Raw genomic sequence first — 114,303 nt, 5'->3', positions numbered from 1 at the left:
CAGGCCCTGCTGGGCTCCGCACTCGCCGTCAAACCCCTGCTGCAGCTGGACGGCGGCCGCATCGAACTGCTCGAAAAGGTCCGTACGGCGTCCAAGGCCATCGCACGTCTGGAGGAGATCACGGCCGAGCGGGCGGGCAGCGCCGAGGTCGACATCGCCGTCCATCACCTCGCCGCCCCCGACCGTGCCGCAGCGCTCGCCGACCGGTTGCGGGCCCGGGTGCCGGGCCTGGCCGACCTCCATGTCAGCGAGGTCGGGGCGGTGATCGGCGCACACACCGGTCCCGGGCTGCTCGGCGCGGTGGTGTCACCGCGCTGACCTCTCACCCGTGCGGGTGGCGAAGTTATCCACAACCACGCGGTCGTCCCCGGGAATTGATCAAGATCATCGCGATCCGGCGGAAAGTTCCATCCTCGTCGCATGGCACTTCGATCACGTTCTCGCACCGCCACCGCGACCAGCGGCCCCGGTCGCGGTCCCGCCTCCGACGGCCGCCTGAGGAACCGCCGCGGCGTCCACCCGCGCCGTGTCCGCCACCGCCCGCCGGCCCCGGCCGAGGAACTACGCCGCCGAGCGGAACTGCTCTTCGGCGAACGAGCCGTGCGCCGACGGGAGTCGGGGAACGGACCGCCGGACGAGGATCCCGTGCATCGGGCGACGCCCGAGACAGCCTTGGACTCGGCCACCGGCCATCCGCCCGACCTGGACCCGGTGGGCGCGGCGACGGCCAGGGACTTCGAACCAGCCGATCCCGCAGTCCCGTTGGAGCCGTCCGGACCCGACGGCCCCGGCCTGCGGGAGCGGGCCGGATCGGCGCTGCGGGAGCGGATGCCGGTATGGCTCCAGAGCCGGTACGGCGTGGAGCGGCGGGGAGCCGTGGCACTCGCCGTACTGCTGGTGGCCGCCGCCGTGTTGGCCGTGCAGCACTTCTGGGCCGGGCGGACCGAGTCCGTGAGCGCCCCTCAAGTGGTCCGCGCACAGCCGCCGTACGCCAAGAAGGAAGACGCACCGAAGACCGGTGCGGGCGCGGTCGCCTCACCGGCACCGGGCGGACGGATCGTCGTGGATGTCAGCGGCAAGGTCCGCAAGCCGGGTGTGCTCCAGTTGCCGGCCGGCTCCCGGGTGGCCGACGCCCTCCGGGCGGCCGGCGGTGTCCGTCCGGGCGTGAGGATCGAGGGGCTCAACCGGGCCCGCTTCCTGGTCGACGGCGAACAGGTCGTCGTCGGCGCGCCCGCCGGAGCGGTGGCTCCATCAGGCCCGGCGGCCGGGCCGGCCGCCCGAGCGTCCGGCGCCGCCGGCCCCGCGGCGCCGGTCTCCCTCAACACGGCCACGGCGGACCAGCTCGACACGCTGCCCGGAGTCGGCCCGGTGCTCGCGCAGCACATCATCGACTACCGCACCCAGCACGGCGGCTTCCGCTCCGTGGACGAACTGCACGAGGTCAACGGCATCGGCGACCGCCGCTTCGGCGATCTGCGGAACCTGGTGCGGCCATGAGCCACATGACCGACGGCCGGCTGCCAGGGCGCGGAAGGACACATGTACGCGCGGGCAGCGGGCGCGGAGACGACCGGGCCGCAGACCCGGCGACCGACGGTGACGCGGGCCGCGACTCCGGTGAGCGCGGGCCCGGCCAGGGCGACCGGGCCGGCCCCATGGATCTGCGCCTGGTGCCACCCGCGCTCGCCGCCTGGGCCACCACGGCCCTGACCCTGGACACACCGGCGGGCTGGACCGCAGGGATCGCGGTCGTCTGTCTGCTGGGCGGGGTCGTCCTGTTGCGCACAAGGAGGTCCGGACGGCAGCGGCGAGCCGTGTGGCGACTCGGACGGCGACTTGAGCGGTTCGCGTGGGCCCGCGCCTCGCTCGCCGCCGTGCTGCTCTCTGTGGCCGCGGCCGCCGTGTCGGCCGGGCTGCACGGGGCGGACGTACGGCGCGGACCGGTGCCCGAGCTCGCCCGGCGGTACGCGACCGTGACCGCCGAGATCGAGGTGAGCGGCGATCCCTGGCTGAGCAGGCCACAGGTACACGGCGATCACGCGGCGCCGCTGGCGGTGCTGGCCCGTGCGGAGGTGCGGCGCGTCGAGCAGAGCGACGGGACGAGCGCGCGGACACGGACTCCGGTCCTGCTGGTCGTCGACGCGGACGTTCCGGCACCGGAGGGGAGCGCTGCCCGGGGTGGGCGGCGTGCCCGTGACGGCTGGCTCGGATTGTTGCCGTCCACACGGCTGCGGGTGGCGGGGCGGCTTGCGCCGACGCTGACGAGTGGGGACCGGACCGCGGCCGTACTGCGGGTGCGAGGCCGGCCGGAACCGCGGATCGTGGCGGGGCCCAGCGGATCGCAACGGCTCGCGGGACGGCTCAGGGCAGGGCTGCGGAAGGCGAGCGACCCTCTGCCCGGTGACGCGCGGGCGCTGCTTCCCGGGCTGGTCGTCGGAGACACTTCACGGATCACGCCCGAGCTGGACGAGGCGTTCAAGGAGACGGACCTGACGCACACGCTCGCCGTGTCCGGCAGCAACCTCACCATCCTGCTCGCGCTGCTGATCGGGCCGCCCGGACTCGCCCAGCGGGCCGAGCGCCGTGGCCTGGCCCCGCGTCTGGGGCTCTCGCTGCGGGCGACCGCGCTGTTCGCCGCGGTGCTCACGCTGGGATTCGTGATCGTGTGCCGACCCGACCCCAGTGTGCTGCGGGCCGCAGCCTGCGGCGCGGTCGCGCTGCTCGCCCTGGCCACCGGCCGCCGTAGATCCCTGGTCCCCGCACTGGCCACGGCTGTCCTGCTGCTGGTGCTCTACGACCCGTGGCTGGCCCACAGTTACGGCTTCCTGCTGTCCGTGCTGGCCACCGGTGCGCTGCTCGTCCTGGCACCGGGCTGGAGCGAGGCGCTGCGGCGGCGCGGGGTCCCGCCGAGGCTTGCGGAGGCACTGGCGGCGGCCGCCGCGGCACAGGCGGTCTGCGCCCCCGTCACGGCGGTGCTGTCGGCGCGGGTGAGCCTGGTGGCCGTGCCGTGCAATCTGCTGGCCGAGGTGGCGGTGGCACCGGCCACGGTGCTGGGATTCGCGGCGCTGGTGACGGCGCCGGTGGCGATGACACTGGCCAAGGCGCTGGCCTGGTGCGCGGGTTGGCCGACCGGGTGGATCGCCGCGGTGGCCCGGACAGGGGCGGCACTGCCCGGCGCGGGGGTCGCGTGGCCGGGCAGCTGGCCGGGGGCCCTTGCGCTCGCGGCGATCACCGTGGCCGTCGTGCCCGCCGGTCGGCGGTTGTCGCGGCACCCGTGGTGGTCCGGACTGCTCGGGGTGCTGCTGGTGCTGGTGGTGGTACGGCCGGTGCCGCTGACCCGGGTGATCACGGGCTGGCCGCCGCCGGGCTGGCGGTTCGCGATGTGCGATGTCGGGCAGGGCGATGCGACCGTGCTGGCGACAGGCGAGGGTGCCGGGGTGGTCGTGGACGCGGGGCCCGATCCGGCGCTGGTCGACCACTGCCTGCGGCAACTGGGCATCAGGCGCATCCCGCTGCTCGTCCTGACCCATTTCCACGCCGACCATGTGGCGGGACTGACCGGGGTGCTGCGGGGCCGCTCGGTGGCCGCGATCGAGACCACGGGTTTCGAGGAACCGGCCGACCAGGCCGAGTTCGTCAGAAGGGAGGCGGCGGCGCGGCACATCCCTCTCACACAGGCCGTGGCGGGCGAGGAGCGGCGCACCGGACCGCTGTCCTGGCGGGTCCTGTGGCCGCCGCCGAGCACCCCGTCGCCCTGGGACCCACGGGTCCCGGCATGGCCGGGCCCGGTGCCGGAGCCGGACGGTCCGAACGACGCGAGTGTCGCGATGCTGGTCCGCGTGGGCGGGCTGCGGCTGCTGTTGCTGGGCGATCTCGAACCGCCGGCCCAGCAGGCGCTGGCAAGGTCACCGGCGGCGGCCGAGCTGGCAGGTGTGGATGTCCTGAAGGTGGCCCATCACGGCTCGGCTTATCAGGACCCGGACCTGATACGACTGGTGGCCCCCCGGGTGGCGCTCATCTCGTGCGGCACCGGCAACCCTTACGGCCACCCGGCACCGGCGACCGTGGCCGCGCTGCGGTCGGGCGGGGCGCTGGTGCTGCGCACCGACCGGGACGGGGCGCTCGCGGTCGGCGGGACGGGCGGGGCGGAAGGGAACTTGCGGGTGACGAAAGACTGAGGCCCGGTGTTCGAGCAGACTGGCGGCATGGATTCACGCCAGGTAGCTGCCTACCTCCGCCGGATCGGGGCCGAGCGCCCAGCGCGTCCGACCGGCCCGGCGCTGCGCGAGCTGCATCTGCGCCATCTGCGGACCGTCCCCTTCGAGAATCTGTCGATCCACCTCGGTGAGGAGATCGTGCTGGAGGAGGAGCGCCTGCTGGACAAGGTGATCGGGCGGCGGCGGGGCGGCTTCTGCTACGAACTGAACGGCGCGTTCGGCGCGTTGCTCACCGCTCTCGGCTACGAGGTCGCGCGGCTCGCCGGACGCGTCTACGGGGACGAGGGGCGGTTCGGCATCCCGTACGACCATCTCGCCCTGAGGGTGCGGACGGTGGAGGGTGACATCCGGCTCGCGGACGTCGGGTTCGGGGCGCACAGCCACTACCCGCTGGCGTACGCGGAACGCGGGGAGCAGGCCGACCCCGGCGGGGTGTTCCGGGTGATGGACGCGGGGCCCGACGAGGCCGGGGCAGGGGCAGAAGACCTGGACGTCGTACGCGACGGCGAGCCGCAGTACCGGCTGGAGACGCGGCCCCGGGCGCTCGGGGACTTCGCGGCCGGAGCCTGGTGGCACAGCACCTCGCCGCTGTCGCACTTCACCCGATCGCTGGTCTGTTCACGGGTGACCGAGGACGGAGGGCGGATCACGCTCAGCGGGCGCACGCTGACCACGACGGACGCCGAAGGGAGGCGTGAAGCAAGGAAGTTGGCGGCGGACGAGGAGGTGCTGACGGTGTACCGGGAGTGGTTCGGGATCGGGTTGGACTGTGTGCCGACTGTAAGAAATCGGACTCTTGACTACTAATGCTGCTCAGATGCGGCGCATATGAGTGGTCAGCGACACCATGGGCCCCAGGATCGTGGCCGGGTCGGCGAGAACGCGCTCGCCTCGCTGGGTGATGTGACGCTCCGGATCGCCCGTCCGCCGGAGCCGTCGGCTCCGGGCGACTGGGAGACGGAGTCCGCGCACTGCTCGATCGCCTTCACGGCGTGGCACATCGGGCCGGCACGGATCCATGGACGGTTCGCGTCCTTCGCCGGGGTGGTGCGGACCGCCGAGCGGATGGAGCGGTCGGCGATGCATGTGGTGATCGACGCGGCGTCCGTCGACACGGGCATGCGGATGTGGGACGACCATCTGCGGTCGGCGGACTTCCTGGACGTGCGGCGGTTTCCGACGCTGGAGCTCTACGGGGACCGGTTCGTGCACAGGGGCGGCGGCCGCTGGGCGGTCACCGGCGCGCTGTCACTGCGTGGCGTGACCCGTACGGTCACCCTCGACACCGAGTACCTCGGGCTCGGCAACGGCATGGAGGGCGAGGTGCGGGCGGCCTGCCGGGTCACCACCGAGCTGCACCGGGACGACTTCACGGTCAGCTGGCAGTCCATGCCGGCGCAGGGCATCGCGGTCGTCGGGTCGAGCATCCGCGTCGACCTCGACGTGCAGATCGTGCCCAGGGCCTGACCCGGGCGATCGCGCCCACGGTCTGATCCGGGCGCCCCTAGGGCGTGTTGCGAAAGTCCCGCCTGCCGCCCGGCGTCTGGCACGCACTCTCGCCGCACCGGGCGAAAACCCACGTACAACCAGTACGAGGGCTTTCGCCCGGCACTCCCCCAGCCTCCGGCCGGGGGGACCCCCAGAGCACGCACCAGACGCCGCTCGGCCCGCCCTCCGGGCGGACGACGGGACTTTCGCAACACGCCCTAGGCCCTGTCCCGGCCTGGCAGTTCGGTTCTCGGGCGGTGCCGGCGGTGCCGGAGAATGGGGCCGTGAGCGATGTGAGACATGTACTGGTGCTGCCCGACCGGGAGGCCGCGGAGGAGGCGGCCGAGGCGCTCGGAGAGCGGTTCGGCCTGGCCGAGGAGCCCCGGCTCGTGCGGGACGCGCTGGCGGGCGAGGACGACGCCGAGGACGCGCAGTGGCTGGTCCTCCTGCGCGACGAGGACGAGCGGCTGGACCCGGCGGAGCTGGACGAGTTCGCCGGGAAGTGGGACGGCTGGCGCGAGGAGCCGTGACAGCAGCGCCGCCGAGACGGATCCCCGAGACGGATCCCCGAGACGGATCCCCGAGACGGATCCCCGAGACGGACTCCGGGGGCGTTCCGGGACCGCTCGGGGTGTGCGGGCGGACTCGTTGTCAGTGCCGCGTGGGATGCTTTAGGCGATGGCCAGGAAGACTGCGAATGACGACCCTCTCGCCCCGGTGACACTCGCCGTGGGCCAGGAGGACCTCCTGCTCGACCGTGCCGTGCAGGAGGTGGTGGCCGCCGCCAGAGCCGCCGACGCCGACACGGACGTACGCGACCTCACCCCGGACCAGTTGCAGCCCGGCACACTCGCCGAGCTCACCAGTCCCTCGCTCTTCGCCGAGCGCAAAGTCGTGGTCGTACGCAATGCGCAGGACCTGTCCGCCGACACGGTCAAGGACGTGAAGGCGTATCTCGGGGCGCCCGCCGAGGAGATCACGCTCGTGCTGCTGCACGCGGGCGGGGCCAAGGGCAAGGGGCTGCTGGATGCCGCGCGCAAGGCGGGAGCGCGGGAGGTGGCCTGCCCGAAGATGACCAAGCCCGCGGACCGGCTGGCCTTCGTGCGGGGCGAGTTCCGCTCGTTCGGGCGGTCGGCCACGCCCGAGGCGTGCCAGGCGCTGTGCGACGCCATCGGCAGCGATCTGCGGGAGCTGGCCTCGGCGGCCTCCCAGCTGGTCGCCGACGTGGAAGGGACGATCGATGAGGCGGTCGTCGGGCGGTACTACACCGGCCGGGCCGAGGCCTCCAGCTTCACGGTCGCTGACCGGGCCGTGGAGGGGCGTACGGCAGAGGCGCTGGAGGCCCTCAGATGGTCGCTGGCGACGGGAGTGGCGCCGGTGATGATCACCAGCGCGCTGGCGCAGGGGGTGCGGGCGATCGGGAAGCTGTCGTCGGCCCGGGGCGGGCGGCCGGCCGATCTGGCGCGGGAGCTGGGGATGCCGCCGTGGAAGATCGATCGGGTGCGGCAGCAGATGCGGGGGTGGACGCCGGACGGGGTCGCGGTGGCGATGCGGGCCGTCGCCGAGGCCGACGCGGGTGTGAAGGGCGGCGGCGATGACCCCGAGTACGCCTTGGAGAAGGCCGTTGTGGTGATCGCCCGCGCCGCCCGGTCTCGCGGACGCGGGTAACCGCCCCGTCTCGCGGACGCGGGCGGACCTCCCTACGCAGGAAGACCCTACGCGGGCAGGACAGGCCCTACGCGGGCAGGCGCCACGCAGGCAGGACAAGCCCTACGCGGGCAGGCGCCACGCAGGCAGGCGAAAGCCCCGATGCCCGCCCTGGGGAAGGGAGGGATACCGGGGCTTTCGGTTCACGATCGGTGAGCCCGTACCCGCGTGGCGAACGCAGGCCGCGTACAGGCTCGGGGTGCCGGACGGGAGCGGATGAGAGAGGGCCCGCTCTGGGTCCTTCCGGCGGTCAGATCAGAGGGAAAGCTCAGCCCTTGAGGGACGTGACCTTGGAAGCAAGCGCCGACTTCTTGTTGGCGGCCTGGTTCTTGTGGATGACGCCCTTGGAGACGGCCTTGTCGAGCGCACGCGCGGCAGCGCGCTGCAGCTCGGTGGCCTTCTCGACGTCACCCGAGGCAGCGGCCTCACGGGCCTTGCGGATCGCGGTCTTCAGGGAGGACTTGACGGCCTTGTTGCGCAGCCGAGCCTTCTCGTTGGTCTTGATCCGCTTGATCTGGGACTTGATGTTCGCCACGAAGGAGCCTTTTCAGGTTCTGGTGCGGGGCCGCACGGGTCCCGTACCGGTGATCCAAAATTTCTCTGACGCGCCTCGCGCTGAGAGGGCATGAGGCGCAGCCATCTACAGTACCAGTGGCCCTGCGAGCGGCCCAAAACGGTCCTCGGTCGCTCCCCGTGGGACCATGGAGACTACGTATCGATCCGACCCGAGGCATAAGGCGCCTCAAGAGACAGGACCCTGCGTGCCCGCGACCCCTAACCATGTGCCCGAGCCGAGCCGTACCGCCCCGGCTCTGATCCGCAATTTCTGCATCATCGCGCACATCGACCACGGCAAGTCCACACTCGCCGACCGGATGCTCCAGCTGACCGGTGTGGTCGAGCAGCGGCAGATGCGTGCTCAGTACCTCGACCGGATGGACATCGAGCGCGAGCGCGGCATCACGATCAAGTCCCAGGCGGTGCGTCTGCCCTGGGCCCCGACCGAGGGCCCCGACCAGGGCACGACCCACATCCTCAACATGATCGACACCCCGGGTCACGTCGACTTCACCTACGAGGTCTCGCGGTCGCTCGCCGCCTGTGAGGGGACCATCCTCCTCGTCGACGCCGCCCAGGGCATCGAGGCGCAGACCCTCGCCAACCTCTACCTGGCGATGGAGAACGACCTCACGATCATCCCCGTGCTCAACAAGATCGACCTTCCCGCGGCCCAGCCCGAGAAGTTCGCCGAGGAGCTGGCCAACCTCGTCGGGTGCGACCCGTCCGACGTGCTGAAGGTCTCGGCCAAGACCGGTCTCGGCGTCGACGCGCTGCTGGACAAGGTCGTCAGGGAGATCCCGGCCCCGGTCGGTGTCGCCGACGCCCCCGCCCGCGCGATGATCTTCGACTCCGTCTATGACTCCTACCGCGGTGTCGTGACGTACGTCCGTGTCATCGACGGCCAGCTCAACAGGCGCGAGCGCATCAGGATGATGTCCACCGGCGCCACCCACGAGCTGCTGGAGATCGGCGTCAGCTCGCCCGAGATGCTGCCGGCCGACGGCCTCGGCGTCGGCGAGGTGGGCTACCTCATCACCGGTGTGAAGGACGTCCGCCAGTCCAAGGTCGGTGACACGGTCACCAGCCAGCACAAGGGGGCGACGGAAGCCCTCGGCGGGTACAAGGACCCGAAGCCGATGGTCTTCTCGGGTCTGTATCCGCTCGACGGCTCCGACTACCCCGAGCTGCGCGAGGCCCTGGACAAGCTCCAGCTGAACGACGCGGCGCTGGTGTACGAACCGGAGACCTCCGCCGCCCTCGGCTTCGGCTTCCGCGTCGGCTTCCTCGGTCTGCTGCACCTGGATGTGGTCCGGGAGCGCCTGGAGCGCGAGTTCGGCCTCGATCTGATCGCCACCGCGCCCAACGTGGTCTACCGCGTGGTCATGGAGGACGGGACCGAGTTCACGGTCACCAACCCGAGCGAGTTCCCCGAGGGCAAGATCAACGAGGTGTACGAGCCCGTCGTACGGGCCACCATCCTCGCGCCCACCGAGTTCATCGGCGCGATCATGGAGCTGTGCCAGACCCGGCGCGGCACCCTGCTCGGTATGGACTACCTCTCCGAGGACCGGGTCGAGATCCGCTACACGCTGCCTCTCGCGGAGATCGTCTTCGACTTCTTCGACCAGCTGAAGTCCAAGACCCGCGGCTACGCCTCCCTGGACTACGAGCCCACCGGCGAGCAGACCAGCTCCCTGGTCAAGGTCGACATCCTGCTGCACGGCGACAAGGTGGACGCCTTCTCGGCGATCACCCACAAGGACCAGGCGTACGCGTACGGCGTACGGCTCGTCGCCAAGCTCAAGGAGCTGATCCCGCGGCAGGCCTTCGAGGTGCCGGTCCAGGCCGCCATCGGCTCCCGGGTCATCGCCCGCGAGACCATCCGTGCCATCCGCAAGGACGTCCTCGCCAAGTGCTACGGCGGTGACATCTCCCGTAAGCGGAAGCTGCTGGAGAAGCAGAAGGAAGGCAAGAAGCGGATGAAGATGGTGGGTTCCGTGGAGGTTCCGCAGGAGGCCTTCATCGCCGTCCTGTCGAGCGATGACAGCGCGGGGTCGGCCAAGGGCAAGAAGTAACCAGCGGTAACGGCGGGTTGCGGCCGTAACCCGGACACAGGGGGGCCTGTCGTGCGAAAGCGCGGCGGGCCCCTACGCGTGCGTAGCGTCGCTCTCCGTGGAAAGTGACAGGCCGATGCCCCTTACGCAGCGGCCGGTCGCGGCTTACTCTGATCCCTGCTTGATAGTTACTCGCGAGTTAAACAACAGCGAATCAGCAGCGCGAACTGCCACCGTGAGTTAATCCAGCCGCACCGAGCACAGCCGCACCGTCGCGGGCCCCGGAGGATGTCGTGAGCGACACACAGACCCTGATCGAGAACCGTCCGCCGTCCGTGGCGGCCCTCTTCCTGGAGCGCGTGGCGGCCACACCGGACGCCGAGGCCTATCGCTACCCGGTGCTCCCGGCCTCCGGGCAGGGCCCCGACGACTGGAAGTCGCTCAGCTGGGCCCAGGCGGCCGACCGGGTGTACGCGATCGCGGCCGGCCTCGTGGAACTGGGCGTGCAGCCCGAGCAGCGGGTGGCCCTCGCCTCCTCCACCCGTGTCGAGTGGCTCCTCGCCGACCTCGGCATCATGTGCGCCGGCGGCGCGACCACCACCATCTACCCGCAGACCAACTCGGACGAGTCGGCCTTCATCCTCTCCGACTCCGAGAGCCGGGTGCTGATCGCCGAGGACGCGGCCCAGGCCGCCAAGGCCGTCGAGAAGCGCGCCGAGCTGTCCGACCTCGCCAAGGTCGTCGTCATCGACCCGGCCGGCGTCGAGGCGGACGACTGGGTGATCACGCTCGCCGAGCTGGAGCGGCGCGGCGCCGCCTACCTGGAGAAGCACCCCGAGCTGATCAAGGAGCGGGTCGGCGCGATCACCCGGGACCAGCTCGCCACCCTCATCTACACCTCGGGCACCACCGGCCGCCCCAAGGGCGTGCGGCTGCCGCACGACAACTGGGCGTACATGGCGCGGGCCATCGCCGCGACCGGCCTGATCACCAGCGAGGATGTGCAGTACCTGTGGCTGCCGCTCGCGCACGTCTTCGGCAAGGTCCTCACCTCCGGGCAGATCGAGGTCGGGCACGTCACCGCCGTCGACGGCCGCGTCGACAAGATCATCGAGAATCTTCCGGTGGTGCAGCCGACGTACATGGCGGCCGTGCCGCGCATCTTCGAGAAGGTCTACAACGGCGTCGCCGCCAAGGCCCGTGAGGGCGGCCCGGCCAAGTACAAGATCTTCCAGTGGGCGGCCGAGGTCTCCCGCGAGTACGCCAAGGTCACCCAGGACAACTTCCGCCGCACCGGCACCCACTCGGCGCCCTTCGCCCTCGCCGCCAAGCACAAGGTCGCCGACACCCTCGTCTACGCCAAGCTCCGTGAGGCCTTCGGCGGCCGGCTGCGCGCCTGTGTCTCCGGCGCCTCCGCGCTCGCCCCGGAGATCGGCTACTTCTTCGCCGGCGCCGGCATCCACATCCTGGAGGGCTACGGCCTCACCGAGTCCTCCGCGGCCTCCTTCGTCAACCCCGGCGAGGCCTACCGCACCGGCACCGTCGGCAAGCCGCTGCCCGGCACGGAGGTGCGTATCGCCGACGACGGCGAGATCCTGCTGCGCGGCCCCGGCATCATGGCGGGCTACCACGGACTGCCCGAGAAGACCGCCGAGGTGCTGGAGTCCGACGGCTGGTTCCACACCGGCGACATCGGTGAGCTGTCGCCCGACGGCTATCTGCGCATCACCGACCGCAAGAAGGACCTCATCAAGACCTCCGGCGGCAAGTACGTCGCCCCGGCCGAGATCGAGGGCCAGTTCAAGGCGGTCTGCCCGTACGTCTCCAACATCCTGGTGCACGGCGCCGACCGGAACTACTGCACCGCTCTCATCGCCCTGGACGAGATCGCGCTCGTGGACTGGGCGAAGGAGAACGGGCTGGGCGGCAGGCCGTACGCGGAGATCGTCGCCGCGCCGCAGACGGTCGAGATGGTCGACGGGTACGTGCGGGAGCTCAACGCCGGGCTGCAGAAGTGGCAGACGATCAAGAAGTTCCGGCTGCTGCCGCGGGATCTTGACGTGGAGCACGGTGAGATCACGCCGAGTCTGAAGCTCAAGCGTCCCGTGGTGGAGCGGGAGTACCGGCACCTCATCGACGAGATGTACGCCGGGGCGCGGGAGAAGTAGAGGGGCGTCTCCGTGCGTGGGGAACTGCGGGTCCGTCGTGGCCGCTCGCGCAGTTCCCCGCGCCCCTTGGGGAGATTGTGCTCACCGGCGCTCGAAAGTTGCCGACTTCTGGCCACTTCGATGACTCCCTGCTTATGAGTGCCCCCGGCCTGTCACCCTGGCCGCATGGACATGGCGGCCATACCGACGCAGCGGGAGAGCGAGCCCCGGGCCCGAGGGGCGCGAGGGCGGGCCACGCTGCCCGGCAGCCCCCTCGCGCCCGGCGCGGCCCGCGCGCTGGTGCAGGCCGCGCTGGCCGAGGAGCCCGATGTCGCGGCCCGGCTCGCCGACGACGCCCTGGCCGTCGTCAGCGAGCTGGTCACCAATGCCGTCGTGCACGCCGGTACGGACGTGGAGGTGGACTGGCGGCTGGAGGAGGACGGCGCGTTCGTCGTGGAGGTGCACGACCGGCATCCCTCCCGCGCGCCGCGCGATCCCCTCGGCGGCGAGGGGGCGTACGACACCCCCGAGTACGGGCGCGGCCTGCGGCTGGTCACCACCCTCGCCGAGTCCTGGGGCGTCACCTACCGCACCGGCGCCAAGACGGTCTGGGCGCGGCTGCCCCCGGGCGGCGTCGAGGACCCCGGCGCCGCACCGGAGGCGGCCCTGCAGGTCGCCGAGGATCTCGCCCCGCAGCCGAACCGTGCCGTCGGCGACCGCGACTGGCTCGGCCGGGGCGCGCTGTCCTTCCTCGCCGAGGCCTCCGACCTGCTCGCCGGACAGCTCGACGAGAACCTGGTCACGGCCCTGACCGGGCAGCTCATCGTGCCCCGGCTCGCCGACTGGTGCGCGGTGTGGCTGGAGGACGAGGCGAGTGTGCGCGGCGGCGTCGGCGGCGGCCCCGACCGGGTCTGGCACGCCAGCGAGAACCGCATCGAGGAGTTGCGCTGCGCCCTGGAGAAGGAGCCGCCCTGTCCGCCCGAGGGGCTGCGCTCGGGGCCCGAGCCGTACCCGTGGCCCGGCGATGCGCTCGGCCCGCAGGGCGCCGACGGTACGGCGCTGGCGTACCGGCTGATCGCGGGCGGGCGGCCGCTCGGCACGCTGGTCATCGGCCGCTGCGGGCTCGCGCGCTTCCCCGACGAGGTCACCGGGCTCGTCGAGGATCTCGGCCGCCGGGTGGCGCTCGCCATCGGCGCGGCGCGCCAGTACGCCCGCCAGGCCACCATCAGCGCCGTCCTGCAGCGCGGCCTGCTGCCCGGCGCGGTCGCCGAGATCCCCGGCGTGAGCAGCGCGCTCGTCTACGAGCCCTGTGACAAGGGCGGCCCCAGCGGCGACTTCTACGACCTGTTCCCGGCGGGCGACGGCCGCTGGTGCTTCGCCGTCGGCGACGTCCAGGGCAAGGGCCCGGAGGCGGCGGTCGTGATCGGCCTCGCCCGCCCCTGGCTCCGCCTCCTCGCCCGCGAGGGCTACCGGGTCGCCGACGTCCTCGACCGCCTCAACCAGCTCCTCCTCGACGACGCCACCGAGGCCGCCGACGCCGCCGCCCGTGCCCTGGTCGCCGCCGGCGGCCGCCCGGTGACCCCCGGAGACGGCCCCCAGACCCGCTTCCTGTCCCTCCTCTACGGCGAACTGACCCCGCACGACGGCGGCGTCCGCTGCACTCTGGCCTCCGCCGGCCACCCGCTGCCGCTCGTGCTCGGCCCCGACGGCACCGTGCGCACCGCGGCCCGCCCGCAGACCCTGCTCGGCGTGGTCGAGGACGAGACCTACACCAGCGAGACCCTGGACCTGCGGCCCGGCGACAGCCTGCTGTGCGTCACCGACGGGGTGACCGAGCGCCGCTCCGGCTCCCGCCAGTTCGACGACGGCGACGGGCTCGCCCTCGCCCTGTCCGGCTGCGCCGGGCTCAGCGCCGAGCTGATCGCGGAAAGGATCCGCCGCCTCGTGCACGACTTCGGCGGCGGCCTGCCCGAGGACGATCTCGCCCTGCTGGTGCTGCAAGCGGAGTAGACGCCCCGGTGCTGGACAATGGAAGGCATGCCTTCCGCACTCCCCGACGGTGAGCCCGTCCCCGACGACGGCGCGCTGCCCGCGCCCGCGCTCGCCGGGGCCGCCGCCCGCCCGCTCGGCTTCTATCTGCACGTCCCGTACTGCGCGACCCGCTGCGGCTACTGCGACTTCAACACCTACACCGCGACCGAGCTGCGCGGCACGGGCGGTGTGCTGGCCTCCCGCGACAACTACGCGGACACGCTGACGGACGAGATCCGGCTCGCCCGGAAGGTGCTCGGCGACGACCCGCGCCAGGTCCGTACGGTCTTCGTCGGCGGCGGTACGCCCACCCTGCTGGCCGCGGACGACCTGGTGCGGATGCTGGGCGCGATCCGCGACGAGTTCGGCCTGGCACCGGACGCCGAGATCACGACGGAGGCGAACCCCGAGTCGGTGGACCCGGCGTATCTCGCCACGCTCCGGGAGGGCGGCTTCAACCGGATCTCCTTCGGCATGCAGAGCGCGCGACAGCATGTGCTGCGGGTGCTCGACCGCACCCACACCCCGGGCCGCCCCGAGGCATGCGTGGCGGAGGCACGGGCGGCGGGCTTCGAGCACGTCAACCTCGATCTGATCTACGGCACGCCCGGGGAGAGCGACGACGACTGGCGGGCCTCGCTCACGGCGGCGATCGGGGCGGGACCGGACCATGTCAGCGCCTATGCGCTGATCGTCGAGGAAGGCACCCAGCTGGCGCGTCGCATCCGCCGCGGCGAGGTCCCGATGACCGACGACGACGTCCACGCCGACCGCTATCTGATCGCTGAGGAAACCCTCTGCGCGGCGGGCTTCGACTGGTACGAGGTCTCCAACTGGGCCACCTCGGAGGCGGGCCGCTGCCTGCACAACGAGCTGTACTGGCGGGGCGCCGACTGGTGGGGCGCGGGCCCCGGGGCCCACTCGCACGTGGGCGGGGTGCGGTGGTGGAACGTCAAGCATCCGGGGGCGTATGCGGCGGCCCTCGCCTCCGGCCGCTCACCGGGCGCGGGCCGCGAGCTGCTGTCCGACGAGGACCGACGGGTCGAGCGGGTCCTGCTGGAGCTGCGGCTGCGCGAGGGCGTGCCGCTGTCCCTGCTGAAGGAGGAGGGGCTCGCCGCGTCCCGGCGGGCACTGGCGGACGGGCTCCTCCAGGAGGGGCCGTACGAGGAGGGGCGGGCCGTGCTGACGCTGCGGGGGCGGCTGCTGGCGGACGCGGTGGTCAGGGACCTGGTGGACTGAGAGACCTGGTGAGATGGAGGACCGTGGGCTGAAGGACCCGGTGGACCGAAGAGCGTCAGGCCCCGCCGCTGCCCGTGACGAAGTCGATCAGTTCCTCCACCCGCCCCAGCAACTCCGGCTCCAGATCCTTGTAGGACCCCACCCGCTTCAGGATCGCCTGCCACACCGCCCCGGTGTTCTCCGACGGCCAGCCCAGCGCCCGGCACACCCCCGTCTTCCAGTCCTGCCCCTTCGGCACCGCCGGCCACGCCTCGATGCCCAGCGCGGCCGGCTTCACGGCCTCCCAGATGTCGATGTAGGGGTGGCCGACCACCAGCGCGTGTTCGCTGGTCACCGACTCGGCGATGTGCCACTCCTTCGTGCCCGGGACGAGATGGTCCACGAGCACGCCCAGGCGCGCGTCCGGGCCCGGGGCGAAGGAGGACACGATCGACGGCAGGTCGTCCACGCCCTCCAGGTACTCCACGACCACACCCTCGATGCGCAGGTCGTCGCCCCAGACCTTCTCGACCAGCTCGGCGTCGTGCCGGCCCTCGACGTAGATGCGGCCGGCGCGGGCCACGCGGGCCCGGGCGCCGGGGACGGCGACCGAGCCGGAGGCGGTACGGGCGGGCCGTACCGGACCGGCTGAGGCCGGCCGTACGAGCGTCACCACGCGCCCCTCCAGCAGGAAGCCGCGCGGCTCCAGCGGGAACACCCGGTGCTTGCCGAAGCGGTCCTCCAGGGTCACGGTGCCCGCCTCGCAGCGGATCACCGCGCCGCAGAACCCGGTACCGGGCTCCTCCACCACCAGGCCGGGCTCCGCCGGTACCTCCGGCGCCGGCTGCCGCTTCTTCCACGGAGGGGTGAGGTCGGCGGAGTACGAACGAGGGCGCGGGCCCAAAGGGCCCTCGTTGGAAGGGCGGTGGCGGGAGACGGGTGGGCGCATTCGGATGACGATAGGAGAAGCTCCGCGCCCGTGCTCACGACACGCCGAAGCGTGTTGCCAGCTCGTCGCGTTGACGGCGGACGAAGGCCGCGTCGACCACCGCTCCGTGACCGGGCACGTACAGCGCGTCCTCGCCGCCGAGGGACAGCAGCCGGTCGAGGGCGTCCGGCCAGCGGGACGGGACCGCGTCCGGGCCGGCTTGAGGCTCGCCCGACTCCTCGACCAGGTCGCCGCAGAAGACCACCTCCGGCGAGCCGGGGACCAGGACCGCGAGGTCGTGTGCCGTGTGCCCCGGGCCCACGTTCGCCAGCAGCGCCTGCCGGCCGGCGCCGAGGTCGAGGGTCCACTCGCCGGAGACCAGGTGCCGGGGCGGCGCCAGCGTGTCCACCGCCTCGTCGGCGTCGGCGCCGGCGAGCCCGTTGCGCACCGCGTCCAGCCGCAGCTCCGCACGCTCGTGGGCGAACACCGCGTCCACGCCGACCGCCGCGTACACCTCCGCCCCGGCGAACGCGGCCGCCCCGAGGACATGGTCGAAGTGGGGGTGGGTCAGCGCGAGATGGGTCACACGGCCGCCGGACAGTTCCTCGGCCTGTGTCCGCAGCCGCGCGCCCTCGGCCAGGCTGGAGCCGGCGTCCACCAGCAGGGCCGTACCCTCCCCGAGGACCAGCCCGACCGTGCAGTCCCAGCCGGGCAGCCGGCACCGGCCGACCCCGGCGGCCAGCCGCTGCCACCCCAGCTCTTCCCAAGTCACCGTCATACCGCGACGCTAACCGCACACGCGGCTCCGACCGCAGCGACCTTGCCCCGGGTGTACCGGACAGCCGTACACTGGGCCCGGGAACGCTGGCACTCGCATATGAAGAGTGCCAGGCGGACGGACCGCGGGACAGAGGGGACGGCGACGTGCTGGAGGTGCGCGCATGCTGAGTGAACGCAGGCTTCAGGTGCTGCGCGCCATCGTCCAGGACTACGTCGGCACCGAGGAGCCGGTCGGGTCGAAGGCCCTGACCGAGCGGCACAGCCTCGGGGTCTCCCCGGCGACCATCCGCAACGACATGGCGGCCCTGGAGGACGAGGGGTTCATCGCGCAGCCGCACACCAGTGCCGGGCGGATTCCGACCGACAAGGGTTACCGGCTGTTCGTGGACAAGCTGGCGGGCGTCAAGCCGATGACCGCGCCGGAGCGGCGGGCGATCCAGAACTTCCTGGAGGGCGCCGTCGACCTCGACGACGTGGTCGCCAGGACCGTGCGGCTGCTCGCGCAGCTCACCCGGCAGGTCGCCGTCGTGCAGTATCCGTCCCTGACCCGGTCCACCGTCCGGCATGTGGAGCTGCTCTCACTCGCCCCCGCGCGTGTGATGCTCGTGCTGATCACGGACACCGGCCGGGTCGAGCAGCGGATGGTCGACTGCCCGGCGCCGTTCGGCGAGGCCTCGCTGGCGGATCTGCGGGCCCGGCTCAACAGCCGGGTCGCGGGGCGCCGGTTCACCGATGTGCCGATGCTGGTCGAGGACCTCCCGGACGCCTTCGATCCGGAGGACCGCGGTACGGTCTCCATGGTGCTCTCCACTCTGCTGGAGACACTCGTGGAGGAGAACGAGGAGCGGTTGATGATCGGCGGCACCGCCAATCTCACCCGCTTCGGACATGACTTTCCCCTCACGATCCGGCCCGTCCTGGAGGCCCTGGAGGAGCAGGTCGTGCTCCTCAAGCTCCTCGGCGAGGCGAAGGATCCGGGCGTGACCGTGCGAATCGGGCACGAGAACGCCCACGAGGGGCTCAACTCCACCTCCGTGGTGTCGGTCGGCTACGGTTCGGGCGGCGAGGCGGTTGCCAAGCTCGGCGTGGTCGGACCGACCCGCATGGATTACCCGGGAACGATGGGAGCGGTACGCGCAGTGGCACGGTACGTCGGACAGATCCTGGCGGAGTCGTAAGTGGCCACGGACTACTACGCCGTTCTCGGCGTGCGCCGCGACGCGTCGCAGGATGAGATCAAGAAGGCGTTCCGTCGGCTCGCGCGCGAGCTGCACCCGGACGTCAACCCCGACCCGAAGACCCAGGAGCGGTTCAAGGAGATCAACGCCGCTTACGAGGTGCTCTCGGACCCGCAGAAGAAGCAGGTCTACGACCTCGGCGGCGACCCGCTCTCGCAGGCGGGCGGCGCCGGCGCGGGCGGCTTCGGGGCCGGTGGCTTCGGTAACTTCTCCGACATCATGGACGCGTTCTTCGGTACGGCGTCGCAGCGCGGGCCGCGCTCGCGCACCCGGCGCGGCCAGGACGCGATGATCCGGATCGAGGTCGAGCTGGACGAGGCGGCCTTCGGGACGACCAAGGACATCCAGGTCGACACCGCGGTCGTCTGCAACACCTGCAACGGCGAGGGCGCGGCTCCGGGCACGTCGGCCCAGACGTGTGACATGTGCCGCGGCCGCGGTGAGGTCTCCCAGGTCACCCGGTCCTTCCTCGGCCAGGTCATGACCTCCCGGCCCTGCCCCCAGTGCCAGGGTTTCGGGACCGTCGTGCCGACGCCGTGCCCCGAGTGCGCGGGCGACGGCCGGGTCCGCTCCCGCCGTACCCTCACCGTCAAGATCCCGGCCGGTGTCGACAACGGCACGCGGATCCAGCTCGCCGGTGAGGGCGAGGTCGGCCCCGGTGGCGGCCCGGCCGGCGATCTGTACGTCGAGATCCACGAGCTGCCGCACTCGACCTTCCAGCGGCGCGGCGACGACCTGCACTGCACGGTCACCATCCCGATGACCGCGGCCGCCCTCGGCACCAAGGTCCCGCTGGAGACCCTGGACGGCATGGAGGAGGTCGACATCCGGCCCGGTACCCAGTCCGGCCAGTCGATCCCGCTGCACAACCGGGGCGTCACGCATCTGCGCGGCGGCGGCCGGGGCGACCTGATCGTCCATGTCGAGGTCATGACGCCGACCAAGCTGGACCCCGAGCAGGAACGCCTGCTGCGCGAGCTGGCCAAGATGCGCGGCGAGGAACGCCCGACGGGCCAGTTCCAGCCGGGGCAGCAGGGGTTGTTCTCGCGTTTGAAGGATGCGTTCAACGGTCGCTGACGTGTGCTGCGGTCCTGGGAAACGGTCGTAGAGCCGGTGGTGATCATGGGCTCGGTCAGGGGCGTACGGAGTGCTTCGGCACCCCGTATGCCCCTGTCCTATGCCGTGGGAAGCCCCGATTCGGACTTGTTCTGAGGACGTGACAACATGCGGTCATGTCCTCCGCACTGACCGATCTCTTCCCCCACCCGATCGTGCAGGCCCCCATGGCGGGCGGTGTCTCCGTGCCCCGGCTCGCCGCCGCCGTCTCCGAGGCCGGCGGCCTCGGTTTCCTCGCCGCCGGGTACAAGACCGCCGACGGCATGTACCAGGAGATCAAGCAGTTGCGGGGGCTCACGAGCCGTCCGTTCGGCGTGAACGTCTTCATACCGCAGCCGGAGCAGTCCGAGTCCGGGGCCGTCGAGGTCTACGCCCATCAGCTGGCCGGCGAGGCCGCCTGGTACGAGACCGAGCTGGGCGATCCGGACAGCGGCCGGGACGACGGCTACGACGCCAAGCTCGCCGTACTCCTGGACAACCCGGTGCCGGTGGTCTCCTTCCACTTCGGTGTGCCGAGCCGGGAGGTGCTCGACAAACTGCGCCGCGCGGGTACGTTCACGCTGGTCACGGCCACCTCCGCGGAGGAGGCCCGCGCGGTCGAGCAGGCCGGCGCGGACGCGGTGATCGCACAGGGCGTGGAGGCCGGCGGTCACCAGGGCACCCATCGCGACGTGCCCGAGAACGACGGCTCCGGCACCGGACTGCTGTCGCTGGTCGCGCAGATCCGCGAGGCCGTCGGCATCCCGGTCGTCGCCGCCGGCGGCATCATGCGCGGCAGCCAGATCGCCGCCGTCCTCGCGGCCGGGGCGAGCGCGGCCCAGCTGGGCACCGCCTTCCTCGCCACCCCCGAGTCCGGCGCCCACGCCCTGCACAAGCAGGCGCTGACCAACCCGCTGTTCACCCGCACCGAGCTGACCCGCGCGTTCTCGGGCCGCCCGGCGCGCGCCCTGGTCAACCGCTTCGTGCGCGAGCACGGCCCGTACGCCCCCGCCGCCTACCCCGAGGTCAACCACCTGACCTCACCGCTGCGCAAGGCCGCCGCCAAGGCCGGGGACGCGCAGGGCATGTCCCTGTTCGCGGGGCAGGGGCACCGGATGGCCCGGGAACTGCCCGCCGGGCGCCTGGTGGAGGTCCTCGTCGGTGAACTCGACGCCGTGAGGACAGCGTTGTCGGCCCAGGGCGGCCCGCGATGACCGCGCCGGTGTTCGTCGTCGACCACTTCGACTCCGCCGGCCCCGGCTATGTGCTCGACGGACCCGAGGGGCGCCACGCCGTCTCCGTGAAGCGGCTGCAGCCCGGCGAGGAGGTCGTCCTCACCGACGGCGCCGGACGCTACGCCGTGTGCGAGGTGACCGGCAGCGAGGGCAAGGACCGGCTGATCGTCCGGATGGGCGGGATCCGCGAGGAGCCGGAGCCCACCCCGCGGATCACCGTCGTCCAGGCCCTGCCCAAGGGCGACCGGGGCGAACTCGCCGTCGAGACCATGACCGAGGTCGGCGTCGACGCGATCGTGCCCTGGCAGGCCGCCCGGTGCATCACCCAGTGGAGGGGCGAGCGCGGGCTGAAGGCGCTCGGCAAATGGCGGGCCACCGCCCGTGAGGCGGGCAAGCAGTCCCGCCGGGTGCGCTTCCCGGAGGTCGCGGACGCGGCGACCACCAAACAGGTTGCCGCACTTCTGGCCAAAGCCGACTTCGCCGCCGTGCTCCACTCCGACTTCGCGCACGAGAGCCTGCCGCTGGCCACCGCCGAACTGCCCGCCGAGGGCGAGATCGTGCTGGTCGTCGGCCCCGAAGGAGGCGTCGCGCGCGACGAGTTGGCGCTCTTCGAGGAGGCGGGCGCGAGGGCGTGCGTGCTCGGGCCTACCGTGTTGCGTACATCAACCGCCGGCACCGCCGCCACGGCCCTGCTGCTGGGCCGTACCGGCCGCTGGTCCTGACATCTGGGGGACACCGTGGAACTCGCCCAAGTCCGGCTCCTGGTCACCGACTTCGCCGCCTGCTACCGCTTCTACGCCGAGGTCCTCGGCCTCAAGCCGCAGTCCGGGGCGACCGAGGGCCCGTACGAGAAGTTCAGCCCGCACATCGGCTCCGCCGGGATCGCGCTGCAGGACCGGGCGATGATGGCCGAGATCCTGGACGAACTGGGCGAGGAGGCCTGCGGCCATCGCTCCCTGGTCGTCCTGCGCGTCGACGACCTGGACGCCTACTGCGCGGAGATCACCGCCCGCGGCGCGACACTGCTGCGCGGACCCGCGCCGATGACCGACAGGATGCGGGTCGCCCATCTCAAGGACCCGGAGGGGAACCTGGTCGAACTCCAGCAGTGGCTGCTGCTGAGAGTCTGACGGGCGCTCGCCGGGCGAGTGACCGTATGCGGCCTTCCGTCTCGCCCGCGCCGGTGGCACTCTGCCCTGCATGGGGGCTTTGGGATGGATTCGGCGAGGGCGGCGCGGGACGCGGACGGCGGCGGTGGCCGGGCTGGTCGTCGTGGGCGGTGCGGCTGTGGTGGCGTGCCAGCCGACGGGGCTCGGCGCCGCGACCGCCGCCTACACCACGCAGACGACCGCGACGGACGCGCTCAGACGGCAGCATGTGGACGTGAGTTGGCTCAGCTGCACCGGCAACTACGGCAACGGCGGCAGGACGGCGGGCAGGACGCCCTCGCCGTCCGAGACCACCGTCGTCTCCGTCGACTGCCGGGGCGAGACCAGGGACGGCCGGAGGATCACCGTCACCGGGAAGGTGACCAGGGCCGTCGACGGCGCCTGTGTGCGCGGCGACCTGACGGCGAAGGTCGGCGGCAGGCAGGTCTTCCATGTCGACGGGCTCGGCGACTGCGACGCCGCACCCGGACCGACGTACAAGCCGCCCACCTATGAGCCGCCTACGTATAAACCGCCCACCTACAAGCCGCCCACGTATCACCCCGGCGGCGGGCGGCCCACCGTGACGGTCACCGTCACCGAGACGGTCTGGTGCAAGGGCGACCCCACCTGCTGGCCCGTCGCGGGCAAATGACGCGGGGCAAGTGATCGGAAGGGGCGCGGCGCACACCGGTCGCTGCGTACAGTGACGGGGTGACTCAGGGTGCTTCCACGGGAACCACGACGTCCTCGGCCTATCTCCGATACCCCCATGTGCACGGCGACTTGGTGACCTTCGTCGCCGAGGACGACGTCTGGCTCGCGCCCCTCGACGGCGGCCGGGCCTGGCGGGTCAGCGCCGACAACACGCCGGTGACCATGCCCCGGATATCCCCGGACGGGCGGTTCCTCGCCTGGACCTCCACCCGCGACGGCGCGCCCGAGGTGCATGTCGCCCCCGTCGACGGCGGTCCCGCCACCCGGCTGACGTACTGGGGCAACCGCCGTACCGAGGTGCGCGGTTGGACCGCCGACGGACGGGTCCTCGCGCTCGGCGCGCACGGCCAGGCCAGCTTCCGGCACACCTGGGCGCACGCCGTCCCGCTGGACGGCGGCCCCGCCGAGACCCTGCCGTACGGCCCGGTCGGCGATGTGGCGGCCGGCCCGGCCACCGTGCTGCTGTCCGCGCCGATGGGCCGCGAGGCCGCCCACTGGAAGCGCTACCGGGGCGGCAGCGCGGGCAAGCTGTGGATCGACCGGGCCGCCGAAGGTGAAGAAGGCGCCGGGGAGTTCGTCCGGCTGCACGAGGACATCGACGGCAACATCGAGTGCCCGGTGTGGGCCGGCGACCGCATCGCCTTCCTCTCCGACCACGAGGGCACCGGCGCCCTGTACTCCTCCCTGGCCGACGGGTCCGACCTGCGCCGCCACACTCCTCTCGACGGCTTCTACGCCCGCCACGCCTCCGGCGACGGCACCCGGGTCGTCCACAGCTCGGCCGGTGAACTGTGGCTGCTGGACGACCTGGACGGCGCCGAGCCACGCCGGCTGGACGTGCGCCTCGGCGGACCGCGTGTCGATCTGCGCCCCCGCCCGGTGAACGCCGCCCACTGGTTCGGCGCGGCGTCCTGCGACCACACCGCACGCGGCAGCGCCGTCTGTGTGCGCGGCGGGATCCACTGGGTCACCCACCGCTCCGGCCCCGCCCGCGCCCTCGCCGCCACCCCCGGTGTGCGCGCCCGGCTGCCGCGCGTCTTCCGCGCCGAGGGCGAGGAGTGGGTGGTGTGGGTGACGGACGCGGAGGGCGAGGACGCCCTGGAGTTCGCCCCGGCGACCGGCACCGTGCCCGGCGCGCCGCCGCGCCGGCTCGCCGCCGGCCAGCTCGGCCGGGTCCTGGAGCTGGCCATGGCCCCCGACGGCAGCCGGGCCGCCGTGGCCGCCCACGACGGACGCCTGCTCCTGGTCGAACGGGAGACCGGCGAGGTCCGCGAGGTCGACCGCGGCGACGACGGCGAGGTCTCCGGTCTCGCCTTCTCACCGGACTCCGCCTGGCTCGCCTGGGCCCACCCCGGGCCCCGCCCGCTCTCCCAGCTGCGCATCGCCCACACCACCGACCTGTCGGTCACCGAGGCGACCCCGCTGCGCTTCATGGACTACGCCCCCGCCTTCACCCTCGACGGCAAACACCTCGCGTTCCTGTCCAACCGCGCCTTCGACCCGGTCTACGACGAGCACGTCTTCGATCTCGCGTTCGTGGTCGGCGCCCGCCCGCACCTGATCACGCTGGCCGCCACCACCCCCTCGCCGTTCGGCCCGCAGCGCCACGGCCGCCCCTTCGAGACCCCGGACAAGGACGAGACCCCGGACAGCGAGGGCGCCCCCGCCACCCGCATCGACCTGGAGGGCCTCGCCGAGCGCATCGTGCCCTTCCCGGTGGAGGCCGGCCGCTACTCCACCCTCCGCGCCGCCAAGGACGGTGTGCTCTGGCTGCGCCACCCCGTGCACGGTGTCCTCGGCGCCGCCCGCGCCCACCCCGAGGACCCCGATCCGCACACCGAGCTGGAGCGTTACGACCTCGCCCAGCGGCGCCTGGAGCACCTGGCCCCCGAGGCCGGCCACTTCGAGGTCAGCGGCGACGGCAAACGCGTACTGCTGTGGGCCGACGGCCGGCTCCGGGTCGTCCCCAGCGACCGCCGTACCGGCACCGACGACGACGGCGACACCAGCGTCTCCGTCGACCTCGCCCGGATCCGCCAGACCCTCGACCCGGCCGCCGAGTGGCGGCAGATGTACGAGGAGACCGGCCGGCTCATGCGCGACCACTTCTGGCGCCCCGACCTGGGCGGCGCCGACTGGACCGGCATCCTCGCCCGCTACCGCCCCCTGCTCGCCCGTCTGGCCACCCACAGCGACCTGACCGACCTCCTGTGGGAGGTGCACGGCGAACTCGGCACCTCGCACGCCTACGTCATCCCCTCCGGCGGCCGGGGCGGCGGCGGCCCCCGGCACGGTCTGCTCGGCGCCGACATCTCCCGCCACCCGGACGGCAGTTGGCGCATCGACCGCATCCTGCCCGCGGAGATCTCCGACCCGGATGCCCGCTCCCCGCTCGCCGCGCCCGGCGTCGCGGTCCGCCCCGGCGACGCGGTCATCGCCGTCGCCGGCCACCCCGTCGACCCGGTCACCGGTCCCGGCCCGCTCCTCGCCGGCACCGCGGGCCACCCGGTCGAGCTGACCGTCTCCCCGGCGGGCGGCGGCGAACCCCGCCACACCGTCGTGGTCCCCGTCGCCGACGAGGAACCCCTGCGCTACCACGCCTGGGTCACCGGCCGCCGCGCCCATGTGCACGCCGCGTCCGCCGGCCGCCTCGGCTACCTCCACATCCCCGACATGCAGGCCCCCGGCTGGGCCCAGATCCACCGCGACCTGCGGGTCGAGGTCGCCCGTGAGGGCCTGGTGGTCGACGTCCGGGAGAACCGCGGCGGCCACACCTCCCAGCTCGTCGTGGAGAAACTCGCCCGCCGCATCATCGGCTGGGACGTCCCGCGCGGCATGCGCCCCACCAGCTACCCCCTGGACGCCCCGCGCGGCCCGGTCGTCGCCGTCGCCAACGAGTTCTCCGGCTCCGACGGCGACATCGTCAACGCCGCGATCAAGGCCCTCGGTATCGGCCCGGTCGTCGGCACCCGCACCTGGGGCGGCGTCATCGGCATCGACAGCCGCTACCACCTGATCGACGGCACCCTGGTCACCCAGCCGAAGTACGCGATGTGGCTGGAGGGCGTCGGCTGGGACGTCGAGAACCACGGCGTGGACCCGGACGTGGAGGTCGTCCAACGCCCCCAGGACTGGGCGGCGGGCACGGACCCCCAACTGGACGAAGCGATCCGCCTCGCACTGGAGGCGTTGGCATCGGTGCCGGCTAAGACACCGCCAGGTATGCCAACTTAAGAGGCGCGGGGCTGTATCGATATGCGGCTCCGCCGCGTGGGCGCGATCAACCCCCACCGGCCCGCATCCGACCCACTACTCTTACCCCTCGAACCGATCACCGGCGAAAGCGAGCGCACGCGACATGGCTGGGGAACCGCAGAACGACTGCCTGTTCTGCAAGATCGCCGCAGGGCACATCCCGGCGACGATCGTCCGCGAGACAGAGACGACCGTCGCCTTCCGGGACATAAACCCCCAGGCTCCGACTCACATCCTGGTGATCCCCAAGGTCCACTACGAGAACGCGGCCACCCTCGCCGCCGAAGCACCGCAGGCAGCGGCCGACGTACTGCGTGAGACCGCCGAGGTCGCCGCCGGCGAGAAGCTCGACAGCTACCGCATCGTCTTCAACACCGGCTCCGGCGCCGGCCAGACCGTCTTCCACGCCCACGCGCACATCCTCGGCGGCCGTGGCATGCAGTGGCCCCCCGGGTGACCCGCGGTGTCCGTACGTGAACTGGTGGTCCTCGGCACCGCCAGCCAGGTCCCGACCCGGCACCGCAACCACAACGGCTATCTGCTGCGGTGGGACGGCGAGGGCATCCTGTTCGATCCCGGCGAGGGCACACAGCGCCAGATGGCGCGCGCCGGGGTCGCCGCGCACGATCTCAACCGGATCTGCGTCACGCACTTCCACGGCGACCACTCCCTCGGCCTCGCCGGGGTCATCCAGCGGATCAACCTCGACCAGGTGCCGCACGAGATCACCGCGCACTACCCGCGTTCCGGCCGGCGCTTCTTCGACCGGCTGCGGTACGCGACGGCCTACCGGGAGACGGTCGGCATCACCGAGGCGCCGGTCGCCGTGGACGGCATCCTCGCGGTGACCGGGTCGTACACCCTGGAGGCGCGCAAGCTGTCCCACCCCGTGGAGTCCTACGGCTACCGGCTGATCGAACCCGACGGCCGCCGGATGCTGCCCGACCGGCTCGCCGCGCACGGGATCAAGGGCCCGGACGTCGGCCGGCTGCAGCGCGAGGGCCGGCTGGGGGACATCACGCTGGAGGACGTCAGCGAGGTGCGGCGCGGGCAGCGGTTCGCGTTCGTCATGGACACCCGGCTCTGTGCCGGCGTGCATGTGCTGGCGGAGGACTGCGATCTGCTGGTGATCGAGTCCACCTTCCTGGACGAGGACACCGAACTGGCCGTGGAACACGGTCACTTGACCGCCGGACAGGCCGCCGCCGTCGCCCGGGACGCGGGTGTGCGCCATCTCGTCCTCACCCACTTCAGCCAGCGCTACGCGGAGCCGGAGGAGTTCGAGCGGCAGGCGCGGGCGGCCGGCTTCGAGGGCGAGCTGACCGTGGCGCACGATCTGCAGCGGGTGGCGGTTCCGAAACGGCGGTAAAGCACCCGTACGATGCTTTGATGTCCCTCCCGAAAGCAGAACTGCACCTCCATATCGAAGGCACTCTGGAGCCGGAGCTGGCGTTCGAGCTGGCCGCCCGCAACGGCGTGAGCCTGCCGTACGCCGACACCGAAGCGCTCCGTGAGGCCTACCGGTTCAAGGACCTCCAGTCCTTTCTGAACCTGTACTACGAGCTGATGGCCGTGCTGCGCACCGAGCAGGACTTCGCGGACCTGGCGAACGCCTATCTGGCCCGCGCCGCCGCGCAGGGCGTCCGGCACGCGGAGATCTTCTTCGACCCGCAGGCGCACCTCGTGCGGGGCGTGAGCCTCGGCACGGTCGTGGAGGGGCTGTGGCGGGCGCTGGGCAGCAGCGAGGCGAACCACGGGATCTCCACCAAGCTGATCATGTGCTTCCTGCGCGACGAGTCCGCCGACTCGGCGCTTCAGACACTGCGGGCCGCGACGCCCTACCTGGACCGGATCACCGGGGTCGGCCTGGACTCCGCCGAGGTCGGGCATCCGCCGGTGAAGTTCCGCGAGGTGTACGAGGCCGCGGCCGCGCTCGGGCTGCGCCGGGTCGCGCACGCCGGTGAGGAGGGGCCGCCGGCCTACATCACCGAGGCCCTGGACGTGCTCGGTGTGGAGCGCGTCGACCACGGACTGCGCTGCATGGAGGACCCGGCGCTGGTCGAGCGGCTGGTGCGGGAGCGGATCCCGCTCACCCTGTGCCCACTGTCCAACGTCCGCCTGCGCACGGTCGACACGCTGGCCGACCATCCGCTTCCGGCCATGCTCGACGCGGGTCTCATGTGCACGGTCAACTCCGACGACCCGGCGTACTTCGGCGGGTACGTCGGCGACAACTTCGCAGCCCTCCACGCCTCCCTGGGCCTGACCGAGGACCGGCTGCGCGAGCTGGCCCGCAACTCCTTCCTCGCCTCCTTCCTGGAGGACGACGAGGAGCGCAGGGCGCGTTACCTGGCCGAGGTGGAGGCGTACGAGTTCAGGTAGGCAGCACTGTACGGCCCCATCCCGCTGTGTGGGATGGGGCTCTTTGCGTTGTGCGGTCAGTTCTCCCCGCTCGAAGAGAAAGGCGTCCATGAAGAGGGCGTCCATGCGGCCGGTGCTATTGACGACATAGGTTCGCGTATCTAGTCTGTGTTTTCATATATAGACGCCACCGCGAGTTGGTCACCTCGGCTCCAGCAGGTCTTGTCGCCTCCGTTTGGCGCGCCTGTGGTCCTAGGCGGACTCGCGACCCCGCGTGGCCTGGGAACGGACACGGCCTGGCCGGTAGCTCTCCGCACGCCGTGGAAAGCCATGCCCCGCAGGTGCTCCCGGAATCGGGCGGTGGGGATGCCGGCGACGACGCGGCGGAACTTCTTCCCCCGCCCTCCGCGGCCCATGGTCTCCCGGCCGGTGGCCCGTGCATCGTCGAAGCCCAGATCCTCGATCACTGTCCCCGCGCAGTGGTGCTGCTTGGCGAGGGTCAGCAGTTCGGTGATCGCCGCCCGCAGTGTGCCGTCCCGCTGGGAGGCAGGCCCGGTCGGGCCAAGCGGGATCGTGACCGGCTCGCCGACCGGATTACCGTGCGAGTCCAGGACGTAGGCCGCCAGATGATCGGCGTTCAGGTCGATGCCGAGCGTGCGCTCGCCGAACGCCTGGATCTCCCCCGGGGTGGGCAGAACAGCCGTGTCTGTCGACCAGGATGCGTCCAGGTACCAGCGGCCATGAATGGGATCGCGCACGATGTCGTAGCGCACTGCACGATGCGCGTGGACGCGGTCGAGCCATTCATCGCGGCGGTGGTGGAAGGCAGTGGTGCAGGCGAGCTTGTACCGGCCTCTCGGCGCGTTGGCCAGGTGTCGCAGTGGTTCCGGCAGCACGATGCTGACCGAACCGGTCTGCGGATCGACCGTGATGGTGTAGTTCCCGTAAGGGGCGCCGGACTCGCCGTCAGCGGTCAGGAACATGCGTTCCGCTTCCCACCGCTCATGCCACTCGCTCTCGGTGAGCCGCGCGTCGGCGAGGTTGTGCCGGACCTTGGCCAGGCTTCGGCCGCCGGCCACAATGCTCGGCCGACCCTGCTTGATGCGCTGCTCAACTGCAACGAGCCGTGCCCTGAGGCCCTGCAGACGGCGCTGCTTGTGCCAACGCTCGCTCTGGTCCTTGTAGCCGCGGACCTTGCCTTTGCGCTGCCCGCACGGCACCTCGATGCGCTTGCTGATCGTACGGATGGCGCGGCGCAGACCGGCTCGCTCGTCGTACAGGCACCGCATGCTGAGCTGGAATTGGTCGGCCCGCTGATGGCTGCCCAGGTGCTCGCCGACTTCCCGCAGCACCTTCTCGTCCTCCGGGGGCAGACGCAGACGTTCCCTGATCCGGGCACCGCTGGGCGCGGCAACAGTGAAGGGAGCCGCGATCGTACGCAACGCGCGCTTCCTCCTCCGCTTGCGCGCCACGGGCCACCCCCCTCCTGACTTCCCTGCACGCAAAAGACCCCGGAAACCGACCTCATTCACCCTGACGAGGGACAAGATGACCAACCACGGCCAACAACCGAATCACCAATCGGCAACCCGAGACCTGACCGTCGCCGAGGTGCGGCTGACACCGATCCTGGTCGCCGACCCGCCGCTGCTCAACACCCAGGGCGTGCACCAGCCGTACACCCCACGGCTGATCGTGGAGATCGTCACCGCCGACGGGGTCACCGGGCTCGGCGAGACCTACGGCGACACCAAGTACCTGGAACTGGCCCGCCCGCTCGCCGAACGGCTCATCGGACGGTCGGTCATGGATGTGAACGGTCTGTTCGCGATCGACCTCGGTGTCGACGCGTCCCGGGTCCAGGGAGAGGTGGACGCCGGCGGGCTGCGGGGCGTGCAGAGCGCCGACAAGCTGCGGCTGTCGGTGCTGTCCGCCTTCGAGGTCGCCTGTCTGGACGCCCAGGGCAAGGCGCTCGGGCTGCCCGTGCACGCCCTGCTCGGCGGCAAGCTGCGGGACACCGTCGAGTACAGCGCGTACCTGTTCTACAAGTGGGCCGGGCACCCGGCGGGTGTCGCGGCCGAGCCCGACGACTGGGGCGCCGCGCTCGACCCGGCCGGGATCGTGGCCCAGGCGCGCACGTTCAAGGAGCGCTACGGCTTCGGATCGTTCAAGCTCAAGGGCGGGGTCTTCCCGCCGGACGAGGAGATCGCCGCCGTACGGGCCCTCGCCGAGGCCTTCCCCGGGCACCCGCTGCGCCTCGACCCCAACGGCGCCTGGTCCGTCGAGACCTCGCTGAAGGTGGCGAGGGAACTCGGCGACGTCCTGGAGTACCTGGAGGACCCGACGCTGGGCACGCCCGCGATGGCCGAGGTGTCGGCGGGTACCGACGTGCCGCTCGCCACCAATATGTGTGTGACCACCTTCGGGGAGATCAAGGAGGCGTTCACCCGCGACGCCGTCCAGGTGGTCCTCTCCGACCACCACTACTGGGGCGGGCTGCGCAACACCCACCGACTCGCCGCGGTCTGCGCCGCGTTCGGGGTCGGGATCTCGATGCACTCCAACACCCATCTCGGGATCAGCCTCGCCGCGATGACCCAGGTCGCCGCCACCGTCCCCGGGCTGCACCACGCCTGCGACTCCCACTACCCCTGGCAGTCCGAGGACGTCCTCACCGAACGCCTCGTGTTCACGGACGGGAGGGTCGTGGTGTCCGACGAGCCGGGGCTCGGTGTCGCACTGGACCGGGACGAACTGGCCCGGCTGCACCGGCGGTGGGCCGAGGACGACGGCGCGCTGCGGGACCGCGACGACGCGGCGGCGATGCGGGTGGCCGAACCGGGCCGGCGGCAACCGGTCATGCCTCGCTGGTAAGCCCTGGCGCGGCGCGCCCAGTGGTGCACACTGGCCAGATCCGCACCACGCCAGGGAGTGCACCGTGACCCCGTCGCACACGATCACCGGAGAGGAACCGGAACACCTCACCAGGGCCGCGCGCTGCCAGGCCCAGGTCGATCCGCTCGCGGCGCTGCGCGAGCCCGCCGATCCGCCCTGGGACGTCTATCTGACGGGCACGGTCTTCCTCGACATCATCTTCACCGGCCTGGACTCGGCGCCCGTGCGCGGCACCGAGTCCTGGGCCCGAGGCATGGGCTCCAGCCCCGGCGGGGTCGCCAACATGGCCACGGCCCTGGCCCGGCTCGGTCTGAAGACCTCCCTCGCGGCCGCCTTCGGGGACGACCACTACGGCGAGTACTGCTGGGACGCGCTCGCACAGGGCGAGGGCATCGATCTGTCGGCGTCACGGACCGTACGCGGCTGGCACTCGCCGGTGACGGTGTCCATGGCGTACGAGGGCGAGCGCACGATGGTGTCGCACGGGCACGAGCCGCCCCCCGAAGAACCCGCCCACCCGTCGCCCACCACCACCCTCAAACGACGCCCTTCGGGCGTAGACCCAATTCCATGCCCGCCACGCGCGCGAGCGGCCGTGGCCTCGCTGACGCCCGGCACGCGCGCGCCATGGATCGCCGAGGCCGCGCGGAAGGGCACCCGGATCTTCGCCGACGTCGGCTGGGACGACACCGGGGCATGGGATCTCGCCGGGCTCGCCGACCTGGAGCACTGCGAGGCGTTCCTGCCGAACGCGGAGGAGGCGAAGCGGTACACGGGGGCCGCGTGCCCGCGGGTCGCCGCACACGCCCTGACCGCGTATGTGCCGGTGGCCGTGGTGACGCTGGGGTCGGAGGGGGCCTATGCGGTGGACCGGCGTACCGGGGAGGCCGCCGAGGTCCCGGCGATCGCCGTCCAGGCGCTGGATCCCACGGGGGCCGGGGACGTGTTCGTCGCGGGCTTCGTGACCGGGTCCCTGGCGGGGTGGCCGCTGGCGGACCGGCTGGCCTTCGCGGGGCTCACGGCGGCGCTGTCCGTGCAGGAGTTCGGCGGGTCCCTGTCGGCGCCGGGATGGTCGGAGATCGGGGCGTGGTGGCGGCGGGTCCAGTCGGTGCCGGGGCAGGAACCGGCGGCGCTGCGGCGGTACGCGTTCCTGGACCGGCTCGTTCCGGAGGAACTGGACCGGCCGTGGCCGCTGCGGCGGGCCGTGCCGACCATCGGGTTCCGCCGCTCCGGCTGACCCGGCCGGCCGGAGAATTCCCCCGCCGAAAAGGCCTACGGGGTTGTCTGTGCACCGTCGTACTCTGGAATCGCGAGGCCGCCCTCAGCCAGGCGGCCGTGACGAGGAGGAAGCGCAGGCCTTCAGCGCCGGCCCATGACACAGACACCCACAGCTCACACCACCCCCGCGCAGGAGCAGGCGAGAGCGCAGTTCACCGTCCCCGCCCAGCACCCCATGGTGACCGTGCTGGGTTCCGGCGACTCCCTTCTGCGTGTGATCGAGAAGGCCTTCCCGGCGGCCGACATACATGTCCGGGGCAATGAGATCAGCGCGGTCGGCGACCCCAGCGATGTCGCCCTCATTTCCCGCGTGTTCGACGAGATGATGCTGGTGCTCCGCACCGGACAGCCGATGACGGAGGACGCAGTGGAACGCTCGATCGCCATGCTCAAGGCGAGCGAGAACGGGACGAGCGACGGGCCGGAGACCCCGGCGCAGGTACTGACGCAGAACATCCTGTCCTCGCGGGGCCGGACCATCCGCCCCAAGACCCTCAACCAGAAGCGGTACGTCGACGCGATCGACAAGCACACGATCGTCTTCGGCATCGGGCCCGCCGGTACCGGCAAGACCTATCTGGCCATGGCCAAGGCCGTCCAGGCCCTGCAGTCCAAGCAGGTCAACCGGATCATCCTGACCCGCCCCGCCGTCGAGGCCGGTGAGCGGCTCGGCTTCCTGCCCGGCACGCTCTACGAGAAGATCGACCCCTATCTGCGTCCGCTGTACGACGCGCTGCACGACATGCTCGACCCGGACTCCATCCCGCGGCTGATGGCCGCCGGGACGATCGAGGTCGCGCCGCTCGCGTACATGCGCGGCCGTACGCTCAACGACGCCTTCATCATCCTGGACGAGGCCCAGAACACGAGCCCCGAGCAGATGAAGATGTTCCTCACCCGCCTCGGCTTCGACTCGAAGATCGTGATCACGGGCGATGTGACGCAGGTCGACCTGCCGGGCGGCACCAAGAGCGGTCTGCGGCAGGTGCAGGAGATCCTGGAAGGCGTCGAGGACGTCCACTTCTCCCGGCTGTCGTCCCACGATGTCGTACGGCATCGGCTGGTGGGCCGTATCGTCGACGCGTACGAGGAGTACGACAGCAAGCACGGCACCGAGAACGGCACCCACAAGGGCGGCCGGGGCAAGTCCGGCGCCAAGGGCACCAAGGGGAAGTAGACCAGCACGGCCATGTCGATCGACGTCAACAACGAATCCGGTACCGAGGTAGACGAGCAGGCGGTCCTCGACATCGCCCGCTATGCGCTCGCGCGGATGCGCATCCACCCGCTTTCCGAGCTCTCGGTGATCGTCGTGGACGCCGACGCCATGGAGCAGCTGCACATCCAGTGGATGGACCTGCCGGGTCCCACCGATGTCATGTCGTTCCCGATGGACGAGCTGCGGCCGCCCTCGAAGGACGACGACGAGCCGCCGCAGGGGCTGCTCGGCGACATCGTGCTGTGCCCGGAGGTCGCCGCCAAGCAGGGCGCCGAGGCGCCGACGCAGCACTCCATGGACGAGGAGCTTCAGCTGCTCACCGTCCATGGCGTGCTGCACCTGCTCGGATACGACCACGAGGAGCCCGACGAGAAGGCGGAGATGTTCGGGCTCCAGGCCGCCATCGTGGACGGCTGGCGGGCCGAGCACGGGCTGACCGGGCCGTCCCCGGCGCCCACCGTCTCGTAAGCGCGCCGGATGTCTGTGCAGATCGTGGTCGGCGCGATCGCTCTGGTCGTCGTCGCCTGGCTCGCCGCCTGCGCGGAGGCGGGCCTCGCCCGGATCTCCAGCTTCCGCGCCGAGGAGGCCGTCAAGTCCGGGCGGCGCGGCGGCGCCAGGCTGGCGCAGATCGCCGCCGACCCCACCCGCTATCTGAATGTGGCCCTGCTGGTCCGCGTCGCCTGCGAGATGGCGGCCGCGGCCCTGGTGACGTACGCCTGTCTGCAGGAGTTCGCCGCCACCTGGCAGGCCCTGCTGGTCGCCATCGGGGTCATGGTCCTGGTGTCGTACGTCGCCGTCGGTGTCTCGCCGCGCACCATCGGCCGCCAGCATCCGCTCAACACGGCGACGGTGGCGGCGTATGTGCTGCTGCCGCTGGCCCGGATCATGGGGCCGATCCCGTCGCTGCTGATCCTCATCGGCAACGCCCTCACGCCCGGCAAGGGCTTTCGGCGCGGCCCGTTCGCCTCCGAGGCCGAGCTGCGCGCGCTGGTCGACCTCGCCGAGAAGGAGTCGCTGATCGAGGACGAGGAGCGCCGGATGGTGCACTCGGTCTTCGAGCTGGGCGACACCCTCGTACGGGAGGTCATGGTGCCGCGCACCGACCTCGTGGTGATCGAGCGGTACAAGACCATCCGGCAGGCTCTCACCCTCGCCCTGCGCTCCGGGTTCTCGCGGATCCCGGTGACCGGCGAGAGCGAGGACGACATCGTCGGGATCGTGTATCTGAAGGACCTGGTCCGCAAGACGCACATCAGCCGGGACGCCGAGAGCGACCTGGTCTCCACCGCCATGCGGCCGGCCGTCTTCGTGCCGGACACCAAGAACGCCGGTGACCTGCTGCGCGAGATGCAGAAGGAACGCAACCACGTCGCGGTCGTCATCGACGAGTACGGCGGCACCGCGGGCATCGTCACCATCGAGGACATCCTGGAGGAGATCGTCGGCGAGATCACCGACGAGTACGACCGGGAACTGCCGCCCGTGGAGGACCTCGGCGACGACCGCTACCGGGTCACGGCCCGCCTCGACATCACCGACCTCGGCGAGCTGTACGGCCTGGAGGAGTACGACGACGAGGACGTGGAGACCGTCGGCGGACTGCTTGCCAAGGCTCTCGGACGCGTCCCCATCGCGGGCGCGTCCGCCGAGGTCGAACTGCCCGACGAACGCCGGCTGAAGCTGACCGCGGAGGCCGCGTCCGGCCGCCGGAACAAGATCGTGACGGTCCTGGTCGAACCCGCCGGGGAAGGGAAGACGGAGTGACACCACAGCAGTTGCGCGCCTTCTGCCTGTCGTTCAACGCGGCCGTGGAGGACTTCCCCTTCGGCCCGGAGGCCTCCGTCTTCAAGGTGCTGGGCAAGATGTTCGCCCTGAGCAGCCTGGACGGGCGGCCCCTGACGGTCAACCTCAAGTGCGACCCCGAGGACGCCGTCCGCCTGCGGGCCGACCACGAGGGACTGATCGCCCCCGGCTGGCACATGAACAAGCGGCACTGGAACACCGTGACGGTGGACGGCGGGCTCCCCGACCGCCTGCTGAAAGAGCTGATCGAGGACTCGTACGACCTCGTCGTCGCGGGCCTGCCCAAGGCGGAGCGACTCCGCCTGGACAGGCCCTAGGCCTGGCCCCGCCGGGCCCGCCCCGACTCGCGTTCCCGTCATTTCCGGCCCTGGCGCAGGCCCAGTCCGACCAGGGCCGCGGCGGCCAGGACGATCAGCGCGTCCAGGGCGAGGACCGTGTGGACGCCGGCCAGCAGGTCGTGGGAGGTGGTGGCCAGCACGCCCAGCAGCGGGATGCCGACCGTGATGCCGACCTGCTGGGTGGAGGTCACCAGGCCGGTGGCCAGGCCCTGTTCCTCGTCCGGGACACCGGAGGTGACGGTCAGGCCGTAGGAGATGATCGCGCCCAGGTGGCACACGCTCGCCAGGGACACCGCGGCCGTGGCGAGCCAGACCGACCAGACGTGGGAGTTCAGCAGGAGCAGGGCCGCGATCAGCGCGCCCTGGCCGGTCAGCGAGCCGACCAGGGTGCGGCGGGCACCGAAGCGGCCGATCACCTTCGGGGCGAGCGAGCCGGCGATCGCCGACAGTACGCCCTGGACGCCGAAGACCAGGCCGGTCTCGAACGCCGACAGCCGCAGGATCTCCTGCAGATACAGGGTCAGGACGAAGATCACCGTCGACATCATCGAGAAGGTGACCAGACCGCCCACATTGCCCCAGGCCACCGTGCGGCGCCGCAGCATCGGCAGCGAGACCAGGGGAGCGGCCGTACGGGACTCGACGACCGTGAACGCGGTCAGCAGGAGCAGACCGGCGACCAGGGTGACGAGGACGTCCGCGCGGCCGAAGCCGTGGTCGGCGGCCGTGGACAGGGCGTAGATCAGGGACAGCAGACCGGCGGTGACGGTGACCGCGCCGGGTATGTCCAGACGCGGGCGGTCCGGGGTGCGCGACTCCGGCAGCAGGCCCGGGGCCAGCGGCAGCACGATGAGCGCGGACACGGTGAGCAGGGCCATCGTGGAGCGCCAGCCGAGCGCGTCGGTCAGCATTCCGCCCGCGACCATGCCGACCGTGTAGCCCAGCGACATCACCGTGCCGGCGATGCCGAGGGCGCGGTCACGGGCCGGCCCCTCCGGGAAGGTCGTGGTCAGCAGGGACATGGCGGTCGGCACGATCGCCGCCGCGCCCAGACCCTGCAGCGCCCGCCCGGCCAGGAACGACGCCGGGTCCCAGGCCAGGGTCGCCAGCAGCGAGGCCGCGCCGAACAGGGCCAGGCCGGTCAGGAACAGCTTGCGACGGCCGTACAGGTCGCCGATGCGGCCGAAGAGGAGCAGGAAGCCGCCGGAGGGCAGCGCGAACGCGGTGACGGCCCACTGCAGCGCCGAGCGGCTCATGCCGAGGTCGGTGCCGAGATCGGGCAGGGCCACGTTCAGGACGGAGAAGTCCAGCGCGACCATGAACTGGGCCGCGCACAGCACGAACAGGACGAGCCTGTCGCGCGTCGTGAGCCGCGGCGGCCGGGCGGTGTCGGGCGGTGTGCCCGTGGAGAGAGTGGTCTGGGTGGTGGTGTCGATCGCCATGGATCGAGCTTCGGACGTGCGGAACACCCGTGGGGAGTCGGAACTTATGGTGGTGGTGGCACCACCAGACACGGCGGGGCCGTCGGACACGACGGGGGAGGAGCGGTACGTGCCTGCTGCGGGGGAGACGAAGAGCGAACGGCGCAATGAACTGCGTGAGTTCCTGATGAGCCGGCGGGCCCGGGTCAGCCCGGAGGAGGCCGGACTGCCCGGCGGCGGGGGCAGACGCCGTACGCCCGGACTGCGCCGGGAGGAGGTCGCCGTGCTCGCCGGTGTCGGCGCGTCCTGGTACCAGTGGCTGGAGCAGGGGCGGGAGATCTCCGTCTCCCCGTCGGTGCTCGACGCCGTCGCCCGGGTGCTGCGGCTGAGCGACGCCGAGCGCCGGCATCTGTACCTGCTGGCCGGGATGAACCCGCCCGCGCCCGAAGTGGCGCCGGAGAAGCGGGACATGTGCGACGGGCTGCGGCGGCTGATCGACACCTGGATGCCGTATCCGGCGCACATCATGGACCTGTACTACAACTGCGTGATGTACAACGACGCGGCCGCGATCGTGCTCGGTATGCGTTCCGACCCCACACGTGCCGACCACACACAGAACTGCCTCGTCGACTTCTTCTGCGATCCGCTGTACCGGTCGCGCAGCCACAGCTGGGAGCGGAACGCGCGTACGGTCGTGGCGCAGTTCCGGGCCGCGTGCGCGGCGCGGCCGGACGACGAGGGGTTCCAGGAGGTGCTCGCCGAGGTGTCCGAGCGCAGCCCCGAGTTCGTCCGGCTGTGGGCCGAGCGGGACATCGAGGACCAGGGGCAGATCCGCAAGGAGCTGGAGCATCCGCTGGTCGGGCTGCTCGTGGTGGAGTCGACGGCGATGAAGGTGCCGGCCCGGCCCGATCTGATGGTCGTGCTGCACACTCCGCTGGAGGAGGCGAACACCGCGGCCAAGCTGGAGTGGCTGGCGTCCCCGGAGGGCCGGCGGGGCGCGATGTACCCCGTGGCGGGGTGAACGGGCCCGGGCTTCGTATGCTCTGGGCATGACCGAGAGCAACGCGCTGGACCCCGAGGACCGCAAGATCGTGACCTTGGCCCGCTCCGTGCGGGCCCGCAACGGTGTGCCCGAGGGGGCGGCCGTACGGGACGAGACCGGGCGGACGTATGCCGCCGGGTCGGTGGAGCTGGCCTCGCTGCGGCTGAGCGCGCTGCGCACGGCCGTCGCCATGGCCGTGGCGTCGGGGGCGACGTCCTTGGAAGCGGCGGCGGTGGTGAGCGAGTCGGAGTCGGTGCCGGCCGAGGATCTGGACGCCGTTTCCGACCTCGGCGGGGCGGGGACGCCGGTGCTGCTCGCCGGGCTGGACGGGGTCGTCCGGCTCACCGTTTCCGCGGGCTGAGCCGACGACAGGGCCTAGCCCGCCGAGCGGGTACGGGCCGAACGAAAGGTCGGCTGGAATTCAACCTTGTTGAGTTCTTGCTCCTGCGCATCAATAAAGCCGTACGTTCCGACGGGCCGTCAGATCCGCACCGCCGACGCAGTGTGTCCGCACCCTTCTGCCCAGGCCTCCTCGCCCGTCGTCGTCCCCCCACACGGCACTCCCCCCAGGGAAGGGAAGCGGATCTCCATGAGAGCCAAGCGCACGGCACCAGGTGCGGCACTGGCCGCCGGGGCCCTCGCGGTCACCGGACTCGCCTTCGCGCCCACCGCGGCCGCCGTCACCCCACAGTCGGCGACCATCTCCGCGAGCTGCGGCGTCTTCGGCGGCGGCACGGCCACGCTCACCGCCACCCAGAGCGGCACCTCGGCCACCATCACCCTCACCTCGTCCGCGATCACCGCGCCGGTCGCGGTGGCCCAGGACTCGATCGCCTCCACCCTCACCATGGCCAGGGCCGGCGGCGGCTCGGTCGTGTTCAGCGGGACGAAGAACCCCGCCATGAAGACCGGTGACTCCGTCAGCGTCGGCCCCCTGCCCGGCACCGTCGCCTCCGGTGACAAGCTGGACGCGGGCGGCGGCTCGCTGAAGATGGTGATCTTCGGGGTCACCGTCAACTGCACGGCGAACGGCCCGCAGTCGCCCGGCCCCTTCGTCTTCGACTGAGTCAGGGCGGCGCCCCGCCGGACCGAGCGATCTGTTCCGGTTCCGGCCGGAACTCCCCTGGATGCCGCAGAAACTGATGATCCGTCAGTTTTCTGCGGCATCTCCCTTGACTTCTCACCCCCGCTCCACATCAATGCCCCCATGTCGGCGCAGCCGAGCCGCTGCGCCCGCAACCCTCAGGAGGGGGCCCCATGGCTTCGACACCCCCAAGATCACGAAGATCCCGACGGTGGCGCTGGGCGTCGCTGTTCGGGGCGACCGCGCTCGCGGTCACCGCGGGCGGCGCGCTGGCCCATCCGGCCGGCGCCGCCGGCACGAACGTGGACTTCGCCACGCACTGCATCCCGCCCGCCGTCGCCGGCATCCCGCCGATCGACGGCACCACGACCGCGAGTGTCTCGGTGGACAACGCCAGCCCGAAGGTCGGCGACACCGTCACCGTGACCTACACGGTGGTCACGGCCGCCGCGTCCAACCCCACCGACCTGGCCCTGCCGGCCGACATCATGACCCCGACCGGAAAGGTCACCCTCGGTGGCGCGCAGAGCGGGGACGTGACCGTCGCGGGACCGAAGAAGAATCCGCCGGTGCCGGGGAAGGCGGCCTTCCCGTCCTTCTCGATGACCGGCACCTTCACCGTCACCAGGGCCGGGCAGATCACCCTCTCGCCCGGCGACTACAACATCCACACCAGCTACATCCTGGAGCTGGACACCCCGTGCACGGTGACCACCCCGCCCGCCCCGGTGTCCCAGACCGTCACCGCGACCGACGGGACCCCGGCCAACACCCGGGCGATCTCACTGGGTTCGGCCTCCGGTGACTCCGGCGCGAGTGTCACGGTCAACGGCACGAACTTCACGCCGGGCGCCACCGTCACCCTGGCCGGGCGGGCCGGCGGCAACCAGACGGCGGACACCGCCACGGCCACCGCCGACGCGCACGGCTCCTTCAGCGGCTCCCTCGTCGTCAAGGACAGGACGACCACGGGGATCGTGGCCTATGAGGGCGGTGCCTGGAGCGCGGACACGGGGGCAGGCCCCGCCGCGTACGTCGTCAACGACAACTCGCCCGTCCCGCCGGGCAGTCAGAAACTGACGACCACCGTCAAGGCGGGCACGCTGTCCATGTCCCAGGCCGGGGACTCCGTCGCGCTGTCGGCGGTCGACTTCGGCAAGGGCGGGGCCTCCACCGGAGCCCTGCGGACGGTGACCGTCAAGGACTTCCGCGGCGGGCCCGCGGGCTGGTCCCTGACCGGCAAGGTCACCGACCTCACCGGTCCCGGCGCCAAGATCGACGCGGGCCGGCTGAGCTGGACCCCCGCCTGCGCGACCAGGCCCGGCAGCCCCAGTACCTGCAAGGCCGGCTCGGCGGGCAGCCTGGGCACCTCGGGGGCGACCCTCGCCCAGACATCCGACGGCGCCCTCACCGGCGGCGAGTTCACCGTCGACGCCGGACTCTCCCTGGACGTACCGGCGTTCACGCCTCCGGGCGCGTACTCCGGTGTGCTCACCCTGACGCTCACCTGAGCATGCGGGCGTCCGCACCCGCCCGTCCCGCCGCTCTTCCCGTCTCCCGTCCGTGGGGGTCCGCACCCATGCGCAAGCCGTATGTCCTCCTCCTGAGACTCCTGACCCTCCCCGGCCTGCTCCTCGGTCTCACCGCCGCACCCGCCCGCGCCGCCGACAACGGCAGCTGGTCCGTCTATCCGGTCGCCTCGGAAGTCGCCGCGCGGCCCTACTTCTCTCTCTCCGCCGACCCCGGCCAGACCCTCACCGACAAGGTCGCCGTCCAGAACAGGACCGGCGCGCCGCTCACCTTCCGCCTGTACGCGGCCGACGCCTACAACACCGCCCGCGACGGCGGTTTCGCCGTACGGACCGAGAAGGAGCGGATGCACGGGGTGGGCGACTGGGCGAAGCCCGCGCGGTCCCGTGTCACCGTGCCCGCGCACCGGACCGTCACCGTGCCGTTCACGCTGCGCGTCCCGCAAGGGGCCGAGCCCGGCGACCACCCGGGAGCCATCGTCGCCCTCGACGAGCATGTCGACCCCGGCGGCGGCCGTCTCGCACTCGGGGTGCGGCGGGCCGTCGGCGCCCGCGTCTACCTCCGGGTCGGCGGGCCGGCACTGCCCGCGCTCTCCGTCGGGCAGCTGCACATCAGCCACCACCAGCCGCTGATCCCCGGGCTCGGCGCCAGTACGGCCACGGTCTCCTACACCCTGCACAACACCGGGAACGTCACCCTCGACCCGAAGGTGGAGCTGACGGCGCACGGGCTGTTCGGCCGTACGCTGCTCGACCGCGAGCTGACCCGGGTGCCCTCCCAGCTGCTGCCGGGGCAGCGGGTCCGGCTCACCGAGACCTGGCGCGGGGCGCCCCAGCTCGACCGGGGCGACGTGACGTTGACCGCGAGCGCGCCCGGCACCCGGCAGTCGGCGAGCGCCTCCTTCCTCGCGCTGCCGTGGCTCGCCGTGGCGCTGGTGTTCCTCATGGGCGTGGCGGCCGGGGTGCTGCTGGTCAGAGCGCGTCGGGGCCGCGCTCACCGGTCCGCACGCGGACGACCGTCTCCACGGGTACGGCCCACACCTTCCCGTCCCCGATCTTCCCCGTCTGCGCGGCCCTGACGATCGCGTCGATCACCGGCTCGGCGTCCGCGTCCTCCACCACGACCTCGATGCGCACCTTCGGCACCAGGTCGACCCGGTACTCGGCGCCCCGGTACACCTCGGTGTGGCCGCGCTGCCGGCCGTAGCCGCTCGCCTCGGTCACGGTCAGCCCGTGCACACCCAGCTCCTGCAGGGCGGTCTTGACCGGGTCGAGGCGGTACGGCTTCACGATGGCGGTGATGAGCTTCATGCCTGCGGCTCGACCTTCTGGGCGTAGGGGGGGCGACGGACGCGCCGACCGGGGCGCGTGGGCCAGGACGCCGTGATCGTATGCCGACTCGGCCGGCGGGTGTGTCTCCGTGACGATCCACTGCCTCAGGGTCACCGAAACCGCATCACGCGGCCGGGCCCGGCGGGGCGGGTGCCGCACGGTACGGCGGTGCCTCGTGGATCAGGGACAATGAACGGCATGAGCGTTCGTACCCCGTCATCCGAAGAGTCGGCAGAGACCGTCCACCGCGCCGGCTTCGCCTGCTTCGTGGGCCGCCCCAACGCGGGCAAGTCCACCCTCACGAACGCTCTGGTCGGGCAGAAGGTGGCCATCACGGCGAATCAGCCGCAGACGACGCGGCACACCGTGCGGGGCATCGTGCACCGGGAGGACGCCCAGCTCATCCTGGTCGACACCCCTGGACTGCACAAGCCGCGCACGCTGCTGGGCGAGCGGCTGAACGACGTCGTGCGCACGACGTGGGCCGAGGTGGACGTGATCGGCTTCTGCCTCCCGGCGAACGAGAAGATCGGCCCGGGTGACCGCTTCATCGCGAAGGAGCTGGCGGGGATCAAGAAGACCCCGAAGGTCGCGATCGTCACCAAGACCGACCTGGTCGACTCCAAGACCCTCGCCGAGCAGCTGATCGCGATCGACCAGCTCGGCAAGGAGCTGGGCATCGAGTGGGCGGAGATCGTGCCGGTGTCCGCGGTCGGCGACAAGCAGGTGAACCTGCTGGCCGACCTGCTGATCCCGCTGCTGCCCGAGGGCCCGGCGCTCTACCCCGAGGGCGACCTCACCGACGAGCCCGAGCAGGTCATGATCGCCGAGCTGATCCGCGAGGCCGCGCTGGAGGGCGTCCGCGACGAGCTGCCGCACTCCATCGCCGTGGTCGTGGAGGAGATGCTCCCGCGCGAGGACCGCCCCGCCGACCGTCCCCTCCTCGACATCCACGCCAACGTCTACATCGAGCGCCCCAGCCAGAAGGGCATCATCATCGGCCCCAAGGGCAAGCGCCTGAAGGACGTCGGCATCAAGTCCCGCAAGCAGATCGAGGCGCTTCTCGGCACGCCCGTCTTCCTGGACCTGCATGTCAAGGTCGCCAAGGACTGGCAGCGTGATCCGAAGCAGCTGCGCAAGCTGGGTTTCTAGTGGTCGGGGCGTTTCTCGGTACGCCGGCCGCGCGGCGGTAGCCGCATGTCGATGCAGCCGGCGCGTCAGTCCACGCCCCTGATCCGGGTCACCAGGACCGCCCCCGCCAGCCCGATCACCGCCGCCACCAGGTACAGCATCCGGTAGCCGCCGAGGTACGTGACGATCGGCGCGGCGAGGGCGGGGGCCGCGACCTGCGGCAGGGCGTTGGCCACGTTGATCACCCCGAGGTCCTTGCCCCGGTCCAGCGCCTTCGGCAGCACGTCCGTCATCAGTGCGAAGTCCACCGAGGTGAACACGCCGAAGCCGATCCCGAGGACGGCCGACGCGACGATCGCGCCGGTCCAGGTCTGCCACCCGGCCAGCGCCGCCGTCGCCACCGCCATCAGCACGCCCGACCAGACGACGAACGGCTTGCGCCGGCCCGCCCGGTCCGACCACACCCCGCCCGCGACGACGGTCGCCACCAGCGTCAGGCTGTTGACGGCCGTCAGGATCAGCACCCCCTGGCCGGGGTCGTGGTAGTCGAGGCGGTCGCGGAGGTAGTACAGCAGGTACAGCAGCACCAGCGAGTTGCTGAGGTTGAGCAGGAACCGGGTCAGCCACGCCCAGCCCAGGTCCGGGTACCGGCGCGGGCTCAGCCAGAACCCCGCCAGAAACCCCCGCCAGGACCACGGCGGCCGGTCCTCCTCGGCGAGCCGCAGATCCTTGTGGCGCAGGACGTACGGCAGCACCCCCGCCATCGTGCACACCGCGCACGCCGCATACCCGGCCCCGATCCCGCCGGCCGCGGTCGCCAGGCCCGTGCCGCCGACCACGCCCAGGATCTGTGCCGCCCCCAACCAGCCGCCCACCGCGCCCCGTTGAAGCCTGGGCACCCGGTCCGGGACGGCCGCCGTGACGGCCGCGAACGCCGCGTTCAGCGTGAGCTGCACCAGGCACCAGCCCACTGTCATGGACCACACCTCGCCCGCCGCGGCGAGCAGCAGCAGCGACAGCGCGCCGCCCGCCGCCCCGGCCACGATCCACGGCGTACGGCGGCCCCGGCGGGACGTGGTCCGGTCGGACAGGGCGCCGAAGACGGGGTTGGCGAGCAGGGAGACCACCGCGCCGGCGCCGGTCACCCAGGCCAGCATCGTCTCCTTCGACATCCCGGAGCCCGGCGCGAAGTCCTTCGCCTGGGAGGCGAGCAGGATCTGCAGCGGCCCGAACCAGCCGACCCAGATCGCCCCGTTGGCCAGCGAGAGCGCCGCCGTCCAGCCCCGGCCGACGGGCTCCACCGGCTCGGCCAGAGCGGCCGAGGGCCGGACCGCGGTCATCCCTGGGCCCGGAGCACGTCCCGGAACCAGTGGTAGGAGGCCTTCGGGGTGCGCTTCTGCGTCTCGTAGTCCACATGCACCAGGCCGAAGCGGCGCGCATAGCCCTCGGCCCACTCGAAGTTGTCCAGCAGCGACCACACGAAGTAGCCGCGCACGTCCACCCCGGACTCCAGGGCGGTATGCAGGGCGCGGATGTGGGCGTCGAGGTAGGCGATGCGGTCCTGGTCGTCGACGCCCTCGTACGAGCAGCCGTTCTCGGTGATCACGATCGGCGGGAGCTTCTCGCCGTAGCGTTCGCGGAAGCCGCACAGCAGCTCGGTCAGGCCCTCCGGCACCACCGGCCAGCCGAAGTCGGTGGTCGGCCGGCCCTCGATCTCCCGTACCGAGAAGGGCAGTTCGGCGGGTATGGTCAGGCCGCCGAACTCGGTGGCGGTGCCCTGCGGGGCGCCCACGCGGGTCGGCGCGTAGTAGTTGACCCCGTACCAGTCGAGGGGCTCGGCGATGACCGACAGGTCGGCCGGCACATCGCCGGGCATCAACTCGCCCATCCCGTCCGGGTATTCACCGAGGATGACCGGTTCGGCGAACAGACGGTTGAGCAGGAGGTCGTAGAAGCCGGCCGCTTCCGTGTCCGCGGGTGCGGCGGAGGCGGGCCAGGTGGGGCCGTGGGAGTTGGCGATGCCGATGTCGCGCGCGCCGGCCGCGCGCAGGGCCCGTACCGCGAGCCCGTGGGCGAGGAGCTGGTGGTGGGCGACCGGGAGCGCGTCGAAGAGGAGCCGTTCGCCGGGGGCGTGGGCGCCGATGGCGTGGCCCAGGAGGGTGTGTTCGGCGGGTTCGTTGAGGGTGATCCACTTCGGCACGCGGTCGCCGAGCCGCTCGGCCACCACGGACACGTGGTCGGCGAACCGGGCCGCCGTGTCCCGCTGCCGCCAGTCCAGCGTGGCGGGCAGGTCCCAGTGGAAGAGGGTGGGCACGGGCCGTACGCCCGCCGCGCACAGCTCGTCCACGAGGCGGTCGTAGAAGTCCAGGCCGCCGGGGGAGTTCACCCGGGGCCAGGACACCGAGAAGCGGTACGCGTCCACGCCGAGGCCGGCGAGCAGGGCCACGTCCTCGCGGTAGCGGTGGTAGTGGTCGCAGGCCACCGCCGCCGTCGAACCGTCCTTCACCCGCCCCGGCCGGGCCGTGAACACGTCCCACACGGATGCCTCACGTTCGTCGGCCGCGCCCTCGATCTGATGGGCGGAGGTCGACACACCCCACACAAAGCCGTCCGGGAACCGGGGTATCGGATCGCCTGCGTCAGTCGCCATGGCCGGGATCATCCTTACCCCCGGTAACGTAAGTCAATGCCCCGGCGGCGACCGGCGCCCGCGCCCCTTCCGGTCGCCTCTCTACGCCCCTTCCTCCAGCAGCCGGCTCACCAACTCCCTTTGGTCCTCGGTGAGTCGGGGATCGGCCGCGTGCACCGTACGGCCGTCCACGGTGATCTCGTACCGGAAGCCGTCCGGGACGCCGGCCGGCGCGGTGTCCGGGCCGGCCGCGAGGACCCGCCCGGCCAGGCCCTCCCACGCGGCCGCGTCGGGCCGGCCCGAGGTGTCCACCTCGGCCCGGCGCTCGATGCCCGCGAAGCCACCCGTGCGTCGTACTTGGATACGCATGGCTCCCTGTCTAGTACGCGGGACGCGGATTCAGGAAGTCGGCACCTTCACCTGCGACCAGGCGCCGAGGACGGCCTTCGCCTCCTCGCCGTCGCCGTAGCGGGACTTGGCCGCGGCGGCCGTGAGCCGGGCGAAGTCGGCGAAGTCGGCGTCGGACGCCAGCTCGCCGCCGGTGAGCACGTCGTACCAGATCTGCCCGGCCTTCTCCCAGGCCTGCCCGCCGATCGCCGTGGCGACCAGGTAGAAGGCGTGGTTGGGGATGCCGGAGTTGAGGTGCACACCGCCGTTGTCCTGGCTGGTGCGGACGTAGCCGTCCATGGTCGCCGGCTGCGGGTCCTTGCCCAGGTTCGGGTCGTCGTACGCCGTGCCCGGGGCCTTCATCGAGCGCAGCGCCTCGCCGTGGATGTGCGGGCCGAGCAGGCCCGCGCCGATCAGCCAGTCGGCCTGGTCGGCGCTCTGGCCGAGGGCGTACTGCTTGATGAGGGAGCCGAAGACGTCGGAGACCGACTCGTTGAGCGCGCCCGACTGCCCCTGGTAGTCCAGGTTCGCGGTGTACTGGGTGACGCCGTGGGTCAGCTCGTGGCCGATGACGTCGACGGGGATGGTGAAGTCGAGGAACGTGGTGCCGTCGCCGTCGCCGAACACCATCTGCTCGCCGTTCCAGAAGGCGTTGTCGTAGTTCTCGCCGTAGTGCACCGTCGCGTTCAGCGGCAGGCCCGCGCCGTCGATGGAGTGCCGGCCGTAGGCCTTCAGATACAGCTCGAAGGTGGCGCCCAGGCCCGCGTGCGCGCGGTTCACGGTCGCGTCCTTGCCGGGCTTGTCCTTCTCGGTGTGCACCTTCCTGCCCGGCAGGGTCTCCTGGTGGCCGGCGTCGAAGATGGTGCGGTCCGGCTGGTCCGACGGCGTGCCGGCCGGAGCGGCGGCGGTGCGGGCGGCGGTGACCCGGCGCTGGGTGCGCAGGGCCCCGTCGTGCTCCAGGGTGCGCCGTGCGGGTTCGTGGAGCGTCGGGTCCTCGTGCTGGGAGAGCCGGTCGAGGATATGCGGCGGCACGATCGTGCAGAAGACGGGCTGGAAGCCCCCGTTGGTCGTCATGCCCCGCACCATCGCATTGTGTGATGTCGATGTCACTAGGTGCCACCATGATTGGTGAAATACCGGGACAGGAGCGCCACGCTCCGTGACAATGTGCTAGATCGATGTGGCGCGGCGCACTTTTTGTCCTATTTATCCCCCGGTCCCGCATACTGGGACACGCCCCCGCGTCCCGGGTGGCTCGGCTAGGCTGCGGAGCATCATGCGTTTCGGGCTGCTTCTTCTTAGCTGCCGCGGCGAGGGCCTGTAGCAAAGGCCGACTCCCTCCCCGCGGGGCTTGGTGTTGCGTCGTCGGCCGTCCACCGGACCCGCCTATCCGCGGAACATTCGAGGAGCCCACGCAATCATGGCCAACCGCCAGCAGCCCAGCAGCATGCCGGTCCACAAGTACGGCCGTTACGAGCAGGTCGACATCCCGGACCGCACCTGGCCCGAGCAGCGCATCACCCAGGCACCCCGCTGGCTCTCCACCGACCTGCGCGACGGCAACCAGGCCCTGATCGACCCCATGTCGCCCGAGCGCAAGCGCCGGATGTTCGACCAGCTGGTCAAGATGGGCTACAAGGAGATCGAGGTCGGCTTCCCCGCCTCCGGCCAGACCGACTTCGACTTCGTGCGCTCGATCATCGAGGAAGAGGGCGCGATCCCGGACGACGTCACGATCTCCGTGCTGACCCAGGCCCGCGAGGACCTGATCGAGCGGACCGTGGAGTCCCTGAAGGGCGCCCGCCGGGCCACCGTCCACCTGTACAACGCCACCGCGCCCGTCTTCCGGCGCGTGGTCTTCCGCGGCTCCAAGGACGACATCAAGCAGATCGCCGTCGACGGCACCCGCCTGGTGATGGAGTACGCCGAGAAACTGCTGGGCCCCGAGACCGAGTTCGGCTACCAGTACAGCCCGGAGATCTTCACCGACACCGAGCTGGACTTCGCGCTGGAGGTCTGCGAGGCGGTCATGGACGTCTACCAGCCGGGTCCGGGCCGCGAGATCATCCTCAACCTGCCCGCCACGGTGGAGCGTTCGACGCCGTCCACCCACGCGGACCGCTTCGAGTGGATGAGCCGCAACATCTCCCGCCGCGAGCACGTCTGCATCTCCGTCCACCCGCACAACGACCGCGGTACGGCCGTGGCGGCGGCCGAGCTGGCCGTGATGGCCGGCGCCGACCGCGTCGAGGGCTGTCTGTTCGGACAGGGCGAGCGCACCGGCAACGTCGACCTGGTCACCCTGGGCATGAACCTGTTCTCGCAGGGCGTCGACCCGCAGATCGACTTCTCCGACATCGACGAGATCCGTCGTACGTGGGAGTACTGCAACCAGATGGAGGTCCACCCGCGCCACCCGTACGTGGGCGACCTGGTCTACACGTCCTTCTCCGGCTCCCACCAGGACGCCATCAAGAAGGGCTTCGACGCCATGGAGGCCGACGCGGCCGCCAAGGGCGTCACCGTCGACGACATCGAGTGGGCCGTCCCCTACCTGCCGATCGACCCGAAGGACGTCGGCCGCTCCTACGAGGCCGTCATCCGGGTCAACTCGCAGTCCGGCAAGGGCGGTATCTCCTACGTCCTGAAGAACGACCACAAGCTGGACCTGCCGCGCCGGATGCAGATCGAGTTCTCGAAGCTCATCCAGGCCAAGACGGACGCCGAGGGCGGCGAGATCACCCCGAAGGAGATCTGGGCGGTCTTCCGGGACGAGTACCTGCCGAACCCGGACAACCCGTGGGGCCGCATCCAGGTCAGGGCCGGCCAGTCGACCACGGACACGGACGGCGTCGACACGCTGACCGTCGAGGCCATCGTCGACGGCCAGGACACCGTCCTGACCGGCTCCGGCAACGGTCCGATCTCGGCCTTCTTCGACGCCCTGCAGTCCATCGGCATCGACGTACGCCTCCTGGACTACCAGGAGCACACGATGAGCGAGGGCGCCTCCGCACAGGCCGCCTCGTACATCGAATGCGCGATCGACGACAAGGTCCTGTGGGGGATCGGTATCGATGCGAACACGACGCGTGCGTCGCTGAAGGCGGTCGTCTCCGCGGTGAACCGCGCCGCCCGCTGACCGCTCTGACCGGGCCTTTCGATGCCCTGACCGCTGTGTACGGCGGTCAGGGCACCGTCGTTTATCGGCCACCGCCCCACCGAGGTCACGGAAAGGTCTCGTACGAGGTACTGACTCAGCGTCGGTGATGTGGCTAACATCACGCCAGCGCGGCGATGTTGCCGTGCGGTTACGGAGGTGCGACGTGCTGCCAGTACGGGGACGAGACGGCCGTGCCGCCAAGGCTGTGCACATCCTGCGCGTCCGCACCGCGTGGACTCCCGTCGGGGACGGCGAGTTCTACTGCCCGGGCTGCGGAGGCGACCGCAACTACCAGCGGCTCACCGGACGCCGCCGCCTCACCCTGCTCGGGCTGCCGCTGCTGCCGCGCGGAAGCGCCGGGCCGGTCGTGGAGTGCGCGGCCTGCCGCCACCACTACGGCACCGACGTCCTCGACCACCCCACCACCCGCCGCTTCTCGGCGATGCTGCGCGACGCCGTGCACACCGTCGCGCTCGCCGTGCTCGCCGCGGGCGGTGCCTCCTCGCGTACGGCCCTGGAGACGGCCGCCGGCGCCGTGCGCGCGGCCGGCTTCGACGGCTGTACCGAGGAACAGCTGGCCGCGCTGGTCGAGGCGCTCGCCGCCGACACCGGCCGGGTCCTCGGCGCGGAGTGCGGCACGAGCCTGACGATAGAGCTGCACGAGGCCCTCGACCCGCTCGCCCCGCACCTCGCCCCCGCCGGCCGCGAATCCCTCCTCCTCCAGGCCGCCCGCATCGCCCTCGCGGACGGCCCCTACACCCCGGCCGAACGCGACGCCCTCGCCACGGTGGGCGCGGCCCTGACGATCTGCGCCGACGATGTGACGCGGCTGCTGGCGGCGGCCCGCACCCCGTCCTGAGGGCCGGGGCCAGGGGCTTCGGCTCCGCCGGGCAGGCCTGACGACAGGCCCTAACGGCGGATCAGTCCGAGATCCGTCGCCGTGGCCACCGCCGCGGTCCGGGAGTCGACGCCGAGCTTGGCGTAGACGCGGGCCAGGTGGGACTTGACCGTGCCCTCGGTGAGGTGGAGGCGCACGCCGACGGCCTGGTTGGACAGCCCCTCGGCGACCAGGGCGAGGACCTCCGTCTCGCGCCGGGTCAGTGAAGTGCCGGGCGCGCGCAGCCGGTTCATGAGCCGGTCCGCGACCGCGGGCGCCAGCGCGGTGCGTCCGGTGGCGGCCGTGCGTACGGCGGCCGCCAGCTCCTCCGGAGGGGCGTCCTTCAGGAGGTAGCCGGTGGCGCCGGCCTCGATCGCCGGAAGGGTGTCGGCGTCGGAGTCGTAGGTGGTGACGATCACGACCCGGGGCGCGCCCGGCCGCGCCGTGATCGCGGCGGTCGCCTCGGCGCCGCCCATCCCCTTGCCGAACTGCAGATCCATCAGGACGACGTCGATGTCGCCCCGGGCGGCCCGGGCGACGGCGTCCTCGGCGGTGGCGGCCTCCGCCACGACGACGAGATCCGGCTCGGTCTCCAGTACGGCCCGCAGCCCCGCCCGCACCACGGGATGGTCGTCGGCGAGCAGCAGACGCACAGGACGGTCGCTCATGAACGGACCTCGGTCTCGGCGGGCGGGGACGGCCGGACCTGGGAGCCGGCGCTGACGGGGAGCCGGGCGGTCAGGCGGGTGCCGTGGCCGGGGGCGGAGTCGAGGCCCAGGGTGCCGCCGAGGGCGTGCAGACGGGTGCGCATCGCGGGCAGCCCGAAGCCGCCCGTCTCGGGGTCGGGCACCGGCAGCCGGCCGGGGTCGAACCCGACGCCGTCGTCGACGACGCTCAGGGTGACCTCGTCGCCCTGGCGGCCCAGCGTGACATCCACGGCGCCGGCCCGCGCGTGCCGGACGGTGTTGGCCAGGGCGGACTGGGCGACGCGCAGCAGGGCGACCTCGTGCGCGGTCGGCAGCGGAACCGGTTCGCCGTCGAGGCGGAAACGGGCCGTGAGCCGGTGCCGGGCGCCGGTGGTGGCGCACAGCCGTTCCAGCGCGTCCGCCAGGGTCGTGCCCTCCAGGGCGGGCGGGGCGAGCGCGGCGACGAAGCGGCGGGCCTCGGCGAGACTGTCGACCGCGGCCTGGCGGGCCTGGCCGACGTGGCGCGTGGCGTTCTCCGGGGTGCCCGGCAGATTCCGCTCGGCGGCGCGCAGCAGCAGCTGGATGCTGGACAACCCCTGCGCGAGCGTGTCGTGGATCTCCCGGGCCAGCCGCTCCCGCTCGGCCAGCACGCCCGCGGTGTGCTGGGCCTCGGCCAGATCGGCGCGCGTGGCGGTGAGTTCCTCGATCAGCTGCCGGCGCCGTTCGCTCTCCCGGTACAGCGCCTGGTACCCCCACACCACCGCGACCGCGACGGCGGCCCCGAGCGCCGGGCCGATCGCCATGGCCGCGCTGAAGGAGCCCTGATGGGCGGCGAACGCGGTGATCGCGGCGAGCGCGGTCGCGGCCACGGCGGCGAGGCCGGTCCGGCGCGGCAGCAGATGCAGCTGGAGGAAGTACAGCGGGAAGGCGACCCAGACCCCGTCGGCGGACAGCGCCAGCAGCGCCAGCCACACCGCGCCGACGGCGGCCAGCCACCAGGCGGCGGCCCGCCGGTCCCCGCGTATCCGGGGCAGCAGCGGCCCCGCCGCGTACACCAGCCCGCACCCGGCCGCCACGGCCACGGTCGGCCCGGCATACGGCAGCGGACCGGTCACGGCCCGGCCGGCGGACAGCGCGAGCAGGCCGACGACCAGCAGATGCAGGCACCAGGACAGGGCCCGGGTGGTCGGGGTCAGGGCGGGGGCAGCGGTGTTCACAGTCCCCCCAGCCTAAAGAAGCCGCCCGCGGTCGGGCCTCTGCCGAAAGTTGCAATCCACGCGCCGCCTTTCGGTCCGCGAAGTGCCCTCCGCCGCCAGATGCCCGCAAGGGGCACCGACGGCGACGGTGGAGGCACACCGTCCAACCCCCTGAGACACCGCGAGAGAGCAGCCGAAGCCGTGTTCGTCGCCTGGAGAGACCTGAGGTTCGCCAAGGGCAGGTTCGCCCTGATGGGAGCCGTCATCACCCTGATCACGCTGTTGGTCGGGCTGCTGTCCGGACTGACCGCCGGCCTCGGCCGGCAGAACATCTCCGCGATCACCGGCCTGAGCGCCGACCGGATCGCCTTCGAGCCCCCGGCCGCGGGGCAGAGCCTGTCGTACGCCGACTCCACCGTCACCGCCCGGCAGTGGGAACAGTGGGCGAAGGTGCCCGGCGTCACCCGCGCCGAACCCCTCGGGATCACCACGACCAAGGCCACCGCCGGCCACCGCAGCGCCGGTGTCTCCGCCTTCGGCGTACGGCCCGGATCCCGCCTGGCCCCGGACGGCGACCGGATCCGCGACCGTACGGCGGTGCTGTCCGCCACGGCCGCCGACGACCTCGCCCTCCGGCCGGGCGGCACCTTCACCCTGGCCGGCCGGACGATGACGGTGGCGGCCGTCCGGGGGGACGCCTCCTTCAGCCACACCCCCGTGATCTGGACCAGCCTCACCACCTGGCAGCGGACGGCGCCCCCGCAGGGCACCGGCGGCGGTCCGGCCGCGACCGTGATCGCCCTGGACACCACCGCCGGCGCCGATGTCACGGCCGCCGACCGGACGATCGGCACCAGGACCGTCACCAAGGACGCCTCGCTGTCCGCGATCGGCTCCTACTCCTCCGAGAACGGCTCCCTCCAGCTGATGCGCGGCTTCCTGTTCGCCATCTCCGCCCTCGTCGTCGGTGCCTTCTTCACCGTCTGGACCATCCAGCGCAGCGGCGACATCGCCGTCCTCAAGGCCCTCGGCGCCTCCACCGCGCATCTGGTCGGGGACGCCCTCGGCCAGGCCGCCGTCCTCCTCGTCGCTGGCACCCTCCTCGGCACCGGGACCGCCGCCGCCCTCGGCGCGCTCGTCGTGCGCGACGCGGTGCCGTTCCAGCTCACCCCCGCCACCGTCCTCGTCCCCGCCGCCGTGATGATCCTGATCGGCGCGCTCGGGGCCGCCCTGTCCGTCCGCCGCATCACCTCCGTGGACCCGCTGACCGCCCTGGGGAGCGCCCGATGAGCCTGAACCTGTCCGGCATCACCCTCACCTACCCCGACGGCGAGCACCGGCTGACCGCGCTGGACCAGGTGAGCCTGGACGTGCCCAGGGGCACGCTGACCGCCGTGATCGGCCCCTCCGGCTCCGGCAAGTCCAGCCTGCTCGCCGTCGCCGCGACCCTCGTCACCCCCGACGCCGGCACCGTCACCGTCGACGGCGTCACCACGGCCGGGCTGAGCCGCGGGGAGCTGACCGAGCTGCGCCGCCGCAGGATCGGCATCGTCTTCCAGCAGCCCCATCTGCTGCCCTCCCTCACCGCGGCCGAGCAACTGCAGCTCATGGCCCGGATCGACGGGCGCTCACCGGCGAAGGCCCGCGGCCGCGCCCTGGAACTGCTGGCCGCGGTGGGTCTCACCGCCCAGGCCGGACGGCGCCCCCACCGGCTCTCCGGCGGGCAGCGCCAGCGGATCGGCATCGCCCGCGCCCTGATGAACGACCCCACCCTCCTCCTGGTCGACGAACCCACCAGCGCCCTCGACCACGAACGCGGCGCCGCCGTCGTCGACCTGATCACCCGTCTGACCCATGAGCGGGCCACCGCGACGGTCCTGGTCACCCACGACCGGACCCATCTGACGGGCGCCGACCGGATCGCCGAAGTCCACGACGGACGGCTGACGGTGCCCGTGGCGGGCCGCTGACCGGTCCTGGCACCGAGGGGAGCACCGGGCGGGCCCGCGCCGTCGGCACGGGCGTGTGATACGCGGCTCGGCCGGTGGTTGCGGAGAACATGAGCGGATGACGCCGCTCAGCCGCACCGTGCTCACCGCCCTCGCCCTGCTCACCTCGCTCACCATCCGCATCCCCGCCCAGGCGGACCCCACGCGGGCCGAGCCCGCCCCCACGCCCCCGGCGCACGCGGGCAGCGCGAGCGGCCGGGCCGGCCCGCACCATCCGGGCCCGACGGCCGGCCGCCCGCGCATCGGCTGTGCCGCCTCCCTGCCGTACGTCTCCGGCCAGGGCGGCTACGCCGCCTATCGCATCCCGGCGGTCGTGACGACCCGGCACGGCACCGTCCTGGCCTTCGCCGAGGGCCGGCGCGAGGGCACGGGCGACACCGGGGACATCGATGTCGTGCTGCGCCGCTCCGCCGACGGCGGCTGCACCTGGGGCCCGCTGACGGTGGTGGCCGCCGGACACGGCGACACCCGGGGCAACCCGGCGCCGGTCGTGGACCCGCGCACCGGCGCCGTCGTCCTTGTGACCTGCGGCAACAGCGGTTCGGTGACCGAGGGGCAGATCATGCGCGGCGAGGTCACGGCCGCGCGGGGCCGCCGCGTGTACGTCCAGCGCAGCCGGGACGACGGCCTTCACTTCACCCACCCCGAGGACATCACCGCGCAGGTGTCACGGCCCGGCTGGCGCTGGTACGCCACCGGTCCCGGCCATGCGCTGGCCCTCACCCGGGGCCCGCACCCCGGTCGGCTGATCGTCCCGGCCAACCACTCCGCGGCCCCGCCCGCCGGCTCCTCCGACACCGGCCGGGAGTCCAAGTACTACGCCGGTCACGCCCTCTACAGCGACGACGGCGGCTGCACCTGGCACCTCGGCTTCGTCAACACCCACTACGACGGCGTGACCCACGCCAACGAGACGAGCGCGGCCCAACTCCCCGACGGGCGCGTCTACTTCAGCGCCCGCAACCAGAACGGCGGCGCGCACGGCCACCGTATCGACGGCTACTCGGCCGACGCCGGCGTCACCCTCCACCGCCCCTACGCCGTGCAGACCACCCTGGACGACGTCCCCGTGGTCCAGGGCAGCGTCCTCCAACTCGACCCCAAAGGCTCCCCGTTGCTGTTCTCGGCGCCCTCCGTGCCCACCGCACGCCGCGCCATGGCGATCTGGGCCAGCGAGGACTTCGGCCACACTTTCACCAAGCTGCGCACCCTCTCCGACCGCCCGGCCGCCTACTCCGACCTCGTCCAGCTCGGCCACGACACGGTCGGCGTCCTCTACGAGACCGGCGCCGCCCACGCCTACGACACCCTGGAATTCCGCCGCCTGACCCTGCCCTGGAACACCCTCGGCACCACCTAGGGCCGGAGGGGTCCTAGAGCAGTCCCGCCGCCGCGAGGCACTTGCAGACTCTTTCGACCTCTTCGCCGGACAGTGGTACCTGCGGCTCGGCCGTCACCGGGCAGTCGATGACGCCGCGCAGATGCAGCGCGGCCTTGAACGCGCCGAGCGCCGCCGAGCTGCCGCCCATCCGCGCCGGATCGCCGACCGTGACCATCGAGAACAGCGCGCACAGCCGTTCCTGTTCGGCCCGCGCGCCCTCCCAGTCGCCCGCCCGGCACATCCGGTACAGCCGTACGTACCCGTGCGGGTCGACGTTGGCCAGCCCCGGCACGGCCCCGTCGGCGCCCATCGCCAGCGCGGCGTCCACGACCAGCTCGGAGCCGGTCAGCACGCTGAAACCGGGGTGCTTACGGGCGCCGGTGGCGAGCTCGCGGAAGGCGCCCAGGTCCCCGCTGGAGTCCTTGATCCCGGCCAGCACCCGGTCGGCGGCCAGCCCCAGCACCAGGTCGGCGGGGAGCTTGGTGTGCACGGCCACGGGGATGTCGTAGGCGATGACCGGCACCTCGCTGGCGGCCGCGATCCGGCGGTAGTGGTGGACGATCTCGGAGCGGTGGGTGCGGGCGTAGAAGGGCGCGGTGACGACGACGGCCTGTGCGCCGGCCGCCGTCACGGCCGCGACATGGTCCAGGACGCGCGGGGTGGTCATGTCGATGGCACCGGCGAGGACCGGCAGCTGGCCGCCGACGTGTGCGGTCACCGCCGCCACCACCTGCCGGCGCTGCCGGTCGGTCAGGAACGCCGCCTCGGACGTCGAGCCGAGCAGGAAAAGCCCGTGCGAGCCGCCCTCCACCAGATGGTCGACCAGCCTGAGCAGCGAGGGGACGTCCACCTCGCGCTCCGGTGTCAAGGGGGTGCAGACGGGCGGGACGACACCGGTGAGGGGCGCGGGCAACGACATCAGGGCTCCTGGCGTGCTAGGTCGCGAGTCGACTGGTCCTCCTCCACAGGATGGTGACAGCGGTAGCGGTGTCCGGGCCGTGACGCGGCCGAGAATTCCGGCATCGCCTCGGCACACAGGTGATCCGCCTTCCAGCAGCGGGTGCGGAACGGGCAGCCGCTCGGCGGCCGGGTCGCCGAGGGCACCGGACCGGTCAGCGGGATCGGGTCGAGGGGATCCAGCAGGCCGGGCGTGGCGGAGAACAGGGCGCGGGTGTACGGGTGCCGGGCGGCGTCGGTGACCCGGTCGGCCGGGGTCTCCTCCACGATCCGGCCCAGATACATGGTGATCACCCGGTCGCTCATCCGCCGTACCGTCTGGATGTCGTGCGAGACGAACACCAGGGCCAGACCGAGGCGTTCCCTCAGGTCCAGCAGGAGGTTGAGGATCTGCGCGCGGACCGACACGTCCAGGGCGCTGGTCGGCTCGTCGGCGACGACCAGCGCCGGGTCGAGGGCGAGGGCGCGGGCGATCGCGACGCGCTGCCGCTGGCCGCCGGAGAGCTGTCCGGGCAGCACGTCGGCGAGGGCCCCGGGGAGCCCGACCAGAGACATCAACTCCCTGACCCGCTCCTCCCGTTCGGGCCCGCTGCCCCGGTCGTGGACGTCCAGCGGGTCGCGCAGGATCCGGCGTACCGTCAGCCGCCGGTTCAGCGCGGTCGAGGGGTCCTGGAAGATCATCCCGACGCCCGTGCCGAGCGTGGCCCGGCGTTCGGCGGGCGGCATCGTCCACAGGTCACGGGCCTGGAACAGCACCGTCCCCGAGGCCGGCCGCTGGATGCCCACCAGCACCCGTGCCAGCGTCGACTTCCCGCACCCCGACTCGCCGACCACGCCCACCGTCTCCCCGGCGGCCACGGCCAGATCGGCGCCGGTCAGGGCGTACACCCGGTCGCGGCGCAGCAGTCCGCCGCTGCGGGCCCTGTGCACCACGTGCGCGTCCCGCACCTCGACGACGGCGGTCACTGAACCGCCTCCTCGCTCTCCACGGGCACCGCGGGATGGTGGCAGGCGGCCGTGTGGGTGGCCGTACCGGTGAGCACGGGTGCGCTCTCGTGGCACACCCGGCTCGCCATCGGGCAGCGGTCGGCGAAGCGGCAGCCCGCCGGGAAGTCGGCCGGGGCCGGTACGACCCCCTTGATCTGTGCCATCCGTTCCTCGGCCGACTCCAGTGACAGCACACTGCCGAGCAGTCCGCGCGTGTAGTGGTGGGCCGGTGCCGCCACCAGGTCGGCGGTCACCCCGCTCTCCACGATCTGGCCGCCGTACATCACCACCACCCGGTCGGTGATGTCGGCGACCAGCGCCAGATCGTGGCTGACCAGGATCAGCGCGAAGCCCAGCTCCTCGCGCAGCCGCAGCAGCAGTTCCATCACCTGGGCCTGCACGGTGACGTCCAGGGCGGTCGTCGGCTCGTCGGCGACGATCAGCCGCGGCTCGCGGGAGAGGGCCATGGCGATGAGGACACGCTGGCGCTGGCCGCCGGAGAGTTCGTGCGGATAGCTGCGCAGGGTGCGCTCGGGGTCGAGCCCGACCAGCGACAACAGCTCCCGCGGGGTGCGGCGGCCACCGCGCCGCACGAGCTGTTTCAGCTGGGCGCGGATGGTCATCGCGGGGTTCAGCGAGGACAGGGCGTCCTGGTAGACCATCGCCATCTCGTGCCCGAGCAGCCTGCGCCGGGCCCGCATCGGCTCGGTGAGCAGGTCCCGCTGCCGGAACCGGACCTGCCCGCCGATCCGCGCCTGCCTCGGCTGGAGCCCCATGACGGTGAGCGCGGTCAGTGACTTCCCGCAGCCCGACTCGCCGACCAGCCCGAGCACTTCACCGGCGTGCACCTCGAAGCTGACCCCGGCGACGATGTCCACGCCCCGGTGCCGGCCGGGGAAGCCGATGGTGAGGTTCTCCACGGCGAGCACCGGGGGGCCGTCGCGGCCGGGCAGCGGCCGGGCCCGGGACCGCAGCCGCGCGGCGGCCTCGGTCAGTCCGGGCAGTCGCAGTACCTCGCCGCTGCCGGGCTCCGGCGCCTCCAGCCGGTCCCGCGGTGTCTCCACCTCCCGCGCGGCCGGTGCCGCCCAGGCGTCGGACACGCCCTCGGAGAGGATGTTCAGCGACAGCACGGTCAGCAGGATCAGAAGTCCGGGGAAGACGGTCGCCCACCAGCCGCCGGTGAGCACCATGTTCTTGCCGTCGGCGATGACACTGCCCCAGGACGGGTCCGGCGGGCGCACCCCGGCGCCGATGAAGGACAGCGACGCCTCGAACACGATCGCCTCGGCGACCTGCACCGTGCAGAACACCAGCACCGGGGCGGCGCAGTTGACGGCGATGTGCCGCAGCACGATGTGCGGGGTGCGGGCGCCGATCACCCGTTCCGCCGTGACGTAGTCCTCGCCGTACTGGTCGAGGACGTTCGCCCGGACGACCCGCGCCACCGGCGGTGTGAACAGGAAGGCGATCGCGCAGATCAGCACCCCGATGCCGCCGCCGAACACGGCCACCAGCACGGCCGCGAGCGCGATCCCGGGGAACGCCATGACCACGTCCAGGCAGCGCATCAGCGTCTCGTCGACGCCCTTGCGGGAGGTGGCGGCGACCGCTCCGATGACGGCGCCCACGACCAGGGCGAGCGCGGTGGCGCCCAGCCCGATCGCCAGCGACCACCGGGCGCCGTACATCAGCCGGCTCAGGATGTCCCGGCCGAGGCTGTCCTGCCCGAGCCAGTGCGCGGCCGACGGATGCCCGCTGCCGCCGGCCGGGTCCTGCTGGTCGAGCGGATCGTCCGGGGCGAGCAGGGGGGCGAGTACGGCGACGAGGATCACGAGAGCCAGGAAGCAGAGGGCGACTCTCGACAGCGGAGGCAGCCGCCGCCAGCCGCGCAGCCGGACGCCGCCGGGCCGGGAGAGCCGTTCGGCAAGGCTCGCGCGCGTGACCATCAGGCCGCCCTCAGACGTGGGTTGACCAGCAGATACAGGAGGTCGATGACGAGGTTGACGACGACGAAGCCGGTGGCCGTGGTCAGCACCACGCCCTGCACGACGGCCGGGTCGCCGTTCTGCACGGCGTCGATCATCAGCTTGCCCATGCCGGGCAGCGAGAAGATGGTCTCGATGACGACGGCACCGCCGAGCAGATAGCCGACCCGCAGCCCGAGCACGGTCAGCGGATTGACCAGGGCGTTGCGAAGGACGTTGCGTCCGACGACCACCAGGGGCGAAAGCCCGCTGCCGATCGCCGTGCGCACATAGTCCTTGTCCAGCTCCTCCACCACCGAGGTCCGTACGATCCGGGTGAGCTGGGCGGCCACCGGCAGGGAGAGGGCGAAGGCGGGCAGCGCCATGGTCTTCAGCCAGCCGGTGACCGAGTCGGCCGGGTTGATGTAGCCGCCGGTGGGGAACCAGCCCCGGTCCACCGCCAGGTACTGGATCATCAGCAGCGCCAGCCAGAACCCGGGCGCGGCCACCCCGACCAGCGAGACCACCCGGATGACCTGGTCCGGGATCCGGTCCCGGTACACGGCCGCGGTGACCCCGCCGGCCAGCGCCAGCACCACGGCGACGGCGAGACCGAGGAAGGTCAGCTGGAGGGTGAGCGGCAGCGCGGTGGTGACCTGGTCGACGACCGGGGCGCGGGTCAGGGCGCTGGTGCCCAGGTTGCCGTGCAGCAGGTCGCCGACGAAGTGGACGTACCGCACGGGCAGCGGATCCAGCAGTCCGGCCCGCTCCCGGAAGTCATGCAGCTGCTGCGGGGTCGGGTTCGCGCCCTGGAAGAACGCGGACGCCGGGTCGACGTCCGAGAAGCGCATCACCAGGAACACGAACAGCACGATCCCGAGCATGAGCGGCACGAGCAGGGCGATACGGCGCAGCAGGATCCGTACGACGGCCGTCATGCCGTCAGACCCACTTGGCCTGGAGCACGTTGATCCCGGGGTACGGCTGTGCCCTTATCCCGGTGAGCCTGCGCGGGTCCCAGGCGGTCATCAGCTCGTTGTGCACCACCGGGTAGAGCACGGCCTGCTCGGCGACGACGTCGATGTAGTCCTGGATCATCGCCTTCTTCTTCGCCGGGTCGGCTTCCCGGGTCGCCCGGTCCATGTCCTTGAAGAGCTGTCGCGCGACCGGGTCGCCGGCCCACCGGGTGTACCCCATCCACAGGTTCTGCGGGCCGTAGTTGTAGTGCATGATCAGGTCGGCGTCGAGCCCGAACTGATTGGGGTTGGAGGCGGCGGCGACGACCTGGTAGTCCTGTTTCTGGTCCATCTTGGTGAACACGGCCGTGGTCTCCTGCGGTGCCAGGGTCGTCTCCACGCCGACCGCGTCCCAGGAGGACTTGACGGTCGGCAGACAGTCCACGATCCAACTGACGTTCACGGCGAGGATGTCGACCTTCAGGCCGGTGACGCCCGCCGCCTTCAGCAGTGCCTTCGCCTTCTGCGGGTCGTGGTCGTAGACGGTTTTGGCCCGGCGGTAGCCGGGGTTGCCCTCGTCGAGGAACGAGGACGCCGGCTTTCCGTGTCCCTTGAGGGCGACCTGCACCATCTTCTCGGTGTCGATGGCGTAGTGCAGCGCCTGTCGCACGCGTACGTCGTCGAAGGGCTTGTGCCGGGTGTTGAACATCAGGAACAGGTTGTTCATGCCGGCGCCGCCCGCGACCGTCATCCCGCCCTGTTCCAGCCGGGCGATGTTGGCGTAGGGGATGTTGTCGGCGATCTGCGCGCCGGCGTCGGACCCGGAGATCTTCGCGACGCGGGGTGCGGCGTCCACTATGGTCAGCCAGTTCATCTTCCTGAAGGCCGGTCTGCGCGGACCGTTGTAGGCGGCGAACGCCTCGAAGGTGGTGTTGGACTTCGGGTGGTGCGCGGTCTGCCGGTACGGCCCCGAGCCCACGGCCAGCCCCTTGACGGCGTCGTCCCAGGCGCCGGGCTTCGAGAAGACGTGCTTCGGCATGATCTTGGCGAGGGTGAGCCGGGAAAGCCCTTCGGGGAAGGGGAACTTGAGCTTCAGCTCGACGGTCCTGGCGTCGGCCCTGTCCACCCGGTCCAGCCAGCTCACGAAGAAGCCCTTGACGAGCGTCTGGGTGCCCGGGTCGAGGATCCGGTCGAAGACGAACACGACGTCGTCGGCGGTGACGGGCCTGCCGTCGTGGAAGGTCGCGCCCGGGCGCAGCGTGAACCGCCAGGTGGTGGCGTTCGGGTCTTTCGGCACCTCGGTGCCGAGCGCCGGATACGGCACCCGGGTGATGGGGTCGGTGTCCAGCAGCCCCTCGTAGACATGGTTGTTGGCGGCCATCGAGAACGCCGACGCCGTCATCGTCGGATCCCAGGTGCCGTCGTTGCCGTACCCGATCACGGCGGTCAGTGTCCGGTTCTTGCCGCCGCCTCCGGTGTCGTTCGTGGACTCCGGGCCGGTGGAGCAGCCGGCCAGCACGGGCGGCAGCGCGGCGGCCGCGCCCAGCGCACCGGTGCACTTGAGGAACGACCGGCGGCGCGGGGCCGGCACGTCGGGGCTCACGTCGTCGCGCACGGGTCCTCCAGCAAGTCGGTGGGGGGAGGGGGTGGGAGATACGACGTCCTACGTCCGGTCGGTAGCGCGACCATAAGAGGGCCTGTGGGGGCGGTCAAGACAGCGCACACGAATGGGCTAGGGCCTGTCCGGCGGATCAGGTCGCGGGAAAGTGACGGTGCCTCATCGGCGCAGGTGAGCGGGCGTGCCGGCCCCCGCGTCCGCGACAGGATCCGCCGGACAGGCCCCAGCGCCAGAGGTCGTACCAATGGCGGCCTGAAATGGTGGGGTCAGGCCGGCTCGGTACCGGCGTCCACGACCAGGTTGCCCTCCGTGGTCAGACGGGCCCGGACGCCGGTGCGGTGGAAGCCGTCGGGGGTGAAGGCGCGGGCGTTGTGCTCGGGGGAGCGGTGGTAGCCGCGCAGGGTGTACGGGCCACGGGCGAGGAGTTCACCGACCGCTCCCTCGGGCGCGTCGACGCGGATCTCGTCGGCCGGGGAGAGGGGCCGTCCCTGGGTCGTGAGCACCACGTCCCGCGGGTCGTCGAGACGCGTGGCGGTGAGCGGCCCCTCGGCCCGGCCGAACACCCGCTGGAGCCGGCAGCCGAAGCAGGGCTCGATCCGCGCGGCGAGAGCGGGGTGGAGGCGGGCGCCGCCGATCTGCACGACGCGCAGCGAGCCGAGGTCGGCCTCGCTGCCGTCGAGGGAGTCCAGCCAGCGGGCGGCGATCGCGGGGGACAGCGAGGTGACGGTCACCCCTTCCCGCGCGATCGCGCAGAACGCGGTGTCCGGTGCCGGGTCGTCGAGCAGGACGACGGTGCCGCCGGCGGCGAGGGTGCCGAGGATGCCGGGGGAGCCGAGGGCGAGCGGGGACTGCGCGGGCAGCGCCGCCAGATACACGTCCTCGGGGCCGAGGCCGAGCGGCTCGGCGGCGGCGCGCAGCTGGTAGGCGTAGTCGTCGTGGGTGCGGCCGACGAGCCTCGGCGGTGTGGTGTCCGACGGCAGGAAGAACGCCACGCCGGAGGCGTCCGGCCGGCGGTCCGCCACGGGCGCCTCGTCCACGGTGTGCAGCGGGAAGGCAAGCGAGCCGCCGGGCAGCACCGAGAACCCGCCCGCCTGTTCACCGGGTGCGGCGAGGGTGAAGATCCGCCGCAGCGAGGTCGACCCGGCGGCGATCCGGGCGGCCGTCGCGGTGTGGTCGTGGCCGCGGTACACCGCCGGGCCGATATAGCCGACGGCCTCGGTCTCGGCGACCAGCCGGGCGAGCTGCGGCTCCCGGTGCCCGGTCGGCGCGAGCACGGGGACCGCTCCGGCGCGCATCAGCGCGAACAGCGCGATGACGAACTCGGGGGTGTTCGGCAGCTGCACCACGACCCGCTTGCCGGGCCCGACGCCGCGCAGCCGCAGCCCCGCGGCCATCCGGCTCACCCGCCGGTCCAGCTGGAAGTAGGTCAGACGGGTCGCGCCCTGCACGAGCGCGGTGCGCGGCCCGTGCGCGGCGGTCCAGTCGCGCAGCAGCTCGGGCAGGGCGCGGCCCTGCCAGTAGCCGGCGCGGCGGTAGGCGAGGGCGGTCTCCTCGGGCCAGGGGGTGAAGCCGTTCGCTGCCATACCTTCAACATATTGTTGAGCAACGGATTCCGAAAGACGGTTTCGGCTTTCCGTACTCCGGAATTCTATGGTCCGGGTCTACGACGGCTGCCGGAGTTCGGTATGGGCCGGCTGGTCGACTGGGCACGCCGGACGGCCTGACATGGCGCAGGCTGTTGCAGAGTGTAGAGGCGGAGCGTCACGCCGGATGTGCAAAGCGTGAAACTCGGGAAGGAAGGGGAGCAGGTCAAGGCGCGACGCACAACCCGCGCGGAGTGCTGTGTGCCCATAGGCGGAGGAAAACAAGTTGAGGGAATTGCGGCCTGCCGTCGGCAGCCATGTGGTGGACACCCGTAGCGGCAGGCTCGGCATCGTCATGGGGTACGAGGGGCCCTATGTGCAACTGAGACCGTACGGCGGGGGCCGGGAATGGGACGCCGAGCCCGGCGCGCTGCGCAGCGCGACCGCTGCGGAACGCCTCAAGGCGGCCACCGCGCACGCCAACGCCCGCAGTCGCGGAGAGACGCTCTAGGCACTCCGCGCATGGGCGAGAATGGTCCCCATGAGTCTGTTCCGCGACGACGGCATCGTGCTGCGCACCCAGAAGCCGGGTGAAGCGGACCGGATCATGCCGTGTTGCCCCGGGGGACACCCCCCGGACCCCCGGCCGACGGGAAGCGGGGGCCGGCTGTGAGTCTCTTCCGGGATGACGGCATCGTGCTGCGCACCCAGAAGCTGGGTGAAGCGGACCGGATCATCACGCTGCTCACGCGCGGTCACGGCAGGGTGCGGGCCGTGGCGCGCGGGGTGCGGCGCACCAAGTCGAAGTTCGGGGCCCGGCTGGAGCCCTTCTCCCATGTCGACGTGCAGTTCTTCGCGCGCGGGAGCGAGCTGATCGGGCGCGGGCTGCCGCTGTGCACACAGAGCGAGACCATCGCACCGTACGGTGGCGGGATCGTCACCGACTACGCGCGCTACACCGCCGGCACGGCGATGCTGGAGACCGCCGAGCGGTTCACCGACCACGAGGGCGAGCCGGCTGTCCAGCAGTATCTGCTGCTGGTCGGCGCCCTGCGGACGCTGGCCCGCGGGGAACACGCGCCCCACCTCGTCCTCGACGCCTTCCTGCTGCGCTCCCTCGCCGTCAACGGCTACGCGCCCAGCTTCGACGCCTGCGCGAAGTGCGGCATGCCCGGCCCCAACCGCTTCTTCTCGGTCTCCTCCGGCGGTTCCGTCTGCGTCGACTGCAGAGTGCCCGGCAGCGTCGTACCCTCGCCGCAGACCCTGGTACTGCTCGGGGCACTGCTTACGGGAGACTGGGAGACGGCGGACGCGTCCGAGGCGCGGTACGTCCGCGAGGGCAGTGGGCTGGTGTCCGCCTATCTGCACTGGCATCTGGAGCGCGGGCTGCGCTCGCTCAGATACGTGGAAAAGACGTAGAAAGACGTAGAGGGAGACGAGAAGCACATGGTCGTACGCGGGATCCTGGGGCGCCAGCGGCGCGAGTACAAGGCGCCGGAGCCGCACCCGTCAGGTGCCCGCGCGCCCAAGCTCCCCGGCGAGCTGGTCCCGAGCCACGTGGCCATCGTCATGGACGGCAACGGCCGCTGGGCCAAGGAGCGCGGGCTGCCGCGCACCGAGGGCCACAAGGTCGGCGCCGAGCGGGTGCTGGACGTGCTGCAGGGCTCGATCGAGATCGGCGTCCGCAACATCTCCCTGTACGCCTTCTCCACCGAGAACTGGAAGCGCTCGCCCGACGAGGTCCGCTTCCTGATGAACTTCAACCGCGACTTCATCCGCAAGACCCGCGACCAGCTCGACGAACTCGGCATCCGGGTGCGCTGGGTGGGCCGGATGCCCAAGCTGTGGAAGTCGGTCGCCAAGGAACTGCAGATCGCCCAGGAGCAGACCAAGGACAACGACCTGCTGACCCTGTACTTCTGCATGAACTACGGCGGCCGGGCCGAACTCGCCGACGCGGCCAAGGCGTTGGCCGCGGACGTGCGGGCGGGCCGGCTCGACCCGGCCAAGGTCAACGAGAAGACCATCCAGAAGTACCTGTACTACCCCGACATGCCGGACGTGGACCTCTTCCTGCGCCCCAGCGGCGAGCAGCGCACCTCCAACTACCTTCTCTGGCAGAGCGCGTACGCCGAGATGGTCTTCCAGGACGTGCTGTGGCCCGACTTCGACCGCCGTGACCTGTGGCGGGCCTGTATGGAATTCGCCTCCCGCGACCGGCGGTTCGGCGGCGCCGTACCGAACGAGGAACTCCTCGCCATGGAGGCCGCCATGAAGGGCAATGCCACCCCGTAGCCATCCCCGGTTCATCCGGACCGCGGATGCCGGTTCATCCGGGACGCCGAGGATGCGGGACTCATGAGACGTCTCACACCGGTCCTCGCCCTCGGCGCCCTGCTGCTCACCGCGCTGCCCGCGCACGCCGCCGACGGCCCCGCGCACCGTGAGAGCTACGGCACCAAGGCCCCGTACGAGCCCGGGCAGAGCACTCGTACCTACCAGCGGCCCCCGGCCGGCTTCGAGCCCGTGTTCACCGAGAACGTCTCCCGGCACGGCTCGCGGGCGGCGACCGGCGGCGAGGACGGCGACCTGGTCCTCGCCCTGTGGGACAAGGCAGAGCAGCAGGATCAACTCACCGACCGGGGCGAGGAGTTCGGGCCGCGGGTGCGGGCCCTGCAGGCGGCCATGTCCCAGGTGGGATACGGCGACCTCAGCGGGCGCGGCCGGCAGGAGATGCGGGACACGGCGACGCGTATGTCACAGCGGCTGCCCACCCTGTTCGCGAAGATCGCCGACGAGGCCGAGAAGATCGACGTGGTCAGCTCCGGGCAGGGCCGGGCCGTGGACAGCGCGGGCGAGTTCACCGGCGCGCTGGCCGCCGCCGACCCCGCGCTGAAGCCGCTGATCGGGGCGACCCGCACCGACAAGGACCTGCTGTACTTCCACAAGGCGGCGGGCGGCGCGGCCTACCGCGACTACATCGCGCACGACCAGCGCCTCAAGGACACCCTGACCTCGATCGAGGACCAGCCCCGGACCCACGAGGCCGCGTACAGCATCCTGCGGCGGCTCTTCAAGGAGTCCTTCGTCGACCGGATCAGCGACGGCGACCGGGTCGGCGCCGCCCAGGCCGTCTACAACCTCTACGCGATCGCGCCCGCGATGAGCGAGGAGAGCCCTGACCCGGGCGGCGCGGGCTGGGACATGGACCGCTTCATCTCCCGCGCGGACGCGGCCTGGTTCGGCTACCTCGGCGACGTGGAGGACTTCTACGAGAAGGGCCCCGGCTTCTCCGACAGCGACATCACGTACAAGATGGCGGACGTCCTGCTCGACGACTTCTTCCGGCAGGCCGAGGCCAAGCGGGCCGGCACCAGCGACCTCGGCGCCGAACTGCGCTTCACCCACGCCGAGGAGATCATCCCGCTGGCGGCCCTGATGCGACTGCCCGGCAGCACGGACCCGACGGCACCGGACGAGCCGTACACCTACCCCGGCAACCCCTGGCGGGGCGCGTCCGTCGCCCCCCTCGGCGCCAACATCCAGTGGGACATGTACGAGAACGACGGCCGCTACCTGATCCGCATGCTCTACAACGAGAAGGAGACGGCCTTCAAGCCAGGCTGCCACCCGATCGAGCGGGGCAGCGCCTTCTACGACCTGAACGAACTGGAGCGCTGCTTCGGCCGGAGCTGAGCCGTAACCCCCTGGGGTGCTACGGCGCTAACCCGCGCAATCCGCACACGTGCCGAAGATCTCCACGGTGTGGGCCACGTTCACATACCCATGCTCCGCGGCGATCGCTTCCGCCCACTTCTCCACGGCCGGTCCCTCCACCTCCACCGCCTTGCCGCAGGCCCGGCAGACGAGGTGGTGGTGGTGCTCACCGGTGCTGCAGCGGCGGTAGACGGACTCGCCGTCGGACGTGCGCAGGACGTCGACCTCGCCGGCGTCGGCGAGGGACTGGAGGGTGCGGTACACCGTGGTCAGCCCGACCGAGTCGCCCTTGTGCTTGAGCATGTCGTGCAGTTCCTGCGCGCTGCGGAACTCCTCGACCTCGTCCAGGGCCGCCGCCACGGCTGCACGCTGGCGGGTCGCGCGGCCCTTCACGGGCGGTCCAGCGGTCGTCACCGTTGCCTCCTCACGTCGTGCTTCCGTCCGGGCCGCCATTGTGCCAGCCCGCACGGTCAGCAGTCAGACGCCGATCTTGTCCGGGCCCCCTCTCATGGCCGGAATCGCGCACTCCGCCGGGTCCACGGGCGGGTGCGCGGCGGCCGCCGAGCGGGCGCGTCGGCGGGCCAGCGGGGCGGCCAGCACCGTCAGCGCGACGAACGCGGCGATGGTCAGCAGGACGATCGTCGCACCGGGCGGAACGTCCTGGTAGAACGATGTCACCGTGCCGCTGATCGTGACCGTCACCCCCAGCCCGATCGCGATCGCGAGGGTCGCCGCGAAGCTCCGGGTGAGCTGCTGGGCCGCCGCGACCGGCACCACCATCAGGGCGGAGATCAGGATCAGTCCGACGACACGCATCGCGACGGTGACGGTGACCGCCGCCGTGATCGCCGTGAGCAGGTTGAGCGCGCGCACCGGAAGGCCCGTGACCCGCGCGAACTCCTCGTCCTGGTTGACCGCGAAGAGCTGACGGCGCAGCCCCAGGGTCACCACGACCACGAACGCCGCCAGGATCGAGATGGCCGTCACGTCCGAGGGGGAGACCGTCGACAGCGAGCCGAACAGATACGAGCTGAGGTTGGCGTTGGACCCGCCCGGCGCGATGTTGACGAACATCACGCCGCCCGCCATACCGCCGTAGAAGAGCATGGCCAGGGCGATATCGCCGCGGGCCTTGCCGTACCAGCGGATCAGCTCCATCAGGACCGAGCCGAGCGCGGAGACGGCCGTGGCCATCCACACCGGCGAGGCGTGCAGCAGGAAGCCCAGCCCGACGCCGGTCATCGCCACATGCCCGATGCCGTCGCCCATCAGGGGCTGGCGGCGCTGCACCAGGTAGATGCCGATCGCGGGGGCCGTGATGCCGACCAGCACGGCGGCGAGCAGCGACCGCTGCATGAAGTCGTAGGCGAGGATGTCCATCAGCTCAGCAGTCCCGTGCGGATCGGTTCGGTGCCCGCGGGTGCGTGCGGGTGTACGTGGTCGTGGCCGGGCAGGGCATGTTGGCCGACGGCGCGCGGGGGTGGGCCGTCGTGCAGGACGCAGCCGTCCCTGAGGACGACCGCCCGGTCGATCAGGGGCTCCAGGGGGCCCAGTTCGTGCAGGACGAGCAGGACCGTCGTGCCCTGCTCGACCTGGGCGCGCAGCGTCCGCGCGAGCACTTCCTGGCTGGCCAGGTCGACGCCCGCCATCGGCTCGTCCATGATCAGCAGTTCGGGCTCGGCGACGAGCGCGCGGGCGATCAGCACCCGCTGGTGCTGTCCGCCGGAGAGGGCGTCCACCGGGTCCTTGGCCCGGTCGGCCATGCCGACCAGTTCCAGGGCGCGGCGTACGGCCTCCCGGTCGGCCTTGCGGAAGACGCCGAAGCGGGTGCGGGAGAGCCGGCCCGAGGAGACGATCTCCGTCACCGTCGCGGGGACCCCGCCGGCGGCCGTGGTGCGCTGCGGTACGTAGCCCACCCGCGCCCAGTCGCGGAAGGCGCGGCGCGGGGTGCCGAACAGCTCGATCGTGCCGCCGCTCGCCGGTACCTGGCCGATGATCGTGCGGATCGCCGTGGACTTGCCGGAGCCGTTGGCGCCGAGCAGGGCGACGACCTCGCCGCGGCCGACGCTGAGGTCGATGCCGCGCAGCACGGGACGCGCGCCGAGTTCGGCGGTGACACCGCGCAGGGCTATGACGGGCTCGGCGGGCTCGTTGGTCATCTCGTCTCCCTTGCTGCTCACTTGGCGCCCAGCGCCTGCCGGAGCGCCTTGAGGTTGGCCTCCTGGACGGAGAAGTAGTCCTTGCCGCGGGACCTGTCCGTGATGCCCTCGATCGGGTCGAGCACATCGGTCCGCAGACCCGCGTCGCCGGCGATGGTCTTCGCGGTCTTGTCGCTGACGAGCGTCTCGTAGAAGACGGTGGAGACACCGTCGGCCCTGGCCATCTTCTCCAGGTCCTTCACGCGCGCGGCGCTGGGCTCCGACTCGGGGTCGAGGCCGTTGATCGCCTCCTCGGTGAGGCCGTAGCGCTCGGCGAGGTAGCCGAAGGCGGCGTGGGTGGTGATGAAGACCTTGGTCCGGGTGTCGGCCAGGCCCTGCTCGAACTGCGTGTTCAGCTCGTTCAGCTGCTTGACCAGGGCCGCGGTGTTCTTCTTGTAGTCGGCCGCGTGCCCCGGGTCGGCCTTCTCGAAGGCCTTGCCGACGCCCTCGGCGACCTGGGCGTAGCGCACCGGGTCGAGCCAGATGTGCGGGTCCTTGCCGCCGGACTCCTCGCCGGGGTGGGAGTCGTGCGCGGCGGCGTGGCCGCCGACCTCGTTGCCGTGCTCCTCCAGCGTGGTCAGGGAGGCCGCGTCGATCTTCGTCCTGACCGGGGACTGGGCCACCGCGTCGTCGACGGAGGGCTGGAGGTTCTTCAGGTACAGGACCGCGTCGGAGTCCTGGAGCAGCGCGATCTGCTTCGGGCTGATCTCCAGGTCGTGCGGTTCCTGGCCGGGGGAGGTCAGGCTGGTGACGTGGACATGGTTCCCGCCGATCCGGTCGGCGAGGAAGGCCATGGGGTAGAAGGACGCGACGACGTCGAACTTGCCGGTGCCGGCCGCCGCCGTGTCGCTGGAGCAGGCGGACAGCGTGCCGATGCCGAGGGCGGTGACCGCGGTGAGCGCGGTGACGGGTATGAGGCGTCGTCGTACGTTCATGACAGTCATTTTCAACAAATATGGAAACCGTTGTCAACAAGCCTGGTGAACGATATCGATTTGGTTGAGGGGGAGCCCCCGCCGGTACCCTGAGTCATTCGCTGGAAGCATCTCGCTTCACACGCCCGTCGTCGTAATGAAGAGAGCACCGTGGCCGCCGACAAGATCGACACCATCGTCAGCCTGAGCAAGCGCCGTGGCTTCGTTTTCCCGTGCAGTGAGATCTACGGCGGACAGCGTGCCGCCTGGGACTACGGACCGCTGGGTGTCGAGCTCAAGGAGAACATCAAGCGCCAGTGGTGGCGCTACATGGTGACGTCGCGCGAGGACGTGGTCGGTATCGACTCGTCCGTCATCCTGGCCTCCGAGGTCTGGGTCGCGTCCGGCCACGTCGCCACCTTCACGGACCCGCTGACCGAGTGCACCGCGTGTCACAAGCGGTTCCGCGCGGACCACCTGGAAGAGGCGTACGAGGAGAAGAAGGGCCACGCCCCGGCGAACGGCCTGGCCGACATCAACTGCCCGAACTGCGGCAACAAGGGCCAGTTCACCGAGCCCAAGCAGTTCTCGGGTCTGCTCTCCACCCACCTCGGCCCGACCCAGGACTCCGGCTCCGTCGCCTACCTGCGCCCGGAGACCGCCCAGGGCATCTTCACCAACTTCGCCCAGGTGCAGACCACCTCCCGCCGCAAGCCGCCGTTCGGCATCGCGCAGATGGGCAAGTCCTTCCGCAACGAGATCACGCCCGGCAACTTCATCTTCCGCACCCGCGAGTTCGAGCAGATGGAGATGGAGTTCTTCGTCAAGCCGGGCGAGGACGAGAAGTGGCAGGAGTACTGGATGGAGCAGCGCTGGGGCTGGTACACCGGCCTGGGTCTCCGTGAGGAGAACATGCGCTGGTACGAGCACCCGAAGGAGAAGCTCTCCCACTACTCCAAGCGCACCGCCGACATCGAGTACCGCTTCCGGTTCGGCGGCAGCGAGTGGGGCGAGCTGGAAGGTGTCGCCAACCGCACCGACTACGACCTCGGCGCCCACTCCAAGGCCTCCGGCCAGGACCTCTCCTACTTCGACCAGGAGGCCGGCGAGCGCTGGACGCCGTACGTCATCGAGCCGGCGGCGGGTGTCGGGCGCACCATGCTGGCCTTCCTGCTCGACGCGTACGTCGAGGACGAGGCGCCGAACGCCAAGGGCAAGATGGAGAAGCGCACGGTGCTGCGTCTGGACCACCGCCTCGCCCCGGTGAAGGTGGCCGTCCTGCCGCTGTCCCGCAACCCCGAGCTGTCCCCGAAGGCCAAGGGCCTCGCCCAGGCGCTGCGGCAGAACTGGAACATCGAGTTCGACGACGCCGGCGCCATCGGCCGCCGCTACCGCCGCCAGGACGAGATCGGTACGCCGTACTGCGTGACCGTCGACTTCGACACGCTTGAGGACAACGCGGTGACCGTGCGTGAGCGCGACTCGATGAAGCAGGAGCGCGTGTCCCTCGACCAGATCGAGGGGTACCTGGCGCAGCGCCTCATCGGCGCCTAGTCACACCGTCGCAGGAGCCGGGCGGGCCGAGGTGATCGGCCCGCCCGGCTTTCGCATGTCAACGGCCCTGAAGCGCCTTCACGTTGTCGCCGAAGGGTCCGGTTCTTCGAGCCGTCCCAGTTGACCGACCACGTCATCAGGCCCTTGAGCCGTTGTAGTACTGCATGTTCAGCCACCACAGCCGGCCGTTGTCCGCGTACTTCTTGATGACCGGCAGATACGCGCCCCAGATCGAGCCGTAGGTGACGCTGCCGCCGGTGACGTACGCCGTCTTCGGGGCCATGGTGAGGCCGAAGTCCGACGGCATCCGGGCCAGGATGCCGTCGATGATGCGGATCAGGTTGGCCTGGGACGTGGACAGTCGGCTGATGCTGCCGCTGCCCGTCAGGCCGGTCTCGATGTCGATGTCGATGCCGTCGAAGTTGTACTGCTTCAGGACCGGGACGATCGTCGAGACGAACCTGTCCGCCACGGCCGTCGAGTTCAGATCGATGCCGGCCGTCGCGCCGCCGATCGACAGCAGGACGGTCTGGCCGGCGGCCTTGGCCGCGCACATCTCTGCGGGCGTCGCCACCTTCACGCCCGTGTCCATGCCGTCCTCCCACAGCGCCGTGTCGTCGGAGCGGATGAGTTGGCGGCGCCGACCTTGCGCGTGGTCCAGACCTCTCATCAATAGGTCTGGACCATTCTGAGCCCATTCTGAATTATGAGTGACAGAGTTGGAATGACAGATATTGAAATCTGTCAGCTGTCATGGCATTGTGAAGGCATGACGATGCGAACCCGAAACCTCGGAACCACCGGCCCGGCCGTCTCCGCCCTCGGCCTCGGCTGCATGGGCATGTCCGCCCTGTACGGCGACGCGGACCGCGCGGAGTCCGTCGCGACCATCCACGCCGCCCTGGAGGCGGGCGTCACCCTGCTGGACACGGGTGACTTCTACGCCATGGGACACAACGAGATGCTGATCGGCGAGGCCCTGCGCGGCGCCCCGGCCGCACTGCGCGAGAAGGCCCTGACCAGCGTGAAGTTCGGCGCCCTGCGCGACCCGGCAGGCAACTGGAGCGGCTACGACGGCCGCCCGGCCGCCGTCAGGAACTTCGCCGCCTACTCCCTGCAGCGCCTCGGCGTCGACCACATCGACGTCTACCGGATCGCCCGCCTCGACCCGGACGTGCCGATCGAGGAGACCGTCGGCGCGATCGCCGAACTGATCGAGAAGGGGTACGTCCGGCACATCGGCCTGAGCGAGGTCGGCGCCGAGACCATCCGGCGGGCCGCCGCCACCGCCCCGATCGCCGATCTGCAGATCGAGTACTCGCTGATCAGCCGGGGCATCGAGCAGGACATCCTGCCCACCACCCGCGAGCTGGGCATCGCCGTCACCGCGTACGGCGTGCTCTCGCGCGGACTGATCTCCGGCCACTTCACCCAGGACCGGCGGCTGGCCGCGAGCGACTTCCGCGCCCACTCGCCCCGCTTCCAGGGCGAGAACCTCCAGCACAACCTGAACCTGGTCGAGGCCCTGCGCAAGATCGCCCAGCAGAAGGGCGTGACGGTCGCGCAGACCGCCATCGCCTGGGTGCTCTCCCGCGGCGAGGACATCGTGCCGCTGGTCGGCGCCCGCACCCGCGAGCGGCTCGGCGAGTCGCTGGGCGCGCTCGACGTCACCCTGGAGGCGGCCGACCTGGCGGCGATCGAGGAGGCCGTACCGGCGGACGCGGCGGCCGGCGACCGCTACCCGAGCGCGCAGATGGCGCACCTCGACAGCGAGCGCTGAGCGCGCTGCCGGGTACGGCCCATGACGTACGGTCTATGACATGGCACCGCCCACCGAGACCCTGACCGCCGAGCGCATCCTCGAAGCGACCGAGGACGTGCTGCGCCGCCACGGCCCGGCCAAGGCCACCGTGGTGGACGTCGCCCGCGCGCTCGGCGTCAGCCACGGCAGTGTCTACCGGCACTTCCGCACCAAGGCCGCGCTGCGCGAGGCGGTCACCAAGCGCTGGCTGGACCGGACCTCGCAGAAGCTCGCCGGGATCGTCGACGCGGACGGCAGCCCGCAGGAGCGGCTCCGGGCCTGGCTCGCGGGCCTGTTCGAGGCCAAGCGGCACAAGGCGGGCGACGACCCCGAGCTGTTCGCGACGTACACGGTGCTCACCGACGAGGTCGGCACGGTGGTCGGCGAGCACATCGCCGATCTGACCGGACAGCTGACCCGGATCATCGCGGCAGGGGCCGGGTCGGGCGCCTTCCCGGTGCCCGACCCGGCCGCCGCGGCCCGAGCCGTCTTCCAGGCCACCGGCCGTTTCCACGACCCCCATTACGCCCGGGCATGGACCGCGCCCGGCGTCGACGAGGAGTTCACGGCGGTGGTGGACCTGCTGATACGGGGGCTCAGCTCACCTTCACGGTGACGGTGGGCGAGAACACCTTGCCGTTCATGGTCGCGCTCGCGACCCGCAGCTTCTCGGTGCCCTTGGTGCTGAGCTTGGAGATGATCGCGTACGAGTTGTTCTTCTTCACCTTCGCGGTGGCCCTCAGGGCCGTCCACTTGCCGTCCTTCTCGTGCTGCAGGATCAGCGGAGTGTTGAACTTCAGGCCCTTGGTGCGCCCGGCGAACTTCACCGTGTCGCCGGCCGTCACCGAGGTCTTCGCGGCCGTCAGGGTGATCGAGGCCTTCTCGGCCGGGGAACGGGGGCTGGGAGTGCTCGCGGCGTAGGCTCCGGCCGTTGCGCCGGAGAGCAGCGCCACGGAGAGAGCACCGGAGCCGAGCGCCCGGCCGTAGCGATGGTGGAGTACCGAGGTCATGTGTGTCTCCTGTCGCTCGAATGGACCTTTCCAAGGCTCACCCGGCGGCGGGGAAGCGGCCACTCGAGAGGTCACGGAGCGTGTCCCCGGTTGAGTAAGAGCGCAGGTCAAGCGCGGTGTTGAGGGCCCATCCTCTTACCTGGAGGGCTGCCGGTCCGCCGCCGGGTCGATCGTCGCCTGATGGGCCTCGGCCAGATGCTCCTCGGCCTTGAGCCACGGCAGGAACTGCGCGCCCCTGCGCCAGCCGCACGTATCGCATCTGATCGTGCGCTGCACCCCCGTGCGTTGCACCCGCACGATGTGCTCCCGGCCGTGCTGGTCCCAACGGCTGCCCTTGCTCGTGCTGTTGCCCTGCGGCATGACGCCTCGCGCCTCCTCGGATCCGGCACACCCGGACCGGGACAGGAGTGTGCAGCAAGACCAACATCAACAGGGGGAGCTTCACACGGAGTTGTCCAAGCTGTGCCCTTCTCAACCGACATGCCGGGGCAGGCACAGGCTGAGCAGGCCGGTCAGGATGATTCCGGCCAGCTGTACCAGCAGCGTGGTGACCAGTGCGTCCCGCATGCCCAGGTGCGGTTCGAGGGTGAGGAACAAGGTGCCGAGCGTGGCCACGCCGAGCGCGAGCGCGGACTGCTGGGTGGTGATCATCACCCCGCTGCCGACGCCGGCTCGGGCGGACGGCACCTCCGACATCACGAGCCGCATGACATTGGGCAGTTGCAGGGCCTGTCCGGCGCCGGCGACGGCCGCGCCCGGCAACAGCGAGCCGATGTCCAGACGCGGCCAGTCCCGCCAGGCGGCCAGGGCGATCAGCAGCACGCCCACGCCCTGGACGACGGAGCCCGCGGTGACGACCCGGGTGCCGTAACGGCCGATCAGCCGGGGGCCGGCGAGGGAGGTGAACAGGAACGTCACGGCCATCGGGGCGAGCGCGAGCCCGGCGCGCACCGGACCGAGCCCGGCGCCCTGTTGCAGCACCAGCGCGATCACGAACATGAACCCGCTGAAGCCGATCGAGAACGGCACCAGCAGCACCAGACCGCGCCGCAGGGAGGCCAGCGCCAGCACGCTCGGCGGCACCAGCGGGGTGCGCCCCGCCCGGTCGGCCCGCCGCTCCACGGCCCAGAACGCGCCGGCGGCGAACGGGAACGCGGCCAGCGACAGCCACGTCCACAGCGGCCAGCCCGCCGCCCGGCCCTCGGTGAGCGGGGCGAGCAGCGTCAGCAGCGACACCGCGAGCAGGACCGTGCCCGGGCCGTCGACGGGTTCCGGGTGCGGGGAGCGGGTCTCGGGCACGACCCGCACGGCGAGCACCAGCCCGACCACGACGACCGGCACGTTGACGAGGAACACCGACCGCCAGCCGGTCCCGGCGACATCGGCGGCGACCAGCACCCCGCCGAGTATCTGACCGGCCACCATGGACAGTCCGGCCGTGGCGCCGTACAGGCTCATGGCCTTCGCGCGGCGGGCGCCGCGCGTCGTGGACTGGATGGTGGCGAGCACCTGCGGCAGCATCGCGGCGGCCGCCGCGCCCTGCGCGATCCGCGCGGCGACGAGGCTCCAGGCGCCGGGCGCCAGCCCGCAGGCCAGCGAGGTCAGCCCGAACGCGGCCATCCCGCCGAGGAACAGCCGGCGCCGCCCGAAGAGGTCCCCGAGCCGTCCGCCGAGCACCAGCAGTACGGCGTAGGCGACGCCGTACCCGGCCACGACCAGCTCCAGCACGGCCTCGCCCGCGTGGAGATCGGCGCCGATGGCCGGCAGGGCGACATTGACGATGAAGAAGTCGACCAGCGGCAGTGCGGCCGCCAGCAGAACGGTGAACAGTCCGGGCCCGCCGAGCGCGGGCGGTGCGGCCGTCGCAGGGACGGCCCGGGTGGTGACGGTCTGACTCATGTCCACGAGCCTGCGGCACCGCTCAGACGGGTACCAGAGTCTCCTGATCCTGGTAGAAGAACTACCTGGCAACAGGATGAGAGGGTTGGCACCCTGGAGCCATGACGACCACGGCCATGGCCCGGAAGAGCGCCCCGCAGCCGACCCGGAGTGCGGAGATCCGCCGGCACGAGCTGGCCGCGTTCCTGCGCAGCCGCCGTGAGCGCATCAGTCCCGAGCAGGTGGGCCTGGTGCGCGGGGCCCGGCGCCGTACGCCCGGACTGCGCCAGGAGGAGGTCGCCCAGCTCTCCGCGGTCGGTGTCACCTGGTACACCTGGCTCGAACAGGCCCGGGACATCCAGGTGTCGGTGCAGGTCCTGGACGCCCTCGCCCGCAGCCTGATGCTGGACGCCAGCGAACGGGCCCACCTCTTCCAGCTGGCCGGTGCCACCGACCCGAGCCCCGCCGCGAGCTGCCCGAGCGTCACCCCGCCGCTGCGCGAGATGCTCCGCCAACTGGAGCCGATCCCGGCCTGCATCCAGAACAGCCGGTACGACATCCTCGCCCACAACCGCACCTACGGCGTCCTCTTCTGCGACCTGGACGCGCTGCCGGCCGAGGACCTCAACTGCATGCTGCTCGTGTACACGAACAGCCAGTGGCAGGAGTCGATCGTCCACCTGGAGGAGACCCAGCGGCTGATGGCCGCCCGGCTGCGCGCCTCCCTGGCCGGCCATCTCGGCGAGCCGGCCTGGAAGATGCTCCTGAAGCGGCTGGAGGCGGCCTCCCCCGAGTTCCGCGAGAACTGGCAGCGGTACGAGGTGGTCGGCAACCGCTCCAAGACCAAACAGTTCCGCAACGCCCACGTGGGCCACCTCGACCTGGAACACACCGACCTGTGGCTGGGCCCGGAACAGGGCGCCCGCATGGTGACGTACACCCCGGCCGACGAGCGGAGCCGGGAGCGCCTTGCGAGGCTCCACGACCTCGCGCTGAGCCGGCTCTGAGCGGCTGAGGCCGTTTCGCCGGGAGGTCAACGGATGGTCAAGTGACCGGGGTCACTGCATTGGTCTGGACCAATGGTTACTGTCGCGTAGCGCGTGGCGCCGATGTGTCACGTATACGTGAATATGAACGGATCTGTGTGAACTCTCTCGGTCGTTTCAGACATTTGGTACCAGCCTCCAGAGTGAGGAGAGCCTCCGTCGCCGTGACCACGGCCATGGTCATGGCTCTCGGCTCCGGAGTGGCGACGGCCGCCGTCACCGACGATCAGCCGGCAATCACCGCCTCCACCGGCGAGCGGCCCTCGGCGGCCCCGCCTCAGGTGCACGGTGCGCCGGCCGCCCGGCTTCGCTCCGGACCCGGCGCGGCACCCAGCGCCAACCGTCCGCCGAACACGCCCAAAGCGCCCGAAGTCGGCCCGCCCTTCAAGCAGACCTCGGGCGTATGGCAGACCGACACGCTGACTCCCACGCTCCGCAACACCGTTGTGGATCCGGACGGGAACAAGACGACCAGCACCTTCGAGGTGTGGACCGTCGACCGGAGCGGCGGCCCGGCGTCCAAGGTGAACCTCACCGACGACAACAAGTGGGGTGTACTCGTCTCCGGGTACACCGCCTCCGGCACGCCGACGTCCGTCAACGTGCCCGGCGGGAAGCTGAAGGACGGCTGGACATACCTCGTCCGCTCCTCGGCCTACGACGGCACCGCCTATGAGACGGACTGGTCGCCGTGGGCGAAGTTCAAGGTCACCGCCGCCGACGTCGTCGAGCCCCCGGGCACCGGCCCGGAGGTCCCCGACAACGTCAAGGCGCAGTGGCGGGCCCTCGCCGGCAAGGCCCTCGCCGCCGATGAGGCGGACCGCAAGGCCCTTCAGGAGCTGAAGGCGCACCCGCTGGCGTCCGGCGCCGAGGCCGAGGCCCAGGCGAAGAAGGCGAATCTCGCGCTCCCGGGCGACGGGGCGACCGGCACCCGCCAGTTCGTCACGGCGCGGACGGAAGACGTGTCCGTCACGCCCAAGGGCGACTGCCGGATGGACACCGTGCATCACGACGTGTGCTTCCAGGACTTCGAGGCCACCTACACCCTCGCGGTCGACACATTCGTCTGTGACACGGACCAGCCCGGTGCCACCTACAAGACGTGCCCGGCCGGCAAGTCGTACTGGATCGGCTTCGACAAGAAGCTCGAAACGGTGAAGGGCACGCAGACCTTCGCCGCGCCGACCCCGCCGGACATCGTCGGGAACATCCTCGACGCGCTCAAGGCCGACTTCGTCAACTGCGGCAAGGGCCAGGCCGGCGCGTGTGTGTGGGCGACCGTCACGATCCTTCCGTTCGCGGGCCAGTTCGCGAAGATGACCAAGGTCGTCACCGCGCTGGACGCCGCCGCGCAGACCGGCGTGGGCTTCGAGGAGGCCCTGGCCGGGCTCCATGCCCTGGAGCTGTCCGCCAAGGAGTACGTGGCGCTGGAGAGTGTCATCAAGGGCATCTCCACGGCGAGCACCGGCACCAAGGTCATGGCCGAGGAGATGGCGAAGATCGCCTCGATCGAGTCCGTGATCAAGCAGATGCCCGCGAGCGCCCAGGCCGTCCTGAAGGACTACGCCCGCACCGGGAAGCTGTCGATTCCCCAGTTCTTCGCCAAGTACTGGGACGCCAAGGCGAACTGGTTCACGTACCCGCCGTCCGAGGGCTTCGCCGGCACCCCCACGGCGTACACGCCGAAGGTGGGCGAGCGGTGGGACCGCTTCGGCAGCGAGTGGGGCGGCTACCTCTCCCCGTCCGGTGTCACCTTCGGCCAGCGGGCCATCCCGCCGGCCAACCTCTACCTCGACGCGGGCGGCAAGTCCTCGTACTACGTGTACGAGTGGGCCCGCCCGTGGTCGGACATCGCCAAGTACGGCAAGGCCGGTGACATCCAGGCCGGGAAGATCGCCCCGTGGTTCGAGCAGCCCGGCGGAGGCGTCCAGTACAAGCTTCCCAAGCTGACGACCGCCGACGGCAAGTCCTTCGACCTCAACGTCAAGTGGCTCAAGGAGAACGGCTTCCTCAGGCAGGTGGAGCAGAAGTAGGCGGGCGGCCCCGGCCTTCGGTCCGGTGGGAGAAGATGCCTCTGTGCCCTCTCCCACCGGCTCGCTCAGGAGTCCACGGGGTGGGCATCGACGTCTTCGAGGGTGATGCCGGAATACTTCGACGGGATCTCCGACCGCAACCGCTCCGCCCATGCGGGGTTGACGGCCTTCATGAGCTGCAGCTGCTTGGCCGCCCAGCCGATCCGGGTGTCGTGGTCCCGCGGCCATTCCCCGCGGTGTTCGAGCTCCCAGTTGCCGGCGACGCCGGACGTCGCGTCCAGGGCGATCTGGTACATGAACTCGTCAAGATCATCGTATGTGGCGTGGTGGAGCTCTCTGCCGCGCTCCCGCACGATGTGATGGATGACCCCGTCCCTCACCTCGACGAACGGGCACCCGTCCGAGGTCTGCCGGAAGTTCACCAGATCAACAGGCCGACCGTGGACGACGAGGGCGATGCCCCGGGCGGCGGCCGCGATCTCCGACTCTTTAATCGTCATACTGACACTATAAGGTGCCGGACGGATCTCGCCTGGACCGTGGGACAGGGACAGGGACAGGGACAGGGCCTGGCCTAGGCCGCCCCCACCGTCTGCCGTACCTCCGGTGACTGGAGGGTTTCGGCGGTGCGGTCCGCGGTGCGGCGGGCCCAGTGGCCGCTGGTGAGGAGGCCGAGGACGAGGACGGCCAGACCGCAGGCGGTGAGGATCCACCAGCCGGGGCGGGCCGCCGGGACGAAGGTGTCGCGGTAGGCGGAGGAGCTGATGCCGGAGGCCAGGACCGCGCCGATCACCGCCACACCGAGGGTCTGGCCCAGCTGCCGGCTCGTGGAGGCGACGGCGGCGGCGACGCCCGCCTGGGCACGGGGCATACCGGAGACGGCCGTGTTGGTGATCGGCGCGTTCACGAAGCCGAAGCCGATACCGAAGAGGACATAGCCGAGAAAGCGGGTGACGTCCGACGTCTCCGCGTCGAAGGCGGCGAAGAGGACACCGCTCGCCGTCATCGCCGTACCGGCCACGAAGAGAGGCAGGCGCGGGCCGCGGCTGCCCACCAGGCGGCCGGACAGCGGTGCGCACAGGAACGTCGGTGCCGCCATCGGCAGCATCCACAGACCCGCGTGCAGGGCGTCGAGACCGCGGACGTTCTGCAGATAGAGCGTGGACAGGAAGAGGAAGCCGCCCAGCGCCGCGAACGCGCTGATCGCGATCACGGTCGCTCCGCTGAACGGTGCCGAGCGGAAGAAGCGCAGGTCGATGAGGGGTTCGGCACGACGGGGCTCGTACCAGAGGAGGGCGAGGAGGGCGGCCAGGGCGATCGCGGCGAAGGGGGCCACCGTGGCCGCGCCCGAGCCCGGTGCCTCGATGATCGCGTATGTCAGCGAGCCGAACAGGGCGATGACCAGGAGCTGGCCGACCGGGTCGGGTCGGCGGGCCTTGGGCGCGCGGGACTCGGGGACGAAGCGGAGGGTGAGCAGGAGGGCGGCGAGGCCCACCGGGAGGTTGATCCAGAAGATCGAGCGCCAGCTCACCGACTGGACGAGGAGGCCGCCCACCAGCGGGCCCGCCGCCATGGATATGCCGACCACCGCGCCCCACACGCCGATCGCACGGGCCCGCTCGCGGGCGTCGGTGAAGGTGTTGGTGATGATCGACATGGCGACCGGATTGAGCATCGAGCCGCCGATCGCCTGCACCATGCGGAACACGATCAGGAGGGTCAGGTTCGGGGCGATCGAGCAGAGCAGCGAGCCCACGGAGAAGACCACCAGGCCGGCCATGAAGACCCGCTTGCGGCCGATGCGGTCGGCCGTGGAGCCCGCGAGCATCAGCAGCGAGGCGAGCACCAGCGTGTAGGCGTCGATCGTCCACTGCAGGCCGGAGGTGGTGGCGTGCAGTTCGCGCTGCATGGACGGCAGCGCCACGTTGAGCACGGTGTTGTCCAGGCTCACGATCAGCAGGCTCATGCAGCAGATCGCGAGGACGAGCAGACGGCGGCGATGGCTCGACTCGGGCATGGCGTCAGCGTACGCCTACTTCAATAGTGTGTCTAACTAATGACCGCTACATCTGCCGCGTATCCGCTACATGATCTTCGCTCGGGGCAGTCGCAGACCGAGCCATCCCAGCCCCAGCAGCCCCGCCGCCTGCACCGCCAGCACCACCGCCAGCGCCTGACGCATACCGAGGCCGGGGACGAGGGACAGGAACAGCGAGCCGAGCGTCGCGACACCGACGGCCAGGCACGACTGCTGGAGCGTGGCCGCCAGCCCACTGCCCGCGCCCGCCAGCCGCGCCGGGATCGCCGCCAGCAGGATCCGGTAGTAGAGGGGGAGCTGGAGTCCCTGGCCCAGCCCGCACAGCACCAGGCCCGGGGCGAGGGCGAGCGGGCTCAGCCGCGGCCACGGGCCCAGCAGCGCGGTCGCCGTCACCGTCGCCAGACCCGCGATGTGCACCGCCGCCGCCAGCGTCACCGCACGCCCGCCCAGCCGCCGTACGGCACGCGGCGCCAGCATCGACGCCGCGAACTGCGCCACCCCCATCGGCACCAGCGTCAGCCCCGCCCCGAGCGCCCCGTATCCCAGGCCCTGCTGCAGCGTCACCGCGCTCACGAACATCCAGCCCGCGAAGCCGATGAACACCGGCAGACCCAGCAGCAGGCCCCGGCGCACCTCCGGGGCGGTCAGCAGGGACGGCGGCAGCAAGGGGCTGCCGCCGGTCCGCTCGCCCCGCCGCTCCACGCCGTAGAACCCCGCCGCGAGCAACGGCGTCGCGCACAGCAGCAGCACCGACCACAGCGGCCAGCCCGCCGCCCGGCCCTCGGTCAGCGGCAGCAGCAGCGCGATCAGCGTCGCCGCCAGCAGCGCCGTACCGGCGAGGTCTCCGCGTGCCGGGCGCTCCGCCCGGCTCTCCGGCACCGCCCGCCTCGCGCAGACCAGGGCACAGGCCGCCACCGGCACGTTCACCAGGAACACCGCGCGCCAGCCGGTGCCCGCCAGGTCGGCGGCCACCAGCACCCCGCCCAGCACCTGCCCGAGCACCACGGACACCCCGCCGACCGAGCCGTACAGCGCGACCGCGCGGGCCCGCCGCTCCCCGGACGTCGTCGCGTGCAGGGTGGCGAGCACCTGCGGCAGCAGCGCCGCCGAGGCGGCGCCCTGCGCGATCCGCGCCGCCACCAGCCAGCCGGCGCTCGGCGCCAGCCCGCAGGCCAGCGAGGTCAGCCCGAAGCCGGCCACGCCCCACAGGAACAGCCGCCGCCGGCCGTGGCCGTCGCCGAGCCGGCCGCCGAGGACGAGCAGCACGGCGTACGCCACCGCGTACCCGGCCACCACCATCTCCAGCGTGGCCGGCGAGGCGTGCAGATCGTGCTCGATCGTCGGCAGCGCGACATTGACGATAAAGAAGTCGATCATCGGGAGCGCGGTCCCGAGCAGCAGGGTCAGCAGGCCGAGCGGGGTCAGGCCGCGGGGCGGGGCTCCGGTCCGGAGCGAGGTCGTCGTGGTCACGCCCCGACTCTGGGACAGCTCCCAGCCGGGTACCAGGCGGTGCTCATCCAGGTACCGGCACCACCTGGCACCGGGGTACGCGGGCACGGCACCCTTGCACCATGAGCATCGCAGCGCCGGAACACCGCACGCAGCAGCCGGCCCAGCAGCCGAGGGCGCGGCAGATCCGGCGCCGCGAACTGGCCGCCTTCCTGCGCAGCCGCCGCGAGCGCATCACCCCGGAGCAGGTCGGCCTGCCTCGCGGACCGCGCCGCCGTACGCCTGGACTGCGCCGGGAGGAGGTCGCCCAGCTCTCCGCGGTCGGCGTCACCTGGTACACCTGGATCGAGCAGGCCCGTGCCACCCATGTCTCCGCCCAGGTGCTGGACGCCGTCGCCCGCGCCCTGCTCATGGACCCCGCCGAGCGCGCCCATCTCTTCGCCCTCGCCGCGGCCGTCGACCCGCGCGTCGACCCCGAGTGCCCGGTCGCCTCCACCTCCGCACGGAAGATCGTCGAACGGCTCGCGCCCTACCCGGCCTCCCTGCAGAACGCCCGGTACGACGTCCTCGTCGCCAACCGTCCCTTCGCCCAGGTCTTCGGCGACCCCGCCGAGCTGCCCCCGGCCGAGCGGAACTGTCTGTGGCTGCTGACCACCAGCGAGCGCTGGAAGCGGGACTTCCTCGACCGGGACGAGATGCTGCGGGACCTGATCGCCAAGTACCGGGCGGCCATGGCCGAGCATGTGGCCGAGCCCGCGTGGAAGGAGCGGCTGGCGGGGCTGCTGGCGGTCTCCGGGGAGTTCCGCGAGCTGTGGGAACGGCACGAGGTCGCGCCGATGTCCCCGCACGTCAAGCGGTACCGGCACCCGGTCGTCGGACTGATCCGGCTGGAGCACCGCAATATGTGGCTGGCGCCACAGTCACCGGCCCACCGCGTGGTCGCGTACATCCCCGCCGACGAGGAGAGCGAGGAGCGGCTGGAGCAGCTGGAGCGGCTGGCGGTGCCGGCGGAGCCGGCCGACGAGCGGCCGGCGGACGAGTGGGCCGCCGGGTGAGGGACAATGGTTCCTTGCCTTGCGCTGTATCCGCCGTACGTCCGCCCCGGAGCCGTCTGATGACCCACCCGCTCTCCATCGGCCCGCACGCCGTGACACCGCCCGTCGTGCTCGCACCCATGGCGGGCATCACCAACGCGCCCTTCCGCACCCTGTGCAGGGAGTTCAGCGGCGGCAAGGGGCTGTTCGTGAGCGAGATGATCACGACCCGGGCGCTGGTCGAGCGCAACGAGAAGACCATGCAGCTGATCAGGTTCGACGCGAGCGAGCAGCCGCGTTCGATCCAGCTGTACGGCGTCGACCCGGCGACCGTCGGCAAGGCCGTCCGCATGATCGCGGAGGAGGACCTGGCCGACCACATCGACCTGAACTTCGGCTGCCCGGTCCCGAAGGTGACCAGGAAGGGCGGCGGATCCGCGCTGCCGTACAAGCGGAACCTGCTGCGGGCGATCCTCCGGGAGGCCGTGAGCGGGGCCGGTGACCTTCCCGTCACGATGAAGATGCGCAAGGGCATCGACGACGATCACATCACCTACCTCGACGCCGGCCGTATCGCCGTCGAGGAGGGCGTCACGGCCATCGCCCTGCACGGCCGTACGACGGCCCAGCACTACGGCGGCACCGCCGACTGGGAGGCCATCGCGCGCCTGAAGGAGCACGTCCCGGAGATCCCCGTCCTCGGCAACGGCGACATCTGGTCGGCCGAGGACGCGCTGCGGATGGTCCGCGAGACCGGCTGCGACGGGGTGGTCGTGGGCCGTGGCTGCCTGGGGCGGCCGTGGCTGTTCGCGGATCTGGTCGCCGCCTTCGAGGGGCGTACCGGGGATCTCGCGCGGCCCGCGCTGCGGGAGGTCGCCGAGGTCATGGTCCGCCATGCCGGACTGCTCGGGGAGTGGATCGGCGACGAGTCCAAGGGCGTGATCGACTTCCGCAAGCACGTCGCCTGGTACCTGAAGGGCTTCGCCGTCGGCTCCGAGATGCGTAAGCGGCTCGCGATCACCTCGTCGCTGGCCGAGCTGCGGGCGGGCCTGGACGAGCTGGACCTCGACCAGCCCTGGCCCGTCGGCGCCGACGGCCCGCGCGGCCGTACGTCCGGCAACAACCGCGTGGTGCTGCCGGACGGCTGGCTGAAGGATCCCTACGACTGCGCGGGCGTGAGCGAGGACGCCGAGCTGGCCACCTCCGGCGGCTGATCAGCCCTTCTTCGGGTGCGGAGTCGAGCCGTACGCGGTCAGGAACCGGTCCCGGAACGCGCTCATCTTCCACACCGGCGCGTTGTGGGCGGGGCGCAGGCCGTCACTCCAGCCCCAGCTGTCGGTCTTGGCGAGGAGCTTCGGGTCCTTGGCGACGATCGCGACCGGCACGTCGCGGCTGGCGTGGTTGCCGCTGGCGTGGGCGTTGGGCTGGTGGTCGCCGAGGAAGACCAGCACGGTGTTCTCGTTGCCGTAGCGCTCCAGCCACTCGGTCAGCGCCGTCACCGAGTACTGGATGGACTTGCCGTACTCCTGCTTGGAGTGCGTGTCGTCGGTGAGGGTGTAGGAGGACGGGTTGCCGGCCTTCTCGATGCCGTTGAAGACCGAGCCGTCGCCCAGCTGGTTCCAGGGAACCATCTTCGGGATCGGCGCCCAGGGCTGGTGGCTGGAGGTCAGGATGAGGAAGGACATCCGTGACTTGCCGTCGGCCGGCTGCTTGCTGTGCACGCGGTCCTGGTACTGCTGGAGCGTGTACTGGTCCGGCATGGTCGACCAGCTGAACTTCGGTCCCTTGTAGCCGAGTTCGAAGGCGTTGTAGACCTTGTCCAGGCCGTACCACTTCTGCTCCGGCCACGCCTTCTGCACGCCCGGCATGACACCGACGGTGTCGAAGGCGCCGGTCTTCTTGAACGCCTCGGTCAGGCTGAGGTGGTCGCTCGCCATGACGGTGCGGTAGCGCTGCTGGTTGCTGATCCACAGGCCCGACATGGTGGTGGAGTGGCCGAGCCAGCTGCTGCCGCCGTACGTCGCCGAGGTCAGCCAGCCGCTCTTGGCGTGGAAACCGGCCTTGGCCAGCGCCTTGGTACGGGCGTCGAGGGTGCTGTCGACGCCGGGCGCCATGATCGGGTCCTCGACCGCGCTGCGGCCGTAGCTCTCGATGAACGTGAAGATCATGTCCTTGCCGCGCAGATCCGGGACCAGCTGGCTGCCCGGGGTGTTCCCGAAGGCGTCGACCTTGGCCACCTTCCGGAACTCGGCCTCGTCCTTGAGCGTGGCCGACACCAGACGGGCCTGGGCCTTCAGCGCGGTGGCGGTGCTGTCGGCGGCGAGCGGCACGCCCGACAGCTGGAGGCCGAGCGAGGAGCAGGTGATCCAGACGACCCCGGCGATCAGCGTGCCCCGGGTCGCGATGCCGGTGTGCCGGGCGAGCAGATTGCCCAGCCGGACCATGGACAGCGCCAGCAGCGCGAAGAGCAGCAGTACGAAGGCGATCACCCCGGCCACGACGGCCAGGGTCTCCGTACGGCCGACCGAGTCCTCCAGATAGGACTCCGCGTCGCCGAACAGGCTCCAGTCGAGAACGACGTTGAAGCCCCGGCCGAGATACTGCTTGAAGCCCATGTCGAGCACGTTCAGCACGGTCATCGCGGCCAGCGCGACCCCGGACACGGCCGCCAGCGCCATCCGCGGCCGGCGCGGCAGCGCGATCATCACCGCGGCCCCGATCACGGCTTCCGCCGGTATCCGCACGAACGCCGAAGGGTCCAGCTGCGTCAGGGAGTTCGGCATCACCAGCGCGGCGACGACGAGAACGGCGGCGAACACGCTGACGCCGACGGACAGCCCCCGGGCAGCCGCCGGATGCCGCTCCCGCCAGCGCCGCGGGTACATCCGCAACGCGTCCCAGGGCTGCCGGAGCCGGGCGGCCGACGGCCGCCGGGCGGGCCGGGGAACGGGCGCTTCGACGGGGGCGTCGTCGTCCGGTGCTTCGGTTTCCAGCTGGCGCATGCTCGTGTCCTGAGACACCCGAGGTCCTTCCGTACGACACCCGTGACGCCGTCTCGTACGACCACACTCCGACCCCTGTTCACAGGTCATTGCAAACACCGGGCAAATACAACTCCCTAAGGGGCGCGGGGAACTGCGCGACAAGCCACGACGCACCCGCACCAGACAACGGCGCTACCCACCCCCCACCGCCGACAGCAGCGCGAGCGGTACCGCGGCCGACCGCGATTCCCGCACACACGCATGCGGATACGGCACCGGCTCCGGATGCGTGTCCCTCCCGTACCCGGCCAGAACCTCCGGCAGCCGATTCCCCGCCACCGTCGCCGCGTCGACCAGCGAACGCGCCACCGTACGGGCCTCGTCATGCAGCCCGTACCGCGCCAGCCCCAGCGTGATCAGCGCGTTGTCGTGCGGCCACACAGAACCCCGGTGATACGACAGGGGGTGGTACGCCGCCTGCCCCGCGGCCAGCGTCCGCACGCCCCAGCCCGAGAAGAAGTCCGGCTCCAGCAGCCGCCGGCCCACCACCTCGCCGTACTCCTTGTCCAGCAGCCCGGACCACAGCAGATGCCCGGCGTCGGAGGCCAGCGCGTCGATCTGGCGGCCCTTGCCGTCCAGCGCCAGCGCCGGGAAGGAGTGCTCCCGCATCCAGAAGTCCCGCTGGAAACGGTCCCGCAGATCGGCCGCCGCCTGCTCCAGCAGCGCCGCGTACGTCTCGTCGCCCCACACCGTGCGCGCCAGCCATGTCGTGCGGCGCAGCGCGTCGTACGCGTAGCCCTGCGCGCCGGCCGCCATGACCGCGCCGGTGGGCCGGCTGCCGTCGGCGCAGCAGATCGCGCCGGGGGAGTCCTTCCAGTTCTGGTTGGCGAGGCCGCCCTCGTCGGCGCGGTAGACGAGATAGCCGCGCGAGGTCAGCCCGCCGTGGTCCAGCATCCAGCCGACGGCGGCACGCGCGTGCTGCTCCAGGCGCCGGGCGGGCTCGGTGTCCCCGGTCCGTTCGGCATACGCGCCGAGCAGGATCAGGAACAGCGGGGTCGCGTCGACCGAGCCGTAGTACCGCCGGAACGGCACCTGCCCGAAGTGCGCCAGCTCGCCGTGGCGCACCTCGTGCACGATCTTGCCGGGCTGGGCGACCGGGAACGGGCCGGTGCCGGTCGCCTGGGTCGCGGCGAGCGCGGGCAGCGTGGCGGCGGCCAGTTCCGGGCGGTACGGCAGCGCGAACAGGGAGGTGAGCAGGGCGTCGCGGGCGAGGAGGGCGAGGAACCAGGGGGCTCCGCCGGCCGGGACGCGCAGGTCCTCACCGTCGACCCCGGTGGCCGGCACCTGGAGCGCGGCGAGGTCGGCGAGGCCCCGCGCGCAGGCGGCCGCCAGCTCCGGCCAGCCGGTCGGGAAGGCCACGTCCTCCATGAACTCCCCTTCTGTGGTGAGGAGTTGCTCGTGCACAGCCGCCGGGTCGCGGGGCACGCGCAGGGCGCGCTTCTCGCCGTGCGGGCGGGCGATCACCCGGAGCAGCACCTCGGTCGTGCCGTGCGGGTCCAGGCCGAGGGTCCACACCAGGCGCCGGGCGCCGGTACCGGTCTCCTCCACGGCGTCGGGAGCGGGATCGGCCGTGATGGTCGTACGGGAGCGCCACTCGGCGCGCCGGTAGGTGAACTCGATGCCGTCGTCGAGGACCTCGCGGGAGCGTACGGCGCCGGGCTTGGCGTAGGTGCGGTGGTCGGCGCGGAGTTCGAACTGGTCGGTGAAGTCGGCGTCGGCCGTGATGGCGAGCCGGACCGTGGTCGGCTCCGGGCGGTTGCTGGTCACCCGCAGCGACTCCACGAACGAGCTGTCACCGACGGCCTGCCGGCGGAAGAGGGTGTGTGCGGCGGGCTCCTGCCGGCCGCCGCGCGGGACCAGCACACAGCGGGCCGCGTCACCGTCGGTGACCGGGGTGAGCACCTCGGGCACGGCCCCGTCGACGGTGAGCTGCCAGCGGCTGAGATGCCGGGCGTCCCGTACGAATAACCCGTCCGGGGCGCCGCTGCCCCGGACTCCGCTGATGTCCCCGCGGTCGCCCACGGCGGCGAACGTCGCCCCGTGCACGAGCAGATGATGCCGGTCGGTCATCCCCGGTCTCCTCCTTCGTCCCTTTTGTCGAACGTGCCGGTGGCCGCCTTGGACACGCCCTCGGCGGGGCGCTTGGGAAGGTCTTTGTGCAGCTCTTGCCGCAGGTCCCGGTGTGCCTGGTGGTGCAGGTCGAGGGCGAGCGCGGCGGTCCAGCCGAAGCCGGTCGCGCCGCAGGCCGCGCCGGTGTACGGGTCGACGTACTCCGCGAAACCGGTGTCCTCGGCGAGGCGTAGCACGGCCGTGCGCAGCGCGTCGGCCCGCTCCCGCTCGCCGTGCACGCGCAGACCCCGTTCCAGCAGCCAGCCGGTGTTGAACCAGGCCGGGCCGCGCCAGTACCGGTGCGGGTCGAAGGCCTCGCCGAGGAGGTCGTAGCTGGGTACGAGCCGGGTGCGGCCGCCGAGCCCGAAGTGCGGTCCGCACAGCGTGCGCACGAGCGCGGCGGCGATCTCCCGCGGCAGCCCGGGAAGAATCAACGGCACCAGCCCGGACACGCCCCGCTCGTGATTCGGCCGTCCGGCGTGCAGGTCCCGGCACAGGAACATCCCGGAAGCCGGGTCCCACAGCCGTCGCACCAGTGCCGCCGTCAGCCGGTCGGCGCGGGCATGCCGGGCGGTGCCGGCCGCGCCCAGTTCCCCGGCGATCCGGGCCAGCGCGTGCTCGGAGGCGATGAGGAGGGCGTTGAACGCGGGGTCCTCGACGGCGAACTCCCCGCCCCCGTCGGCGTACCCGGCGTCCCGGTAGTCCGCGGCCAGCCGCACGTACCGCCCGTAGTCCAGATCCGTCGGCCGGTCCTCGGGCGCACCGTGGGCGAGGTCGGCGCGGCGGAAGGAGCGGGCCGGGGCCGGGGCGATCCGGGCGAGCGGGGCGTCCCAGCAGGGGCTGTTGTCCATGCCCTGCTCCCAGGGGTGGACGACCGACACGAGGCCCGCGCCGCCCAGGTCCCGGCGGTGCAGCAGATAGCGGTGCCAGGCGGCCAGCCGCGGGTACATCCGGGCCAGGAAGCCGCGCGCCCGGGACAGCCCGGGGTCGGCACAGTGCACCAGCCAGGCCGCGAGCGCGTGCACCGGTGGCTGCACGATGCCCGAGGTCTGTACGGTGCGCGGAGCGCCCGCCGGGCGGCCGGCGGTGGTGGAGCGCCAGAAGTCGGGGCTCGGGAAGTAGGCGTCGAGCGGTACGGAGGGGTTGAAGACGATGTGCGGGACGCGTCCGTCGGCCCACTGGGCGGCCAGCAGCGTCTCCAGCTCGGTCTGGGCCCGCCGCGGCGAGACATGCCGAAGGCCGATCGCGATGAACGCCGAGTCCCAGGACCACTGGTGCGGATACAGGTTCCGGGAGGGGACCGTCGAACTGCCCGTCCAGTTCGCGTCGAGCACCCGGGCCGCTCTGACGTGCAGCGACGTACCGAAGGCCGGCGCGTGGGCGCCCGGGGGACCGTAGGTGGTCTCGCGCTCTGCGGGACGGGCGGTGAGCTGCGTGCTGCGATCCACTCGGGGCTCCCCGAAGACGAAGACACCCGGCCGGACCGACCGGGTTCGGTTGTTGCGACCGTAGAGTTACGTCTATTTAACACACAAAACTCACTATGTAATGCATGGTTGGGGAACACAAGGGGGTGCGCATGACCGACCGTCAGGGCAGGCCTGCCAGACGCGGCGGACAGGCCGGCGCCGGAGAACTGCTGGAACTGGTGCGCAGTGGACGGGCCGTGACGCGCGGTGCGCTCCAGCAGGCCACCGGGGCGTCCCGGGCGACCGTCGGCCAGCGTCTGGAGCGGCTGTTCCGGGCCGGCTGGCTGCGCGAGGGCGCCGGCGGCCCGGTCGACTCGCCGCTCGGCGGCCGCCCCTCGATCACCCTGGAGTTTGACGACCGCCATGCCGTGGTCCTCGCCGCCGACCTGGACACCCGGCACGCCCGCGCGGCCGTCCTCGGTCTGACCGGCGAGATCCTTGCCGAGCACGCGGGAACCCTGGTCGTGGAGGACGGACCGGAGGCCGTACTCGGCGAACTCGGCCGCTGGTTCGACCGACTGCTGGAGAAGACCGGGCGTCCGCCGGCGGACGTGTGCGGGATCGGGCTCGCCGTGCCCGGCCCGGTGGACACCGGGACCGGCCGGGTGGTGCAGCCGCCGATGATGCCTGGCTGGGACGGCTACGACCTCACCGGCCGGCTCTCCCGCGCCTTCACGGAGCACACCGGGGCGGGCGCGGTCCCGGTCCTGGTGGACAACGACGCCAACCTCATGGCCTACGGCGAACAGCGCGCCGGACACCCCGACTGCACGGCCTTCGTCCTGGTCAAGGTGTCCACGGGCATCGGCGCCGGGGTGGTCGTGGACGGCGCGATCTACCGGGGGATCGACGGTGGCGCGGGCGACATCGGGCACATCAGGATCGGCGCGGACGCGCTGTGCCGCTGTGGCTCGTACGGCTGTCTCGCCGCCGTCGCGAGCGGCGGCGCCGTGGCCCGGCGGCTGGCGGAGAGCGGGGTGCCGGCCGCCTCCGGCGCCGATGTACGGGACCTGCTGGCCGCCGGGCATCCCGAGGCCATGGCGCTGGCCCGGGAGGCCGGGCGCCAGGTCGGTGATGTGCTGGCGACGGTCGTGACCCTGCTCAATCCGGGCGTGCTGATGATCGCCGGCGACCTCGCCGGCACGCCCTTCCTCACCGGTGTGCGTGAACTGCTCTACCAGCGGGCGCTGCCCCGCTCCACGGCCCATCTGGACGTCGTCACCTCACGGCTGGGGGAGCGGGCCGCGCTCATCGGAGCGGGGGCGCTGGTCGTGGAACACGTCTATGCGCCGCAGCGGGTCGAGGAGCGACTGCTGTCGCTGGGCGTGTGACGAGGGTGTTTCCGGTACCCGGAACGGGTCCGCATGGTGAAATCCGGCAGCCTGTGGCAGCGTGATTCTCGCCACCCTTGATAAGGGTTGCGCTCAGATGAGCAGATCGTGAGCGGCTGCACTTCTCCAAGGGGTGGCACTCGGTGCCACCCCTTGATCGTTCATCGATCGAACTCAGACGTGCGGGATGACTGCTCATCTGAGCGAAATCCCTTCCCTCTGAGGGGGTATGCGTTCAAGAAGTGAAAACATTCGGCGGCCACGGCTTGCCAAGCCTTGACTTTCGATCCGCTGGCGGACGACTGGTTACAAGCGCATGACGCGTGAGTGGACGTACCCATGTGCCTTCGATCTGGGTATGTTCCTCGCCGTCAGGGCAGCCACCGTGGCCTCAAGGAGTCGAGACCCGTGTCGGAAAACAAAGAACCCCACGGAGTGAAGTTCGTTTACGACTTCACCGAGGGAAACAAGGACCTCAAGGACCTCCTCGGCGGCAAGGGCGCCAACCTCGCCGAGATGACCAACCTCGGTCTGCCGGTCCCTCCCGGCTTCACCATCACCACCGAGGCCTGCCAGGTCTACCTGGACAGTGGCGAGGAGCCCGTGGCACTGCGTGACGAGGTGAGTGCGCACCTCGACGCCCTCCAGTCCCGCATGGGCAAGAAGCTCGGCCAGGCCGACAACCCCCTCCTTGTGTCGGTCCGCTCGGGCGCCAAGTTCTCCATGCCGGGCATGATGGACACGGTCCTGAACATCGGTCTGTCGGACAAGTCGGTGCAGGGCCTCGCCAAGCAGGCCGGCGACGACCGCTTCGCCTGGGACTCCTACCGCCGCCTCATCCAGATGTTCGGCAAGACCGTCCTCGGGGTCGACGGCGACCTCTTCGAGGAGGCCCTGGAGGCGGCGAAGGCGGCCAAGAAGGTCACCGTCGACACGGACCTCGAAGCGGCCGACCTGAAGAAGCTGGTCACCAAGTTCAAGAAGATCGTCAAGGCGGAGGCCGGCCGGGACTTCCCGCAGGACCCGCGCGAGCAGATGGACCTCGCCATCAAGGCGGTCTTCGACTCGTGGAACGGCGACCGGGCCAAGCTGTACCGCCGCCAGGAGCGCATCCCCGGCGACCTGGGCACCGCGGTCAACATCTGCTCCATGGTCTTCGGCAACCTGGGCCCGGACTCCGGCACGGGCGTCGCGTTCACCCGCGACCCCGCCTCCGGCCACCAGGGCGTCTACGGCGACTACCTGCAGAACGCCCAGGGCGAGGACGTGGTGGCGGGCATCCGCAACACCGTCCCGCTCGCGGAGCTGGAGTCGATCGACAAGAAGTCGTACGACCAGCTGATGCAGATCATGGAGACGCTGGAGAACCACTACAAGGACCTCTGCGACATCGAGTTCACCATCGAGCGCGGTCAGCTGTGGATGCTCCAGACCCGGGTCGGCAAGCGCACGGCGGGCGCCGCCTTCCGGATCGCCACCCAGCTCGTCGACCAGGGCCTGATCGACGAGACGGAGGCCCTCCAGCGGGTCACCGGCGCCCAGCTCGCCCAGCTGATGTTCCCGCGCTTCGACGAGCACGCGAAGGTCGAGCAGGTGGGCCGTGGCATCGCCGCGTCCCCCGGCGCCGCGGTGGGCAAGGCGGTCTTCGACTCCTACACCGCCGTCAAGTGGTCCCGCTCCGGCGAGAAGGTCATCCTGGTCCGCCGTGAGACGAACCCCGACGACCTGGACGGCATGATCGCGGCCGAGGGCATCCTGACCTCGCGCGGCGGCAAGACCTCCCACGCCGCCGTCGTGGCCCGGGGCATGGGCAAGACCTGTGTCTGCGGCGCGGAGGAGCTGGAGGTCGACACCAAGCGCCGCCGTATGACCGTCCCCGGCGGGCATGTCGTCGAAGAGGGCGACCTGATCTCCATCGACGGCTCGTCCGGCAAGGTCTACCTGGGCGAAGTCCCCGTGGTCCCCTCCCCGGTGGTCGAGTACTTCGAGGGCCGCATGCACCCGGGCGCCGACGACGCCGACGAACTCGTCGAGGCGGTCCACCGCATGATGGCCTTCGCCGACCGCAAGCGCCGCCTGCGGGTACGGGCCAACGCCGACAACGCCGAGGACGCGCTGCGCGCCCGCCGCTTCGGCGCTCAGGGCATCGGCCTGTGCCGCACGGAGCACATGTTCCTCGGTGACCGCCGCGAACTGGTGGAACGCCTGATCCTGGCGGACACGGAGGAGGAGCGCGAGGAGTCCCTGAAGGCCCTGCTCCCCCTCCAGAAGAAGGACTTCGTCGAACTCTTCGAGGCCATGGACGGCCTCCCTGTGACGATCCGTCTCCTGGACCCCCCGCTGCACGAGTTCCTCCCGGACATCACGGAGCTGTCGGTCCGCGTCGCCCTGGCCGAGTCCCGCCAGGAGCCGCACGAGAACGAGCTGCGCCTGCTCCAGGCGGTGCACCGCCTGCACGAGCAGAACCCGATGCTGGGTCTGCGCGGCGTGCGCCTGGGCCTGGTCATCCCCGGCCTGTTCACCATGCAGGTCCGGGCGATCGCCGAGGCGGCGGCGGAACGCAAGTCCTCGAAGGGCGACCCGCGCGCCGAGATCATGATCCCGCTGGTCGGCACGGTCCAGGAGCTGGAGATCGTCCGCGAGGAGGCCGACAAGGTCATCGCGGAGGTCGAGGCCGCGACCGGTACGCAGCTCAAGCTGGCGATCGGCACGATGATCGAGCTGCCGCGCGCCGCGCTCACGGCGGGTCAGATCGCGGAGGCGGCACAGTTCTTCTCCTTCGGCACGAACGACCTGACGCAGACGGTGTGGGGCTTCAGCCGCGACGACGTCGAGGCGAGCTTCTTCACCGCGTACCTGGAAAAGGGCATCTTCGGCGTCTCCCCCTTCGAGACAATCGACCGGGACGGCGTGGGCTCCCTGGTGAAGCTGGCGGCGGAAGCGGGCCGCCGCACCCGCCCCGACCTCAAGCTCGGCGTCTGCGGTGAGCACGGCGGCGACCCGGAGTCGGTCCACTTCTTCCACGAGGTCGGTCTCGACTACGTCTCCTGCTCCCCGTTCCGCATCCCGGTCGCCCGCCTGGAGGCCGGCCGCGCGGCAACGAACTCGGCGGGCAGCGACCACCGCTGACCCTCCCCGGACGCCGGAGCCGCCGCCTGTCCCCGACCCTCAACCGATGGGCGGCGGTTCCGGACCACGAAAAGAGAGGCGGCACCCTGTGCGGGGGTGCCGCCTCTCTGTACGTTCTCGACACCGAGCGGGCCTGGCGTCCCACCCCTGCCCGGCTGGCCACTTCACGGGCTCGCTCCTGCTGCTCCCGCAGCGACTGATCATTCGCACGGCCACCGTCGGGGCGCTGAGCGTCGCCGCAGCCGGCAAGGAGGAAGGCGCTCAGAGGAAGGCGCTCAGAAGGGTGCCGGCAGCAGGCTGACGAGGCGCTTCGAGTGCGTGTGCATGGAGTCCTCCTTGGGCCACGCCGCGGGGAAGGGGGAGCGTCGGGCGACCCGATGGCCCACGGGCGGTGCAGTCACCTACGTCGCCTCACAGTCACCCGCCTTCCGCTGTCGCGAGATCCGGCCGGGGAGCCGGGTTGACCCTCGACCTTGTGCAGGGCCCAGAGTGCTGGGTGTGGAGAACGACATGCGCAGCATTGGCGATATGGCCCGCGACAGCGGCCTGGGCGTGAGCGCCCTGCGGTTCTACGACCGTGCCGGTGTGCTGGTCCCGGCCTGGGTGGACCCGGTGAGCGGTTACCGCTGGTACGAACCCGAGCAGCTTGAAGAGGGCCGACTGCTGGCCCGCTTGCGCCGGGCCGGGATGCCGCTGGCAGACATCCGGCTGGTGCTGGCCGGCTGGTCCGGCGCGGAAACCGATCTGGTCCGGAATCTGCTCAAGGCGCACCTGCGCCGTCTTGAGCAGGGGCTGTCCGATGCCCGCAGCGAGTTCTCCGCGCTCCGAGCACTACTCGATCACAGGGAGAATGTCATGACCTCGCTCCGCATCGCCACCGAACGGCTGTCCATCGCCGCGCCCGAGCTGGCAGCCGCGCTGGACACGGTCCGTTTCGCGGCGAGTACCGACCCGGAGCTGCCGATGCTCGGCGGGGTCCTGTTCGACCTCGAGGGCGAGAGCCTCCACGTCGTGGCCACCGACCGGTACCGGATGGCTGTCGCGCACGCCGGTATCGCCGGGCACGAGGGGAGCCGGGTGCAGTTCATCGTGCCCACCCCGCTCGCCGACGCGATGCGGGCGCTGCTGGACAGCGAGGGACGCGTGTGGCTGTCCGTCGACGGTGACCGCGTGACACTGGAGGCCGGGGACAGGCAGGCGGCCGGTCAGTGCCTCGACCACGACTTCCCCGACTACCGTCGTCTCCTCCCCCGGGCCGGCGGGCGCCGCAACCTTGTCGAGGTGGCTGCCTTCCGCAAGGCCCTGGAGACTGGTCCTGTCCGTACCGGCGAGGCGGGAGCGCATGACCTCAGCGTGCTCAGGGCGGACGATGGCGGCACGGTGACCCTCTGCACGGATGGTGACGACGACCCGAACCGCGTCGCCGTCAACCGTGAGTTCCTGATGGACGCACTGGCCGCCGGGGCCCGGGACCGACTGATCCTGGAGCTCGGCGCCCCCACGGCGCCGATCGCGATCCGGCGGCCCGACGACGAGGGCGCCTTCTCGCTCCTCATGCCGGTCCGTCTGGATGACTGACGGTGCGTTCACCCTGATCCGGCCCGCCCGGACCAACCGGACGGGAGCCGGGACCTGATGGACATCGTGATGATGCGCGAGACCGCTTCCGAGCTGCTGGGGCCCCGGTACTGTGCGCTCACCTGCGTCGGAGAGGCGAGCAGGAAGCTGCGGGTCGGGAAAGGCTGCCCGCCGTCCGTCCGCGTGGCTGTGGCACGAAGGCTCGCCCGCTCCGGCCAAGCCCTGTGCGACCAGTACGAGAAGCTGACCGGGGGAGATGCGGCGAGCGAGCGGTCGTGAGGGGCGATCGCCGGCCTGCGGGGTGTACGTCGCGGCCGTGAATGCTCCGGTCCTCGCCCTGGTGCCGGTGCGGACATTCATCTGACGCACCTCCACGGCGACCGCAGGGTCAGGTCGAGAACCATGACGTCGTGGAGATCGGCACCGGCCCACGGGCGAGCATCACCGACCTTGCGGTAGCCCCACGATCGGTAGGCCGCCCGCGCTGCCTCACTCGCCGGATGAACGTTGAGCACCACGCGCTCGGCCTCGACTCCGTCAAGGAGTGATGCGTGCAGCCGGCTCGCGATGCCGCATCGGCGCCACGGCAGGCGTACGGCCAGCTCCATCAGGCCGAAGGTGCGGTGGCCGTCCTCGCGGCGCGTCTCGTCGGGCACGGGCTCGACAAGCGAGTCCCACCAGCCCGTCCTCGGCCCGAGGGGGCAGCCGTAGGCCATGCCGACGGGCGTGCCGTCAGGTGTGCGGGCCAGGGCGGCCAGGAAGGCGCGTTTCCGCGTCTGGGAGCGGAAACGCCGGAAGGTGGCCACGACGTCGTCCTCGGTCTCGCAGTAGGGCGGCTCGGCGAACACCTCGGTGTAGACGAGCGTGAAGTCACCTTCGGCCCTCTCTGCGGCTGGGCCGTCCAGGCGTACGACGGTGAGAGCTTCGGAGTGGGACACGTGGTGCTCCTCAGACGGTCTCGCGGATGCGGTCGCCACACTCACGGGCGACCGCCGTGTCGATGACGGCGACGGCGCGCTGGAACTTGCGGATCGAGGGCGGCGCCTATGAGGGGGAGGGCGGGCGAGCGCGCCCCATGACGCCGGCTTGCCTCCCAGTCAACAAATGGGCTTCCGACTTGGACCACCCGCTTTCCGGGCCGCTCAAAGAAGCGGGCGGATCCAACGGCAACCATTTCCCGCAGGCTGGAACAACTTCGATAGCTGCCCTGCTACACCTCCACCGAGCAAACAAATCCAAGGGAGTCGAGGCCTTCGGCTGCGCACAGGCGGTCGGATGCCCCACCGACCTCGGTCTGCAGAAGCTGGTAGGCGGCGCCATGCCGGTGTCCCCATTGCATCGCCGCACGCCATAGAGCACGCCCGTATCCGTGTCCCCGGTACTCGGGGAGCACACCGAAATACTGCGGCAGGAGCTGTGTCCGGCCGATGGCGTCCACCATGGTCTCCATGGGGCCGATCGCCCCCGCAACTCGCCCCTCGTGCGAGACGGTGAGGACGGGACCGACGCGGCCGCCTCGCATCTGCTTGTAGAGGAACGCGAACCCGTCACCGGCCATTCGCCCTGCGAATCGTGCGAATCCTACCTGTGCCTCGGTGGACAGTTTCTCGTACTCCCGGACGTCCATGCCCGGGTCAAGACCGGCTCCGGTGGCGAAGTCCTTGAGGTGGACCCGAGTGCCCCGGGCGTAGAGTTCGGGCTGCTCGGGGCCGAGGAACCACACGATGCGAGCGCCTCCCGCGTCATGGACGGCGCGCAGTTTTGTCGCGAGGTCCGCTGCCGTGGTGAGGGCGTCGGGTTCGGAGCCGTAGACATGGACTTTGACGGTGTGGCCTCCACGCCGGAGCAGGGTCGGGATGAGGGGCGTGCCGGCAGCGTGCGCGGCGTCCTCGACCAGGACATGCTCCAGTTTCACAGGTGACCAGCGACGGTCCTTGTCGTACGGCAGGAAGCGTCCGCTGTCGGCCACGGTACAGATGTCCTCGAAGCGCTTCGCGGTGAGTGCCGAGGGATGGACAGGGCCGATGGTGGGCACATACGGCACGGTGAGATGGGGGCGCAGTGACTCCCAGTCGAAACCCATGAGCGCACGCTACTCGTGTGCCACACAGGGCTCAGGCCCCGACGCGGGATGCGCCAGGGCCCGAGCGTTGCTGATCGGATGTGATCAGTGGGGATTGTCGTCGCCCGCACTGCACGAGCACTTGGTGCTGTCCATGATCCTGTCCAGGTCGGCGACGGCGGTGATCGCAGTGACGGGGGTCGGGTCGGACCCCGTGGGGCGCGTGAAGTACGGCAGATCATCGTCCGGTGGCTCGCCAGGAAGCGGGCGCCTCGGAGAGATTTCCACTGAGACAGCGGTCATGCTGCTCACCCTGCTTTCTTGATCCCGTGCTGACAGTAACTTTGCAGTGGTGCCTTCGCCTCCTGGTAGTGCTTGGCCAGCGGCCGGCATACCGTGCAGGAGCCGGACAGCTTGCAGCCCGAACAGCCACCGGTGCGAAGCATGAGCCGGTCGGCGATCGCGCCGAGCCGGGAGAGGCCGTCGATGCCCTCCAGCGGGAGGCTGATCTGCTCGTCACGGCCGATCTTGCAGATGGACACCAGCCCATGAGGGTCGGTGTGGAAGAACGTGTGGCCAGCGTTGCACCCGGTGAACTGTTTGCGCATCCGGAGGTGTTCCTTGGATTGCGCGCTCAGCACCTCGCCTCCGCCGTAGATGGTCGGCGTCATATTGGTGAAGACGTTGTACTCAAGGCCCCACGTCTCGCACAGGTCGACCATCGCCTGTTCCTCGCGTGCGTTGTCGTCGGTGACGATGATGCTCATCCGCAACGGCAACCTGGCGGCGCGCGCGGCGTTCATGCCCTGGACAAAGAGGTCCCAGGCGCCCTTTCGCTGCGTGAGTTCGTCGTAACTAGCCTTTGTCGCCCCATACATGGACACCGTCACGCGGTACGGCGGGCAGTCACGGAACAGGGCAAGCAGGTTTGCCCGCCACAGCAGTGATCCGTTCGTGGAGACCGTGATCATCATGCCCAGCTCGAACGCGGACCGGTACGCGGCCAGGAAGTCCCTGTCGACGGTGGGCTCACCGCCGGTGATCTGGAGCCACAGCACGCCAGCCTCAGCCATGACCTGAAGGCAGCGCAGTTTGTCGGCGAGCGGCATTCCTGAGTTCACCTTGAGCCCGAGGTAGCAGTGCTTGCACCTGAGGTTGCAGCCGAGGTTGATCTCGTAGCTAGCCCGCGAGTAGCCCCACTTTGACGGCTGCCTGACGAGCAAGAACTCAGAGGCGGGCCGACCCTCCACCTTCAGGTCGGGCCACTGCTGCCGTACTGCGTCCGCGAGCCATGAAGGGGCTGTCCGAGAGGGAGCCTGTGCTCGCAACTCCTCGTACTGGGCCTGCGGGAGGAGCACTCCGCTCCTGCTCCCAGGGCGTACGAGGAGATACTGGTCGAGGAATGGGCTTGCGATCAGCCTGTGCATGTAGCTTCTCCCTTTATGCCGTTCCTGGGGATCTGGCGGTCGGCCGGACTCGGCGTACCGCAGCGTGGACAGGACCAGCGCCACGACGACCGCGACGTAGAGGACGACCGCGATCCGCTGCCTCATTGACTAGCCTTGACGTGCAGTTCGGCCCATACGACCTTCCAGGCCGGGTGCCGGTCGTATCCCCATCGGTCCGCGAGAGCCTCGACGAGGATCAGGCCCCGGCCGCCCTCAGAGTCCTCACTCGGGCTGCTCCGGTTGGGGACACCCCGGAACCTGTCGGCGACGCCGATCCGTACGCGGTCGTCGGCGATGCGACGGAGGATGACCCTGGCGTTATGGCAGTCCGTGTGGTCGATGACGTTGGTCAGCAACTCGTCGACGACCAGCGTCGCTGCATCCACCAGTTCGTCTATGCCCCAGGAACTCAGCACCGTGATGGTGAGCAACCGGGCTCGTCTCACGGACTCAGGCTCACACGGCATGGTTTCCGAGTAACCGGGAACGCCGGTCGCATTGGGTCTGGCGGCGGCTTTGGGCACGTACCTGATCCCTCCGAACAAGGCCCCCGGACGACTGCCGACGGCCCGATCCTTCGTTTCGGCCGAGGACGGCCACGCCTTTTCGGCGACAGTGACCAGGCAACCGCAGTGCGTTACCGTCTCCCAGAGCGGAGTCCTGCCGTTGTTCAGGCGTTTTCCGCGCATTAGGGCGATGAGCTGGGACGATGCAGGGTGGGTGGAGGAGTGATGACGGCCAAACGCCGGGGCCTCGCGGAGCAGCGCGCGGCGCGGGGCTACTCCCAGGAGGAGTTAGCCGACCTGCTCGGAGTCGCCACGTCCACCGTGGTGCGTTGGGAAGGCGGGCATTCCAGCCCCCGGCCGTACCAGCGGCCCAAGATGGCGGAGCTCTTGGGTGTGACCCTCGCCGGGTTGGACAAACTCCTTGACTCCGTGATGACGGTCACCTCCGGGGATGCCTCGAATCGCCTGTCACTCACGGATCCTGACGCCATGAAACGTCGCGACCTTCTGGGACTTCTCGGTGCTACAAGTGCGCTCGTCGCGTTGCCTGACTTGCCCGACCCTTTGGCCGCTCCTGTGGGCCTGGGTTCCGCTTCGGCGCTGGAGACGGGCGAGGAAATGATCGGGCACCTATGGCAGGTCTATGGCCTCGCTGACGACAAGAGCACGGTCTACCCGGTGATGCGGCACCAGCTCGGACTGCTGACTCAGAGCCTTGAGGGCGTCCGCAGTGCGAGCGACCGCAGGCGGCTGCGCATGCAGATCGGGAATCTCTATCAATTGGCAGGCGAGTTGTTCTTCGACACGCGTGACGACGGACTCGCCGCTCACTGCTACACGGTGGCTGCGCTTGCGGCGAAGGAAGCGGGATCGTACGACCTGTGGGCCTGCGCGATGACAAGGCACGCCTACGTCGAGTTGTATGCGGAACGAGCCGCATCGGCAGGGTCGTTGCTTTCGGTCGCGTCGCTGATCGCGCAACGAGGCAACAGCGCGCTGTGCACCCGCCACTGGGTGGCGGCCGTACAGGCAGAGATGTATGCGGCTATGGGCGATCTCGACGCCTGCTCCCGTGCGCTGGACACCGCTGAGGAGGTGCACGGCCTCAGCGGTCAGATCCACAATGGTGGATGGCTCCGCTTCGACGGATCCCGCCTCGCCGAGGAACGCGGTGCGTGCTACGTCACGCTCGGCCGCCCCGATCTCGCTGAGAAGGCACTGACGTCCGCGCTCGCACAGGAGCTGAGTCCTCGTCGCCGTGCCGCCGTCCTTGTCGACCTTGCTTCGCTGGGCGTCCAGCAGGGCGACGTTGACCAGGTGGTTCACTTCGCCGACCAGGCTCTGGCGTTGGCCGGGCAGACCCGTTCGGGATATGTCGGTGCCAAACTGCGCGGCCTTCGGAGCCACTTCGCCGGACTGCCTGCCGATGTCCGGGTTTCGGAGCTGCACGAGAGGATCGCGGCACTACCGAGTGCTGTCTGAGGAAAGGGGACTTCATGAGTAGCGACGGCCGGGTCTTCAGAGAAGCGTGGATCGCCGGTGTGCACAAGCACTTTCCGGGCGAGCCGAAGCCGAGTTACGTCACTCCGTGGGAAGAGACGCCCGATTGGGAGCGTGAGGCAGCCGCTGCCGTGTGCGGTCAGGTGCGTGACTTCATGCGCGTCAGCGCAGGTCGCTCCGCCCGCTTGACGCGCGAACAGAAGGGCCAGTTCGTCGCGGTGTGCTGGACGGCCCAGATGTACAGGCACTTCGACGACCCGAAGCCGGGCTATGTCGCCGGCTGGGGAGATCTCCCCGAGTGGCAGCGGGAGACCGACGCCGACATCTTCGAGGCAATCGAGCAGAGCGTGTGACCCCCAGGGGCGGTACGCGGTGTGGGTGCCGCCCCTCATTCAGTATTCAGTCGGGCCTGGCCAGCAGGCCGTTCACCAGGGCCGTCAGGCCGTGCACGTAGATGTCCTGCGCGGTCAGTGGTGCCCAGCGGTCCGACACCTCCGCCAGGCGGGGGAGTTCGTCCGGGTCCAGGTCGGTGAAGACGCGCTCGCGGTACGTCGGGCGGTCGTCGGCCGCGCGGCGGTGGGCCGCTGTCGTGCGGATCACGATCTCGCCGGCGGTGTAGTACCAGATCGCCCGGTATCCGTGCACGGCGGACTCCAGGGTGAGGCCGCAGGCTGTCAGGCCGTCCACGATCTGTTCCACGAACCACAGCGCGGACTTCGACATCAGGTCGTCCGCCGTGAGGACCTCCACCACCCAGGGGCAGTCGGCCAGCACCTCGTGGATCGCGGTCGCTGCGGCGATGACGCGTTCACGCGGCTCGGTGGGGGCAGTGGACGGGCGGTGCAGGTGTTGCGCCGCGTAGTCGTCCAGCAGGAGGAGCAGCAGTTCCTCCTTGTCGCGGACGTGGTGGTAAAGCGCCATGGGCGTGCTGCCGACCTCGGAGGCCAGCCGGCGCATCGTCAGCCGGGCCACGCCCTCGTCCGTCACGATCCGGAGCGCCGTCCGGAGGATCTCCGTACGGGAGATTCGGGCAGGCCGGCCGGTGGTCTTGCGGGGTGCGGGCGGTTGCGGCATGGCTCCCATGATGCCCTCGACGTCCCCAGCCGTCGCAACGCCGGTCCTGCGGACCTGGGTCGTCGTCCCTGCGTCCGCCCCTCAGGGATTTCCTCAGGTGTCGACAACGGTGGTCCGCACACGCTAGTTTTCTTACATGTATAGAAACTTAAGAGGCAGTCCTATGGCCGTGCTCGCGGCCGCTGCCGTCGCGCAGTTCGTCGTCGCTCTCGACATGGCCGTGGTCAATATCGCGCTCCCGGCGATCCGTACCGCCCTCGGCTTCGATCCGCTCGGCCTGTCCTGGGTCGTGCATGTGTACGCGCTCACCTTCGGCGGGTTTCTGCTGCTCGGCGGGCGGGCCTGTGATCTGTACGGGCGGCGTCGGCTCTTCGTCGCGGGGCTGGTTGTCTTCGGGATCTGCTCGCTTGCCGGTGGACTGGCCCAGGAACCCTGGCAGTTGGTCGCTGCCCGTGCGGGGCAGGGTCTCGGCGCTGCCGCCGCCGCGCCGGCCGCGCTCGCGTTGCTGACCACCACCTTCACCGACGGCCCCCGGCGCGTCCGTGCCCTCGGTGTGTGGAGCGGGATGAACGCGGTGGGCGGTGCGTCGGGCGTGCTGGTGGGCGGGGTGCTCACCCAGTACGTGGGCTGGCGTTGGGTGATGCTGATCAATCTGCCGATCGTGGCCACGGCGCTCGTGCTGGCCTTCGCGGCCGTACCCGCCGAGCCGAGGCCGGTCCGACGTGAGCGGCCCGATGTGCTCGGGGCCGTGCTGGCGACCGGCGGAACGGGGCTGCTCGTGTTCGCCGTCGTACGGGCCGATGTCCAGGGATGGCTGTCCGCCAGGACGTTGAGCACGCTCGGCGCGGCCACCGTTGTGCTGGTCGTGTTCGGGTTCGTCGAATCCCGGGCGCCCGCCCCCCTGCTGCGGCTCGGGCTGCTGCGCAGCCGCTGGGTCGCCGGCGCCAATGCGCTGGTGTTCCTCGCCGCGGCCGGACAGTTCACCGCCTTCTACTTCATCTCCCTCTACCTCCAGCAGGTCCTCGGCCTCGGTGCCGCCGCGACCGGCGCCGCCTTCCTGCCGTTCAGCGTCTGCTCGGTGGCCGCCACCCTCGTCGCCACCCGCATCACCGCGGCCCGCTCACCCCGAGCCTCCCTCGTGCCCGGCGCGCTGTTCGCTGCCGTGGGCCTGGCCTGGTTCGCCCGGATCAGCCCGCACGGCGGCTTTCTCACCGATGTGCTCGGGCCGTCGCTGGTCACCAGCGTCGGCATCGGACTGGTGTTCGCGCCGGCCGCCGCCGCGGCGACGACCGGCGTCCGGGCCGGTGAGGCCGGCATGGCCTCCGGGCTGTTCAACAGCGCACGCCAGCTGGGCGGTTGCCTCGGCGTGGCCACCCTGGCCACGGTCGCCGCCCACCACACCGGTACGGCCACCGACCCCGGCGCGCTCAACGCCGGTTACGCCCTCGGCCTGGCTGTCACAGCCGCGCTCCTGCTGCTCGCGGCGGTCGTCGCGATCTGCGTGCTGCCCCGGCGTCCGAGCGGCACCGGGTCCTCGGCCCCGCATTCCGCAGCCCCTGTGATCGACACGGACACGCGCATGGAAGGAACACCGTCATGACCCTCACGACCGTCGACCTCTTCTCCTCGATGCTGGACTTCCGGCCCGACGGCGAGGTCCGATCCGGAGTCCGGCGGATGACGGACGGCGGCGCCGACTCCTGGCAGGTCGCGGCCTTCCATGTGGAGACCGACGCCGATGTGCACGCCGACCACTGGGAGGTGCATCCCGGGGGCGAGGAGGCCGTGTGCTGCCTCAGCGGTGGCGTGCGGCTGTATTTCCGTGCCGCCGGGGAGGGCGGCGCCGAGGAGATGGTGCGGCTGGGGCCGGGCGGCGCCGTGATCGTGCCCCGCGGTCTCTGGCACCGCCTCGAACTGGACGCGCCGAGCGATCTGATGTCGATCACCCGGCGCCGTGGCTCACGCCAGGAGAGGCGCACCGACCTCGGCGACTGATCCGCGCCGCTGGGTGGAGTGGGGGGCGGCGGCAATCGGTGTGGTCTGCCGCACCACCGCACTCGGGGCCCTCTTTCGTAATCGATGCGCATGGTTGATCGTTGGGCTGTGCATCGATGACGGACGTCAGGGGGCACAGACGATGACCATGAGTCGCAGGACGCTGCTGGCCGCGGGAGCCGGGGCAGGTGCCGCACTGCTCGCCGGTTGCGGGTCCAACACTGGGCGTGGTGGCGGGAGTTCAGGAACAGAACTGACGCAGTGGTACCACCAGTACGGCGAGACCGGCACCGAGCAGGCCGTCGAGCGGTACGCCGCCGCCTACAAGAAGGCGAACGTCAGGGTGCAGTGGCGGCCCGGGAACTACGACCAGCAGACCGCGGCCGCCCTGCTGACCGACTCCGGGCCGGACGTCTTCGAGGTCAACGGTCCCACGATCGACCAGATCCAGGGCGGCCAGGTCGTCGACCTCACCGACCTCCTCAAGGACGCCAAGGACGCCAAGGACATCAAGGACGACTTCAATCCGGCCGTGCTCGGGCCGAAGACCTACGACGGGCGGATCTGGGGCATCCCGCAGGTCATCGACATGCAGATGCTGTACTACCGCAAGAGCCTGCTGAAGGAGGCGGGACTCGCGCCGCCGGCCACGCTCGACGCCCTCGTGGACGCCGCGAGGAAACTCACCGACAGCAAGGTCAAGGGGCTGTTCCTGGGCAATGACGGGGGAGCCGGAGTGCTCGGCGGTACGCCCCTGTACGCCGCCGGGCTGACGCTCGTCACCGATGACGGCAAGGTCGGCTTCGACGAACCCGCCGCCGCCCGCACCCTCGGCAAGCTGCGTCAGCTGTACGCCGACAAGTCCCTCCTCCTCGGCGCGCCCGCCGACTGGTCCGACCCCTCCGCCTTCCTCCAGGGGCTGACCGCGATGCAGTGGTCCGGGCTGTGGGCGCTGCCGCAGGTGCAGAAGGAACTCGGTGACGACTTCGGGGTCCTGCCGTTCCCCGGGGACGGCGGTCAGGGGAAGCCCGCCGTGCCCGTCGGGGCGTACGGGGCCGCCGTCAGCGCGCGCAGCAGGCACAAGGAGGCCGCCCGGGAGTTCGTGCGCTGGCTGTGGGTCGAACGGACCGACTACCAGGAGGACTTCGCCCTGTCGTACGGCTTTCACATCCCGGCCCGGATCTCCCTCGCCCAGAAGGCCGGCAAGCTGCGGACCGGTCCCGCCGCCGACGCCGTCCGCTTCAGCACCGACCACGGCTTCGCCGCTCAGCCCCTGCTGTGGACGCCGGCCGCGCAGACCGCCTACCAGGACGCGCTCAGCCGGATCATCAGGAGCGGGGCGGATGCGGAGAGCGCACTGCGCGCCGTCGTAGGGAAGGTGGCCGGCGAGCTCGACCGGGTGAAGAAGGCGAAGAAGGCGTCGTGAGGCGCCGTGGGACCCTGTGGTTCTGGGTGTTCGTCGGGCCCTTCGCCGCCGGGCTCGCCCTGTTCACCTATGTGCCGCTGCTGTGGAGCGTGGGCCTCAGCTTCTTCGACGCGCACAACACCGTCACGCCCACGCGTTTCGTCGGCCTGGACAACTACACGGCGATGCTGAAGGACGACGCGTTCGTCGACAGTCTGAGGACCTTTCTCCTCTTCACCGCCTTCATCGTCCCTGTCACATATCTTCTTTCCCTCTCGCTCGCCCTCATGGTCAATCGCGTGAAACGGGCTCGCGCGTTCTTCCGGTCCGTCTTCTTTCTTCCCGCCGCGTGCAGTTACGTCGTCGCCGCCCTGGTGTGGAAGATGTCGCTGTTCAACGGGGTGCGGTTCGGGCTTGCCAACACCGTGCTGGGGTGGTTCGGGAGCGATCCCGTGGCGTGGCTGTCCAGCGCCGATCCGCCCTGGTACTGGCTGGTCATCGTCACCGTACGGCTGTGGCTGCAGGCCGGGTTCTACATGATCCTGTTCCTCGCCGGGCTGCAGCGGATCGACCCGGTGCTGTACGAGGCGGCCGCCGTGGACGGGGCCCGGCCCGGCTGGACGGTGCTGCGGCACATCACGCTGCCCCAGCTGCGGGCCACCTCGGTCGCGGTGGTGCTGCTGCTCGTCATCAACGCCTTCCAGGCCTTCGACGAGTTCTACAACCTGCTCTCCGATGCCAGGGGTTATCCGCCGTACGCCCGGCCGCCGCTCGTCTATCTCTACTACACCGCGCTCGGGCAGGGGCAGAACCTCGGGGCCGGCAGCGCGGGTGCGGTGATCCTCGCGCTGATCATCGCGGTCGTCACGGTGGGACAGGCCCGGTGGCTGCGGCTGGGAAGGACGGACGCCGATGGATGACGCCCTGGTGCGGGCCGGACGGGCGCTCAGGCTGGTGCTGCTGCTCGCGCTCGCCCTGCTCTTCCTGATCCCCTTCTATCTGCTCGTGCGCAACGGCCTGTCGAGTGAGCAGGACATCACCTCGCCCCGATGGACCTTTCTTCCCGGCGAGTTGAGATGGGGCAACGTCCGGGAGCTGTTCGACGATCCGTCCGTGCCGTTCGCCCGGTCCCTGCTCAACTCCGCGCTGATCGCGGTCGCGACGACGCTGGGCACCCTGCTCCTCGCGTCCCTCGCGGGATACGGCCTCGCCCGTATCCCGTACCGGCATGCGAACAAGGTCTTCTACGGCGTCCTCGGCACCCTGCTGGTGCCGGCCGCCGTCACCTTCGTACCGAGCTTCGTGCTGGTGTCGTCGCTGGGCTGGATCTCCACGCTCCGGGGGCTGATCGTCCCGACGCTGTTCTCGGCGTTCGCCTGCTTCGTCTTCCGGCAGTACTTCCTCGGGTTCCCCCGGGAGCTGGAGGACGCGGCGCAGGTCGACGGGCTCGGCTACTGGCGGACGTACTGGCTGGTGGTCGTGCCGAACGCGCGGCCGGTGTTCGCGGCGGTCGGCACGATCGTCTTCCTCGGCGCGTGGAACTCCTTCCTGTGGCCGCTGGTGATCGGGCAGGACCAGAGCGCCTGGACGGTGCAGGTGGCGCTGTCGTCGTTCACCACGTCCCAGGTGATCCGGCTGCACGAGCTGTTCGTCGCGGCCGTCGTGTCGGTCCTGCCGCTGCTGCTGGTGTTCCTGTGCTTCCAGCGGTGGATCGTGGCGGGGGTGGAGCGTTCGGGGATCGACTAGTGCCCCAACAGGCAACGTTCGCCCCGTCGCGACGCTCCTTCACGGGCAAACGTTGCCTGCCGGGGCACTAGCCCACGCTCACAGGGAGCCGCCGCTGTCCACCACCAGGTCGGTGCCGACGATCGAGGCCGCGTCGTCGGAGGCGAGGTAGAGGACGGCGGCGGCGATCTCCCCGGTCGTGGAGATCCGGCCCAGCGGGAGCCCCGCCTGCGCGCGGTCGGCCCGGTCCTCCTCCGTCTCCCCGGGGCGCAGCGACATGGAGGTGGCGGTGGCGCCGGGGCTGACCACGTTGATCCGGACGCCGTCGCCGATGTGGTCGAGGGCGGCACCCCGGCTGAGGGTGGTCACGGCGGCCTTGGTCGCCGCGTAGGCCGCGGCTCCGGCGGAGGTGGTGTGCAGGCCGAAGTTGGAGGACACGTTGACGATCGCGCCGCCCGCGGGCTGGGTGCGCATCTGGCGGATCTGGGCCTGCAGGCCCAGGTGGACGCCGGTGACATTGACGGCGAGCTGGGCGTGCCAGTCGTCCTCCGGCAGGTCCGCGAGGGGCTGCCCGCCCCGGAAGACGCCGGCGTTGTTGACGGCCACGTCGAGCGAGCCGAAGCGGTCGACGGCGGCCCGGACCAGCGCGGCGGCGTCGGCGGCCCGTGAGACGTCGGTGCTCACCGCGAGGGCCTTGGCGCCCTGTTCCTCCATCAGCCGGACGGTCTCGGCCAGTGGCTCGGGCCGCCGCCCGGCGACGACGACCTGGGCGCCCTCGGCGGCGAACGCGAGGGCGACGGCGCGGCCGATGCCGGATCCGGCGCCGGTGACGAGAGCGGTGCGTCCGGCGAAGCGGGTGCGTGCGGTGGTGGTCATTGTCTTTCCTTTTTTGAGTCTTACATTTTTGACCGATCGGTTCAGTATGGAGGTAGGAAAGACGCCCTCGGGGGAGGGTGTGGTCAGTCGAGCAGGGTCAGGGCCTGCTCCGCCGCGTCCCGGACGCGGGCCGGGTCCGCCGACGCTTTGCCGACGACCCGCAGGCCCTGCAGCAGCACCAGCAGGGTGCGGGCCAGGGCGAGCGGATCACGGCCGGCCGGCAGCTCGCCCTGCGCCTCGGCACGCACCAGCGCGGAGTGCAGCAGGGTCTCCAGGTGGTCCCAGCTCTGCTCCACCCTGCGCGCGGCCGCCCGGTCGTGCGGGGCCAGCTCGACCGCCGTGTTGACGACCAGACAGCCCTCTTCCCTGGTCGGGTCGGCGGTGGCCTCGGCGGCGAACCGCCGGACCACCGCGCGCACCGCCGGCAGTACCGGTCCCGGCCGGGACAACTCCCGGGTCAGCCGGGGGTTCTGTGTCTGTCCGTACCGGTCCAGCGCCCTCAGGTAGAGCTCGTGCTTGCTCCCGAAGGTCGCGTACAGGCTCGCCCTGCCGATGCCCAGGTGCTCGACCAGGTCGGCCAGCGACGTCGCCTCGTAGCCGCGCCGCCAGAACAGCTCCAGGGCTGACTGCAGCGCGGCGTCCGGGTCGAATTCCTTGGTCCTGGCCACGGAGCGCAGCCTAGGTTTTTCTGGAACGATCGGTCAAGCGAAGTCAGGCGGTCAAGCGAAGTCAGTCCGTGCGCACCTCGTACGCGGTCACCCGCACCGCCCCGTCGTCCAGGCACTCCCCGCTGATCAGGTCGAAGCGCTGCTTCAGCAGGGGCGAGGCCACGAACGGGCGGTCCTGGTGGGTGCCGGTCAGGCCCCGCGAGAGAACGGCCGCACCGGTGAACGGGTCGCGGTTGTCGACCGCGTACAGGCGGTCGGCGCGGTCGCGGAAGAGGGCGACCTGGCGGCCGTCCGGCAGCAGGGCGGCCACCCCGCGGCCCGGCGTCAGCGCGCCGAGGTCACAGGCCGTGAACCAGCCGTCCGCCAGCCGGAGTTGAACCTTCAGATCGGTGGTCTCCAGAGCCAGGGTCATCGCTGGGCGCTTCCTTCCAGTGCGTCGTCGGCGGGCCGCAGGCCGATGGACAGCAGCGGCAGGTCGGGCTTGATCTGGTCGCGCTCGGGGACGAAGGCGACCACCGGGTCCGGGGTGTCCGGGGCGTTCACGAAGGACACGAACCGGGCGAGCTTCTCGGGGTCGCCCACAGTCTCGGCCCACTCGTCGCGGTAGTGGGCGACATGCGCCCGCATCAGCTGCTCCAGCTCGTCGCAGATGCCGAGCGAGTCGTGCACCACCACGTCCCGTACATGGTCCAGGCCGCCCGGGATCCGCTCCAGCCACACGCTCGTGCGCTCCAGGCGGTCGGCGGTGCGGATGTAGAACATCAGGAAGCGGTCGACGAGGCGGACCAGCTCGGCGTCCGAGAGGTCCTTGGCCAGCAGGTCCGCGTGGCGCGGGGTGGCGCCGCCGTTGCCGCCGACGTACAGGTTCCAGCCGCTCGCGGTGGCGATCACGCCGAAGTCCTTCGACCGGGCCTCGGCGCACTCGCGCTGGCAGCCGGAGACCGCCGACTTCAGCTTGTGCGGGGACCTCAGGCCCCGGTAGCGCAGCTCCAGGTCGATCGCCATCCGGACCGAGTCCTGCACGCCGTAGCGGCACCAGGTGGAGCCGACGCAGGACTTCACCGTGCGCAGCGACTTGCCGTAGGCGTGCCCCGACTCGAACCCGGCGTCCACCAGCCGGGCCCAGATCAGCGGGAGTTGCTCGACCCGCGCACCGAACATGTCGATCCGCTGACCGCCGGTGATCTTTGTGTACAGGCCGAAGTCCCGGGCGATCTCGCCGATCACGATGAGCTTCTCGGGCGCGATCTCGCCGCCCGGGATGCGCGGCACGACCGAGTACGAGCCGTTCTTCTGCAGATTGGCCAGGAAGTGGTCGTTGGTGTCCTGCAGGGCGGCCTGCTCGCCGTCCAGGACATAGCCGCTCGCGCCGATGGCCGGGGCGAGGGAGGCGATGATCGAGGCGACGGCCGGCTTGCAGGTCTCGCAGCCGTCGCCGCCCCGGGCGTCCTCGCGGCCGTGGCGGTCGAGCAGGTCCCGGTGGCCGGTGATGCGCAGGGCGAGGACGATCTCGTACAGCTCCTCGCGGGTCTGCGCGAAGCAGCCGCACAGGCCCTTGTCGACCTCGACGCCGGACGCCTCCAGCTCGGCGTCGACGAGCCGGCCGAGCACCTTGACGCAACTGCCGCAGCCGGTGCCGGCCCTGGTGCACTTCTTCACCTCGGGCACGGTCGTGCAGGAGTGCTCCGTCACCGCGCCGCGGATCGTGCCCTTGCTGACGTTGTGGCAGGAGCAGATGACCGCCTCGTCGGGCAGGGCGCTCGGGCCGAGCCGGGCCCCCGAGTCCGCTCCGGCGGGCAGGACGAGGGACTCGGGGGAGACGGGGGGCACCGAACCCGTCAGCGCGCGCAGGGTGCCGTACGCCTCCGCGTCGCCGACCAGGATGCCGCCGAGCAGCGTGCCGTCCCGGCCGATGACCAGCTTCTTGTACAGGCCGGCGCGGGAGTCGGAGTAGACGACGTCCAGGCAGTCCTCGGTGGTGCCGTGCGCGTCACCGAAGGAGGCCACGTCGACGCCGAGCAGCTTCAGCTTGGTGGACAGGTCGGCGCCGGTGAACGTCAGCTGGTCGGTCTCGTCCGCGGCGATGGCGGCCGCGGCCGTCTCGGCCTGCTCGTAACCCGGCGCCACCAGGCCGTACACCCGGCCGTCGCAGGCCAGCGCGCACTCGCCGATCGCGAAGACGTGCGGGTCGGACACGGTACGGCACTGCTCGTCGACGGTGATGCCGCCGCGCTCGCCGACCGTCAGACCGCAGTCCCGGGCCAGCTGGTCCCTCGGCCGCACACCGGCGCTGAACACCACCAGGTCGGTGGCGAGTTCGGAGCCGTCGGACAGCTTCATGCCGGTGACGGCACCCTCGGCATCGACCACGATCTCCTGGGTGCCCACGCCCGTGTGGACGCTCAGGCCCATGTCCTCGATGGTGCGCAGCAGCGCCGCGCCACCGCCCTCGTCGACCTGGACGGGCATCAGCCGGGGCGCGAACTCCACGATGTGGGAGGTGAGCCCGAGGCCCTTCAGCGCACCGGCCGCCTCCAGGCCCAGCAGACCGCCGCCGACCACGGCACCTGTGGTGGCCTTCGCCTTCGCGTACTCCTCGATCGCGAGCAGATCCTCGATGGTCCGGTAGACGAAACAGCCGGTGGCGTCCTTGCCCGGAACCGGCGGTACGAACGGGTACGAGCCGGTGGCGAGCACGAGGATGTCGTACGCGAAGACCTGGCCGGACCTGGCCGTGACCTTCTTCGCCTCGCGGTCGACGGTCTCGGCGGGGTCGCCGACGTACAGCTCGATGCCGTGCAGGGCGATGAACTCCCCGTCGGTCAGGGAGAGTTCCTCGGGCGTCCGCCCCGAGAAGTACGAGGTGAGGGCGACGCGGTCGTACGCCGGACGCGGCTCCTCGCACAGCACGACCACGCGGTGCGTGGCGGTCAGGCCGCGCTCGGCGAGCGCTTCGAGGAAGCGCTGGCCGACCATGCCATGGCCGACGAGCACGATCGTGGGGGTGGCCCCCGGGGCGGTGTTCATCAGGAGCCTCCGTCGTTGGTGAGCAGATGGAGCAGGGGGCCGTCGTCGGGGAGCGGCTCCGCTCCCTCCCAGGCGCGGGCGAGCGCGCCGACGGTGCCGAGTTCGCCGACGAGCACCCCGCCGACCAGGCGGTCCCGGCGGACGACGACCTTGCGGTAGGTGCCGCGGGTGGCGTCGGCGAGCCGTACGACGTCGTCGCCGGGGCGCGCCTCGGTCTCGCCGAACGCGGCCAGGTCGAAGGGGGAGTCCGAGCCGGCGAGGGTCAGCCGGGTCAGGGAACGGGTGCCGCGGTAGCGGGCCTCGGCGCCGGTGGCGAGCGACGCGGCGAGCGCGTCGGCCTGTTCGAGCGCGGGCGCCGCCAGGCCGTAGACCGTGCCGTCGTGCTGGGCGCAGTCGCCGATGGCGCGGATGCGCGGGTCGGAGGTGCGCAGCTCGTCGTCGACGAGGATGCCCCGGTGGACGGCGAGACCGGCCTGCTCCGCGAGTGAGGTGCGCGGGCGCACCCCGCAGGCGAGCACGACGAGGTCGGCGTCGAGGGCGTACCCGTCGGCCAGCTCCACCGAGCGGACCGCGCCCGCGACACAGCGCACGTCCCGCACCCGGCACTCGGTGTGCACCTCCACGCCCAGCTCGGTGAGGTGCCGTAGCACCAGCCGGGAGGCGTCCGGGTCGAGCTGGCGTTCCATGAGCCGCTCGGACTGCTGGGCGAGGACCACCTGTGCGCCGCGCACGGCGAGCGCGCGGGCGGCGGACACGCCGAGCAGCCCGCCCCCGACGACGACCGCACGCGCCCCGGGCCGTACCGCCTCGGCGAGCCCCAGACAGTCGTCCATGGTGCGGAACGCGTGGACGCCTTCGGGGAGTTGGTGATCGGGAGTGAACAGACCGCGCAGGGGCGGCAGCACCGGGTTGGAGCCGGTGGCCAGGACCAGCGTGTCGTATGCGATCGCGCTTCCGTCGGCGCACTCGACGGTCCGTGCGGCCCGGTCGATGCCGGTGACCCGGGCGCGCCGCAGTCCGTCCGGCGCGGGGAGGGT

General features: G+C 71.2%; 100 protein-coding genes and 2 pseudogenes (2 of these 102 only partly in view). 60 read left to right on the top strand and 42 right to left on the bottom strand.

Features of this window, described 5'->3' with window-relative positions:
* From IE277_RS03680 to holA, 7 genes and pseudogenes are all read left to right on the top strand, one after another.
* Positions 1-318, top strand: partial view of a DegV family protein gene (locus tag IE277_RS03680; protein ID WP_189948412.1) — the final stretch only. The gene continues 528 nt to the left of window position 1, outside the view; only the last 318 of its 846 coding nucleotides appear in the window; its start codon lies off the left edge, out of view; its stop codon occupies positions 316-318.
* A 102-nt stretch (positions 319-420) separates the two neighbouring features.
* Positions 421-1,497 carry a ComEA family DNA-binding protein gene (locus IE277_RS03675; RefSeq protein ID WP_189948410.1) on the top strand — a complete coding sequence of 359 codons (1,077 nt, stop codon included), beginning with the start codon at positions 421-423 and terminating at the stop codon, positions 1,495-1,497.
* Between the two features lie 5 nt (positions 1,498-1,502).
* Positions 1,503-4,178 (top strand): ComEC/Rec2 family competence protein, encoded by a 2,676-nt coding sequence (locus IE277_RS03670; RefSeq protein ID WP_189949198.1) that lies wholly within the window; start codon positions 1,503-1,505, stop codon positions 4,176-4,178.
* Positions 4,179-4,205: 27 nt separating this feature from the next.
* Complete coding sequence (locus IE277_RS03665; protein WP_189948408.1) at positions 4,206-5,024, top strand: arylamine N-acetyltransferase family protein; 819 nt, start codon at positions 4,206-4,208, stop codon at positions 5,022-5,024.
* A 63-nt stretch (positions 5,025-5,087) separates the two neighbouring features.
* Positions 5,088-5,684 (top strand): annotated as a pseudogene (locus IE277_RS03660) (YceI family protein); the annotation flags it as partial.
* 305 nt (positions 5,685-5,989) lie between these two features.
* Entirely contained in the window at positions 5,990-6,235 is a 246-nt protein-coding gene (locus IE277_RS03655) for a hypothetical protein (protein ID WP_189948406.1), read from the top strand.
* A gap of 148 nt (positions 6,236-6,383) precedes the next feature.
* Positions 6,384-7,373, top strand: a complete 990-nt coding sequence (holA, locus tag IE277_RS03650) for a DNA polymerase III subunit delta (protein WP_189948404.1) — start codon at positions 6,384-6,386, stop codon at positions 7,371-7,373.
* Positions 7,374-7,680: 307 nt separating this feature from the next.
* Here the strand turns inward: holA and rpsT are convergent, their stop codons facing one another.
* Positions 7,681-7,947, bottom strand: coding sequence for a 30S ribosomal protein S20 (rpsT, locus tag IE277_RS03645; RefSeq protein ID WP_189948402.1), 267 nt, complete (start codon positions 7,945-7,947; stop codon positions 7,681-7,683).
* Positions 7,948-8,173: 226 nt separating this feature from the next.
* On the opposite strand from rpsT, the gene lepA reads away from it, so the two are divergent.
* The 4 genes from lepA to hemW all read left to right on the top strand — a co-directional run bounded on the left by lepA (position 8,174) and on the right by hemW (position 15,444).
* Positions 8,174-10,048: a translation elongation factor 4 gene (gene lepA, locus IE277_RS03640; RefSeq protein ID WP_189948400.1), complete on the top strand. Its 1,875-nt coding sequence runs from the start codon at positions 8,174-8,176 to the stop codon at positions 10,046-10,048.
* A gap of 272 nt (positions 10,049-10,320) precedes the next feature.
* Positions 10,321-12,195, top strand: a complete 1,875-nt coding sequence (locus IE277_RS03635; RefSeq protein WP_189948398.1) for an AMP-dependent synthetase/ligase — start codon at positions 10,321-10,323, stop codon at positions 12,193-12,195.
* Between the two features lie 171 nt (positions 12,196-12,366).
* Positions 12,367-14,184 carry a SpoIIE family protein phosphatase gene (locus tag IE277_RS03630; RefSeq protein ID WP_189949196.1) on the top strand — a complete coding sequence of 606 codons (1,818 nt, stop codon included), beginning with the start codon at positions 12,367-12,369 and terminating at the stop codon, positions 14,182-14,184.
* A 27-nt stretch (positions 14,185-14,211) separates the two neighbouring features.
* On the top strand, positions 14,212-15,444 hold the full coding sequence (gene hemW / locus IE277_RS03625) for a radical SAM family heme chaperone HemW (protein WP_189948396.1): 1,233 nt from the start codon (positions 14,212-14,214) through the stop codon (positions 15,442-15,444).
* A gap of 55 nt (positions 15,445-15,499) precedes the next feature.
* Here the strand turns inward: hemW and IE277_RS03620 are convergent, their stop codons facing one another.
* On the bottom strand, positions 15,500-16,372 hold the full coding sequence (locus IE277_RS03620; protein WP_229880552.1) for a DUF3097 domain-containing protein: 873 nt from the start codon (positions 16,370-16,372) through the stop codon (positions 15,500-15,502).
* 34 nt (positions 16,373-16,406) lie between these two features.
* Positions 16,407-17,129 (bottom strand): MBL fold metallo-hydrolase, encoded by a 723-nt coding sequence (locus IE277_RS03615; protein WP_189948393.1) that lies wholly within the window; start codon positions 17,127-17,129, stop codon positions 16,407-16,409.
* A 163-nt stretch (positions 17,130-17,292) separates the two neighbouring features.
* Here IE277_RS03615 and hrcA point away from each other — a divergent pair, with 163 nt between their 5' ends.
* The 10 genes from hrcA to IE277_RS03565 all read left to right on the top strand — a co-directional run bounded on the left by hrcA (position 17,293) and on the right by IE277_RS03565 (position 28,201).
* Entirely contained in the window at positions 17,293-18,309 is a 1,017-nt protein-coding gene (hrcA, locus tag IE277_RS03610) for a heat-inducible transcriptional repressor HrcA (RefSeq protein WP_189948391.1), read from the top strand.
* Positions 18,310-19,446: a molecular chaperone DnaJ gene (gene dnaJ, locus IE277_RS03605; RefSeq protein ID WP_189948389.1), complete on the top strand. Its 1,137-nt coding sequence runs from the start codon at positions 18,310-18,312 to the stop codon at positions 19,444-19,446.
* Positions 19,447-19,601: 155 nt separating this feature from the next.
* A complete protein-coding gene (locus IE277_RS03600) occupies positions 19,602-20,678 on the top strand; it encodes a nitronate monooxygenase (protein ID WP_189948387.1) in 1,077 nt (358 codons plus the stop codon).
* Positions 20,675-21,421: a 16S rRNA (uracil(1498)-N(3))-methyltransferase gene (locus IE277_RS03595; RefSeq protein ID WP_189948385.1), complete on the top strand. Its 747-nt coding sequence runs from the start codon at positions 20,675-20,677 to the stop codon at positions 21,419-21,421. Before IE277_RS03600 ends, IE277_RS03595 begins: the two co-directional genes overlap by 4 nt.
* A gap of 15 nt (positions 21,422-21,436) precedes the next feature.
* A complete protein-coding gene (locus IE277_RS03590; protein ID WP_189948384.1) occupies positions 21,437-21,829 on the top strand; it encodes a VOC family protein in 393 nt (130 codons plus the stop codon).
* 70 nt (positions 21,830-21,899) lie between these two features.
* Positions 21,900-22,502 (top strand): hypothetical protein, encoded by a 603-nt coding sequence (locus IE277_RS03585; RefSeq protein WP_189948383.1) that lies wholly within the window; start codon positions 21,900-21,902, stop codon positions 22,500-22,502.
* Between the two features lie 59 nt (positions 22,503-22,561).
* Positions 22,562-25,798 carry a S41 family peptidase gene (locus tag IE277_RS03580; RefSeq protein ID WP_189948382.1) on the top strand — a complete coding sequence of 1,079 codons (3,237 nt, stop codon included), beginning with the start codon at positions 22,562-22,564 and terminating at the stop codon, positions 25,796-25,798.
* 124 nt (positions 25,799-25,922) lie between these two features.
* Positions 25,923-26,276 carry a histidine triad nucleotide-binding protein gene (locus IE277_RS03575; RefSeq protein ID WP_189948381.1) on the top strand — a complete coding sequence of 118 codons (354 nt, stop codon included), beginning with the start codon at positions 25,923-25,925 and terminating at the stop codon, positions 26,274-26,276.
* A gap of 6 nt (positions 26,277-26,282) precedes the next feature.
* Positions 26,283-27,188, top strand: a complete 906-nt coding sequence (locus tag IE277_RS03570; RefSeq protein WP_189948380.1) for a ribonuclease Z — start codon at positions 26,283-26,285, stop codon at positions 27,186-27,188.
* A 20-nt stretch (positions 27,189-27,208) separates the two neighbouring features.
* Entirely contained in the window at positions 27,209-28,201 is a 993-nt protein-coding gene (locus IE277_RS03565) for an adenosine deaminase (RefSeq protein ID WP_189948379.1), read from the top strand.
* Positions 28,202-28,341: 140 nt separating this feature from the next.
* Here IE277_RS03565 and IE277_RS03560 read toward each other — a convergent pair whose 3' ends face one another.
* On the bottom strand, positions 28,342-29,652 hold the full coding sequence (locus IE277_RS03560; RefSeq protein ID WP_189948378.1) for a hypothetical protein: 1,311 nt from the start codon (positions 29,650-29,652) through the stop codon (positions 28,342-28,344).
* Between the two features lie 76 nt (positions 29,653-29,728).
* Between IE277_RS03560 and IE277_RS03555 the strand changes: the two genes are divergently transcribed.
* The 6 genes from IE277_RS03555 to IE277_RS03530 all read left to right on the top strand — a co-directional run bounded on the left by IE277_RS03555 (position 29,729) and on the right by IE277_RS03530 (position 35,692).
* Complete coding sequence (locus IE277_RS03555) at positions 29,729-31,054, top strand: glucarate dehydratase family protein (RefSeq protein WP_189948377.1); 1,326 nt, start codon at positions 29,729-29,731, stop codon at positions 31,052-31,054.
* A gap of 64 nt (positions 31,055-31,118) precedes the next feature.
* Complete coding sequence (locus IE277_RS03550) at positions 31,119-32,312, top strand: carbohydrate kinase family protein (protein WP_189948375.1); 1,194 nt, start codon at positions 31,119-31,121, stop codon at positions 32,310-32,312.
* 135 nt (positions 32,313-32,447) lie between these two features.
* Positions 32,448-33,530, top strand: a complete 1,083-nt coding sequence (locus IE277_RS03545; protein ID WP_189948373.1) for a PhoH family protein — start codon at positions 32,448-32,450, stop codon at positions 33,528-33,530.
* A 12-nt stretch (positions 33,531-33,542) separates the two neighbouring features.
* Entirely contained in the window at positions 33,543-34,040 is a 498-nt protein-coding gene (ybeY, locus tag IE277_RS03540; protein ID WP_189948371.1) for an rRNA maturation RNase YbeY, read from the top strand.
* Positions 34,041-34,049: 9 nt separating this feature from the next.
* Positions 34,050-35,336, top strand: a complete 1,287-nt coding sequence (locus IE277_RS03535) for a hemolysin family protein (protein ID WP_189948369.1) — start codon at positions 34,050-34,052, stop codon at positions 35,334-35,336.
* Positions 35,333-35,692 carry an MmcQ/YjbR family DNA-binding protein gene (locus IE277_RS03530; protein WP_189948367.1) on the top strand — a complete coding sequence of 120 codons (360 nt, stop codon included), beginning with the start codon at positions 35,333-35,335 and terminating at the stop codon, positions 35,690-35,692. The genes IE277_RS03535 and IE277_RS03530 overlap by 4 nt, the downstream gene beginning before the upstream one ends.
* A 38-nt stretch (positions 35,693-35,730) precedes the next feature.
* Here IE277_RS03530 and IE277_RS03525 read toward each other — a convergent pair whose 3' ends face one another.
* On the bottom strand, positions 35,731-37,155 hold the full coding sequence (locus IE277_RS03525) for an MFS transporter (RefSeq protein ID WP_189948365.1): 1,425 nt from the start codon (positions 37,153-37,155) through the stop codon (positions 35,731-35,733).
* A 166-nt stretch (positions 37,156-37,321) separates the two neighbouring features.
* Between IE277_RS03525 and IE277_RS03520 the strand changes: the two genes are divergently transcribed.
* The 5 genes from IE277_RS03520 to IE277_RS03500 all read left to right on the top strand — a co-directional run bounded on the left by IE277_RS03520 (position 37,322) and on the right by IE277_RS03500 (position 41,871).
* Positions 37,322-38,158 (top strand): helix-turn-helix transcriptional regulator, encoded by an 837-nt coding sequence (locus tag IE277_RS03520; protein WP_229880761.1) that lies wholly within the window; start codon positions 37,322-37,324, stop codon positions 38,156-38,158.
* Between the two features lie 28 nt (positions 38,159-38,186).
* Positions 38,187-38,540: a cytidine deaminase-like protein gene (locus IE277_RS03515; protein ID WP_189948361.1), complete on the top strand. Its 354-nt coding sequence runs from the start codon at positions 38,187-38,189 to the stop codon at positions 38,538-38,540.
* A 228-nt stretch (positions 38,541-38,768) separates the two neighbouring features.
* Positions 38,769-39,245, top strand: a complete 477-nt coding sequence (locus IE277_RS03510) for a hypothetical protein (RefSeq protein ID WP_189948359.1) — start codon at positions 38,769-38,771, stop codon at positions 39,243-39,245.
* Positions 39,246-39,436: 191 nt separating this feature from the next.
* Positions 39,437-40,774 (top strand): beta-xylosidase, encoded by a 1,338-nt coding sequence (locus IE277_RS03505; RefSeq protein ID WP_189948357.1) that lies wholly within the window; start codon positions 39,437-39,439, stop codon positions 40,772-40,774.
* A gap of 68 nt (positions 40,775-40,842) precedes the next feature.
* Complete coding sequence (locus tag IE277_RS03500) at positions 40,843-41,871, top strand: WxL protein peptidoglycan domain-containing protein (RefSeq protein WP_189948355.1); 1,029 nt, start codon at positions 40,843-40,845, stop codon at positions 41,869-41,871.
* Here IE277_RS03500 and IE277_RS03495 read toward each other — a convergent pair.
* Positions 41,765-42,103 (bottom strand): P-II family nitrogen regulator, encoded by a 339-nt coding sequence (locus tag IE277_RS03495; RefSeq protein WP_189948353.1) that lies wholly within the window; start codon positions 42,101-42,103, stop codon positions 41,765-41,767. The genes IE277_RS03500 and IE277_RS03495 overlap by 107 nt on opposite strands.
* A 219-nt stretch (positions 42,104-42,322) precedes the next feature.
* Between IE277_RS03495 and era the strand changes: the two genes are divergently transcribed.
* Entirely contained in the window at positions 42,323-43,276 is a 954-nt protein-coding gene (era, locus tag IE277_RS03490; protein WP_189948351.1) for a GTPase Era, read from the top strand.
* Between the two features lie 65 nt (positions 43,277-43,341).
* Here era and IE277_RS03485 read toward each other — a convergent pair whose 3' ends face one another.
* From IE277_RS03485 to IE277_RS03470, 4 genes are all read right to left on the bottom strand, one after another.
* Entirely contained in the window at positions 43,342-44,595 is a 1,254-nt protein-coding gene (locus tag IE277_RS03485) for an MFS transporter (RefSeq protein WP_189948349.1), read from the bottom strand.
* Complete coding sequence (locus IE277_RS03480) at positions 44,592-45,905, bottom strand: GH1 family beta-glucosidase (protein WP_189948348.1); 1,314 nt, start codon at positions 45,903-45,905, stop codon at positions 44,592-44,594. The genes IE277_RS03485 and IE277_RS03480 overlap by 4 nt, the downstream gene beginning before the upstream one ends.
* 81 nt (positions 45,906-45,986) lie before the next feature.
* Positions 45,987-46,253 carry a protealysin inhibitor emfourin gene (locus IE277_RS03475; RefSeq protein ID WP_189948346.1) on the bottom strand — a complete coding sequence of 89 codons (267 nt, stop codon included), beginning with the start codon at positions 46,251-46,253 and terminating at the stop codon, positions 45,987-45,989.
* 30 nt (positions 46,254-46,283) lie between these two features.
* The gene (locus IE277_RS03470; RefSeq protein WP_189948344.1) at positions 46,284-47,345 is read right to left on the bottom strand and encodes a M4 family metallopeptidase; all 1,062 of its coding nucleotides are present in this window, start codon (positions 47,343-47,345) and stop codon (positions 46,284-46,286) included.
* Between the two features lie 346 nt (positions 47,346-47,691).
* On the opposite strand from IE277_RS03470, the gene leuA reads away from it, so the two are divergent.
* Together leuA and IE277_RS03460 are read left to right on the top strand one after the other, a co-directional pair.
* Positions 47,692-49,413, top strand: a complete 1,722-nt coding sequence (gene leuA / locus IE277_RS03465; protein WP_189948342.1) for a 2-isopropylmalate synthase — start codon at positions 47,692-47,694, stop codon at positions 49,411-49,413.
* 184 nt (positions 49,414-49,597) lie between these two features.
* Positions 49,598-50,293: a TerB family tellurite resistance protein gene (locus IE277_RS03460; RefSeq protein ID WP_189948340.1), complete on the top strand. Its 696-nt coding sequence runs from the start codon at positions 49,598-49,600 to the stop codon at positions 50,291-50,293.
* A gap of 50 nt (positions 50,294-50,343) precedes the next feature.
* Here the strand turns inward: IE277_RS03460 and IE277_RS03455 are convergent, their stop codons facing one another.
* A complete protein-coding gene (locus IE277_RS03455) occupies positions 50,344-50,979 on the bottom strand; it encodes a response regulator (protein ID WP_189948338.1) in 636 nt (211 codons plus the stop codon).
* The gene (locus IE277_RS03450) at positions 50,976-52,214 is read right to left on the bottom strand and encodes a sensor histidine kinase (protein ID WP_189948336.1); all 1,239 of its coding nucleotides are present in this window, start codon (positions 52,212-52,214) and stop codon (positions 50,976-50,978) included. Before IE277_RS03450 ends, IE277_RS03455 begins: the two co-directional genes overlap by 4 nt.
* Positions 52,215-52,394: 180 nt before the next feature.
* Here IE277_RS03450 and IE277_RS03445 point away from each other — a divergent pair, with 180 nt between their 5' ends.
* From IE277_RS03445 to IE277_RS03435, 3 genes are all read left to right on the top strand, one after another.
* Complete coding sequence (locus IE277_RS03445) at positions 52,395-53,483, top strand: ABC transporter permease (RefSeq protein ID WP_189948334.1); 1,089 nt, start codon at positions 52,395-52,397, stop codon at positions 53,481-53,483.
* The gene (locus IE277_RS03440) at positions 53,480-54,163 is read left to right on the top strand and encodes an ABC transporter ATP-binding protein (RefSeq protein WP_189948332.1); all 684 of its coding nucleotides are present in this window, start codon (positions 53,480-53,482) and stop codon (positions 54,161-54,163) included. The genes IE277_RS03445 and IE277_RS03440 overlap by 4 nt, the downstream gene beginning before the upstream one ends.
* Before the next feature lie 97 nt (positions 54,164-54,260).
* Positions 54,261-55,562, top strand: a complete 1,302-nt coding sequence (locus tag IE277_RS03435) for a sialidase family protein (RefSeq protein WP_189948331.1) — start codon at positions 54,261-54,263, stop codon at positions 55,560-55,562.
* Between the two features lie 13 nt (positions 55,563-55,575).
* Here IE277_RS03435 and IE277_RS03430 read toward each other — a convergent pair whose 3' ends face one another.
* The 6 genes from IE277_RS03430 to IE277_RS03405 form a co-directional block, all read right to left on the bottom strand.
* Positions 55,576-56,502: a dihydrodipicolinate synthase family protein gene (locus tag IE277_RS03430; RefSeq protein ID WP_189948328.1), complete on the bottom strand. Its 927-nt coding sequence runs from the start codon at positions 56,500-56,502 to the stop codon at positions 55,576-55,578.
* Positions 56,502-57,506: an oligopeptide/dipeptide ABC transporter ATP-binding protein gene (locus tag IE277_RS03425; protein ID WP_189948326.1), complete on the bottom strand. Its 1,005-nt coding sequence runs from the start codon at positions 57,504-57,506 to the stop codon at positions 56,502-56,504. Before IE277_RS03425 ends, IE277_RS03430 begins: the two co-directional genes overlap by 1 nt.
* Complete coding sequence (locus IE277_RS03420) at positions 57,503-59,473, bottom strand: dipeptide/oligopeptide/nickel ABC transporter permease/ATP-binding protein (RefSeq protein ID WP_189948324.1); 1,971 nt, start codon at positions 59,471-59,473, stop codon at positions 57,503-57,505. Before IE277_RS03420 ends, IE277_RS03425 begins: the two co-directional genes overlap by 4 nt.
* Positions 59,473-60,429 carry an ABC transporter permease gene (locus tag IE277_RS03415; protein WP_189948322.1) on the bottom strand — a complete coding sequence of 319 codons (957 nt, stop codon included), beginning with the start codon at positions 60,427-60,429 and terminating at the stop codon, positions 59,473-59,475. The genes IE277_RS03420 and IE277_RS03415 overlap by 1 nt, the downstream gene beginning before the upstream one ends.
* Positions 60,430-60,433: 4 nt before the next feature.
* A complete protein-coding gene (locus IE277_RS03410; RefSeq protein WP_189948320.1) occupies positions 60,434-62,062 on the bottom strand; it encodes an ABC transporter substrate-binding protein in 1,629 nt (542 codons plus the stop codon).
* 269 nt (positions 62,063-62,331) lie between these two features.
* Complete coding sequence (locus tag IE277_RS03405; protein WP_189948319.1) at positions 62,332-63,648, bottom strand: AMP-binding protein; 1,317 nt, start codon at positions 63,646-63,648, stop codon at positions 62,332-62,334.
* Between the two features lie 295 nt (positions 63,649-63,943).
* Between IE277_RS03405 and IE277_RS03400 the strand changes: the two genes are divergently transcribed.
* From IE277_RS03400 to IE277_RS03380, 4 genes are all read left to right on the top strand, one after another.
* Positions 63,944-64,159, top strand: a complete 216-nt coding sequence (locus IE277_RS03400) for a hypothetical protein (protein WP_189949192.1) — start codon at positions 63,944-63,946, stop codon at positions 64,157-64,159.
* Between the two features lie 158 nt (positions 64,160-64,317).
* The gene (recO, locus tag IE277_RS03390; protein WP_189948316.1) at positions 64,318-65,067 is read left to right on the top strand and encodes a DNA repair protein RecO; all 750 of its coding nucleotides are present in this window, start codon (positions 64,318-64,320) and stop codon (positions 65,065-65,067) included.
* Between the two features lie 27 nt (positions 65,068-65,094).
* Complete coding sequence (locus IE277_RS03385) at positions 65,095-65,943, top strand: isoprenyl transferase (RefSeq protein WP_189948314.1); 849 nt, start codon at positions 65,095-65,097, stop codon at positions 65,941-65,943.
* Positions 65,944-66,006: 63 nt separating this feature from the next.
* Positions 66,007-67,344: a histidine-type phosphatase gene (locus IE277_RS03380; RefSeq protein WP_189948312.1), complete on the top strand. Its 1,338-nt coding sequence runs from the start codon at positions 66,007-66,009 to the stop codon at positions 67,342-67,344.
* Positions 67,345-67,371: 27 nt separating this feature from the next.
* Here IE277_RS03380 and IE277_RS03375 read toward each other — a convergent pair whose 3' ends face one another.
* From IE277_RS03375 to IE277_RS03360, 4 genes are all read right to left on the bottom strand, one after another.
* Positions 67,372-67,779, bottom strand: a complete 408-nt coding sequence (locus tag IE277_RS03375; protein WP_189948310.1) for a Fur family transcriptional regulator — start codon at positions 67,777-67,779, stop codon at positions 67,372-67,374.
* A gap of 63 nt (positions 67,780-67,842) precedes the next feature.
* Positions 67,843-68,745, bottom strand: coding sequence for a metal ABC transporter permease (locus IE277_RS03370; protein ID WP_189948308.1), 903 nt, complete (start codon positions 68,743-68,745; stop codon positions 67,843-67,845).
* A complete protein-coding gene (locus IE277_RS03365) occupies positions 68,745-69,524 on the bottom strand; it encodes a metal ABC transporter ATP-binding protein (protein ID WP_189948306.1) in 780 nt (259 codons plus the stop codon). Before IE277_RS03365 ends, IE277_RS03370 begins: the two co-directional genes overlap by 1 nt.
* A gap of 17 nt (positions 69,525-69,541) precedes the next feature.
* On the bottom strand, positions 69,542-70,498 hold the full coding sequence (locus IE277_RS03360; RefSeq protein ID WP_189948304.1) for a metal ABC transporter substrate-binding protein: 957 nt from the start codon (positions 70,496-70,498) through the stop codon (positions 69,542-69,544).
* Positions 70,499-70,648: 150 nt separating this feature from the next.
* Between IE277_RS03360 and IE277_RS03355 the strand changes: the two genes are divergently transcribed.
* Complete coding sequence (locus IE277_RS03355) at positions 70,649-72,031, top strand: glycine--tRNA ligase (protein WP_189948303.1); 1,383 nt, start codon at positions 70,649-70,651, stop codon at positions 72,029-72,031.
* Between the two features lie 58 nt (positions 72,032-72,089).
* Here the strand turns inward: IE277_RS03355 and IE277_RS03350 are convergent.
* A pseudogene (locus IE277_RS03350) lies at positions 72,090-72,662 on the bottom strand (glycosyl hydrolase family 18 protein); the annotation flags it as partial.
* A 138-nt stretch (positions 72,663-72,800) separates the two neighbouring features.
* Here IE277_RS03350 and IE277_RS03345 point away from each other — a divergent pair.
* Together IE277_RS03345 and IE277_RS03340 are read left to right on the top strand one after the other, a co-directional pair.
* Positions 72,801-73,811, top strand: coding sequence for an aldo/keto reductase (locus tag IE277_RS03345; RefSeq protein WP_189948301.1), 1,011 nt, complete (start codon positions 72,801-72,803; stop codon positions 73,809-73,811).
* A 40-nt stretch (positions 73,812-73,851) separates the two neighbouring features.
* A complete protein-coding gene (locus IE277_RS03340) occupies positions 73,852-74,448 on the top strand; it encodes a TetR/AcrR family transcriptional regulator (protein ID WP_189948299.1) in 597 nt (198 codons plus the stop codon).
* Here the strand turns inward: IE277_RS03340 and IE277_RS03335 are convergent.
* From IE277_RS03335 to IE277_RS03325, 3 genes are all read right to left on the bottom strand, one after another.
* Positions 74,429-74,842 carry a hypothetical protein gene (locus tag IE277_RS03335; RefSeq protein WP_189948297.1) on the bottom strand — a complete coding sequence of 138 codons (414 nt, stop codon included), beginning with the start codon at positions 74,840-74,842 and terminating at the stop codon, positions 74,429-74,431. The genes IE277_RS03340 and IE277_RS03335 overlap by 20 nt on opposite strands.
* Before the next feature lie 135 nt (positions 74,843-74,977).
* Complete coding sequence (locus IE277_RS03330; RefSeq protein WP_189948296.1) at positions 74,978-75,202, bottom strand: hypothetical protein; 225 nt, start codon at positions 75,200-75,202, stop codon at positions 74,978-74,980.
* A gap of 111 nt (positions 75,203-75,313) precedes the next feature.
* On the bottom strand, positions 75,314-76,741 hold the full coding sequence (locus tag IE277_RS03325; RefSeq protein ID WP_189948294.1) for an MFS transporter: 1,428 nt from the start codon (positions 76,739-76,741) through the stop codon (positions 75,314-75,316).
* Between the two features lie 101 nt (positions 76,742-76,842).
* On the opposite strand from IE277_RS03325, the gene IE277_RS03320 reads away from it, so the two are divergent.
* The gene (locus tag IE277_RS03320; protein WP_189948292.1) at positions 76,843-77,727 is read left to right on the top strand and encodes a helix-turn-helix transcriptional regulator; all 885 of its coding nucleotides are present in this window, start codon (positions 76,843-76,845) and stop codon (positions 77,725-77,727) included.
* 203 nt (positions 77,728-77,930) lie between these two features.
* Positions 77,931-79,799, top strand: coding sequence for a TNT domain-containing protein (locus IE277_RS03315; protein ID WP_189948290.1), 1,869 nt, complete (start codon positions 77,931-77,933; stop codon positions 79,797-79,799).
* Positions 79,800-79,864: 65 nt separating this feature from the next.
* Here the strand turns inward: IE277_RS03315 and IE277_RS03310 are convergent, their stop codons facing one another.
* From IE277_RS03310 to IE277_RS03300, 3 genes are all read right to left on the bottom strand, one after another.
* Positions 79,865-80,299, bottom strand: coding sequence for an Imm63 family immunity protein (locus IE277_RS03310; protein WP_189948285.1), 435 nt, complete (start codon positions 80,297-80,299; stop codon positions 79,865-79,867).
* Positions 80,300-80,373: 74 nt separating this feature from the next.
* Positions 80,374-81,816: an MFS transporter gene (locus tag IE277_RS03305; protein WP_189948283.1), complete on the bottom strand. Its 1,443-nt coding sequence runs from the start codon at positions 81,814-81,816 to the stop codon at positions 80,374-80,376.
* A gap of 66 nt (positions 81,817-81,882) precedes the next feature.
* Entirely contained in the window at positions 81,883-83,307 is a 1,425-nt protein-coding gene (locus tag IE277_RS03300; RefSeq protein WP_229880549.1) for an MFS transporter, read from the bottom strand.
* Between the two features lie 101 nt (positions 83,308-83,408).
* Here IE277_RS03300 and IE277_RS03295 point away from each other — a divergent pair, with 101 nt between their 5' ends.
* Both IE277_RS03295 and dusB read left to right on the top strand, forming a co-directional pair.
* On the top strand, positions 83,409-84,341 hold the full coding sequence (locus tag IE277_RS03295) for a helix-turn-helix transcriptional regulator (protein WP_189948282.1): 933 nt from the start codon (positions 83,409-83,411) through the stop codon (positions 84,339-84,341).
* Positions 84,342-84,400: 59 nt separating this feature from the next.
* Entirely contained in the window at positions 84,401-85,534 is a 1,134-nt protein-coding gene (dusB, locus tag IE277_RS03290; RefSeq protein WP_189948280.1) for a tRNA dihydrouridine synthase DusB, read from the top strand.
* Here dusB and IE277_RS03285 read toward each other — a convergent pair whose 3' ends face one another.
* The 3 genes from IE277_RS03285 to IE277_RS03275 form a co-directional block, all read right to left on the bottom strand.
* A complete protein-coding gene (locus IE277_RS03285; protein ID WP_229880546.1) occupies positions 85,535-87,322 on the bottom strand; it encodes a sulfatase-like hydrolase/transferase in 1,788 nt (595 codons plus the stop codon). It lies immediately after the preceding gene.
* Between the two features lie 174 nt (positions 87,323-87,496).
* Positions 87,497-89,434, bottom strand: a complete 1,938-nt coding sequence (locus IE277_RS03280; protein ID WP_189948278.1) for an amylo-alpha-1,6-glucosidase — start codon at positions 89,432-89,434, stop codon at positions 87,497-87,499.
* On the bottom strand, positions 89,431-90,921 hold the full coding sequence (locus tag IE277_RS03275; RefSeq protein ID WP_189948277.1) for an amylo-alpha-1,6-glucosidase: 1,491 nt from the start codon (positions 90,919-90,921) through the stop codon (positions 89,431-89,433). The genes IE277_RS03280 and IE277_RS03275 overlap by 4 nt, the downstream gene beginning before the upstream one ends.
* A gap of 131 nt (positions 90,922-91,052) precedes the next feature.
* Between IE277_RS03275 and IE277_RS03270 the strand changes: the two genes are divergently transcribed.
* The 4 genes from IE277_RS03270 to IE277_RS03255 all read left to right on the top strand — a co-directional run bounded on the left by IE277_RS03270 (position 91,053) and on the right by IE277_RS03255 (position 97,259).
* On the top strand, positions 91,053-92,273 hold the full coding sequence (locus tag IE277_RS03270) for an ROK family protein (protein WP_189948275.1): 1,221 nt from the start codon (positions 91,053-91,055) through the stop codon (positions 92,271-92,273).
* 408 nt (positions 92,274-92,681) lie between these two features.
* Positions 92,682-95,402 carry a pyruvate, phosphate dikinase gene (ppdK, locus tag IE277_RS03265; protein ID WP_189948273.1) on the top strand — a complete coding sequence of 907 codons (2,721 nt, stop codon included), beginning with the start codon at positions 92,682-92,684 and terminating at the stop codon, positions 95,400-95,402.
* A gap of 510 nt (positions 95,403-95,912) precedes the next feature.
* A complete protein-coding gene (locus tag IE277_RS03260) occupies positions 95,913-96,980 on the top strand; it encodes a DNA polymerase III subunit beta family protein (RefSeq protein ID WP_189948272.1) in 1,068 nt (355 codons plus the stop codon).
* A 57-nt stretch (positions 96,981-97,037) separates the two neighbouring features.
* Complete coding sequence (locus IE277_RS03255) at positions 97,038-97,259, top strand: DUF6415 family natural product biosynthesis protein (RefSeq protein ID WP_189948271.1); 222 nt, start codon at positions 97,038-97,040, stop codon at positions 97,257-97,259.
* A 77-nt stretch (positions 97,260-97,336) separates the two neighbouring features.
* Here the strand turns inward: IE277_RS03255 and IE277_RS03250 are convergent, their stop codons facing one another.
* The 4 genes from IE277_RS03250 to IE277_RS03235 form a co-directional block, all read right to left on the bottom strand.
* Positions 97,337-97,918: a GNAT family N-acetyltransferase gene (locus IE277_RS03250; protein WP_189948270.1), complete on the bottom strand. Its 582-nt coding sequence runs from the start codon at positions 97,916-97,918 to the stop codon at positions 97,337-97,339.
* 272 nt (positions 97,919-98,190) lie between these two features.
* On the bottom strand, positions 98,191-99,063 hold the full coding sequence (locus tag IE277_RS03245; RefSeq protein WP_189948269.1) for a GNAT family N-acetyltransferase: 873 nt from the start codon (positions 99,061-99,063) through the stop codon (positions 98,191-98,193).
* A 287-nt stretch (positions 99,064-99,350) separates the two neighbouring features.
* On the bottom strand, positions 99,351-100,469 hold the full coding sequence (locus tag IE277_RS03240; protein WP_189949186.1) for a radical SAM protein: 1,119 nt from the start codon (positions 100,467-100,469) through the stop codon (positions 99,351-99,353).
* A 122-nt stretch (positions 100,470-100,591) separates the two neighbouring features.
* The gene (locus IE277_RS03235) at positions 100,592-100,957 is read right to left on the bottom strand and encodes an ATP-binding protein (RefSeq protein WP_189949184.1); all 366 of its coding nucleotides are present in this window, start codon (positions 100,955-100,957) and stop codon (positions 100,592-100,594) included.
* Positions 100,958-101,221: 264 nt separating this feature from the next.
* Here IE277_RS03235 and IE277_RS03230 point away from each other — a divergent pair, with 264 nt between their 5' ends.
* The gene (locus IE277_RS03230; protein ID WP_189948268.1) at positions 101,222-102,478 is read left to right on the top strand and encodes a helix-turn-helix domain-containing protein; all 1,257 of its coding nucleotides are present in this window, start codon (positions 101,222-101,224) and stop codon (positions 102,476-102,478) included.
* A 14-nt stretch (positions 102,479-102,492) separates the two neighbouring features.
* Positions 102,493-102,849 (top strand): hypothetical protein, encoded by a 357-nt coding sequence (locus IE277_RS03225; protein ID WP_189948266.1) that lies wholly within the window; start codon positions 102,493-102,495, stop codon positions 102,847-102,849.
* 46 nt (positions 102,850-102,895) lie between these two features.
* On the opposite strand, the gene IE277_RS03220 is transcribed toward IE277_RS03225, so the two are convergent.
* Positions 102,896-103,570, bottom strand: coding sequence for a TetR/AcrR family transcriptional regulator (locus tag IE277_RS03220; RefSeq protein WP_189948264.1), 675 nt, complete (start codon positions 103,568-103,570; stop codon positions 102,896-102,898).
* A gap of 163 nt (positions 103,571-103,733) precedes the next feature.
* Between IE277_RS03220 and IE277_RS03215 the strand changes: the two genes are divergently transcribed.
* The 5 genes from IE277_RS03215 to IE277_RS03195 all read left to right on the top strand — a co-directional run bounded on the left by IE277_RS03215 (position 103,734) and on the right by IE277_RS03195 (position 108,716).
* Positions 103,734-105,170: an MFS transporter gene (locus IE277_RS03215; RefSeq protein ID WP_229880541.1), complete on the top strand. Its 1,437-nt coding sequence runs from the start codon at positions 103,734-103,736 to the stop codon at positions 105,168-105,170.
* The gene (locus tag IE277_RS03210) at positions 105,167-105,565 is read left to right on the top strand and encodes a cupin domain-containing protein (protein ID WP_189948260.1); all 399 of its coding nucleotides are present in this window, start codon (positions 105,167-105,169) and stop codon (positions 105,563-105,565) included. Before IE277_RS03215 ends, IE277_RS03210 begins: the two co-directional genes overlap by 4 nt.
* Positions 105,566-105,707: 142 nt before the next feature.
* A complete protein-coding gene (locus tag IE277_RS03205) occupies positions 105,708-106,991 on the top strand; it encodes an ABC transporter substrate-binding protein (RefSeq protein ID WP_189948258.1) in 1,284 nt (427 codons plus the stop codon).
* Positions 106,988-107,890, top strand: a complete 903-nt coding sequence (locus IE277_RS03200) for a carbohydrate ABC transporter permease (protein ID WP_189948256.1) — start codon at positions 106,988-106,990, stop codon at positions 107,888-107,890. The genes IE277_RS03205 and IE277_RS03200 overlap by 4 nt, the downstream gene beginning before the upstream one ends.
* Entirely contained in the window at positions 107,883-108,716 is an 834-nt protein-coding gene (locus IE277_RS03195; protein WP_189948255.1) for a carbohydrate ABC transporter permease, read from the top strand. The genes IE277_RS03200 and IE277_RS03195 overlap by 8 nt, the downstream gene beginning before the upstream one ends.
* 78 nt (positions 108,717-108,794) lie before the next feature.
* Here the strand turns inward: IE277_RS03195 and IE277_RS03190 are convergent, their stop codons facing one another.
* The 5 genes from IE277_RS03190 to IE277_RS03170 form a co-directional block, all read right to left on the bottom strand.
* On the bottom strand, positions 108,795-109,571 hold the full coding sequence (locus tag IE277_RS03190) for an SDR family NAD(P)-dependent oxidoreductase (RefSeq protein ID WP_189948254.1): 777 nt from the start codon (positions 109,569-109,571) through the stop codon (positions 108,795-108,797).
* Positions 109,572-109,654: 83 nt separating this feature from the next.
* Positions 109,655-110,239: a TetR/AcrR family transcriptional regulator gene (locus tag IE277_RS03185; protein WP_189948253.1), complete on the bottom strand. Its 585-nt coding sequence runs from the start codon at positions 110,237-110,239 to the stop codon at positions 109,655-109,657.
* Positions 110,240-110,300: 61 nt separating this feature from the next.
* Positions 110,301-110,651 (bottom strand): nitrite reductase small subunit NirD, encoded by a 351-nt coding sequence (gene nirD, locus IE277_RS03180; protein ID WP_189948252.1) that lies wholly within the window; start codon positions 110,649-110,651, stop codon positions 110,301-110,303.
* Positions 110,648-113,266 carry a nitrite reductase large subunit NirB gene (nirB, locus tag IE277_RS03175; RefSeq protein WP_189948251.1) on the bottom strand — a complete coding sequence of 873 codons (2,619 nt, stop codon included), beginning with the start codon at positions 113,264-113,266 and terminating at the stop codon, positions 110,648-110,650. Before nirB ends, nirD begins: the two co-directional genes overlap by 4 nt.
* Positions 113,266-114,303: the 3' portion of an NAD(P)/FAD-dependent oxidoreductase gene (locus IE277_RS03170; RefSeq protein WP_189948250.1), read on the bottom strand. It continues 177 nt past the right edge of the window; the window shows 1,038 of its 1,215 coding nt (coding positions 178-1,215); its start codon lies beyond the right edge, outside the window; it ends in the stop codon at positions 113,266-113,268. The genes nirB and IE277_RS03170 overlap by 1 nt, the downstream gene beginning before the upstream one ends.

Origin of the sequence: Streptomyces alanosinicus, assembly GCF_014650595.1 — a bacterium.
GTDB lineage: Bacteria > Actinomycetota > Actinomycetes > Streptomycetales > Streptomycetaceae > Streptomyces > Streptomyces alanosinicus.
The sequence above is the reverse complement of the archived record's forward strand: the minus strand, read 5'-3'. Positions and strand labels throughout refer to the sequence as shown.

Bases quoted from the DNA above. Each gene is read 5' to 3' on its own strand.
- IE277_RS03675 (WP_189948410.1), top strand. From the start codon at position 421: ATGGCACTTCGATCACGTTCTCGCACCGCCACCGCGACCAGCGGCCCC.
- IE277_RS03670 (WP_189949198.1), top strand. From the start codon at position 1,503: ATGACCGACGGCCGGCTGCCAGGGCGCGGAAGGACACATGTACGCGCG.
- IE277_RS03665 (WP_189948408.1), top strand. From the start codon at position 4,206: ATGGATTCACGCCAGGTAGCTGCCTACCTCCGCCGGATCGGGGCCGAG.
- holA (WP_189948404.1), top strand. From the start codon at position 6,384: ATGGCCAGGAAGACTGCGAATGACGACCCTCTCGCCCCGGTGACACTC.
- IE277_RS03630 (WP_189949196.1), top strand. From the start codon at position 12,367: ATGGCGGCCATACCGACGCAGCGGGAGAGCGAGCCCCGGGCCCGAGGG.
- hemW (WP_189948396.1), top strand. From the start codon at position 14,212: ATGCCTTCCGCACTCCCCGACGGTGAGCCCGTCCCCGACGACGGCGCG.
- IE277_RS03620 (WP_229880552.1), bottom strand. From the start codon at position 16,372: ATGCGCCCACCCGTCTCCCGCCACCGCCCTTCCAACGAGGGCCCTTTG.
- IE277_RS03615 (WP_189948393.1), bottom strand. From the start codon at position 17,129: ATGACGGTGACTTGGGAAGAGCTGGGGTGGCAGCGGCTGGCCGCCGGG.
- hrcA (WP_189948391.1), top strand. From the start codon at position 17,293: ATGCTGAGTGAACGCAGGCTTCAGGTGCTGCGCGCCATCGTCCAGGAC.
- IE277_RS03600 (WP_189948387.1), top strand. From the start codon at position 19,602: ATGTCCTCCGCACTGACCGATCTCTTCCCCCACCCGATCGTGCAGGCC.
- IE277_RS03595 (WP_189948385.1), top strand. From the start codon at position 20,675: ATGACCGCGCCGGTGTTCGTCGTCGACCACTTCGACTCCGCCGGCCCC.
- IE277_RS03585 (WP_189948383.1), top strand. From the start codon at position 21,900: ATGGGGGCTTTGGGATGGATTCGGCGAGGGCGGCGCGGGACGCGGACG.
- IE277_RS03575 (WP_189948381.1), top strand. From the start codon at position 25,923: ATGGCTGGGGAACCGCAGAACGACTGCCTGTTCTGCAAGATCGCCGCA.
- IE277_RS03565 (WP_189948379.1), top strand. From the start codon at position 27,209: ATGTCCCTCCCGAAAGCAGAACTGCACCTCCATATCGAAGGCACTCTG.
- IE277_RS03555 (WP_189948377.1), top strand. From the start codon at position 29,729: ATGACCAACCACGGCCAACAACCGAATCACCAATCGGCAACCCGAGAC.
- IE277_RS03545 (WP_189948373.1), top strand. From the start codon at position 32,448: ATGACACAGACACCCACAGCTCACACCACCCCCGCGCAGGAGCAGGCG.
- ybeY (WP_189948371.1), top strand. From the start codon at position 33,543: ATGTCGATCGACGTCAACAACGAATCCGGTACCGAGGTAGACGAGCAG.
- IE277_RS03535 (WP_189948369.1), top strand. From the start codon at position 34,050: ATGTCTGTGCAGATCGTGGTCGGCGCGATCGCTCTGGTCGTCGTCGCC.
- IE277_RS03525 (WP_189948365.1), bottom strand. From the start codon at position 37,155: ATGGCGATCGACACCACCACCCAGACCACTCTCTCCACGGGCACACCG.
- IE277_RS03520 (WP_229880761.1), top strand. From the start codon at position 37,322: ATGAGCCGGCGGGCCCGGGTCAGCCCGGAGGAGGCCGGACTGCCCGGC.
- IE277_RS03515 (WP_189948361.1), top strand. From the start codon at position 38,187: ATGACCGAGAGCAACGCGCTGGACCCCGAGGACCGCAAGATCGTGACC.
- IE277_RS03510 (WP_189948359.1), top strand. From the start codon at position 38,769: ATGAGAGCCAAGCGCACGGCACCAGGTGCGGCACTGGCCGCCGGGGCC.
- IE277_RS03505 (WP_189948357.1), top strand. From the start codon at position 39,437: ATGGCTTCGACACCCCCAAGATCACGAAGATCCCGACGGTGGCGCTGG.
- IE277_RS03500 (WP_189948355.1), top strand. From the start codon at position 40,843: ATGCGCAAGCCGTATGTCCTCCTCCTGAGACTCCTGACCCTCCCCGGC.
- IE277_RS03495 (WP_189948353.1), bottom strand. From the start codon at position 42,103: ATGAAGCTCATCACCGCCATCGTGAAGCCGTACCGCCTCGACCCGGTC.
- era (WP_189948351.1), top strand. From the start codon at position 42,323: ATGAGCGTTCGTACCCCGTCATCCGAAGAGTCGGCAGAGACCGTCCAC.
- IE277_RS03485 (WP_189948349.1), bottom strand. From the start codon at position 44,595: ATGACCGCGGTCCGGCCCTCGGCCGCTCTGGCCGAGCCGGTGGAGCCC.
- IE277_RS03480 (WP_189948348.1), bottom strand. From the start codon at position 45,905: ATGGCGACTGACGCAGGCGATCCGATACCCCGGTTCCCGGACGGCTTT.
- IE277_RS03475 (WP_189948346.1), bottom strand. From the start codon at position 46,253: ATGCGTATCCAAGTACGACGCACGGGTGGCTTCGCGGGCATCGAGCGC.
- IE277_RS03470 (WP_189948344.1), bottom strand. From the start codon at position 47,345: ATGACGACCAACGGGGGCTTCCAGCCCGTCTTCTGCACGATCGTGCCG.
- leuA (WP_189948342.1), top strand. From the start codon at position 47,692: ATGGCCAACCGCCAGCAGCCCAGCAGCATGCCGGTCCACAAGTACGGC.
- IE277_RS03455 (WP_189948338.1), bottom strand. From the start codon at position 50,979: ATGAGCGACCGTCCTGTGCGTCTGCTGCTCGCCGACGACCATCCCGTG.
- IE277_RS03440 (WP_189948332.1), top strand. From the start codon at position 53,480: ATGAGCCTGAACCTGTCCGGCATCACCCTCACCTACCCCGACGGCGAG.
- IE277_RS03435 (WP_189948331.1), top strand. From the start codon at position 54,261: ATGACGCCGCTCAGCCGCACCGTGCTCACCGCCCTCGCCCTGCTCACC.
- IE277_RS03430 (WP_189948328.1), bottom strand. From the start codon at position 56,502: ATGTCGTTGCCCGCGCCCCTCACCGGTGTCGTCCCGCCCGTCTGCACC.
- IE277_RS03420 (WP_189948324.1), bottom strand. From the start codon at position 59,473: ATGGTCACGCGCGCGAGCCTTGCCGAACGGCTCTCCCGGCCCGGCGGC.
- IE277_RS03415 (WP_189948322.1), bottom strand. From the start codon at position 60,429: ATGACGGCCGTCGTACGGATCCTGCTGCGCCGTATCGCCCTGCTCGTG.
- IE277_RS03405 (WP_189948319.1), bottom strand. From the start codon at position 63,648: ATGGCAGCGAACGGCTTCACCCCCTGGCCCGAGGAGACCGCCCTCGCC.
- IE277_RS03385 (WP_189948314.1), top strand. From the start codon at position 65,095: ATGGTCGTACGCGGGATCCTGGGGCGCCAGCGGCGCGAGTACAAGGCG.
- IE277_RS03380 (WP_189948312.1), top strand. From the start codon at position 66,007: ATGAGACGTCTCACACCGGTCCTCGCCCTCGGCGCCCTGCTGCTCACC.
- IE277_RS03370 (WP_189948308.1), bottom strand. From the start codon at position 68,745: ATGGACATCCTCGCCTACGACTTCATGCAGCGGTCGCTGCTCGCCGCC.
- IE277_RS03365 (WP_189948306.1), bottom strand. From the start codon at position 69,524: ATGACCAACGAGCCCGCCGAGCCCGTCATAGCCCTGCGCGGTGTCACC.
- IE277_RS03360 (WP_189948304.1), bottom strand. From the start codon at position 70,498: ATGAACGTACGACGACGCCTCATACCCGTCACCGCGCTCACCGCGGTC.
- IE277_RS03345 (WP_189948301.1), top strand. From the start codon at position 72,801: ATGACGATGCGAACCCGAAACCTCGGAACCACCGGCCCGGCCGTCTCC.
- IE277_RS03340 (WP_189948299.1), top strand. From the start codon at position 73,852: ATGGCACCGCCCACCGAGACCCTGACCGCCGAGCGCATCCTCGAAGCG.
- IE277_RS03335 (WP_189948297.1), bottom strand. From the start codon at position 74,842: ATGACCTCGGTACTCCACCATCGCTACGGCCGGGCGCTCGGCTCCGGT.
- IE277_RS03330 (WP_189948296.1), bottom strand. From the start codon at position 75,202: ATGCCGCAGGGCAACAGCACGAGCAAGGGCAGCCGTTGGGACCAGCAC.
- IE277_RS03325 (WP_189948294.1), bottom strand. From the start codon at position 76,741: ATGAGTCAGACCGTCACCACCCGGGCCGTCCCTGCGACGGCCGCACCG.
- IE277_RS03320 (WP_189948292.1), top strand. From the start codon at position 76,843: ATGACGACCACGGCCATGGCCCGGAAGAGCGCCCCGCAGCCGACCCGG.
- IE277_RS03310 (WP_189948285.1), bottom strand. From the start codon at position 80,299: ATGACGATTAAAGAGTCGGAGATCGCGGCCGCCGCCCGGGGCATCGCC.
- IE277_RS03305 (WP_189948283.1), bottom strand. From the start codon at position 81,816: ATGCCCGAGTCGAGCCATCGCCGCCGTCTGCTCGTCCTCGCGATCTGC.
- IE277_RS03295 (WP_189948282.1), top strand. From the start codon at position 83,409: ATGAGCATCGCAGCGCCGGAACACCGCACGCAGCAGCCGGCCCAGCAG.
- dusB (WP_189948280.1), top strand. From the start codon at position 84,401: ATGACCCACCCGCTCTCCATCGGCCCGCACGCCGTGACACCGCCCGTC.
- IE277_RS03285 (WP_229880546.1), bottom strand. From the start codon at position 87,322: ATGCGCCAGCTGGAAACCGAAGCACCGGACGACGACGCCCCCGTCGAA.
- IE277_RS03280 (WP_189948278.1), bottom strand. From the start codon at position 89,434: ATGACCGACCGGCATCATCTGCTCGTGCACGGGGCGACGTTCGCCGCC.
- IE277_RS03270 (WP_189948275.1), top strand. From the start codon at position 91,053: ATGACCGACCGTCAGGGCAGGCCTGCCAGACGCGGCGGACAGGCCGGC.
- IE277_RS03260 (WP_189948272.1), top strand. From the start codon at position 95,913: ATGCGCAGCATTGGCGATATGGCCCGCGACAGCGGCCTGGGCGTGAGC.
- IE277_RS03255 (WP_189948271.1), top strand. From the start codon at position 97,038: ATGGACATCGTGATGATGCGCGAGACCGCTTCCGAGCTGCTGGGGCCC.
- IE277_RS03245 (WP_189948269.1), bottom strand. From the start codon at position 99,063: ATGGGTTTCGACTGGGAGTCACTGCGCCCCCATCTCACCGTGCCGTAT.
- IE277_RS03240 (WP_189949186.1), bottom strand. From the start codon at position 100,469: ATGCACAGGCTGATCGCAAGCCCATTCCTCGACCAGTATCTCCTCGTA.
- IE277_RS03235 (WP_189949184.1), bottom strand. From the start codon at position 100,957: ATGCCGTGTGAGCCTGAGTCCGTGAGACGAGCCCGGTTGCTCACCATC.
- IE277_RS03230 (WP_189948268.1), top strand. From the start codon at position 101,222: ATGACGGCCAAACGCCGGGGCCTCGCGGAGCAGCGCGCGGCGCGGGGC.
- IE277_RS03225 (WP_189948266.1), top strand. From the start codon at position 102,493: ATGAGTAGCGACGGCCGGGTCTTCAGAGAAGCGTGGATCGCCGGTGTG.
- IE277_RS03220 (WP_189948264.1), bottom strand. From the start codon at position 103,570: ATGCCGCAACCGCCCGCACCCCGCAAGACCACCGGCCGGCCTGCCCGA.
- IE277_RS03215 (WP_229880541.1), top strand. From the start codon at position 103,734: ATGGCCGTGCTCGCGGCCGCTGCCGTCGCGCAGTTCGTCGTCGCTCTC.
- IE277_RS03210 (WP_189948260.1), top strand. From the start codon at position 105,167: ATGACCCTCACGACCGTCGACCTCTTCTCCTCGATGCTGGACTTCCGG.
- IE277_RS03205 (WP_189948258.1), top strand. From the start codon at position 105,708: ATGACCATGAGTCGCAGGACGCTGCTGGCCGCGGGAGCCGGGGCAGGT.
- IE277_RS03195 (WP_189948255.1), top strand. From the start codon at position 107,883: ATGGATGACGCCCTGGTGCGGGCCGGACGGGCGCTCAGGCTGGTGCTG.
- IE277_RS03190 (WP_189948254.1), bottom strand. From the start codon at position 109,571: ATGACCACCACCGCACGCACCCGCTTCGCCGGACGCACCGCTCTCGTC.
- nirD (WP_189948252.1), bottom strand. From the start codon at position 110,651: ATGACCCTGGCTCTGGAGACCACCGATCTGAAGGTTCAACTCCGGCTG.
- nirB (WP_189948251.1), bottom strand. From the start codon at position 113,266: ATGAACACCGCCCCGGGGGCCACCCCCACGATCGTGCTCGTCGGCCAT.